This is a genomic window from Streptomyces sp. NPDC047525 (genome assembly GCF_040643025.1).
Classification (GTDB): domain Bacteria; phylum Actinomycetota; class Actinomycetes; order Streptomycetales; family Streptomycetaceae; genus Streptomyces; species Streptomyces durmitorensis.
Genome location: NZ_JBEYTL010000016.1, coordinates 111000 through 204430, shown reverse-complemented (window position 1 = coordinate 204430; position 93431 = coordinate 111000). Strand labels below are relative to the sequence as shown.

Sequence of the window (93431 nt, the reverse complement as noted above, 5' to 3'; positions counted from 1 at the left end):
CTTCAGCGAGTTCACCTGGGTGCTTCCGGTGCTGCACGTCGGCATCATCGGCATGCTGATCCTCACGCGCTGGTGGGACTTCTGGACCAGCTGACGTGGTGGAGCCGACTATCGGACCATTGCTGCGGACGGTGGAATTCTGCGCTGGGATGCTCACAGGATCGTTTCCCGGTCATGAAGACGACAACCCGAGTAACGCTCGCGGCCCTGCTTGCCGGTGTGTCCGCCGCGACCGCGGCCCCCGCCCAGGCAGCGGAGCACGCCCCCGTGGCCATCCCGCTCAACGGCCTGGAGTGGGCCCTGGACACCCAGGCTCCCGAGATCAGCACCGGCGTACCGATCCCCATTCCCGGAGGACCCGATCAGCCACGCTTCGACGAGGACCGGCTCCTGCCCGAGCGCGAGCTCCCGCAGTTCCCCGTCTCCACCGATCTGCCCGCGACCCGGGTGGTGACCCCGCTCGACGACGCCCTGGGAGAGGTCGGGTTCGACCGCATGGACGTCGCGACGCGGGAGTCGGACGTGCGGACATCGACACCGGGGGCCTCGCTGAACGCCCCGGCGACGGGGCCGCGGCCCGAGCACTTCGGGCTTCCGGGGGCGGCTCTTCCCCAAGCCGCCCTGCACGCACCGCTGTTGCAGGCACAACCGGGGGCCGATCTCGGCCTCTCGTAAGGCATCACGCAAGGAGGCATCACCCGTGGTCAAGGGAGCAGCGGCCGAAGGCCCGAGCGCGGGGCGGTTCACGCGCCGGGCCACGATGTGGAACCTCGTCGGATTCGGCTTCGCCGCCGTGACGGCGCCGACCGCTCTCCTGTGGTCGACCCGGAAGGCGGCCGGCCGGCCTCCGTCCGACGATCTCGGTGAAGGCGCGTTCGACGAGATGTACGAGGGCCGGCACATCCGCGGTTCAAGGGCCGCCCCAGGTCATCAACACCCCGGAGCCGCCTGGGACATCACGGTCGACGGCCGTCCGCTCCACCTCATGCGGCGCGCCGACGGCGGCTACCTGAGCATGATCGACCACTACCAGTCGTATCCGACGCCCCTCATCGCCACCCGCAGGGCAGTGGACGAACTCGGCCGCGGCCGGCAGCTGCGCGGCACCGACGCCTGACCACTGCCCCGCACATCGGCACACCGGACCGGAGGAGCGAACCGAAGTGGTCTACACGCGCAAGAACCAGGCCCGGCTGACCAGCGCCGAGAAGCGGCGCTTCGTCAACGCGCTGCTCGAGCTCAAACGCAAGGGCGAGTACGACGAGTTCGTCCGGACCCACGTCGAGCACTACGTGTCCGACGGGGACAGCGGACTGCGGGTGGCCCATATGACGCCCACGTTCCTGCCCTGGCACCGCAGGTTCCTCCTGGAGTTCGAGGGGGCCCTGCAGCGGGTGGACCCCGCGGTGTCCGTCCCGTACTGGGACTGGACGGTGGACAGGACGGCCGGCGCCTCGCTCTGGGGCAGCGGGCTCATGGGCGGCAACGGGCGGCGCTCCGACCGGCAGGTCATGACCGGCCCGTTCGCGCGCAAGAACGGCGACTGGGTCATCAAGGAGGGCGAGACGGACGGCGACTTCCTCATGCGCGACTTCGGCCGGCCGCAGGACCCGATCGACCTGCCCACCGAGGAGCAGCTGGCCTGGGCCCTGCGCGACCCGGTGTACGACACGCCGCCCTGGGACTCCACCTCCTCGGACGGCTACCGCAACAAGCTGGAGGGGTGGACGACCGGTGTCGGCAACGACAAGTGGCGCAACCACAACCGCGTCCACCGCTGGGTCGGCGGGCACATGCTCGGCGGTGCGTCGGTCAACGACCCCGTGTTCTGGCTGAACCACGCCTTCGTGGACCTGCTGTGGGACCGCTGGCAGGCGCGGCACCCGAAATCCGCGCCCTACCTGCCCGACAAGCCGCCGGAACCGGGCAGCGGCCCGCTGCACGGCAGCATCGCCTCCCTCCACGAGCCGATGCCTCCCTGGGGCGCCAAGCCCGACGAGCTGCTCAGCCATCGCGGCATCTACCGCTACGCATGACAGAGACGCATGACAAAGCCCCCGGCGGTCCATGACCGTCGGGGGCTTTCACACTGGGGGGTCAGCCGCCGTAGCCGCCGGGACCACCGGGGTGGCCCGGGTTGCCGTGGCCGCCGTCGGCGTTGACGCAGGTGTTGCCGAACGCCGGGTTCAGCAGCCCGATGACGTCGACAGTGTTGCCACACACGTTGACCGGGACGTGGACCGGAACCTGGACGAGGTTGCCGGAAAGGACGCCGGGCGAGCCGACGGCCGCACCCTCCGCGCCCGCGTCCGCCATGGCCATACCGGTGCCACTGAGCACCACGGCGCCCGTGCCGAGGGCAACAGCGGCTGCCTTCGCGATGCGAGACATCACGTTCTCCTTTGAATTGACGAGTACCGCCGCATGCACGCGGCCGTACTGTCCCTTCAACGGCGACAAGGTCACCAGGTAACGGCACCGATCGGTACATCATTGGTGAAATCGGCCGGGACCCCGTGTCCAGTGCTCTCCCGAGCCGTTGCGCATCACATGATCTCAACACGCCGCATGGCCGCCGCCCTCGCTCTCGCCGCCGGTGCCACCGCCCTGGCCGCACCCGCCGCGAGCGCCGCCATCTCCCCCACCGACACGATCGACTCGCTCGCCGCGTCATCGATCCCGGAGGAGCACCGCGCCGAGGTGCCGTCCGTCACGAGCCAGCTCAACGGGCTCAACGACCTCTACCAGCTCCAGCAGCTGCACCAGCTGACCGACCTGGCCGCACCGGTCACGGGCGTGCTGCCCGCGGTGCAGTAGTCACGCGCCACGCGCGCAATCCGGGGTCGGGCCCGTGCGGGTCCGGCCCCGGAGCTGTTTTTATTCCGGTGACCATGGGGGGTCCGGGTCTCTAGACTCGCCCCGTCAGCCGCTGCCGCCGTTGAAGGTGTTGCAGCCGTTCAGTCAAGTGAGGGGGCCGGGCCATGCGTTGCCGCACAGCTGCCCGCAGCCCCCTGTCACGGTTCGACGTGATCCTGGTGTCTTCGCGTGCGCGGTGCCGGCTGCGCGGCCGTCACTGAGCATCCGTGGCGAAACTCTGACCCGACCCTGAGTACGTCCGGACATCGCGCTGCCCTGCCCCGCATCACACCGAAAGGCCTCGGGCCGTGCGCACCAACACCCATCACCTGTCCGCCCGTTCATCCGCCGACGTACGGAATCTCGGCATCCTCGCCCACGTCGACGCCGGCAAGACCACCGTCACCGAACGGATCCTGTTCCTGACCGGCGCCACCCACAAGAGAGGTGAGGTCCATGACGGCACGACCGTCACCGACTTCGACGCGCAGGAACGCGACCGCGGGATCACCATCTTCGCCGCGGCCGTCAGCTGCGCGTGGGACGGCCACCGGATCAACCTGATCGACACGCCGGGCCACGTCGACTTCGCCGACGAGGTGGAGCGCTCGCTGCGGGTGCTCGACGGCGCGGTCGCGGTCTTCGACGCCGTCGCGGGGGTCGAGCCGCAGAGCGAGTCGGTGTGGCGGCAGGCCGATCGGTACGGCGTGCCGCGGATCGCGTTCATCAACAAGCTGGACCGTGCGGGCGCCGATCTCGACACGGCGGTCGCCTCGATACGGGACCGGTTGCACACGGTCCCGCTGGTGGTGCAGCTGCCGATCGGGCGCGAGGACGAGTTCACCGGCGTCGTGGACCTGCTGCGGATGCGTGCCCTGGTCTGGCACGCGGGCCGTGACACGTACGACGTCGTTCCGGTCCCCGAGGCCCTGCGCGATGAGGCGCTCCGGCGCAGGCACCTGCTGGAGGAGACGGTGGCGGAGCTGCACGCGGGCGCGATGGACGAGTACTGCACGGCGTCGGCGCTCTCCACCCCGACCCTGTCCGGCGCGCTGCGCGACCTCACCCTCAGCCGTGAGGGCGTCGTCGTGCTGTGCGGCTCCGCCTACCGCAACCGCGGAATCGAGCCGCTGCTCGAGGCCGTCGTGTCCTGTCTGCCGTCGCCTGAGGACGTCCCCGCGGTACGCGGGACCCATGGCGACACCGTGCAGGAGCGCGCCGCCGACCCCGCGGCTCCGTTCGCCGGGCTCGCCTTCAAGGTGAACGCGACGGCGACGGGACGGCTGACGTATGTACGCGTGTACTCGGGAACGATCACGAAGGGAGAGACAGTGATGGACGCGGGCACGGGCCGCACCGAACGGATCGGCCGCATCCTGCGCGTGCAGGCCGACCGGCACGCGGAGCTGGACCGGGCGACCGCCGGGGACATCGTGGCCGTGGTGGGCCTGAAGACGGCCCGCGCCGGCACCACACTGTGTTCGCCCACGGCACCGCTGGTCCTCGAACCGCCCACGGTGGCCGCTTCGGTGGTCTCCGTGGCGGTCGAGGCTCACAGGAGCGTGGACACCGGCCGGCTGTCGTCGGCTCTGGCGCGCCTGGTCGACGAGGATCCCTCGCTGGCGGTACGGGTCGACCGCGAGACCGGTCAGACGCTGCTCTCCGGCATGGGCGAGCTGCATCTGGAGGTCGCGGTGGAGAAGATCCGCCGTGCCCACGGCATCGAGGTCGGTGTCGGCCGACCGCAGGTGGCCTACCGCGAGACGGTCGTGCGCGGCGTGTCGGGACTCGTATACCGGCACGTCAAACAGGACGGAGGCGCGGGCCAGTTCGCGCATGTGGTGCTCGACGTCGAACGGCTGGAGGTGCGGGAGGGCGCGGCTCACACCTTCGTCTTCGGCTCCACCGTCACCGGCGGCCGGGTGCCGCAGGAGTACGTCCGCGCGGTGGAGGCAGGCTGCCGGGACGCTCTCGCGGAGGGCCCCCTCGGCGGCCACCCGGTGACGGGCCTTCGGGTCACGCTGACCGATGGGGCGACCCACTCCAAGGACTCCTCGGAGATGGCGTTCCGTACGGCGGGCAGGTTCGCGCTGCGGGAAGCACTGCGGGCAGCCGTGCTTGAACTCCTTGAACCGGTGGTCGAGTTGACGGCGACGGTGCCGGAGGACGCGGTCGGCGGCGTACTCGGCGACCTGGCGGCACGCCGCGGCCGGGTTACCGAATCGGCCACGCGCTCCGGCACGGCCGCGATCACGGCGACGGTGCCGCTGGCCGAGCTGTTCGGCTACGCGTCGCGCCTGCGCAGCCGTACGCAGGGGCGTGGCACGTTCACGACGCGGCCGATGGGTTACGCCTCCGTGCCGACGGCGGTCTCGGCCGGGGTGCTCGGCCGGTAGGCGGGGAGGGGGGGCACGCCCTGAGGGGCGTGACCCCCCTTTCAGCTGTGCTGCCGGGCGGAGCCCAGCAGCCAGCGCACCACGTCGACCGCGCCGTAGGGTGCGCCGTACGGGCTCAGCTCGGCCAGGAAGCCGAGGTCCTGGCCGAGCGTGGCGATGAGGGGTTCGATGCCGCCGTCGGGGCGCCGCTGGCCGAGTCCGACCGTGGCGAGCAGTCCGTTGCACAGGCACAGCCGTCCCTCGGTGGCGGCCGGGTCGCCGCCCTTGCGCAGATAGGCCGCCTCGGGTTCGGCGGGGCAGCGGTAGCCGATGGTCCCCTTGGGGGTGCGGTAGGGCGTCCGCAGATATCCGAGGTCGCAGACGCGGCGGCGGCCCGCGATGACACCGGGGTCGGAGAGGGTGCCCGGCAGCTTCGCGACCTTGAAGGGGAAGCCGGTCGGTGAGGCCAGGGGGTCGTTGCGCACCGTGAGGGCCCCGGCATGGGCCCGCTCCGTCAGCTCCCCGCGCAGGTCCGGGTCGAGCCCGGAGCCCTCGCTGAGCGCGAACGCGCTGCCGATCTGCACCCCCGTGGCCCCGGCGGCGCGGGCCGCCGCGAGCCGGTCGGGGTGGGCCGTGCCGCCTGCCAGCCAGAAGGGGATGCCGAGTGCGGCCATCCTGGCCAGGTCGGGGTGGTCGCGGGGACCGTAGACCGGGTCGCCGTCCGGGTCGAGGCACAGCCTGCCGCGCGGCGGAGCGCTGTGCCCGCCCGCGCCGTGGGTCTCGATGACGAAGCCGTCGGGCCGGGTGACCTCGTCCCTTGCGAGGTACGAGGCGAGCACGGGCAGCGAGACGATGGCGAGCACGTCGGGCCTGCGGAGACCTGTCACCACGGAGTCTGCAACGCCCCCGGGGAGGTCTGGAATTGAGGGGCGTCCGGCACGCAGCCCGTCGATCCGGACGTACTGCACCCGGCTCGTTCCCCTGCCGGTGTCTCCGGAGCCTCCCGATGCGCCCGCGCCACCGCAGGCGCAAGCACCGCCGCCACCGCCGTCGCAGCGGGCCTCCTGCGCCGGGGCGCCGCCGCCGGTCAAGGCAGCTCTCGGGTCGAAGGGGTGGGCGTACGCCTCGTCGTCCCCCTCCACCGTGACAGCGACCGTCACCGGCTCCGCGCGGGCAAGGCGTGTGGCCAGCTCCGGGACGTGGCCGGGGACGCCTGCGCCGACGAGGACGCAGTCGACGCCCGCGAGGATCGCCCCGAACATGGCGGGCGCGAGGCCCAGTTCGACCTTCCCCAGGTAGTTGATGCCGACGCGGCCCTCGCGGCCTTCATACCCCTCGCGGTCTTCGTCGCCCTCATACCCCTCCTTGGCCAGCCACACCTCGACGAAGTTGCCGAGCAGGGTCAGCAGCTCGGCGGGGCGGCCCCGCTCCGCCCGCAGCATGGGCACCGTACGGAAGCGTTCGCGCTCGCCGATGCCTCCCTCGACGTAGAAGCGGTCGATGACCTCAGCCGCCAACTCCGGTACGGGGAAGGCCGCGAGGGCGCGCCGCACGTGGCCGTCCGGGTCGCCGAGCTGGAGGCGGCGCGCCAGAACCGCGTCGAGCGCCGTGCCGGAGACGACGCCGAGCTGTCCGGCGCGGGAGACGGCGCGGGCGAGGCGCCAGTCGGAGACGCCGACGCCCATGCCGCCCTGGATGATCCGGGGCAGCGCCCGGCCCGGCTCCGTCCCGCCCGCTTCCGTCCCGCCCGCTTCCGTCCCGCCCGCTCTCGTCCTGCGCACAACGGTCTTCGGCATAGCGCTCAACCTCGCTGCTCGAGCTCCGGAACCTACGGAACCGTAGGTTCCGCCCGAAGCCCAGTCTGGGCCACTCCCGCCCGCCGGGACCACGGCGAAGGACCTGCGCCGGAGGGCCCTTCGGCCCTTGTCGTCCTCGGCCCTCAGAGGGCGAGCAGCGTCACGAGCAGGGCCGCCGACAGACCCACCTCGATCAGCCCCACCGTGCGGATCCGCAGCCCCCGGCCCGGCAGCAGTGCGGCGCGCAGGAGGCACAGGGCGAACAGCGCCGCGAGCGGCGGGTGCAGGAGCGTCGCGCAGATCAGTGCCGCGCAGTGGTAGGCGACCGAGCCGATCAGGAAGCGGCGGTTGCGGCGCTCGCGGATCATGGACTTGACGTACAGGACCGTGCCGCCGAAGTAGAGGAGGCAGGCGGCGAACGGGCCCATCCCTTCGCCCGGTGTCCCGCCGCCGACGCGCAGCGCGACCAGCAGCATGGCGCACGCGGGCACGATCGCGACCAGGCCGTTGACCAGCGCCCTCTCCCGGTTGCGCAGGGCGTAGAGGGTGTTCACCGCGAAGAACGGCAGCGCGGCGGCGACCGCCACGGCCAGCCAGGGCCGCAGCACGAGGAGCGGTGTGCCGAGCAGGATCAGCGCGGTCGCGAACGTGAGGAACGGGCGGACGTGGCGCTCGGCGGCGCGAGGGTTGCGGGAGCAGCGGCGCAGCCGGATGTGCTGCTGGAGGTGGAAGGCGGTGGCGTAGGCCAGCAGCCAGCACACGAAGAGCGGCAGGTGCAGCCACCGCGGATCGCCCAGGAAGGTGCCTGCCGCGAACGGGACGGCGAGCATGGCCCAGGCGCCGTGCTGGTCGGGTATCCACTTGGAGCGGGCGGGCGCCCTGCTGTTCATGAGAGACAAGCCTTCCCAGGAGCGACCGGCAGCGGCCGACGGCGACCGGCAGCGGACCGGCAGCGGACCGGCAGCGGACCGGCGGCGACCCGCAGCGGACCGGCGGGCCAAAAGCCCCTTTGTGCGCGCTATTTGGCCCTGAGTTCCACCATGTCACGTGCGCGTACCCCGAATTGCGGAATTAGGTCACTGTCCACTGGGACTTAAGTCCCCGGGTTCTGCCTGGTCAGCGGGCATAGGCTCGCAACAGGCCACCGAATTTCCCGGCGAGTTGTCGGCAAGTCACGGCCGGAGTCTTTTCCATTTCGGAGGGTCAAGTTGCGGCAGAATCAGCGCGGAGCCGCGGAGACGCTGCTCAAGGCCGGACGGTATTTCAGCCGTGCCGACGTTTCCGATGACTTGCGGTCGGTGCACCACACCGGCGGGCGCGACGGCGAGGCCTTCTACCGGGACCGCTGGAGCCACGACAAGGTGGTGCACTCCACCCACGGCGTGAACTGCACCGGCTCCTGCCGCTGGAAGGTCTTCGTCAAGGACGGGATCATCACCTGGGAGACCCAGGCGACCGACTACCCCTCGGTCGGCCCGGACCGCCCCGAGTACGAGCCGCGCGGCTGCCCCCGCGGCGCCTCCTTCTCCTGGTACAGCTACTCGCCGACGCGCGTGCGCCACCCGTACGTGCGCGGCACCCTCCTCACGATGTACCGGGAGGCGAAGAAGCGCCTGAAGGATCCCGTCCTCGCCTGGGCCGACATCCAGCGCGACCCGGTGCGCCGGCGCACCTACCAGCAGGCACGGGGCAAGGGCGGCCTGGTGCGGGCGAGCTGGGAGGAGGCGGTGGAGATAGCCGCGGCCGCGCACGTGCACACCATCAAGGAGCACGGGCCGGACCGGGTGGCGGGGTTCTCCCCCATCCCCGCCATGTCGATGGCCTCGCATGCCGCGGGGGCCCGCTTCCACTCCCTCATCGGCGCGCCGATGCTCTCCTTCTACGACTGGTACGCGGACCTGCCGGTCGCGTCGCCGCAGGTCTTCGGCGACCAGACCGACGTACCGGAGTCGGGTGACTGGTGGGACGCCGCGTACCTGATGATGTGGGGCTCCAATGTGCCGGTGACGCGCACGCCGGACGCGCACTGGATGGCCGAGGCGCGCTATCGCGGCCAGAAAGTCGTCACCGTGTCCCCCGATTTCGCGGACAACACCAAATTCGCCGACGAGTGGATGCATCCGCACCCCGGAACGGACGGCGCGCTGGCCCTCGCGATGGGCCACGTCATCCTCAAGGAATTCTTCGTCGACCGGCAGACGGACTTCTTCACCGGCTACGTACGTCAATACACCGACCTTCCTTTCCTGGTCACCCTGCGCCAAAGCGATCAAGGGCTGGTCCCGCACAAGTTCCTGAGCGCCGCCGACCTCGGCGAGTCCACCGACACCGAGAACGCCCGCTGGAAGACCGTCCTGGTCGACGACACCACCGGCGAGCCCGTCGTCCCGAACGGCACCCTCGGCCACCGCTGGGGCAGCAACGAGACCCCCGAGTGGAACCTCGACCTCGGCGACACCGTCCCCCGCCTCACCCTGTACGGCGAGGCGGGAGCGGACACCGCCGAGATCGTGCTGCCCCGCTTCGAGGAGGACGCGGACGCCACCGTGCGGCGCGGCGTGCCGGTCCGGCGGGTCGGCGAGCATCTCGTCACCACCGTCTTCGACCTGATGCTGGCCCAGTACGGCGTCGCCCGCGACGGTCTGCCCGGCCAGTGGCCCACGTCGTACGACGACGCCACACAGCCTGGGACCCCGGCCTGGCAGGAGACCCTCACCTCCGTTCCTGCGGCCCAAGCGGCGCGCGTGGCAAGGGAGTTCGGGCAGACGGCCGAGCAGTCCAAGGGCCGCTGCATGATCCTGATGGGGGCCGGGACCAACCACTGGTTCCACTCCGAGACCATCTACCGCGCCTTTCTGGCCCTGCTCACCCTCACCGGCTGCCAGGGCCGCAACGGCGGCGGCTGGGGCCATTACGTCGGCCAGGAGAAGTGCCGCCCGGTCACCGGCTGGGCCACCCTGGCCAGCGGCTCCGACTGGGTCCGTCCGCCCCGGCACATGATCGGCGCGGGCTGGTTCTATCTGCACACCGACCAGTGGCGCTACGACACCCTGCCCGCCGAGTCCCTCGCCTCCCCGCTGGCCGACGGGCACTTCGAGGGCATGAGCGGCGCCGACTGCCTTGCCGCCTCCGCCCGCATGGGCTGGATGCCCTCCTATCCCACCTTCGACCGGAACCCTCTGGAGCTGGGTGAGGCCGAGGACCCCGTTCAGCACACGGTCGACGAACTCAAGGCGGGACGCCTGAAGTTCGCGGGCGAGGACCCGGACGCGCCGGGCAACTGGCCGCGCGTGCTGACCGTGTGGCGCGCCAATCTCCTCGGCTCCAGCTCCAAGGGCAACGAGTACTTCCTCAAGCATCTGCTCGGCACCCACTCCAACCTCCCTGACGACGGGCCGCGTTGCGCTCCGCGCGACGTCACCTGGCATCCGAAGGATGTCGAGGGCAAGCTCGACCTGCTGCTCGCCATGGACTTCCGCATGACGTCCACGACGCTGCTCGCCGACGTCGTGTTCCCTGCCGCCACCTGGTACGAGAAGCACGACCTGTCCTCCACGGACATGCACCCCTTCCTGCACGCCTTCACCCCGGCCGTCGACCCGCCCTGGCAGGCACGCTCCGACTTCGACGCCTTCCTGACGCTCGCCCGCAGGTTCAGCGAGCTGGCCGCCGAGCACCTGGGCGTACGGAAAGACGTGGTCGCCACCGCGCTGCAACACGACACTCCCGGCGGGGAGATGGCACAGCCCGGCGGTGTCGCGCTCGACTGGTCGAAGGGCGAGTGCGAGCCGGTGCCGGGGCGCACCATGTACAACCTGGCGGTCGTGGAGCGTGACTACGGCGCCGTCGGCGAGAAGTTCGCCGCGCTCGGCCCGCTGATCGACACCCTCGGCGTCACCACCAAAGCCATCACCTTCGACGTCGGCGAGGAAGTGGCCTATCTCGGGGAGAAGAACGGCACGGTGAGGGGTGGCGTCGCCGACGGACGGCCCCGCATCGACACCGCACAGCGTGCCTGCGAGGCGATTCTCTCGCTCTCCGGGACCTCCAACGGGCGCCTCGCCACCCAGGGTTTCGAGACCCTGGAGAAGAAGGTCGGCACCAAGATGGCACACCTGGCGGCGGAGGCCGAGGGCAAGCGGGTCACCTTCGCCGACACCCAGGCCCGCCCTGTCCCGGTCATCACCTCGCCCGAGTGGTCGGGCAGCGAGTCGGGCGGCCGACGCTACACCGCGTTCACCGTCAACACCGAGCACCTCAAGCCCTGGCACACCCTCACGGGGCGCCAGCACTTCTTCCTCGACCACGACTGGATCCACGAGGTCGGCGAGGCACTGCCCGTCTACAAACCGCCGCTCAACATGCACCGCCTGTACGGAGAGCCGCAGTTGGGCCAGGTCGACGAGAAGACGGTCGCCGTGCGCTACCTCACCCCGCACAACAAGTGGGCCGTGCACTCCATGTACCAGGACAACCTGTACATGATGTCGCTCGGCCGGGGCGGCCAGACGATCTGGATGTCCCCGCAGGACGCCGAGGCGATCGGCGTGGCGGACAACGACTGGATCGAGGCGGTCAACCGCAACGGCGTCGTCACCGCACGCGCGATCGTCTCCCACAAGATGCCGCCCGGCACCGTCTACATGAACCACGCCCAGGAGCGCACGGTCGGCGTCCCGCGCACCGAGAAGACGGGCAAGCGCGGCGGCATCCACAACTCGCTCACCCGCGTGATGCTCAAGCCCACCCATCTCATCGGCGGATACGCCCAGTTGACCTGGGCGTTCAACTACCTCGGCCCGACCGGGAACCAGCGCGACGAGGTCACGGTCGTACGCCGCCGCACGCAGGAGGTGCAGTACTGATGCCCCGTGACGGAGTCACACATGGACGCGTCATGGCCCAGATCGCCATGGTCATGAACCTCGACAAGTGCATCGGCTGCCACACCTGCTCGGTCACCTGCAAGCAGACGTGGACCAACCGGCAGGGCACCGAGTACGTCTGGTTCAACAACGTCGAGACCCTCCCCGGCCAGGGCTACCCGCGCCGCTGGGAGGACCAGGAGAAGTGGAAGGGCGGCTGGGAGCGCACCCGCTCCGGCAAGCTGCGGCTGCGCTCCGGCGGCCGCGCCAAGCGCCTGGGCAACCTCTTCGCCAACCCGGACCTGCCGGGGCTCGACGACTACTACCAGCCGTGGAGTTACGAGTACAAGAACCTCACCGAGGCCCCGGCGGGCGACGACCTGCCCACCGCCCGGCCCGTCTCGCAGGTCACCGGCGCCCCCATGGAGAAGATCGAATGGGGTCCGAACTGGGACGACAACCTGGGCGGCGCGCCCGAGCACGGGCCGCGCGACCCGATCGTGGAGAAGATCCGCGACGAGGTGGGCGAGAAGATCCGCTTCGAGTTCGAGCAGTCCTTCATGTTCTACCTGCCGCGCATCTGCGAGCACTGCCTCAACCCCGCGTGCGTGTCCGCGTGCCCCTCCGGCGCGATGTACAAGCGGTCCGAGGACGGCATCGTCCTGGTCGACCAGGACACCTGCCGTGGCTGGCGGATGTGCGTGAGCGGCTGCCCGTACAAGAAGGTCTACTTCAACCACGCCACCGGCAAGGCCGAGAAGTGCACCTTCTGCTTCCCGCGCGTCGAGGTCGGCATGCCCACGGTCTGCTCCGAGACCTGCGTGGGCCGCATGCGCTACCTCGGGGTCATGCTCTACGACGCCGACAAGGTCGCCGAAGCGGCGGCCGTCGAGGACGAACACGACCTGTATCCGAGCCAGTTGGAGTGCTTCCTCGACCCGCACGACCCTGCCGTGCAGGCCGCCGCGCGCGCGTCCGGCATCACCGACGAGTGGCTCGTGGCGGCCCGGCGCTCCCCCGTGTACGACCTCATCGCCACCTACCAGGTCGCGCTGCCGCTGCATCCGGAGTACCGCACGATGCCGATGGTCTGGTACGTGCCGCCGCTCTCCCCCGTGGTCGAGGCCGTCGCCGCGTCCGGGCACGACGGCGAGGACGCGGGCAATCTCTTCGGGGCGATCGACGCGATGCGCATCCCCGTCGAGTATCTGGCGCAGATCCTCACCGCCGGTGACACGGGCGTCGTCGACGCCGTGCTGCACCGGATGGCCGCCATGCGCGCCTACATGCGGCGGATCAACCTCGGCGACGAGCCCGACGAGAGCATCGCCCAAGCGGTCGGCCTGACGGGGGTCGAGATGCGGGACATGTTCCGGCTGCTGGCCGTCGCCAAGCTGGAGGACCGCTTCGTCGTGCCGAGCGCGGCGCGGGCGGACGCGGACGCGCTTGCGGAGGCGCATCCGCTGGACGACGCGTCCGATCCGGCCCAGGCGGGCTGCCCGGTCGCGGGGCTTCCCGACGCCGCCGGGTCCCCGGCGCGCGTGCTGCTCAACCTCGGGGCCACCCGGAGGAGCGCATGAACGCGCCCGCCCCGGCGCCCGTGACCGCTGCCGTCACCGCTGCCGTCACCGCCGACGACGTCACCCGGCTGATCGTCGGCCGCTGCCTGGAGTACCCCGAGACCCGGCTGTACGAGGATCTGCCCGCCCTGCGCGCGGTGCTCGACGAGGCGTCGCCCGAGGCCGCCGCGCTCCTCGCCGGGTTCCTCGACCATGTCGCCGCCACCGAGCCGCTCGACCTGTGCGCGCACTACACGGCGACCTTCGACACCCGAAACCGCCGCTGCCTCTACCTCACGTGGTGGGCGGACGGGGACACCCGCAGGCGCGGCATGTCCCTCGTACGCGTCAAGCAGATCTACCGCGAGCACGGCCTGCGGTACGCCGACGAGGAACTGCCCGACTTCCTGCCCGTCGTGCTCGACTTCGCCGCCCGGCGCCCGGAGGCGGGCACCGGCCTCCTTGAGGAGCACCGGGTCGGGCTTGAGCTGCTGCGGCTCGCGGTCGCGGCGGCGGACACCCCCTACGCGGCGGTCCTCGAAGCGCTCTGCACCACGCTGCCCGGCCCTTCCCCGCAGACCAGGGAGGAGGCCAAGGCGATGGCTCGCAAGGGGCCGCCGCAAGAACTCGTCGGCATCGACACCGCGTTGGAGCCGTTCGGGGCACGCATCGATCTGCCCTGGCCCGCTCGTCCCGTCGTCAAAGGAACCTCCGAAAGGCCATCGGCATGACCGATCTGCTCCTGTGGGGCGTGCTGCCCTACGTCTCGATCGCGCTGCTGATCTCGGGCACCGTCTGGCGCGCCCGCTACGACCGGTTCGGCAGGACCAGCCACTCCTCCCAGCTGCACGAGTCGCGGCTGCTGCGCATCGGCTCGCCGCTGTTCCACTTCGGGATGCTGTTCGTCGTACTCGGCCATGTCGTGGGCCTGTTGATCCCGCAGAGCTGGACCGACGCGGTCGGCGTCAGCGACCACACGTACCACCTGGTGGCGGTCGGCACCGGCGCCGTCGCGGGCGCCGCCGCCGTCATCGGGATCGGGGTGCTCGTCCACCGCCGTCTGACGGTGCCCGCCGTGCGCCGGGCCACCCTGCGCAGCGACCACCTGATGTACACCTTCCTGCTCGGCGCGATCGTGCTCGGGCTCCTCGCCACGATCCTCAACTCCACTGGTGCGACGGACGGTTACAACTACCGCGAGGGCATCTCCCCGTGGTTCCGCTCGCTGTTCACCTTCTCGCCCGACCACACGCTGATGGCGGGCGCGCCCCTCGCCTTCAAGCTGCACATCCTGTTCGGCTTCACCCTGTTCGCGCTCATCCCGTACTCGCGTCTCGTGCACATGTTCAGCGCGCCGGTGCGGTACGTCTTCCGGCCCTTCGTCGTCTACCGCGGCCGGGACCCCAAGCGGCCCACCCCGCGCCCGGACCGGCGTGGCTGGGAGCGGGTCCGATGAAGGTGGTGCGCAAGCCGCGGCACGCCGTCGCGGACCGCCCCTTCCTGGTCATCTGGGAGGCGACGCGGGCCTGCCCGCTGGCCTGTCTGCACTGCCGGGCCGAGGCCGGCACCCGGCGCAGTCCGCATGAGTTGGACGGGGCGCAGGCCCGAGCCCTGATGGACCAGATCGCCTCCTTCGGCCGCCCCCACCCGCTGTTCGTCATCACCGGGGGCGATCCCTTCCAGCGCCCGGACCTTTCCGAACTCATCGCGTACGGAACGGATTTGGGCCTGCGGGTCGCGGTGTCGCCGTCCGGCACGCCCACCCTCACGCGGGAGAACCTGACGGCGGTGCGCGACGCGGGCGCCGTCGCCCTCTCGCTCAGCGTGGACGCGTCCACCGCCGCACGCCACGATGCCTTCCGGGGCGTCGACGGGGTCTTCGACCTCACGCTGCGGGGCTGGCGGACCGCCCGCGAGCTCGGCCTGAAGGTGCAGATCAACACCACGGTCTCGCGGCACAGCCTCGACGACCTGGCCGACATCGCGGCACTCGTCCGCCGGGAGGGGGCCATGCTGTGGTCCGGTTTCCTCCTCGTGCCCACCGGGCGCGGCGCCGGCCTCGCCTCGCTCACCGCCGCGGAGACCGAGGACGTACTGCACTTCCTCTACGACTGCGGGGCGTTCCTGGCCACCAAGACCACCGAGGGCCATCACTTCCGGCGCGTCGTGCTCCAGCGGACCGCCCTCGCCGAGAGCGGTGAGGTCCCCCGTACGGGAGACCTGCACGCCCGTCTCACGGCGCGTGCCGCCGCGCTCGGCCTCTTCGACGGCGAACGGCGTGCGGTCCGCCGTCCGCCCATGGACGTCTCGTCGGGGCGCGGCTTTGTCTTCGTCTCCCACACGGGCGAGGTCACCCCGAGCGGCTTCCTGCCGCTGTCGGCGGGCAACACCAAGCACCGCCCGCTGACCGACATCTACCGCGCGTCCCCGCTCTTCGCGGAGTTGCGCGACCCGGAGCGGCTGCGCGGCAAGTGCGGCCGCTGCGAGTACCGGTCGCTGTGCGGGGGGTCGCGCTCGCGGGCGTACGCCGTCACCGGCGATCACCTGGCCGAGGACCCGTGGTGCGCGTATGAGCCGCCTGCCCGTCCTCCCGTCCCCGAGGAGTCCCCGTGCGCTCAGTGATCATCATCGGCGGCGGCATCAGCGGTCTCGCCGCGGCCTGGGAACTGCGCGGCAAGGCCGCGGTCACCGTCCTGGAGGCCGACGACCGCGTGGGCGGCAAGCTGCGCACGGGCTCCCTGGCCGGGACGCTCGTCGACGAGGGCGCGGAGTCCGTCATGGCGCTGCGCCCCGAAGCCGTGCGGCTCGCGGAGGAGGTCGGCCTCGGGGACAGCCTGTGCGACCCGGCGCCCGCCCCCGTCACCTTCTGGACCCGGGATGCCCTGCGCCCGCTGCCCGCGGGGCACGTCATGGGCATCCCCGCGGACCCCGCCTCCCTCAACGGCAGCGGCCTGCTGTCCGCCGAAGGGCTCGCCAGGCTCGCCCAGGAGGAGGCGATCCCCGCGAGCCCCGTCCTCACGGACGGAGGGGACATCAGCATCGCCGGTTACCTCGTTCCCAGGATCGGCCAGGAGGCGGTGGACCGCCTCGTGGAACCGCTCCTGGGCGGGATCTACGCGGGCCGCACCGACCAGCTCTCCCTGCGCTCGGCCATGCCGTTCCTCGCCCCCGTCGCCGCCTCGGGCGACTCCTTGCTCGCCACCTTGCGCCGCCGCCAAGAGGGCCGGAGCGCACACCCGGGCCCCAGGCCGAGCGTGGTCCGCGGCATCGTCGGAGGCACCGGACGGCTGCCCCGCGCGGTGGCCGCCGCGAGCGGCGCGCGCGTCCTCACCCGCAGCACCGCCCTCGCCCTGGAGCGCACCCCGGACAACCGCTGGCGGGTGCACGCGGCCACCGACCACGGCCCGGCGACTCTGGACGCCGACGCGCTGATCGTCGCCCTGCCCGCGCCCGCCGCTGCCACGCTCCTCGGCCCGCTCTCCCCGGCCGCGCAGGCCGAGCTCGACACGGTCCGGTACGCCGGATCGGCCGTGATCACCATGGCGTTCACGCGCACGCGGCCGGGCCCCGCGCCGGACCTCAACGGATTCCTCGTACCCCCGGTGGACGGCCGCACGATCAAGGCGGCCACCCTCCTCTCCCACAAGTGGGCCTGGCAGCGTGACGAGGCGCCTTCGAGACTGATCCTGCGCGCTTCGGTGGGGCGGGTGGGCGAAGAGCACCTGCTCGACCTCGACGACCGCCACCTGATCCGGCTCGCGACAGCTGAACTGGCGCAGGCAGTAGGCCCGTTGGGAGACCTGCTGGCCTCGAAGGTCACCCGCTGGCCGCAGGGTCTGCCGCAGTACGAGGTGGGCCACGCCGACCGCGTGGCCGCCGTCCGCGAGGCGGTCGGCAAGCTGCCCGGCGTCGAACTGTGCGGGGCGCTCTACGAGGGAGTGGGAGTCGCCGCTTGCGTCGCGACGGGGCGGGCGGCGGCGGAGCGGGTCCTTGAGAACGGGTGAGCCGCGAGCACCCGGCGAGCCGCCCGCACCCGGTGAGCGGGTGCGGGCGGCCCGCGGGATGAGGCCGCCTACCGGTTGGTGAACGCCCGGGTGGCGGACTTCTTGGCACCCCCTCCGTTGATCACGAACTGCGACCCGGGCTCGATCAGGATGTTCCCGTCGCGCGAGTCGCTGATCGTCACGTCCGTGAGCGTCGCGCTGCCGCGCGCGCCGCCCATGGCGAGGATGCCGGAGCCGTTGTTGGACTTGGAGATCGTCACGTCGGAGATCTTCACGTCCGGCATGGCGCCGCCGCCCGTCTTGAACTGGATGCCGTCGTACGTCGAGTCATGGATGTCGGTGTCGCGGATCGTGACACCGGGGATGGACGGACCCTGCGCGAACAGCGTGATGGCGCCGAACTCCTGGTCCTCGTTCCAGAACGCGCCGCCGGTGCGGTAGAGCCCGTTGTTCGCGATCAGCGTCTGCCCGGTGAAGGGGATCGGGTCGTGGTCGGTCGCGAGCATGATGCCGGGGTAGTTCATGGTGTCGTACACGAGATTGTTCTCGATCTTGTTGCCGTAACCGCCGTACACCGCAATGCCGTTGGCGCGCCAGGGCAGCTGCACGGTGTTGTTGCGGAAGGCGTTGTCGTGGCCGACGTCCACCGCCGTGTCCTTGACGTACTTGCTGGCCCACACCGCGAGGGCGTCGTCACCGGTGTTGCGGAAGGAGGAGTTGAAGACGGTGGAATTCCGCGTGCCGTTGGTGAAGTTGACGCCGTCCGCGTACGTGTTGCGGATGCGCATCCCGTTGAATTCGAGCGCGTCGCCGGGCCCCCACAGCTCCGGGATGTTGCTGTAGTCGCGCCCGACCCAGGCCCCCACGTTGGCATGCTCGATCCACACGTCATTGATCTTCGTGTTCTTGCCGAATCGCCCGTTCAGACCCACACCCCCCTCCGCGTTGCCGTCGCCGCCGCGGATCGCGCCCGAGCCGAAGATGGCGATGCCGGAGATCTTGGTGTTGTCGTCGATGTCGAAGCCGAAGTTGCCCTCGTGCGGATGGTTGATGCCGCCCGCCTCGTGCGGCGGGGTCAGCGTGTAGAGCTGGGAGTGCCACATGCCGGCGCCGCGGATCGTGACGTCACGGATGCCCACCTGGTTGAACTGCCCGCGGTTCAGCGGGTCGTCGGTGAGGATCTTCTGCTCCTGGCGCCACTGTCCGGCCGGGATCCACACGCACGCGATGTCGCCGTTCTGGTCGGCGGTCACGGCCCGCTGGATCGCGGCCGTGTCGTCGATGCCGTCGTTCGGGACGGCTCCGTACGTGGCGATCGATGTGCACTCGGCGGGCTTGCTCGCCGCGGGTGCCACCTGCTCCAGATCGATCAGGTCGACGATGTAGAACGCGGCGTCGTCACCGGCGTCGCGCTGCAGCTTGAACTTGGTGCCCTGCGGATACGTCTGCGTGAGCAGCGCGTGCGACTCGTCGAAGAGCCGCCGCGCGTCGCCGCCCGGGGTGTTGGTCAGACCCTCGGGCTGGTCGGTGTTGCCGTACAGCCAGCTGTGCTTGGAGGACAGGTTCAGCTTCTGCACGAACTTGCCGTCCGCGTAGAGGCTGAGGGTCTTGTCCTGGCCGCCGCCGCCCGGCGCGTCGGGGATGGAGTTGCGTACGACGATGGAGTTGGCGGCACTGGTGGAGCTGAACTCCACATATTGACCGGTGGAGTTGAGCCGAACGGACTTCCGCCCCGAGGACTCGGTGGCGTAATTGGTGTGCCCGAAGGTGCGCACGGCGTCGGCTTCGAGCAAGGTGCCCTCGTACTTGGCGTCCTCCGCCTCGTACTCGACGTACGGCACGGCGGCCCCGCGCCCGACCACGATGGAGCGCGCGAAGACGTTGTTGTTCTCGTTGGTCTCGGCGACCGTGTTCGTGGCGTCGGCGGTGGCAGTGAGTGTGGCGCCGCCGCTGGCAGCGGTCCAGTCGCCGCCGATGGCGACCGTGGCCGTCTCACCGGCGGCGATGGCCGGAGTGGCGCCGTTGAGGGTGGTGCCGCCCACGGTCAGCCGGGTCACGGACCCGGCGCTCACGCCGGTGGTGCCGCGGTTGTGGACCTTGGCGGTGAAGGTGACCTTCGCGCCCACGGCGGGGTTCGCCGGGTTCGATGTGATGCCGGTGATCTCGAGGTCGGGCCCAGGACTCTGACCGACAGTCAACTTATCCGTGGCAGTACGGCTGTTGTTCTCATCATCCTGCTCGTCGATGGTGTCGCTGGGGTCGACGACCGCGGAGACGGTGTAACTCCCTTGCGCCCGCTTGCCGATGCCGACCTTGACGGTGGCGGACTCGTCGGCACCGAGCGCGGGCACGGGGGCGGTGCCCGCGACCGTGCCGCCGAGGCTGACGTTCACGGTGGTGGCGCCCGCGGCGGCGCTGCCGGTGTTGCGCACCGTGGCGTTGACGCCGATCTCATCGCTCTCGGAGGGCTTGGCGGGATCCCAGGTGAGGTTCGAGACGGTCAGATCGGGATGGGGCGCCGGGGTCCCCATCACCTGGAACTCGGCGGCCTGGGCCCCGTATCCGGAGCTGTTGCTGAAGACCTTCAACTGGACGTCGGCGTACCGCCCCGTGACGGGGATGGTCACGGAGTTCCGGTCACCCCCGGAGGGATTGAAGGTGTAATCGGCGCGCGCCTTGAGCGACTTGAACCCTCCGGCGGCCTGCTCACGCCCGAGCACCTCGATGCTCTGCGTACGCGTCGACCAGGCGGCGTCGGGATTGAGCTTGACGACGACGGACGCGAGATCGGCGTTGGCGCCGAGCTTCACGGTGAGCGTGGAGGGGTGACCGCTCGACTCCCAGTAGGTGCTGGTGCTGTTGTCGTTGGCGTTCGGGGCGAAGTAGTTCTGCGTCGACGAGGACGCCTCGATGGGCTTGCTGAGGGCGAGGTTCACGGGCTCGGCGGCGGGTTTGGCGACGGGCTCGGGCTTGGCCGCGGGCCGCGCGGCGGCCGATCCGACACCGGCGGGCACAAGCCCGAGGGCTATCAGACCGGCACTGAGCGCGCCGGTGATCAGCCGCCGCCGGCTGCGTTGCTTCCATCTCATGGCGTCCTCTGTTCCACGGGGGGCGGTGCCGTGACACGCCTAGCCGACGCGTCACGGGGAGGAGCGGGGCATCATGCGGAATTTGCTGAGTCCAGTCGATTTCTTGCATCGACCGCAGCACAGATTTACCGCACACCCCAGGAATGTCAACGCTTCGCACACGGCACGCAACTCGGCTCTCTGCCAAGGCAGTTCAGCCCTCACGCCCACCCCTGAAGCAACTGAGCTGAACAGCAAGGTGGCACACCTCAGCAACAGGCCCCTGCCCAGCTGCCCACCCCAGCAAATTTATTGCTCGATTTCATCGAGATCTTGCGAGAGAGCCGACTGACCGCAGGCACGCAGAAGGGGCCGGACTCCACCGGAGCCCGGCCCCTCATGACCGACGCGCGCCCGGTGATTCACCGGGCGCGCGTCGGGGAGACGGCTACACGTTGAACCGGAACTCCACCACGTCCCCGTCCTGCATCACATACTCCTTGCCCTCCATGCGCGCCTTGCCCGCCGCGCGGGCGTCGGCGACCGAGCCCGTTTCGACCAGGTCCGCGAAGGAGATGACCTCGGCCTTGATGAAGCCCTTCTGGAAGTCGGTGTGGATCACACCGGCCGCCTCGGGGGCCGTCGCGCCCTGGGGGATCGTCCAGGCTCGGGACTCCTTGGGGCCTGCCGTCAGGTACGTCTGGAGGCCGAGCGTGCGGAAGCCGACGTGGGCGAGGGTGGCCAGGCCGGGCTCTTCCTGGCCCACCGACTGGAGGAGTTCGAGGGCCTCGTCCTCCTCCAGCTCCACGAGCTCCGACTCCAGCTTGGCGTTGAGGAAGATCGCCTCGGCGGGGGCGACCAGGGCGCTCTGGGCGGCCTTGAAGTCGTCGTCCGTCAGCTCGTCCTCGTCCACGTTGAAGACGTAGAGGAAGGGCTTGGTCGTGAGGAGGTGGAGGTCGTGGAGCAGCTCCTCCTTGCCGGAGCCCTGGACGATGCCCGCCGAGAAGAGCGTGTCGCCCTTCTCCAGGATCGCCTGGGCCTCCTCCACCGCCTTCACCTTCGGGGCGATGTCCTTCTTGATCCGCGACTCCTTCTGGAGGCGCGGCAGGACCTTCTCGATGGTCTGGAGGTCGGCGAGGATCAGCTCGGTGTTGATCGTCTCGATGTCGTCCTTGGGCGAGACCTTGCCGTCCACGTGCACGACGTTCTCGTCCTTGAAGGCGCGGATGACCTGGCAGATCGCGTCCGACTCGCGGATGTTCGCGAGGAACTTGTTGCCCAGGCCCTCGCCCTCGCTCGCGCCGCGCACGATGCCCGCGATGTCGACGAAGTCGACCGTCGCCGGGAGGATCTTCTGCGAGGAGAAGATCTCGGCCAGTTTCGTGAGGCGGGTGTCGGGGACGCCCACCACGCCGACGTTCGGCTCGATCGTCGCGAACGGGTAGTTGGCCGCAAGGACGTCGTTCTTGGTCAGGGCGTTGAACAGGGTCGACTTGCCGACATTGGGCAGACCGACGATTCCGATCGTGAGCGACACGTTGCGACTTCCCGTACGTGGAGGCTGTGGGTGGACGGCCCGGAGGGCCGGAGCGACCGTAGGGCGATCCCCCAGTCTACGGCGTGCGTGCCCCGCCCTCGTCGGCGTACCGCTCTCGTATCGAACGCATGGCCAAGGTCGGCCAAAGGGCGTGTCCCAGGCAGGATTATCGGTACGGCTCGACCTAGGTTGGTCCGGTGGAGCAACACAGGACGCGTCCCCCTCAGCCTCCGGCCCGACCGCGACGCACCGCGCCCCTGCCCCCGCAGGGCAGGCCCGCCGATTCGGCGGCGGTCTACCGCGCCGCGTCCCGTCCCCGCCGCCCCCTCCCGCCCTTCGTCCGCAAGCTGCGCGCGCTGCCGCTCTACCGCACGCTGCGCGGCATGCCGAACCCCCGGCTCACCGGGCTCGGCAGCGGGCTCTTCTGTTCCGCGACGATGTTCCTGCTGGCCTGTCTGCTGTGGCTGCTCTTCGGCAGTTCGGTCGTCGCGTACGGCGTGCTCTTCGTGCCCGTGTGCGCGCTGACCGCGTTCTGGGTGCGGCCCGCCGACCTGGTGACGGCGCCGGTGGCCGTGCCGATCGCCTTCGCCGTCGGCCTCGTGCCGATCTCCGGGGGCAACGGAAACTTCGGCGGGCACTTCATGGGGCTCATCACGTCGCTCGCACTGCATGCGGGCTGGCTGTACGGCGGGACGCTCGTCGCCGGGCTGATCGTGACCGGGCGCCGGATCAAGCTCATGGGGCAGCGGCGGCGGGCGCGGCAGGCCGCCGTCGCCGCCGCCGGGCCGCGGGGAGCCAAGCAGCGGCGCGTTCCCACCGCCTGAGGCACGTCAGACACGTAAGGAACGTAAGGAACGTAAGACACGTGAGGCGCCTCGCGCGCTCTCGCGCGGAGTGCCTACGCCTTGCCCGCCGCCGCCATCGCCGCGCCCACGATCCCCGCGTTGTTCTGCAGCTCCGCGGGGACCAGCTCGGCCTTGATGCCCTTGATCAGCGGCAGGAACTTGTGGGACTTGCGGCTCACGCCGCCGCCGATGATGAAGAGCTCGGGCGAGAAGAGCATCTCCACGTGCGCCAGATACTTCTGGACGCGATGCGCCCAGTGCTCCCAGGTGAGGTCCTCGTCCTCCTTGGCCTTGGACGAGGCGCGCTTCTCCGCGTCGTGTCCGTGCAGCTCCAGGTGGCCGAGTTCCGTGTTCGGGACGAGGCGGCCGCCGGTGAAGAGGGCGCTGCCGATGCCGGTGCCCAGGGTGAGCAGGATGACCGTGCCCTTGCGGTCGCGTCCCGCGCCGAAGTGCATCTCGGCCACGCCCGCCGCGTCCGCGTCGTTCAGGACGGTGACGGGGGCGCCGCCGCCGAGCCGGTCCGCGACCAGGCTCTGGATGTCCGTGCCGATCCAGCTCTTGTCCACGTTGGCCGCCGTGCGCGCCGTGCCGTCGGTGATCACACCGGGGAACGTGGCGCCGACCGGGCCCGTCCAGCCGAAGTGCTCGACGACCTCGCGCACCTTGTCGGCCACGCCGTCGGGCGTGGCCGGATGCGGGGTGAGCACCTTGTGCCGCTCTTGTGCCAGGTCTCCGCGGTCCAGGTCAACGGGAGCGCCCTTGATCCCTGATCCGCCGATGTCCACACCGAAGATCTGCATGAGACCGACGATACGGCCAGACACCGACAGTCACTCCCCGAAAGGGGTCACTCGGTGCCTGGCACACGCGTCACTTCTGTGACGCCACACGCGTCACTTCCGCGACAGCGCCGCGGCTCACTTCTGTGACAGCTCCGCGGCCTCGGCGCGCAGGTCGCGGCGGAGCTCCTTCGGCAGCGAGAAGGTGATCGACTCGTCGGCCGTCTTCACCGTCTCCACGTCGCCGTAGCCCCGCTCGGCCAGCCACTCGATGACGCCGTCCACCAGGACGTCCGGCACGGAGGCGCCCGAGGTGAGGCCGACCGTGGTCACGCCCTCCAGCCAGGCCTCGTCGATCTCGTCGGCGCCGTCGACCAGGTGCGAGGCGGGGGCGCCCGCGTCGAGGGCGACCTCGACCATGCGGATCGAGTTCGAGGAGTTCTTGGAGCCGACGACGATGACGAGCTCGGCGTCCTCCGCCAGCTTCTTCACCGCGATCTGGCGGTTCTGCGTGGCGTAGCAGATGTCGTCGCTCGGAGGGGAGATGAGGTTCGGGAACTTCCCCTTGAGGGCGTCGACCGTCTCCATGGTCTCGTCGACCGAGAGCGTGGTCTGGGAGAGCCAGACGACCCTGTCCGGGTCACGGACCTCTACGTTCGCGACGTCCTCGGGACCGTCGACCAGGGTGATGTGGTCGGGCGCCTCACCGGACGTACCGATGACCTCCTCGTGGCCCTCGTGGCCGATCAGGAGGATGTCGAAGTCGTCCTTGGCGAAGCGGACGGCTTCCTTGTGGACCTTGGTGACCAGGGGGCACGTCGCGTCGATCGTCGCCAGTTTCCGCTCGGCGGCCTCCGCGTGGACCGTGGGCGCCACTCCGTGCGCGGAGAACATGACGATGGAGCCCTCGGGAACCTCCGCCGTCTGGTCGACGAAGATGGCTCCCTTCTTCTCCAGGGTCTGCACCACGTACTTGTTGTGGACGATCTCGTGGCGGACATAGATCGGGGCCCCGTACTGCTCAAGGGCCTTCTCGACGGCGATCACGGCACGGTCCACACCCGCGCAATAGCCGCGGGGGGCGGCGAGCAGGACTCGGCGGGCAGGAGTCGAAGCAGTCATGCCCCCCATCGTAAGGCCGAGCCCAGCGCGTCAAAGATCGGCTTCTTGGGGAGACTGGAGGCCTGCGTTCACTTACGGAGGCTCGATGTCCGGTTACTCCGGCAACTCAGACACGACGGCCGGTGCCCATCCCGGCACAGCTGCCGAAGGCGACGGGCTGCGGCGATCACTCGGCTTCCGTGATCTTGTCGTCTACGGGTTGCTGTTCATCGCCCCGATGGCGCCGGTCGGAGTCTTCGGGACGCTCGACGCCAAGTCGCACGGCGCCGTGGCGCTCGTCTACATCATCGCCACGATCGCGATGGCGTTCACCGCGTTCAGCTACGCCCAGATGGTGAGGGTGGTCCCCCAGGCGGGCTCGGTCTTCGCCTACGCGCGCGTGGGGCTCGGCAACGGCCCCGGGTTCATCGCCGGGTGGATGGCGATGCTCGACTATCTCCTCATCCCGGCCGTCGCCTATCTCTTCTCCGGGATCGCGATGGAGGCCCTGGTGCCCTCCGTGTCCCGGTGGGTGTGGACGGCGATCGCGGTCCTGGTGACGACCGCGCTGAACCTCTGGGGGGTGCGGGCGGCGGCGCGGGTCGGGTTCCTGGTGCTCGCGATGGAGATCGTGGTTCTTCTGGTCTTCGTGGTCTCGGCGATCGTCGTCCTGGTGCAGGACGGGGCGCAGCGTGACTGGCTCTCGCCGCTGAGCGGGGACGGCACGCAGGGGGCGTTCGCGCTGGGGGCCGTCGTGGGCGCGGTGTCGGTGGCGGTGCTCTCGTATCTGGGCTTCGACGCGATCGCCTCGTTCGCGGAGGAGGTGACGGGGGGCTCGGCGAAGGTGGCGCGGGCGGTGCTGTTCTGTCTGGCGCTGGCCGGTGTGCTGTTCATCGCCCAGACGTATCTGGTCGCTCTCCTCGAACCCATGTCGTCCGCGGAGCTCGCTGCCGATCCCGCCGCGCAGGGGTCCGCTTTCTACGATGCGGTCGACTCGGCGGTCGGGGACTGGCTCCACGACCTGGTGGCCGTCAGCAAGGCGATCGGTGCGGCGTTCGCCGCGCTTGCGGGGCAGGCCGCGGCGGGGCGGCTGCTGTACGCCATGGCTCGTGACCGGCGGCTGCCGGGGGCTCTGTCGAAGACCGATTCCGGGACGCCTCGCGTGGCGCTGCTGTGTGCGGCCGTGATCACGATGGTCGCGGCGGTGTGGGCGGCTCGGCGGGACGACGGGATGGATCACCTGGTCTCGGTGGTGAATGTCGGTGCGTTGACGGCGTTCGTGTTGCTCCACGCGAGCGTGGTGGGGTGGTTCGTCGTTCAGCGGCGAGGGGGTTCCGTCAGCTGGTGGCGGCATCTGCTCGTCCCCTTGCTGGGGGCTGCGATCACTGTTGCCGTGATCGTTGAGGCTGCGGGGTCCGCGCAGGTGGTGGGTGCGATCTGGCTTGCCGTGGGGCTTGTTGTGCTCTTCGGCCAGCGGGCTCGGCGTGGGGAGTCCTAGGCCGCCGCTTCGCGGCGGAAGTTTCCCGCCCGCCCACCCGTGACCCCGCATCAAGCCCTCGACGTAGGAGCGATGGCGGAACGGGTTGGGGGCAGGCGGGGGCGACCAGCCCTTGGCAAGGAGCGATCGCGGAACAGGCGGGTGGGCACGACCAATGCGGGACAGTCCACTGACCGATGCGGGGAGCCGGCCGCTGGCCGATGCCGGGGGGGGAGCAGTGCGCTGGCCGATGCCGGGGAGCGCAGTCCGCCGGCCGGTCGTGGGGCAGTTCGGCGCCCCGCGCCTCAGCGGGAGCCCTGCCGTGTCAGACCCTGCCGATACGCTCGGCGCATGGCTTTGAACACGTCCGCTGATGCCCCGCTGCCCGTCGGCGAGGTGTCGCGGCTCATCGGTGGGTGGATCGACCGGCTCGGTGCCGTGTGGGTCGAGGGGCAGATCACCCAGCTGTCCCGCAGGCCCGGCGCCGGTGTCGTATTCATGACGTTGCGCGATCCCTCGCACGACATCTCCGTCAGCGTCACCTGCTACCGCCAGGTGTTCGACGCCGTCGCGGACGTCGTCTCCGAGGGCGCCCGGGTCGTCGTCCACGCCAAGCCCGAGTGGTATGCGCCCCGGGGGCAGCTGTCCCTGCGGGCCGTCGAGATAAAGCCCGTCGGCGTGGGCGAACTGCTCGCGCGGATCGAGCAGTTGAAGAAGAGCCTCGCCGGGGAGGGGCTCTTCGCCGCCGACCGGAAGAAGGCGCTGCCCTTCCTGCCCCAGCTCATCGGGCTCGTCACCGGCCGCGCGTCCGCCGCCGAGCGGGATGTCCTGGAGAACGCCCGGCACCGCTGGCCGGCCGTCCGCTTCGAGGTGCGCAACGTCCCCGTCCAGGGCGTGCACGCCGTGCCGCAGGTCGTGCAGGCCGTGAAGGAGCTCGACGCGCTCGACGCCGTGGACGTGATCATCGTGGCGCGGGGCGGCGGCAGCGTGGAGGATCTGCTGCCGTTCTCGGACGAGCAGCTCGTGCGCGCCGTCGCCTCCTGCCGCACGCCCGTGGTCTCCGCGATCGGGCACGAGCCGGACAACCCCCTCCTCGACTACGTGGCCGACCTGCGCGCCTCCACCCCGACCGACGCCGCCAAGAAGGTCGTGCCGGACGTCGGAGAGGAGTACGAGCGCGTGCGCTGGCTGCGCGACCGGGCCCGGCGCTGCATGGACGCCTTCCTCGACCGCGAGGACCGCGGCCTGGCGCACGCGCTCGCCCGCCCCTCCATGGAGAATCCGCACCGCATGATCGAGGAGCGCGAGGAGCAGGTCTCTGCGCTCGTCGACCGCAGCCGCCGCACGCTCGGTCACCTCCTGGACCGCGCCGAGTCGGAGCTGACCCACACCCACGCACGCGTGGTGGGCCTCTCCCCCGCCGCGACGCTCCAGCGGGGGTACGCGGTGCTGCAGAAGGAGGACGGTGCCGTGGTGCGGGCCCCCGACGAGGTCACCGCGGGCGAGCAGTTGCGGGCCCGGGTCGCCGAGGGCGAGTTCACTGTACGAACCGACATTTAGGGTGGGGCACATGACCAGCAAGACGGACGAGGCCACGGGCCCGGCGGACGCACTCGGCTACGAGCAGGCGCGGGACGAGCTCATCGAGGTCGTACGCCGCCTGGAGACGGGCGGCACCACGCTCGAGGAGTCGCTCGCCCTGTGGGAGCGCGGCGAGGAGCTGGCCAAGGTGTGCCGCCGCTGGCTGGACGGCGCCCGCGCCCGCCTGGACGCGGCCCTGGCGGGGCCGGACGGGGACAGCGACGAAAACGGGGACGACGCCTGAGGCGGGAGCCTCACCTGGCGCCCTGTGAAGCGGATCACCAAGCGGCCGATTTGGTTGAAACTTAAACCGCAACGCCGTACGGTCGATCCCGCAAGCTGATCCATGCACGCACCACGCACACACGCACGCACCGAGAAGGTTGATCCATGTCTCTCGTCCTTGACCCCGCCGCACAGGACCTGCTCTTCCGCGAGGCCCGCACCGCGAACTCCTTCACCGATGAGCCGGTCACCGACGAGCAGGTGCAGGCGATCTACGACCTGGTCAAGTTCGGCCCGACCGCCTTCAACCTGTCGTCGCTGCGCATCACGCTGGTCCGCTCCCCCGAGGCCCGCGAGCGCCTGGTCCAGCACATGGCGGAGGGCAACCAGCCGAAGACGGCTTCCGCCCCGCTCGTCGCGATCCTCTCCGCGGACAACGAGTTCCACGAGGAGCTGCCGGCGCTGTTCCCGCACTTCCCGCAGGCCAAGGACGTCTTCTTCTCGGAGCGCCCCGCCCGCGAAGGCGCCGCGCACCTCAACGCCGCGCTGCAGTCCGCCTACTTCATCATCGGCGTGCGCGCCGCCGGCCTGGCGGCCGGTCCGATGACGGGCTTCGACGCCGCCGGCGTCCAGAAGGAGTTCCTGGACGGCGACCACACCCCGCTGATGGTCGTCAACATCGGCAAGCCCGCCGAGAACGCCTGGTTCCCGCGCTCCCCGCGCCTTGAGCTCGACCAGGTCATCGAGACCGTCTGAGACCGAGGCGGCGACAACCGCCCGCGAAGAGGGCCCCGGCGCTTGCCCGCCGGGGCCCTCTTCGTCGTCGTACAGCGCACCTTCGTCGTCGTACAGCGCGCCGCCGTCAGGACGTCTTCAGCGCCTGCGCCATCTCCGCCAGCTGCCCGTACGACGCCGTGCCCGCGACCACCGTCGTCGCGCCCTTGTCCTCGCGCACGAGAGCGTCGTACGTCTGCCCCTTGTAGCGGTGCCACGTCTGGCCGTCGATCTTCTCGGTGGCCTTCGTCCGCACGGCCCGCTGCGTGGCCTCTTCGATGAACTTGACCGGCTTCGCCGTGGACTGCTTGACCACGACGTACTCACCGGACGGGTCGAGGAAACCCAGGTGCCAGCTGTCGCCCTTGGAGCCGTCGAACCGCACCGACGTCGGCTTCCACGCCTTGGCCAGGCCCTCGGGGGCGGCCACCGGGTACGCCGCCGCCCGGCGCGCGGACAGCAGCTCCACGCGGTAGTCGACGCGCTTGGCGGGGTTCTTGGAGTCGTCGTGCGGGATGAAGATGTACATCGCACCGGCGACGAGGGCGATCACCGCCATCGACCACAGCATGTTCCGTACGGTCTGCTTGCCTTGTCTGCCTGCCACGCCCCCATGTTCTCAGGCCACGGAAGCGGCTCTTCCCCCGGTGGCCCCCTAGTGCCCGATCCGCTCATGCGTGGGGCCCTCTGCTCATTTTGTCGGCCTACGGATAGAGTCGAGGCACACCCTCATCCGGCCGTCGTCGTATCAGCAGAAAGGTGCGCTCCGATGACCGAGCATCATCTCCCTTCCGAGCTCGAAGTCTCTCCCGAGGCTCCCGACCGCAACCTCGCCCTGGAGCTCGTCCGGGTCACCGAGGCCGCCGCCATGGCCGCGGGCCGCTGGGTCGGCCGCGGCGACAAGATCGGCGCCGACGGTGCCGCCGTCAGGGCCATGCGGACCCTCGTCTCCACCGTCTCGATGAACGGCATCGTCGTCATCGGTGAGGGCGAGAAGGACGAGGCCCCGATGCTCTTCAACGGGGAGCGCATCGGCGACAGCACCGGCGCCGAGGTCGACATCGCCGTCGACCCGATCGACGGCACGACCCTCTGCGCGAAGGGGATGCCGAACGCCATCGCCGTGCTCGCCGCCGCCGACCGCGGTGCCATGTTCGACCCGTCCGCGGTCTTCTACATGGACAAGCTGGTCACGGGCCCCGAGGCCGCGGACTACGTGGACATCAACGCCCCCGCCTCCGTCAACATCCGCCGGGTCGCCAAGGCCAAGGGCCGTTCGCCCGAGGACGTCACGGTCATGATCCTCGACCGCCCCCGTCACGAGGGCATCGTCAAGGAGATCCGCGAGACCGGCGCGCGCATCAAGTTCATCTCGGACGGCGACGTCGCGGGGTCGATCATGGCTGTGCGCGAAGGCACCGGCGTCGACATGCTCATGGGCATCGGCGGCACCCCGGAAGGCATCATCTCGGCCTGCGCGATCAAGTGCCTGGGCGGTGTGATCCAGGGCAAGCTGTGGCCGAAGGACGACGCCGAGCGCCAGCGCGCGCTGGACGCGGGGCACGACCTGGACCGCACGCTCTCGACGACCGACCTGGTCCGCGGGGACAACGTCTTCTTCGTCGCGACCGGCATCACGGACGGCGAACTGCTCCAGGGCGTGCGCTACGCCGCGGAGACGGCCTCGACCTCGTCCCTGGTCATGCGCTCCAAGTCGGGCACGATCCGCAAGATCGACTCGGACCACCGGCTCGCGAAGCTGCGTGCCTACAGCGCCATCGACTTCGACCGCGCGAAGTAGGACCGAGCACCAAGTAGGCTCAGGAGAGCGCTAGTTGCGCACACCGGAGGGGGCGCCCCGTGCGGGGGACGCCCCCTTCGGCGTACGAAAGAAGCTATCCGGCGGCGGCGATCGGCCCGGCGGTCGTGTGCGCGGCCTTCTTGAGCTCCACCTCGCGCCGGCGCCGCCTGGCGAGCACCACGCGGCGCTCCGCGGCCGTGAGGCCGCCCCAGACGCCGTACGGCTCGGGCTGGAGCAGGGCGTGCTCCCGGCATTCGACCATCACGGGACAGCCGCCGCAGACGCGCTTCGCGGCTTCTTCCCTGGACAGGCGTGAGGCGGTCGGTTCCTTCGACGGGGCGAAGAACAGCCCGGCCTCGTCTCGTCGGCACACCGCCTCGGTGTGCCATGGGGCGTCTTGGTTCCGATCTCGCACTGGTCCACGCTGGGCCGGAACAGCGGCGACCTGCAGGGACTGATGCGACGGCTGCAGCACGGGTCTACTCCTGACGACGGCTTCGCGAGCGAGAGACGATGCAGCAAGCTCTACCCGCTGTGCATGCGCCTATGCACTGAGTTCCGATGTACGGAAGTTCGCGCCGTCAGTGGCCGGATCAGCTCCCCTGTGGCCGGTCAGTGGCCGAGATGTTTGCGCAGCTGCTTGTGCAGGTCACGGACGACCTTGCCGCGCTTGGGCTTCGCCTCGATGTTGCCGAGGACCGCGTAGCCGTCGACGAAGACGACCGGGGCGTCCCGCTCGGCCGAATCGAGCGTCTCCACCTCGAAGTTGCCGAGCACGCCCGTGCCGTTGCCCCGCAGCGAGATGTTCTCCGGGACGCGGACCTCGACGTTGCCGAAGACGGAGACCGCCTTGATGACGACCTGCCGCTGCTCGAAGATCGCCTCGCTGAGGTCGATCTCCACGTTCCCGAAGATCGCGTACACGTGCGTGCGCCGGCCCACGCGCCAGCGGCCCTTGCGGACGGAGCTGCTGAAGACCGCGACCAGGTTCTCGTCGGCGACCGGGGGTACCACGCCGTCCGACGGCCGGGAGGGGGCGGGCTCGGGCGTCACCGTCGCGTACGCCGCGCCACCTGCCGCGGGCAAGTCGCTGACCAGCGGCTCCAGTTCACCCATCGTCTTGGCGCGGTAGACCCCGTCGATCCGCTCGCCGTGCTCCTCGGCGGTCAGCCGGCCCTCGGCGAGCGCCTCACGCAGGATGTCCGCGACGCGGTCCCGGTCGGCGTCCGACGCGCGCAGGCCGGCGGGCTGCGGTTCCGGGTGGGTCTGCTGGGGGCGCTTCTCTAGGTCCACATCGCCCAGCGTACCCAAACGCGATAGATCGCGACTACCCCTGGGGCCGCCCTACTGAGCCTTACCTCACAGACCCGGCCGCCCTGGGGCGTTCTACGCTGGTTGGCGCGTCGCCAATGGAGGCCGCGCACGCTGTCTGCCGAGTGAGGAATGGCCGTAATGCCAGAGTTTGAGTACTCCGATCTGCTCCCGCTGGGAGAGGACACCACGCCGTACCGGCTGGTGACCTCCGAGGGTGTCTCCACTTTCGAGGCCGACGGGCGGACGTTCCTCAAGGTCGATCCGGAGGCGCTGCGCACCCTCGCCGCCGAGGCGATCCACGACATCCAGCACTATCTGCGGCCCGCGCACCTGGCCCAGCTGCGGCGCATCGTCGACGACCCGGAGGCGTCGGGCAACGACAAGTTCGTGGCGCTCGACCTCCTGAAGAACGCGAACATCGCGGCCGCGGGCGTGCTCCCCATGTGCCAGGACACCGGCACGGCCATCGTCATGGGCAAGCGCGGACAGAACGTCCTCACCGAAGGTGAGGACGAGAAGGCGCTCTCGCACGGCATCTACGACGCGTACACGAAGCTGAACCTGCGCTACTCGCAGATGGCCCCGCTGAACATGTGGGAGGAGAAGAACACCGGCTCCAACCTCCCAGCCCAGATCGAGCTGTACGCGACCGACGGCGGCGCCTACAAGTTCCTCTTCATGGCCAAGGGCGGCGGCTCGGCCAACAAGTCGTTCCTCTACCAGGAGACGAAGGCCGTCCTGAACGAGGCCTCCATGATGAAGTTCCTGGAGGAGAAGATCCGCTCCCTGGGCACGGCCGCGTGCCCGCCGTACCACCTGGCGATCGTCGTCGGCGGCACCAGCGCCGAGTTCGCCCTGAAGACCGCGAAGTACGCCTCCGCGCACTACCTCGACGAGCTGCCCGCCGAGGGCTCCCCCACCGGGCACGGCTTCCGGGACAAGGAGCTGGAGGAGAAGGTCTTCGAGCTGACGCAGAAGATCGGCATCGGCGCGCAGTTCGGCGGCAAGTACTTCTGCCACGACGTGCGCGTGGTGCGCCTTCCGCGCCACGGTGCCTCGCTGCCCGTCGCGATCGCCGTCTCCTGCTCGGCCGACCGCCAGGCCACCGCGAAGATCACCGCAGAGGGCGTCTTCCTGGAGCAGCTGGAGACGGACCCGGCGCGCTTCCTGCCGGACACGACCGACGAGACCCTCAACGACGACGCCGAGGCTGCCGATGTCGTGAAGATCGACCTCAACCAGCCCATGGACGACATCCTCGCCGAGCTCACCAAGCATCCGGTGAAGACCCGCCTCTCCCTCACCGGCCCCCTCGTCGTGGCCCGCGACATCGCGCACGCCAAGATCAAGGAGCGCCTGGACGCGGGCGAGGAGATGCCGCAGTACCTGAAGGACCACCCGGTCTACTACGCGGGCCCCGCCAAGACCCCCGAGGGCTACGCCTCCGGCTCCTTCGGCCCGACGACCGCCGGCCGGATGGACTCCTACGTGGAGCAGTTCCAGGCGGCGGGCGGCTCCAAGGTGATGCTCGCCAAGGGCAACCGCTCCAAACAGGTCACCGACGCCTGCGACGCGCACGGCGGCTTCTACCTGGGCTCGATCGGCGGCCCGGCCGCGCGCCTCGCCCAGGACTGCATCAAGAAGGTCGAGGTCGTCGAGTACGAGGAACTCGGCATGGAAGCCGTGTGGAAGATCGAGGTCGAGGACTTCCCCGCCTTCGTCGTGGTGGACGACAAGGGCAACGACTTCTTCCAGGCTCCGGCCCCGGAGCCGACGTTCACGTCCATCCCGGTCCGCGGACCCGGCCTGGCGTAACGCCGTCGCGCGACGAAAGGCCGCCCTGCGCACTGCGCGGAGGGCGGCCTTTCGCGCGCCTTGTGGGCCTACGCGAAGCGCTGGCCCACCGACCCGTTGCACTTCTGGAGCTTCAACGGCTCCTTCGGGGCTGCGAGTGCCAGGCAGAGCCCGGTGTCGGCGGCCGGGCGCAGGGTCCCTGCCTCACGGACGAACTTCTGGTTGGCGCCGCCGTGGCAGTTCCACAGCGTGACGGCGGTGCCTTCCTTGGCGGTTCCCGGGACGTCCAGGCAGCGGTCCTGGGTCAGACCGGTGTGCAGGCTCTGCCGACCGCCGACGCCGCCGTCGTACCACCAGGTCTGGTTGCGGTTTCCGGTGCAGTCCCAGCCCTGCACCTTGGTGCCGTTGCGGCTCTTCGACGCGTCGACGTCCACGCACGTACCCGTGCCCTCGTTCTTGAGCGGCTTGTACGCGTCGTCCCATCCGCCCTGGTAGAGCTTGGGGCTGCCGGTGCTCGCCGGGTCCGCGCAACCGCCCTCGCCCCAGCCCGAGTTGTAGAGCTGCGTCAGGCAGGAGGCGAAGGCCGCGTGGCCCCGGGCGTTGGGGTGGAAGGACTGGCGGACCGAGTTGGAGTCCGGCGGGAACGGGTTGGTGAGGTCCACGTAGAGACCGCGCGCCCAGGTGTCCTCCATGCAGACCTCATGGCCCTGGAAGAGGCGGGAGTTGTCGAGGTAGGTCGCGCCCGCCGCCTTGGCCGCCTTGCGCATGCCGGTCTCGAAGGTGGGCACCGCGTAGTTGCGGCCCCACTCGGTGTCGGAGTCGTAGCCGAGACCGCCGCAGGCCAGCTTGCCCGGGAACTTGGGGTTGTCCCGGAAGTCGGGGCCGATCGGGCTCGGGTAGCCCATGGCGACCAACTTGTAGTCCTCGCCCGCGTATCCCGCGTCCTTCATGACGGTCTTCAGGTCACGGATGGACTGCTCGACCTTGGGCACGAGGGCGTCCACGCGCGCCTGCCAGCCGTCGTTGTACTTGCCCGCGCAGGCGCCCTGACTGAGCAGGAAGCGCGTCACGCAGTCCGTCATCACCGGGGAGAACTGAAGGTCGTCGTTGGCTCCGATGACCAGCAGGATCGTCTTGATCCTGGTGTTGCGCGCCTTGATGGCGAGGTTGTCGCTCTGCACCAGCTCGTCGGCGTACTGCTTCTGGCCGCCGATCTTGATGTTGACCGTCTGCGCTCCCGAGCAGGCCACGTTGTACGTGACGTCCGCGGGGATGCCGGTGCGGTGGATCGCGGCGTCCGGGGAGCGGTGGCACCAGTTGTCGGGGCCGTTCGTGCCCGGTTCGTACGTTCCGACGCCCTCCCCCGAGATCTCGCTGTCGCCGAGCGAGATGAGACCGGTCTTCCGCTCGGCGAGCGGGCGCTCCGCCGGGTCTCCGTAGAGCTTGGTGGCCTCGTCCGCCCGGATCTTCTCCAGCTCGGCCGGCAGCGGCGTGGACGCCGGCGCCCTGTTCCCGTCCGCTGCGGCCTGGGCCGGCACGGCGGCTGCCGTGCCGAGCATTGCCGCCATGGCGACGGCCGCCGCGAACGTACATCGCAGCCGGCCCTGGTGGCCGCGTCTGATGCGCTTCATTGCGCCTCCCCGGTTTGGTGTTACCCACGGTTTTTACTGGTGAGTAAGAGCCTTGGGAATACCTAGAACAAGACAAGTGCTCAACTTTTCAGCGAGGTTTGACGGAGAGGTAGGTTCGTGGCATGACCAGCGACGCCAGCGCAAGCGACAGCGACAGCGGTGAGTACCGGATCGAGCACGACTCCATGGGCGAGGTGCGGGTCCCCGCGCACGCCAAGTGGCGTGCGCAGACGCAGCGCGCGGTGGAGAACTTCCCCGTGTCCGGACAGCGTCTGGAGCGGGCGCACATCGCCGCGCTCGCCCGGATCAAGGCGGCGGCGGCGAAGGTGAACGCGGACCTCGGGGTGCTCGACAAGGACGTCGCGGCGGCGATCGCGGACGCGGCGGGCGAGGTGGCCGAAGGGCGCTGGGACGAGCACTTCCCCGTGGACGTCTTCCAGACGGGGTCCGGCACGTCGTCCAACATGAACACGAACGAAGTGCTCGCGACGCTCGCCACCGAGCGCCTGGGCAAGGACGTCCACCCGAACGACCACGTGAACGCGTCCCAGTCCTCGAACGACGTCTTCCCCTCCTCGATCCACATCGCGGCCACGGGCGCCGTGACACAGGACCTGATCCCCGCCCTGGAGCATCTGGCGGCCTCCCTCGAGCGGAAGTCGGAGGAGTTCGCCGACGTGGTGAAGTCCGGGCGCACGCACCTGATGGACGCGACGCCCGTGACCCTCGGCCAGGAGTTCGGCGGATACGCGGCGCAGGTGCGCTACGGCGTGGAGCGGCTGCGGTCATCACTGCCGCGCCTTGCCGAACTGCCGCTCGGCGGCACGGCGGTGGGCACCGGCATCAACACGCCGCCCGGCTTCTCGGCGGCCGTGATCGACGAGGTGGCGCGGGCCACCGGCCTTCCGCTGACCGAGGCCCGGGACCACTTCGAGGCCCAGGGCGCGCGGGACGGGATCGTGGAGACCAGCGGTCAGCTGCGGACGATCGGTGTCGGCCTCACGAAGATCGCCAACGATCTGCGCTGGATGGCATCCGGTCCACGGACCGGGCTCGCCGAGATCAACCTGCCCGATCTGCAGCCCGGTTCCTCGATCATGCCGGGAAAGGTGAATCCGGTCATTCCGGAGGCGGTCCTGATGGTCGCCGCTCAAGTCACCGGCAATGACGCGACGGTGGCCGCAGCGGGGGCCGCGGGCAACTTCGAGCTGAACGTGATGCTGCCGGTCATCGGCAAGAACGTCCTGGAGTCCGTGCGGCTGCTGGCCAATGTGTCGCGGCTGCTCGCCGACAGGACGGTGGACGGAATCACCGCGAATGCCGAGCGGGCCCGTGAGTACGCCGAGTCATCGCCTTCCGTCGTCACTCCGCTGAACAAGTACATCGGGTACGAAGAGGCGGCGAAGGTCGCCAAGAAGTCGCTCGCCGAACGGAAGACCATCCGCGAGGTCGTGCTCGAAGGCGGTTATGTCGAGCGGGGCGAGCTCACGCTGACGCAGTTGGACGACGCGCTGGACGTGCTGCGGATGACGCGGCCGTAGGGCCGCGTTCCCCCTGCGCCCGGACAGGTTCCCAGGAGCTTGTCCGGGCGGCGACTAATATCTCTCCATGACAGACCTCACCACGCCGCCAACGACGAGCAGCGAAGCAGCACGCTGGGCCCCCGGCGCCCATGTGCTGTGGCGGTACAAGGAGAACGCCGGGAACCGGATCCACATCTGCAGGCCCGTCACGGTCGTGCAGGACACCGAAGAACTGCTCGCCGTGTGGATGGCCCCCGGCACCGAATGCGTGAAGCCCGTGCTCGCCGACGGGACTCCCGTGCACCACGAGCCCCTCGCCACCCGCTACACGAAGCCCCGCGCGCTGCGCAGGGACCGCTGGTTCGGCACCGGCGTACTGAAGTTGGCCCGGCCCGCGGAGCCGTGGTCGGTGTGGCTGTTCTGGGATCCGGGATGGCGGTTCAAGAACTGGTACGTGAATCTTGAGGAGCCGCGAGCCCGTTGGGCCGGAGGCATCGATTCCGAGGATCACTTTCTGGACATCTCCGTGCGCCCGGACCGGACTTGGCAGTGGCACGACGAGGACGAATTCGTGCAGGCTCAGCGCGCCGGGCTGATGGGCGCGGGAAAGGCGCGGGAAGTGCGGGCCGCCGGGCATGCCGCCATCGATGTGATCCAATCTTGGGGACTGCCATTTTCGGACAACTGGCAACACTGGCGCCCCGATCCGGACTGGGCGATTCCACCCCTTCCGGACGACTGGGACCGCACGCCCGCTCATGTGACGTCATGAGACCCTTGATGCGCCCCCATGGTTCAAACGTAGGATCGTCCTCCGCAAGGGCGCACAGCAGCAACTCAGCAGCAACTCCCTGAGCTTGCGCGTTGCCTGACAGGATGTCATCGAAGGGCGGCAGAACGTGAGCGAGGCGAGCGAGTTCGGCAGGTACGGCGGGTCATCCGGCGTGCTGCCCGACCGGACGGGGCAGGCCGAGGCCTTCGACGCCATCGGACAGCACTACGACGACGCCTTCCCGCACAAGGACGGCCAGCAGGCCGCCGGGCGCAGGCTCGCCGACGCGCTGCCGCCCGGGTCGAGGGTTCTCGACGTGGGATGCGGCACAGGGCTTCCCACCGCCCGTCAGCTCACCGACGCCGGGCACCTCGTCCTCGGCATCGACCTGTCCTCCGGCATGCTCGACCTGGCCAGGAAGAACGTGCCCTCGCCGAACGCCGAGTTCCGGCAGCTCGACGTGGCAGGGCTGCGGGCCGAAGGGCCCGACGGGGTCGGCCTGTTCGACGGGATCGCGGCATTCTTCGCGCTTCTCATGCTGCCGCGCGCCGAGATCCCGTACGCTCTGCGGCTGCTGCACGGACTGCTGCGCCCCGGTGGCCTGCTCGCGCTCTCCATGGTCGAGGCCGACCTGGACGACGCGGGAATTCCGTTCCTGGGGCACACAATCCGGGTATCCGGTTACCTGCGAGACGAACTGCGGCAGGTCGTACGTGACGCGGGCTTCGACATCGTCGAGGAGGACACGTACTCCTACGCCCCGGCGAGTACCGACGTACCACCCGAGCACCAGCTCTTCCTGCACTGCCGACGCGGCTGACCAAAGTAGCCACCGGACACCAAGGCGCAGCCCCGGACGGACGGATTCGAAACGCGTGACGGAGCACTCCATCCCCGACGAGGGCCGACAGCCAAGAGCTGCCCGGCCCGCCGCCCCCGCGGATCCCCGCGGGGCGCAGGCGCGTGCCCCGAAGGCGCGGGACACCCCGGGCGCGACGGCTTTACCCGCACAGGCCCAGGCCCGGACGGGCGACGCCACCGCGAGCCCCAGCGACGAGCACTCCCAGTCGCACGGGCCCTCGGGGCAGCAGCCCGACCCGCACCGGCCGCGGCCGGCCGGGCAGGACAGCCCCGACGGCGCTCTGGAGGGCGCCCCGGGCGGTGAGGAGCGGCGTACGGGACAGCCACGACCGCCGGGCTCCGGCCCCGCGGCGATGCGGCGCGACGGCGACCGCCTGCGCTTCGTGGGCGCCGCGACCCGGCGCATCGCCCGCGGCATCGACCTGGACGAGATCGTGATGGGCCTGTGCCGGGCCACGGTGCCGACGTTCTCCGACGCGATACTGGTCTACCTGCGCGACCCGCTGCCGGTCGGCGAGGAGCGGCCCAGCGGAGCCCTCGTGCTGCGCCTGCGCCGCACCGACCGGCTGCGCTCGATCGAGGAAGGGGCCGAGGAACCCGACACCGAGGGCGGCACCCTGCCCGCCCTCCAGGTGCAGGCCGATCTCGTGACGACCGCGGAGCTGTGCGAGGTGCGCCCCGGCGGCGCCCTCGCCGAGGTCCTGCGCGGCGTACGCCCGGTCTTCGCCGACACCCCCGCGGCCCGCGCCGCACTGCCCGAGCTGCTCGGCGAAGGGCGCACCGTGCCGGGCGGGCAGCGCACGATCCTCGCCCCGCTGCGGGGCAGGCGCCGGGTGATCGGCGCCGCGGTGTTCCTGCGCCGCCCCGACCGGCACCCGTTCGAGGCCGACGACCTCCTGGTCGCCGCCCAGTTGGCCACGCACAGCGCGCTCGGCATCGACAAGGCCGTGCTGTACGGCCGCGAGGCGTACATCGCCGACGAGCTCCAGCGCACGATGCTGCCCGAGACCCTGCCCCGCCCGACCGGCGTCCGCCTGGCGTCGCGCTATCTCCCGGCTGCCGAGACGGCCCGGGTCGGCGGCGACTGGTACGACGCGATCCCGCTGCCCGGCAGCCGCGTCGCGCTCGTCGTGGGCGACGTCATGGGGCACTCCATGACTTCGGCCGCGATCATGGGCCAGCTGCGGACGACCGCCCAGACCCTGGCCGGACTCGACCTGCCGCCCCAGGAGGTCCTGCACCACCTGGACGAGCAGGCCCAGCGGCTCGGCTCGGACCGCATGGCGACCTGCCTCTACGCGGTCTACGACCCGGTCGCGCACCGCATCACCATCGCCAACGCCGGTCATCCGCCGCCCGTCCTGCTGCATCTGGGCGGCCGTGCGGAGGTCCTGCGGGTCCCGCCGGGCGCCCCCATCGGCGTGGGCGGCGTCGACTTCGAGGCCGTGGAGCTCGACGCGCCCGCGGGCGCCACCCTGCTCCTCTACACGGACGGCCTCGTCGAGTCCCGGCTGCGTGACGTGTGGACCGGCATAGAGCAGCTGCGCGAACGGCTCGCCGCCACCGCCCAGTTGACGGGACCGGACCATCCGCCGCCCCTGGAGGCCCTCTGCGACGACGTGCTCGACATGCTCGGCCCCGGCGACCGGGACGACGACATCGCGCTGCTCGCCGCCCGCTTCGACGGGATCGCGCCGAGCGACGTCGCGTACTGGTACCTGGAGCCGGAGGACGCCACGCCCGCCCGCGCCAGGCGCCTGGCCCGCAGCGCCCTGGAGCGCTGGGGCCTGCAAGAGCTGACCGACTCCCTTGAGCTGCTGGTCAGCGAGGTCGTCACGAACGCCGTGCGGTACGCGTCGCGCCCGGTGACGCTGCGTCTGCTGCGTACGGACGTCCTGCGCTGCGAGGTCGGCGACGACGTGCCGCAGCTGCCGCGGCTGCGGCAGGCGCGGGCCACGGACGAAGGCGGACGCGGGCTCTACCTGGTCAACAAGCTGGCCCGGCGGTGGGGCGCGACGCGTCTGAGCACCGGCAAGGTGGTGTGGTTCGAGCTGAACCACAGCTGATCCAGGGTCCACGCACGGCGAAGGCGCCCGGAAGCAGTTGCTTCCGGGCGCCTTCGCGTCCAGCCATTGAACCGTGTGCCGCGTCAGTCCTTGTTCGGCCGCCCGTTGGGGTTCTCCGGGATCTCGATCGAGTCCGTCGGGTCCGGCTCGCCCGGCTCCTCGGTCGGCGGATCCGTGGTCGGGTCGTCCGTCGGCGGCTCGGTCGTCGGGGTCTCCGTGGGCTTGTCCGTCGTCGGGTCGTCCGTCGGCGGCTTCGTCGTCGGGTCCTTGGTCTCCGAAGGCTCGTCCGTCGGCTCCTGCGGGGCCTGGGTCGTCGGGTCCGGGGGCGGCGCGATGGCCGCGCCCATGGACGTGTCCAGGTCGAACTTGCTGGGCGAGCCCATCGCGTCGAAGGTGTACGCCGCCCAGATCTGCGCCGGGAAGCTGCCGCCGTCGACGCGCGGCAGACCGCCCGCGCCCTTCATGGAGACCTGCTTGCTCTGCTCGGCCGTGCCCGCGGCGCCCTCACCGAACAGGCCGACGGAGGTGACCAGCTTCGGCGTGTAGCCGGTGAACCAGGCCGACTTGTTGTCGTCGGACGTACCGGTCTTGCCCGCCACGTCCTGCACCGGGCTGCGCACCGCGCTGCCCGTGCCGTCGTCGACCACGCCGGTCAGGACCGAGGTGATCGAGTCCGCGGTGCCGCGCTCGACGACCTTCTCGCCGATCGGGTCCGGCAGCTCGATCGTGCGGTCCTTGTGCTCCACGGACGCCACGACCGCCGGGGTGACCTTCTTGCCGTGGTTGTCGAGCGTCGCGTAGACGCCCGCCATCTCCAGCGGGCTCGCGCCCATGGTGCCCAGGGTCTGCGCGGGTACGGCGGGCAGGTCCTCGACGTCCATGCCGAGCTTGCCCGCGGTCTCCAATACGTCGTCCATGCCGACGTCCACGCCCATCTGCGCGAAGACGGAGTTGATGGACTTGTTCATCGCCTTCTGGACGGTGACCTGGCCGTAGCTCTTGTCGTCCTCGTTCGGCGGTGCGAAGGCGACGTCGCTGCCCTTGACCGGGCGCTCGCTGGTGCCGTCGTAGATCGTGTTCGCCGTGATCGGCTGGCCGGACTGCGTCGTGGCGCTCTTCTCCAGGGCCGCGGCGAGGATCAGCGGCTTGAAGGTGGAGGCCGGCTGGTAGTCACGCCGGGTGGCGTTGTTCGTGTAGTGCTTGACGTAGTCCTGGCCGCCGTACATCGCGAGGACCTTGCCGGTCTTCGGGTCGACGGACGCGGCGCCCGCCTGCACCCGGGCGTCGGCCTTGCGCTTGTCGGGGTCGAGCTGGTCGTTCAGCTTCTTGTCGACGGCCTTCTCGAGCTGCTTCTGCTTCTTCTGGTCGATGTTGAGCGTGATCGTGTAGCCGCCCGCGTCGAACTGCTCCTCGCTGAGGTGGCCGGCCTTCATGACCTCGGCCTTGGCCTCCTTCACGAGGTAACCGGCCTGGCCCTCCAGGCCGGGCGCGGCCTTGGGCGCCTTCGGCGCGTCGAACGTGAGGCCCTCGCGCTCGCTCGCGGGCAGCCAGCCCTCCTCGACCATGTTGTCGAGGACGTAGTTCCAGCGCGCCTTGACCAGCTTCTTGCTCGCGTCCGTGGCGGAGGTCCAGTCGTACTGGCTCGGGGCCTGGAGGAGGGCCGCGAGGTAGGCGCCCTGCGTGACGTTCAGTTCCTCGGCGTCGACGTTGTAGTAGGCCTGGGCGGCGGCCTGGATGCCGTAGGCACCGCGGCCGTAGTAGCTGGTGTTGATGTACCCGGCGAGGATGTCGTCCTTGCTCTTCTTCTGGTCAACCTTCAGCGAGATGACCAGTTCCTTGAGCTTGCGGGTCACCGTCTGGTCCGACGTCAAGTAGTAGTTCTTGACGTACTGCTGGGTGATCGTCGAGCCACCCTGCTTGCCCTTGCCGGAGACGGTGTTGATCAGGCCGCGGGCGGTGCCCTTGAAGTCGACGCCCTTGTCCTTGTAGAAGGACTTGTTCTCGGCGGCCACGAAGGTGCGCTGCACCTTCTTGGGCACCTTCTCCAGGTCGACGACCTCACGGTTCAGCTCGCCGGTCCTGGCGATGACCTGGCCGTTCTTGTACTTGTAGACGTTGCTCTGGAGCTTGGCCGCCGCGTTGCCCTCGGGCACGTCGACCACCATGTAGAGGACGACGAAGGCGAGCATGCCAAGGAGGCAGAGCCCGAAGAACGTACCCAGGATCTTCTTCAGCGTGAAGAAGCGGCGTATGCCCGTGCGCTTGGGTTTGCCGCCGCCGGCGGGGCGCCCGCGCGATGCCCGGCGCGCGCCGCGCTGCCGCGCTTGTCGCTCTTCCGCTCGGCCCATGAGTCTGAGTGCTCCGCTTCCGTGTCGTTCGCTTATGACTGGCAAGTCAGCTCAAGAAGCTAACACCGCACCTAGGGACAAAGGACTGCCGATCCGGTCTTTTCCGGACGTGACAATCAGCACCTGCACCACAGGAACCGGTGATTGCTCCCAGTAGACCGACGATCCTGGGGCCCAGAAGGTTGCCCGCCTTTCGAACCTGTGAGCCCGGGGCCGAGGCTGAAACAGGGGTATACATGCCACGTATACACGCGGTGTAGAGTGCTCCGCATGTCCATCGGTCACACCCTCCTCGGCCTTCTTGAGTCGGGCCCGCGCCACGGCTACGACCTCAAGCGCACCTTCGACGAGAAGTTCGGTCACGACAAGCCTCTGCACTACGGGCAGGTCTACTCGACCATGTCCCGCCTCCTGAAGAACGGCCTCGTCGAGGTCGACGGGATAGAGGCGGGCGGCGGCCCCGAGCGCAAGCGGTACGCGATCACCGAAGCCGGCATCACCGATGTCGAGCGCTGGCTCGCCACCCCGGAGAAGCCCGAGCCCTACCTCCAGTCGACCCTCTACACCAAGGTCGTCCTCGCGCTCCTGACCGAGCGCGACGCCTCGGAGATGCTCGACGCCCAGCGCGCCGAGCACCTGCGCCTGATGCGCATCCTCACCGACCGCAAGCGCAAGGGTGACCTCGCCGACCAGCTGATCTGCGACCACGCGCTCTTCCACCTCGAAGCCGATCTGCGCTGGCTGGAGCTTGCCGCCGCGCGCCTCGGCAAGCTCGCCCAGGAGGTGCGCTCCGCATGACCCCCGCCGGCTCCCTCCTCACCGCATCCGCCCTGCGCAAGACGTACGGCCCGACGACCGCGCTCGACGACGCCGGGTTCTCCATCCACCCCGGCGAGGTCGTCGCCGTGATGGGCCCCTCCGGCTCCGGCAAGTCGACCCTCCTGCACTGCCTCGCGGGGATCGTCAAGCCCGACTCGGGCTCCATCACGTACAACGGCCGCGAGCTCACGGGCCTGCCGGACGCCTCGCTGAGCGCCCTGCGCCGCAGCGAGTTCGGCTTCGTCTTCCAGTTCGGGCAGCTGGTACCCGAGCTGACCTGCGTCGAGAACGTCGCGCTTCCGCTGCGGCTGAACGGCGCACGGCGCAAGGAGGCCGAGGCGACCGCCCGCACCTGGATGGAGCGCCTGGAGGTCGAGGACGTCGCCGCCAAGCGGCCCGGCGAGGTCTCCGGCGGCCAGGGCCAGCGGGTCGCGGTGGCCCGCGCGCTCGCCACGAGCCCGCGCGTGGTCTTCGCCGACGAGCCCACCGGCGCGCTCGACTCGCTCAACGGCGAGCGCGTGATGGAGCTGCTCACCGACGCCGCGCGCTCGACGAACGCCGCCGTGGTCCTCGTCACGCACGAGACGCGGGTCGCCGCCTACTCCGACCGCGAGATCGTCGTGCGCGACGGCAGGGCGCGGGACATGGAGCGGGCGATATGAGTCTCGACACGCGCGCCAAGGCCGATGCGCGGCCCGCGCCGCCGCTCGCCGACATCGCCCCGTCCGTGTCCAAGGGGGGACCTCGCGCCTTCGTCCGCGACCTCGCTATGGGCATGCGTTTCGCCGTCGGCGGCGGCCGTGAGGGATGGACCCGCACCCTCCTGACGGCGGTCGGCGTCGGCCTCGGCGTGGCGCTGCTGCTCGGTGCGGCCTCCGTGCCCACCCTGCTCCAGCACCGCGAGGACCGCTCGGTGGCCCGCGCGGCCACCGACGAGTTCTCGGGCAAGAAGGTCGAGCGGTCGAACTCCACGGTCCTCCAGCGCGACACCCCCACCGACTTCCGCGACGCCACGGTCAGCGGCCGCGTGCTGCGCGCCGAGGGCAGCGACCCGGCCCTGCCGCCGGGCCTGAAGAAGATCCCGGCCGACGGCGAGATGGCCGTGTCGCCCGCGCTGCGCGAGCTCCTGGACAGCTCCGACGGCGCCCTCCTGAAGGAGCGCTTCGGCGAGTACCGCGTCACGGACACCATCGGCGACGCGGGCCTGACCAACCCCAAGGAGCTCTACTACTACGCCGGTTCCGACGCCCTCACCCCGGCGAAGGGCGGCCACCGCGTGGCGGACTTCGGGTACAAAGAGCCCGCGGAACCCATGGACCCGCTGCTGATCGTCCTGGTCGTCCTGATCTGCGTGGTCCTGCTGACCCCGGTGGTCATCTTCATCGGCACGGCGGTCCGCTTCGGCGGCGACCGGCGCGACCGGCGTCTGGCCGCGCTGCGCCTGGTCGGCGCGGACGCGCACAGCGTCCGGCGGATCGCGGCGGGCGAGGCCCTGTGCGGCGCACTGCTCGGCCTTGCCGCGGGCGGTCTGTTCTTCCTGGGCGTGCGCGAGCTGGTGGGCACCCTCGACGGGTGGAAGATCAGCGCCTTCCCCTCCGACGTGGTGCCGCTGCCCGGTCTCGCCGTACTGATCCTGCTCGCCGTGCCCGTCACGGCCGTCGTGGTCACGCTGATCTCGCTGCGGGCCGTCTCCATCGAGCCGCTCGGCGTCGTGCGCAGCACCAAGCCGCGCAAGCGCCGCGTGTGGTGGCGCATCGTGATGCCGCTGCTCGGCCTCGGGATCCTGCTCGCCTCGGGCCAGGTCGGGGGCGACGTGATCAATGGTTACGTCGGGGGCAACGTGGCCCCGCCGGTCTTCGCCATCGGCACGGGCGCGACGCTCACCCTGGTGGGCCTGGCCGCGCTGCTGCCCTGGCTCGTCGAGGCGAGCGTGGCCAAGCTGCGCGGCGGCGGCCCCGTGCCCTGGCAACTGGCCATCCGCAGGCTGCAGTTGAGCAGCGGCACGGCGGCGCGCGCGGTCAGCGGCATCACCGTCGCGGTGGCGGGCGCGGTCGCCCTGCAGATGCTGTTCGTCGCGATGCACGACGACTTCAACCGGACGACCGACAACGACCCAGGCCGCGCCAAGCTGGTGGTCAGGGCAGACGTCGGCGACGGCGAGCTGGCCGAGCGGATGATCGACAAGTTCCGCACGACCAAGGGCGTCAAGAACGTCATCGGCACGGTCTCCACGTACGTCGTGAAGCCGGGCAAGCTGAAGAACCCCGACGACCTCAGGCCCACCACGGAGCTGACGGTCGGCACCTGCGCGAACCTGCGCGAGCTGGCCCGGATCGGCGACTGCCGGGACGGCGACACCTTCGTCGTGCACACCGGCGACACCGAGATGAACAAGTGGGTCGACGAGTCGGCCCGTCCGGGCAAGCCGATCGACCTGAACGCCATCAGCTGGGACGAGTCCGGCCACCAGCACGCCCCGTGGACGCTGCCCGCCGACTCCCGCAAGGTCAAGGCCCGCCCCGACCCGGGCGGCGACCTGCACGACGGCATCTACGCGACGCCCGGCGCGATCGACGCCTCCAAGATGGCCGATGCCTCGACCACCGCGATGATCCAGGTGGACCCGGGCACCAAGGACGCCGAGGAGTACATCCGCAACACCGCGGCCCACGTCGACCCGTTCCTCTCCGTGCAGACGCTGCGCGCGGTCGAGCGCGACAAGCAGTACGCCACCATCCAGACCGGTCTCCAGGTCGGCGCGATGGCGACGATGGGACTGATCGCGGCGTCCCTGCTGGTCTCGATGATCGAGCAACTGCGGGAGCGCAAGCGCCTCCTGGCGGCGCTCACCGCGTTCGGCACGCGCCGCGCGTCGATGGCGTGGTCGATCCTGTGGCAGACCGCGATCCCGGTCGCGATCGGCCTGGTGCTCGCCGTCGTGGGCGGCCTCGGTCTCGGCTGGGTCATGGTCCGCATGATCCAGAAGTCGGTCACCGACTGGTGGCTCTTCGCCCCCATGACGGCCGCGGGCGCCGCCCTCGTCGCGGTCGTGACGCTGCTCAGCCTGCCGCCGCTGTGGCGCATGATGCGCCCGGACGGACTGCGTACGGAGTAACTCCCCGCGCGGGAGCGGAACGTTGCCGGTGCGGGGTCACAACACCCGCACCGGCAACGGCTTCACGGCCCCCCTGAGGGCGGCGGCCAGCTCCTCGTGCTCCGCCGCCCGCGCGGCCCCCGTACGCATCGCGAGGGCGATGCGCCGGGTCGGCGCCGGGTCCGCGAAGTACCCGGTGAGCAGCTGGTTGCTGCGGCTGGTCTCGACGCGGACGGCGGTGCGCGGGAGCAGCGTCACGCCGAGGCCGCCGGCCACCAGCTGTACGAGGGTGGAGAGTCCGGCGGCCGTCGTGGTCACCGGGGCGTCCGCGCGCCCGGCCTCCCGGCAGATGTCGAGGGCCTGGTCGCGCAGGCAGTGCCCCTCGTCGAGCAGCAGCAGGTTCAGCTCGCGCAGGGCGTCGCGCGGGATGCCCTCGCGCCCGCCGAGCCAGTGGTCGAGCGGCGTGACGAGCACGAAGTCCTCGTCGAACAGGGGCAGTTCGGTGACGCCGGGCACACCGAGCGGCACGGCGAGCAGGAGCAGGTCGAGCCGCCCCGCGCCGAGCCCCTCGATCAGCGAGGACGTCTGCTCCTCGTGCACCTGGAGATCGAGGTCCGGGTACCTCTCGTGGACGAGCCCGATGAGCGTGGGCAGCAGATACGGCGCCACGGTCGGGATCACGCCGAGCCTCAGCGCCCCGGTGAAGGGGGCGCGCACCGCGTCGGCCTCCTCCATCAGCGCCCCGACCTCGTCGAGGACGGCCCTGGCCCGCACCGCGAGGCGCGCGCCCGCCGACGAGAGCAGCACCTTGCGGGTCGTACGCTCGAGCAGGGTGACACCGAGTGTCTCCTCCAGGGCCGAGACCGCGCCGGAGAGCGCGGGCTGGCTCATCCCGATCGCGGCGGCGGCATCCCGGAAGTGCAGATGCTCGGCGACGGCCGCGAAGGCGCGCAGCTGGGCGAGGCTCGGCTGACGGGCGCCACGCTTGGCTGCGGGCTTGGCGCTTGTGGCCACGGCACGCGCCTCCTTGTCCTCTGGCACTGATAGCTAGGTCCGATCAACATGACCCACTCTAGCTATTTCCATAATCAATGCACCCTGTGCCACGATCAACACCAGTCCAACCCCCCAGGAAACTCCCCAAAAGGGAGCTTCTTTGCAGCAAGGAGAGCGCGTGCTCACTGTCGGTGACAAGTTCCCCCAGTTCGATCTGACTGCCTGTGTCTCGCTGGAGAAGGGCTCTGAGTTCCAGCAGATCGACCACAAGACCTACGAGGGCAAGTGGAAGATCGTCTTCGCGTGGCCGCACACGAGCTGAAAACCCTTATGGGTATTCGAACGCTCGTGTGACACTCGCTCCCAGGGGGGCAGCGCGCAGACCGCTGACCAGCAAGGACTACTGCGTCAGCGCAGCGCGCACAGGGGAGCAAGCACATGGTTGTGCTACGGAACATCGTTCAGTCAGAGATGGTCATGCCCATCGGCATGTACCGCCGCGTCTCCATAGACAAGGCCCTCAAGGGTGTTGCCTCCACGTGGCGAGAGGTTCAGGAGCAGGTCAAGGAGCAAGACGAAGCGATCCGCCACTTCGTCGACACCGACCTTGAGATGAAGCGTCGAGGCGCCGTCATCGTCCGCGACTACTGCGACAACGACACCCCAGCCTCAGACCCGCACATCGTTCGGGAAGACTTCGAGAACCTGCTTCGTGATCTTGAGGCGGGCATCATTCACGGCGTCGCCTTCCTGCACGCTGACCGCCTGGCCCGACTGGTTTACGACGCTGCACGCGTCTGCCGCGTGTTCGAGATGAACCCCACCTACATCGGGCGCTCGGTAGAGGGCAGCGTCGATCTCTCGACCGTGGAAGGCCGGGGCATGTTCGTCATGCAGGCCACCATGGGCAACATGGAGATCGGCAACATCAAGCGCCGCACTAAGCGGACCAATGGCCGCATCGCCCGGAAGGGAGCCATGCACAGCGCACCTCGCGCGTTCGGCTGGGGGGACGACAGGAAGACGCTCCACGAAACGGAGGCGCCGTTCCTGCTCGCCAACATCCGTGCGGTACCGGGCGGACTCAAGGTAGGAACCTTCCGCACTCGGCTCGTTGAGTTCGGGTACACCCCTCAGCGCCAGAAGAACTCTCGTGAGGACGGGGTGCGCCAGGTCAACCACTCCGTCGCAGAGGAGATTCTGACGAACCCTCGCAACGCTGGTTTTCGCCTGTACGTCCCCCAAGATGTACGCCGCACCTCGGGCCGTCTGTGGCTGCCGGACTTCATCGTGAACGACGCCAACGGCAACCCCGTGATGGGTGACTGGGAACGCGCCTGCTCGGTGACTGAGTACTGGGCTTGTGTCAACGAGCTCAAGAGGCGCAAGGACGCCCGGAAGGAAGGGACCAACGGGGAGGCTCACGAGACCAGCGTGAAGTACCTGCTCTCAGGTATTGCTCGCTGCGGCAAGTGCCTCACACCCATGTGGTCCAACCCTTACACCCCCGGCACGACCTCGTACGAGAACTGGGGCTATCGCTACGCCTGCCTGACCAGCCAGGGAGGGTGCGGCGGCGTGACTCGGTGCGGACCCCCCATTGATGACCTGGTTGAGGAAGCCTTCCTGAAGGGCACCCGGACCGGACTCGGTGACGCGGTCGAGAAGGCCGCAAGCGAGATCGACGAGACGACCCATGACGCGAGGCTTGCCGAGATCGCCAAGGAGCTTGAGGAGGTGAAGCAGCGCCGCAAGGACAAGCGAATCACAACGTCCGCAGCCCTGGACCTCATTGAGGAGCTTGAGCAGGAGAAGAAGAAGTTGAGCAGCAGGAAGAGCGCACTCTCTCAAGAGAAGAAGAAGAGTGAGCTGCTCTCTCCAGACGCTTTGCGCGACTGGCCGAGCCTTTCTATGGATGAGAAGCGGACCCGTCTAACCCAGACCATCAAGTCTGTCATCATCCACCCGATGGGTAGGGGTAAGTCGTTCGACCCCGCGTTCATTGAGATTGTCTGGCATGAGGTCGCCAAGAGGCAGACCGAATCAGCCTCTGTCTAGAGCGACGAAAGCCCTCCCCCACTCGGGGGAGGGCTTTCCTCTTACTTACCTGGGATCTTGAGGCCCCACATCTTCATCACTTCAGCGCGTCGCCCCTCGTCCCACGTCGGCATCTTGGCCAGTTCGCGGGCCAACCATTCTTCCCTCGTCATGAAACCCACAACTCCAGCACGAGCCGATTCAGCGATCAGTTTCCCGTCAGAAGGGGGCGAGTTCATTGGCATCCCCCAGGATGAAGCGACTTGTCACGTCCTCGTATCCGGGCAACGCGTATACAGCCGTGCTGTCGATGGCGCGCTGGCCGTATCGGACATATACGCCACGAAGACTGTTGCGGACGTTGGCCGCTGTGTAGGCAAGTCTGTGGTCTGACCGATATGCAATGAGGAAGCTCGGAAGCCCTGAAGTCTCACTCACAGTCCATCTCCATATCTTCCAACATCAGACGTCCTCGGCCTCAACGGGGACGTAGTCAACGGGTGTCAGACCCATGACGGCGTTCCAAGTATCGGAAGCCATCGCCTTAGCCAGGTCGAAAGGAACGCCCGATCCCATGGCTTCGCTGAAGACAGTTCCGGAGATCCGGGCTGCTGTGATGGCAAACGCCCCCTGCTTGTGCAGGCGAGTCGCGTTCATCTCGGTCTCGATACCGGAGATCAGATCCTCAAAGGAACCCGCGGCCTCGTTCTCTTCCTGCTCACCCTGCTCGCTCTCACCCATCAAATCCCCCTAGTGCTTGCTTGCTTCAAGTTCGAGTACGCTCCCCCAGGAACGCTCACCGATTTCCGCGTCAGCGGGTATCAAGAGGCCCTGAACGGGGAACGCCATAATCTTGGCTGCTTCTCTCGCCATCTCGGGCGCTTCGTTCTTCGGGAACGAGAAAACAATCTCATCGTGAATAGGAAGTCGCATGTACGGCGTGAATCCGGCTTCGTCGAGCTTCAGCAAAGCCCGAGCCGTGACATCACGGCTGCCACCCTGGATGAAATAGTTCAGAGCGCGGAACCACTTGCCGGCATCGACCGGAAGGCGACGACCGGTAGCCGTCCAAACAAACCCCGTCTTTCGGGCCTCGTCCGCAAGGCGCTTACCGAAGGCACCGACCCCTGGGTATGTCTTGGCGAAGGCGTTAAGTACGGCCCGAGCCGTCTCCTCGTCGACCCCAGCCTGTTCCATAAGGGCGGCCCATCCGCCTCCATAGACAGTCAGGAAGTTCGCCATCTTCCCAATTTTTCGGGGAACCCCAGCGGCATCCGCCGTGATCTGGTGCAGGTCCCTTCCGTTGAGGAAGGCGTCCAACATCGTAGGATCACGGGAGAATGCCGCCAGATAACGCAACTCCATGTTTCCAAAGTCAATGGAGCAACTGACGTGGCCCTCGTCTGCCAAGAACATGTGCCGGACATAGCCATCCCCACTGGGGAATGTCTGTGCCGGGATGCTCCCGGATATTGACATCCTTGACGTTCTGGCCTGGAGCGAATTTATACTTCCGTGCACCCGGTTATCTGGGCCACGACCGTTCAACGCCCGCTCAAACCATGTCTTCCGCCACTTCCCAGCCCTACGCGCCTTGATTACCGCATCGGCTAGCGGGTGCTTCAGCCCAGACAGAACGTCATCATCCATGGCCAATTGGCCGTTGGGATGGTTCTTGCTCGGCTTGGTTCTCTTAGTGAGTTTGAGTCCGAAGGACTCGAACACCTCAATTAGCTGCTGGCTGGAGTTGGGGTTTTCGACACCAAAGGTATTGGCGACGCCCTCCCACTTCTCCTGTTCGTCAGTCAGCTCCCCACACCGTAGTTGGGCATATTCGACGTCAATCAGGTAGCCCGTACGCTCCATTTTGGCTGTCACATGGGCGAGGCGATGCTCCCAGCCGATGAGACCCCGCTCGCGCGAGAGGAAGGGGACGAGACGATAGAGGATCTGAAACAGCCGATAGGCAAGGGCTGGGTCCATACCCGAGTAGAGGAGATAGTCCTCATCAAAGAGCGGGACTTCACTCCATATTCGATCTTTTGTCGTCTTGTGCTTCTTAGCTATGCCCTTCATCGAGCCTTTGACTTCATCTGCGGCCTTCTCGCAGATGTAGTACTTGGTCAGCTCTTCGAGCTTGAGCCCCGGACCCTTTTCTCGGACGGCCCTCGGGTCTACGAGATGCGCGAGAAGGCTGGTATCCCACATCTTTGGAGCAAGCTCCTCCATGGCGATCCCAAGCGTTTGCTCGATCACGTGGAGGTCAAAGGTCCCGTTGTGGGCAACAAGCCATTCCAGGCGCCGCAGGGCCCGCCTGACGGCCTCGGCGAAAGCCGGGCCCAGCTCGACAGGGATTACCCACGTCTCCGCGCCCGTGCCGAACTGAGCCAGCCGGCACCTGAAGCCCTCGGCCCACCACTCAAGCGACGTGGTCTCTGTATCGAACCCAAGGATTCGATGCCGAGAGATGAACTCCTCAAAGGCGCGAAGGTCTCGCTCCGACTCGACTACGTGAATGGCAACCGGATGCCCCTTCAGCCGATAAGCAAGCTGGATCAATGAACCCTCCCCCCTAGAGTTGTTCGAGAAATGCGGTGCCTACGTACTCCGCGTACGCAGGCGGGATGCACTCGCGGATTCCCTCGCGGGACATCCACGGGACACCGAGGTCTTCCTTGGCGCCGTCCACCCCAATGAAGTTCCCGACATAAATCCCCATCTCGTCGGGCTTTCTGCGGCGCCCCATCTTGGTTTGGCGCCTAATGTGTTCCGGGTGATCCGGTTGCTTCAGCTCCCAGCCACCAGGCTCAAAGAGTCGGTGTCTGTAGGTGTCGAGCCCGAAGTAAGCACCGCAGAGAAGCACGGGATCGTGCATCTCCGGTTCGGCCCCCATCACGTTCTCAATCACCCACGGGACGCCTACGGCATTCAGGGCTTCCCGCGTCGGGCCCAAAAGGTCCGGGTGGTCGTTCTGCATGATTCGCTGTGTCTTGCTGTAGAGCTGACACGGCGGTGAGGCATGTATGAAGTCGAATCGGTGCCCGTACGTGAGCAGGAACTGAATCGCTTCGGCCTGTACGAATTGCCACGGATAGCGAGATTGTTGAGCGATGTCGACGCCCACCACCTCAAACCCCGCATCGCGGTACCCCTTACTTGCTCCCCCCTGGCAGCAAAAAAGGTCAAGTAGTTTGTGAATCCCCCCGTACCCCCAACGCGAAATAGAAAAGGGGGCCGAGGAATCCCCGGCCCCCTAGAGGTGCCTCAATAGATCTGGTGGTGGCTCTTAGGAGAAGGAGCCGTCCTTCTGGCGCCAGAGCGGATCGCACTGGGAGCCCTTCGGTGCGGAACAGAACATGGCCGCCCACGCGCCCTTGGCTCCCTGCCCTTCACGCAGGGTTCGGCCGTGTGGACAGGAGTCCCCCCCTGTGGGGGCGCTCTGCTGGGCGTGGACCTTGCCCCCGCTGAATGTCTTGGGCACCGCGTTGCCACCCATTCCGGCGGGGCCCTGGTGCGTCTCGCGCAGCTTCTTCGCGGCCATCGTGGCGAGGTCGATGACGCCCTTGTCCGCGAGGGCCTTCATGAGGTCCACGGCGTTGACTGCGACCTCTTCGGCGTTCTCGCCGTAGACAGTCGGCGTGATCCATTCCGCGTCGTAGCCAGCAGCGGCCTTGAAGGTGAGGCCGATCTTGAACTTGTTCGGGGAAGTCGCGGTGACAGCTTGGGTCATAGGCTTCAGATCCTTCGGGTTGTCGGCTTCCCCCCAGGGAGAGGGGCCGTCGAATGGGTTGGGGAAGCTCAAGGGCAGCTCTCCTTTGTCGGTTGCACGTCGCAGAGGTATCCGCTCTGGCTCTTCCGGCTGCCGCATCCTTGGTGGAGTGCTCGGCAGAGACGCGGCGGATAGCGCTTCTTGAAGCTCTGGCAGTCGGGGCCCTGGACGAAGGTCTGTCGGCCTGTCCCGGTGGGCCTGCTCACGCAGCTGCCTTGCGGAGGTCGCGGTTCATCTGCCGCGCTAGGGCGTCGAGTGCGCGGTTACTCGCCTTGCGCTCGGTGTCGTCTTTCGACGGGAGGCCGTAGATGTAGCGGCGGGTGAGCACGGTTCGTTGGCTCTTGGTCAGTCTGTTGATGGCGGACGAGGCATCGAGGCGGGCAGACACGAGGTTGTCCGTGACCCGGCAGGAGAGGAGGTCATCCTCTCGGCCGAGCATCTGGCCAAGCTCTTCGTCGGAGTAGACGAATGTCGCCAGCGCCAACCGCGCTTCGTCGGGTGTGTAGTAGTAGCGCCCATCCTCAACGTCCCGTGCGTCACGTTCCTTTGAGGCGAACTGTGTTCCCGCCTTCTTACAGAACTGCCAGAGGAAAGTGTCTGTGTAGTTCTGCTCGATGAGTTGTCGACGTTCGTAGGCGTGGAGAAGAATCGATTGCTTAACGTCATCCTTCTCAACCACGCTCCAGGCAGCAGCAATTGAGCGGGCCGACTTGTCTGCGATATCTGCCACGTGAGCCCAGTCGATCTCTGTCATGCGGCATCCCCCTTCCGTGCAAAGCGCCCCCCGGCGCCTCGGATCAACTTTCCGTAGCGCTCGCCTTCGACGACAAACGAACCGTCGCGGCGGATGTCTACGGGGTAGGGGGAAACGTCGTGGTCGCCGACGTAGAGGATGCCGAACCCCGATTGCCAGTTGGCTACGGCACCGGGTCCGAGGTACTGAGCCTTCCGTGGGTCCATCATGTGTCCGACTTCGAAGCCCCATCGCATTCCCCCGAGGTGCGATGCGCCGTGGCGTCGAACGCCTAGCCGATGGGTGTGGCCCATGACCAGATTCGTAGTTGCCTTGCTGGCGTGTGCGTATGCCGTGGTGCCGGCGATGTTGGACAAGCCCTTGATCTCGTGTCCGTGGATCAGCGCCGTATCTGGTCCCACGCTGTGGAAGCTGGGTGTGAGGTCGATCCCGAACCCCGCGAAGTCCAGCAGCTTGGAGAAGTGGAAGTCACCTGCGTACTCCGCGAGTGCAGGCGCCTTGGTGCTCAGGTATGTCCTTGGGCGGAGGTCGTGGTTGCCTTCCAGGATTCCAAAGGGACCGCCATATACAGATCGGATCGGCTCCAGGACCCGGCGCTTGGTTAGCTCAGACTCTCCCCGTACTTGCTGGCTGTATTCAAGCCGAGTGCCCTCGTTCCATCGGCTAGGGGTCTCGTAGTCATTGAGATCGCCAATTTGATACAGCTCGTCAGGCTGGTAGTCCTTGAGGAAGGCGATCAGGTTATTGAGCGCCTTGGGCTCGTGATAAGGGACTTGAAGGTCGGATATGACAACTACGCGTTTCAAATGGTCTCCCCCATGGCCATGGCATAGGAGGTGCCCCACGTCTTGCTTTCGTCCTGGTACTCCTGCATGGCGTTGAGCCGGTCCTTGGCGCTCTTGGAAAGATCCGGCGCGAATTTACTCAACACCTGGTATGCGGGGCGACTCTCGTACTGGGTCAACTGCTCCAGGGGAATACCAAGCTGGTTCAGCACAACGCCGATGGCGCAGCCAGCCGAGACGAGAGAGCCGTCCTCGTCCCTGTGAACGTAGAAGCAGGAACCGATGTCGTCGGTCATGTGCTCGGGCGGCGAATAAACGTAGTCCGGGCGCTTTGCCACCACGTCGCGCAGCGTGGCAAGGACGGTCTCGTCAGTCAGCTTGATCTCAACAGCCGCGGTCACTTCTTCTCCCCGTTCTTGAAACACATCGAATCGTCAATCACGGCGACAGCCTTGCCCCCGCCGTTGCTGGTACTGCGAGTCGTAAAGACTCGATGCCCGAACCCATCGCATTTCTCGGCGAAGTTGGCGAACCCATCGGGCATTGAATGGATTCGGGCTGGGCCGTCGTCCTTGTATTGCACGGGCGCGTCGTTCCACGTCTCGGTGGCAGAGCTGCACGCGGAAAGAAAAAGGGCCGCAGTAGCGGCCCCAATGAACATGATGGTGCGTCTCATGACCTCTCCAGCTTCACAGCCCGATCCGCTCCCTAAGGGCCTCGGGCCCGGAGTTGAGTAGGACTGAATTGGAATCTTGGTGGTCAGTCATCTTGATGACCTTGCCGTTCGGAATGTCGCCTGCGAGTTGATCCATGAAGACAAGGCCTGGCTCGTCCTCTGCGATGAGAAAGACCGTCTCGTAACCCAGGAGGGCAGGGGTCCAGTACTCGCGCCATGTGCCCGTGCCCGGCGCCCCTACTGCGGGGACTCCTGCGACCGCCCAGCTCTGCGTGTCGAATTCGCCTTCAACCACCACCAGGACCTCACTTGGCGTGATCAGAGCGCCTGTGTTGTAGAGGCGCGGCGGGTCCGCAGGGAGGGACATGAACTTGCCGTGTCCCTCGTGCCGTTCCTTCTTTCCTGCCTGGAAGAGGTACGAGCCGTCAGCAGCCTTCACACACCGGTCACTGACGCAGCGGAAGCGGACGGTTGCAACCCCGTCCTCACCGCCGGCAGGGCGGAGGTAGGGAATCGCGAGGTACCCCGCGTACCGCTCATGACCAGGTAGAGCCGAATCGACGTAGCCCAGGCCGAAGGGGTTTGCGACTCCCCCAAGGCCCCGAGCTGCTACGTACGCCTCTCCCGGACTCCCCTGGTAGCTCTGGTGATAGCGCTTGGCTATCGCCACCGAATCGGCTACGTGCAAATTCTTTGGCTTCAGTGAAGCCAATTCTTTCCTCCCTCATGATGACGGCATAGGAGTCCTCCGACAGATTGCATGTGAAGCAAGCCCATCGGTTCTTATCGAGATCCACCGATGCGGATGGGTTTGAGTCCGGATGCGTGGGGAGGGGGCAAGCTGCTTTCACTCGCCCCCTCGTGGCCTCCGTTTTGAACCCGTAGTAGTTACCCAGGACTTCAGCGATTGGCGGTTTCGATGAGCTGACGCTCACCATTGGGACCAACCTTGTAGGTCGTTACCGGGAAGTCGTAGCGTCGCGCCGCGGACACCCACATGTGGTGGTTGCCGCGCCACTGTCGCGTGAAGGACGGGCCAGATCCCGCCTCCGTGGCGGCCATCAGAACTTCAGCCGGAAATCAGGCTGTGGGGTCTTGAAGTAGACGGAGGTCCCGCGCTCTCGATCGAGCTGGTTCATGGGGTGCCCGGGGTCGCTGCCGTAGGTGCGAACGCCAGCAGTACGCAGGGCCTTAGACACACTCTGATAGTGCTTGCGAGCGCTCAGGTCAGGGTCTCCGCCGACGAACGCACCGACAACGGCGAGGACTTCAGCCTCTTCCACGGTGAGTGTCAGTGTGATCGCGGGGACCTTCTTGGTTTCCGTGACGACCTTGTCTAGCGTGGTGCGCTTGGCCTCAGCCATGTGTATTCCTTACCGGTGAAGTGCGGTTGGGTTTGTGGTCGGCTTAGTACGAGTACGGCGACTTGGGCGAACGCAGCCAGCGGGAAGAACCGCTGAGCTGTCGCGAAATGTCCTTGCCGAGGACGGACACCCCAGCCGACTTGAGCGCGTAGTAGATGGCGTCCGAGTGCTTACGCGGGGAGGAGCCTTCACCCGCGATGTTGCCGACGAGCACCATGAGCGCCTCGGCTTCGTCCTTGGCGAGGGTGAGGGTGATGCCCGGTACCCTCTTGGTCTCGGTGACCTGCTTCTCAACCGTGGTGTTCTTGGCGTCAGCCATCGTCATTCCCCTTGTCGAATGTGTATCGCGGTCCCAGGACTTTCCAAGCCGGATAGTCCTCTAGGTATTCGGCGGCCCTCCGCAGTACTTCAGGGCGGTCCCTAGCCCCCCGCGCTAGGAGCTGCCCATTGCAGCGGGCACAGAGAAGGCCGCGAACCGCCTCTGTCGTATGACAGTGGTCCACGGCCAGATTGGTTTTTCTGGTCTCTCGGCAGATTGCGCACCTGCCGCCTTGCGCCTCTAGGAGGCGTTGGTACTCCTCGGACGTCAGTCCGTATGTTGCCTGGATTCGAGCGTTACGCGATGCCTGCCGACGGCTGGCCTTGCGGCAGGAAGAACAGACCTTCCCCCGAGGGGTGTAGAACCTCTCAGCTCTGTTCTTCCCACACTTCGTGCACTCCCGGAATCCCTTGCGGGCTTCGGCCATCAGGTCCCCGTCCTGATGACCTTCTCCAGCTTCTTCATCTCCACGAGTCGGGCGCTGTCGTCCACCATGGCGAAGAGGTTGAACAGCGGGATCGCCGCAGTCAGGCCCCTTGCCTGACAGTTGATAACTGCCGTCTTTACGCCCCCCTTGGCGGCCCCGACGAGTACCCGCGAAAGCTGGTGCAGGTTCAGCCTCTTGGGATCGCTTATTTCAACGACGATGGCGACTCCCCCGGTGTCGACCTCAGAGAGATCGAGATGGGGGAAGCGACTGGCAAGGGCGAACCCAAACTCGCGGTCCGCTTTGAACCCGCCCCGGACGATGCCCTGAACCTCTGTGGCAGTTTCCATTTTGAAGCTACGCCTTCCTCGCACAGGGAGCAACTAATTAAGTCGAAAGAAATTCGGGAAGCTCTTCATCAAGCTCCTCCAATCGCAAGTTGCTGCGATTGAGTCGGAAACTCGCGAAGGTCCCGCCGCTTGAGTCCTCGAATCCTTCCCTGTTCTTCACGGGGCTGAAGTTGAGCACTCGGGAATTCATCCCGTCAACCTGCTTGTGCGCCGTGAGAATGAGAGAGGGAACACGGTGCACCTTCCCCTTGACTCCAGACAATGGAATAGGCTTCAGGCCGTCCGAGTGTTCGCCTGTCACATGGTGCAGTCCGAGCACATGAGCAGTCGTCGCCCTTGCCATGTCGTCCAGGTATTCACACAGCCCCTCAAGGCCGAACGTGAAACTCTCGGCGTCCCCCACAACTCCGGTGTCGACGTTGGTTATGTTGTCGACCACGAGGAGATGCGGCGTACACCCGTATACCTCCAGATAGCACAGAAGGTGTATTTCGATCTCCTGCTGAGTCGGGCGGGCGGAGAAATTAAACCGAGTCCACCACCGCTTGCCCAAGGCCGCTTCATACCCGGAGAAGTCCCCCTCGGTCAATGCATGCTTGACCGCCTTGGAGTCGTCCCCGGTAATCATGGCCGTAGCCCTGGAGACCTGCGTTGCGGAACTTGAGTCAGCAGAGAAGTACAGGACTGGAACGTTAGCCGTCATCGCCAGGAACAGCGCGAAGATACTTTTGCCAGTGCCGGGCCCCGCAACGACAAGGGATAGCTCCGAGCGCCGGAACTCAACCTCCAGTCGACGCAGGGACTTGAACGCGTGCGGGATCGGCTCGCCAGCGGCGCCGCGGATTCCTACAGACTGCACGAGAGAAAACAATGACTCACCTACCTTTCCGAGCGCACCCGCACAGGGGGCAACTTATTGACGGTAAAAAAAGCCCCACCGGGGGCGCGTTCTGCTAGCGGCAGCATATGCCAGGGTGACTCACGGATCAATGCTCATTTTCATCCGCGCCGGGAAGAGCAGGCATAGGCAACATCGCAGAACCTACAGAGGAATCCTGGCTTCGCGGGGAAGTCCCCTGCCTTGATGCTCTGGTCCACAGCAATGAACTCGGCAGCAACGTCCTCCTCCGTCACCTCTGCGAGGTCGACGGGGCGGGAGAGACCGCCCGTCTTAGCCATGTACCAGTCAGCAGAGTTCACCTCCACCCCCAAAACCTTCCGCGCGAGAACGCCGTAGGTCTGGAGCTGGAACTTTGATTTGGTGCTTCCCGTCTTGAGATCCCGCACTCTGACCGAGCCGTCCGGCTCGCCAAGGAGCTGGTCCACGTACCCCTGAACCTGAACCCCCCCGAGGTCAGCGGTCAAGTGCCTTTCGATGCCAGCCTTGCCCGTTGCCTCGTCCCGCCAGATGGAGGGCTGGTGGTGCTCGGCCCACCGCACGTAGGCGCGGGTCTGCTCCATGCCCAGGACGTACCGGGCCTCGATGTCCGACTGGCCATCGGGGCCGGCAGTCATCCAGCGGTCTAGGTTCGACTCCTTCGCCAGGCTCATGTTGGTGAGTCTCGCGTAGTCGTCGTGGAACAGATCCGCTGTCTGATCTGCGGTGAGTCTCCGTCCACCTTCTTCGTAGGTCTCAATCGCAGCGTGAAACGCGGTGCCCTGATGAGACCAGGCAGCGGGGCGGGGCGCTACGCGCTCAATGCGCTGTAGCTTGAACTGTGCGGGGCATTTCTTGTACTGCTCGACCTGACTTACGGAACGGGTCATAGTCGCCACGGTCGCGAAGCGGTCCGGGTCCATAGTCCTCCTCGGGGTAGGTGAATCCCGGGTGCACAACGTGCACTCTGAACATGCTGCTCAGTGGGAACCACCGGTGAGGGTGACTGTAGGAATCCGTCTCGACAACTCGTTTTCTCCAGGGCCCCATCAGGTCGAGGTCGAGCCTCCGTAGGGCCGCAAAGTCCTCGTCAAACATGGCGTCTGATTCCGTCACGAGGTAGTACGCCCCTGCGCTGTCAGTCGCTACACGGAGAATGCGCAGCCCATCGGACATGTACGTCTCGGCGCGACACAGAACCCTGGCCCTGGCCAGAGCTACCCGAAAGCCCTCCCTCGACTGCCGCTGTGTCGCGGCAACGCCCCCAACAACCCCGCCCCTGCTCACGCTGCCCCCCAGGCACCGAATCGGATGGGCCTTACACCCAGTCCGCCATGTATCAACCCCTCAAGCGGGACAAGGGCCCGCTAGTACTGCTCAGCCCCAGGACGTATCCATAGGCGCAGCCAAGTCGCCGGGCCCATCGCTGCCCGGCTGCGGCGCCTCGATAACCACTGCTCCCGTGGTGACTCCAGCCCCCCAGTTCGGATCACGGGCTTCGTCGGGCAAGCTCCCCAGCAGGCCCAGCGCGAGCGCCCCGAAGGCCGCAGCACTCACGGCCCTTCCCAGCCACTTCCGGATCGTGCGCTTGCGGTCCATCATCATCAACCCCTTTTTTCAGTCCTCAATCTGACACCCCGTGAGGGGATCGGAACCCAGCACTCCACCGCGAGCGTCCCCACCCCCGAGGGCTGCCAGCCCACCGGGCTGACGCGTTTCGACTGTACCCCTACGCTCGTACGGGTGTGCGATTCAGTTCGTCACCGTCTGTGAGTCGGTGATCCGGCTCCGTGGTACAGATCAAGACATGCGGCATACCCCAGAGGCAAACGATCAGGGGTGCGCATGTGTTTGATAGAGAGATGTTGGGGTGGCAAAAGTGAATGAAACGGGATCTTCAGGCGCGCACAAGGATTGGCACCTGTCCTACAACGCTCTGGCGCTTACGCGTAGGGCGTTCCACGGGCACCCTCTGACGGGCGACGAACCTGGAGCGGATGAGCTGATCGAACTCGGCATCGTCGTGTACGAGCCGTGGAACCGCCGCTACGCGGCCGTGGACCTCCAACGACTCCAGCGACGCGTTCACGCGGAGCAGAGAGCGCGGATCTCTGACCTGCTGCACGAGCAGACGACGGCTGACCACTTCTTCGAAGGCATGGCACGCCTGGAGAAGGAGAAGGTCTCAGGAATCCAGTACGCAGCGGACTTCGGGGAGGCGCAAGCCGCCTTGCAGTCCGCTCTAGCAGGGGCAACGTCTCTCATCCGGACAGCGCACCCAATAACCCGCCCTGCGGAGTCGCTCAAGGTCTCCCTGAGCATCGACTTGCCGCGCCTTGAGCGCGGCGTTGGCCTCAAGACCATCTACCCGGACAGCGCCAGGGCCCGCGGGCCTGAGCGCGACTACGCGAAGACAGTCAGCGAGCACGGGGCTGAAGTGCGGACCATTGCCGGGAGCTTCATACGGTGCATCATCATTGACGAGCTGCTCGCGGTCGTCTCCGACTACCGCACGGTGCCGGCGCCACGTGACACGGGTTGGCTGATCACGCACCCCGGCATCTTGGCCTTCGTCACTCAAGTCTTTGAGACTCAGTGGGAGATGGCAGCCCCGTGGATGGGGGACCGTGCTCGGTCCGTAGACGGTGGCACCATCACCAATACGCGGACGCGTGAAATTTTGCGCCGCTTCTCGCGCGGCGAGACCATCAAGCAGATGGCGTCTGGCATGGGTCTCAGCGTCGCAACGATCAACTCGGAGATTTCCAACCTCTACGAACAGACGGGCACCAGCAGCCAGTTTGCTTTGGGAGCTTGGTGGGCTAGTTCGGACGAAAGAAAGCTCACTCCGTAGCGTTCGACTCAGGCGCGGGTTCCGCCGCCTCGGTGCACAGTTCCGATCTCCGAAAGAGGTTTACCCGCTTGTCCTTCTTTGCGCTTTCTGGCCAGCGGAGAATAAGGTCTCCGTCCTGCTCTGGCGCATAGGTGGCCCAACGAAGACCCTCGGTGCTATCCAGTTCCAGGATTTCACCGGCTTGCACGTGGTTGACGAACGTCTTCAGCGCGCGCTCGGCCCTGGGGGAAACTTCGGCACCAAGTTGATCACGCACGTAGGCTCTGAGCCCAATGTATGTAACCGAATCCTTGAGCTTTGACCTATTGGGGACCTGGGAAAGATCCCAAGGCAGGACCACCGACACATCACGTCGGATCGCTTGAACAAACAGCCCCATTGTATTGAAACGCTTAGTGACGGCCTGCCGGGAAACGCCATACTCATCGCCGATTTGCTGATGGGTCAACCCCGCAGCTTCGAGCTTCAGCAGCTCTTTATCACTAGGGAGGATTGAAGGTCTCCCGCGATGATTGGTCATTCGTTATCCCTTATCGGCTTGGCATCACTAGACAGCAACCCTCCACCAGCTAGGCGCGCAGAGTGTACGTACCCTATCGGCCCACTGTCGTCCACCAGGGCATTCCAACGTTGCTGTGATCCACGTCACACCATGAGTGAAGTTTGTCCGAACCGGACCAACAGGACACGTACATACCTAGTGAGAGTTCAGGAAAACCGAGACGGTTTACAAGTAGCTCAACTACTACCGTAAGTAACGCATCCGCCCTTACTAATTAGGGCGGAGCCAGTCCGCTTACGGCTTCTCCAGCACCCTACGTCCCCCTCTGTTGAGTCTCCCTGCTGGCCACGGCCCAGGTAGAGAGCCAGGCGGGGAAGGTGGCCCCGGCGCCAGACTAGAAGCCGCCGGGGCCACTACCAACCCATCCCGCCCTAACGAGTGGTCAAGCCTTGACGGGGGATTCGAACTGACGAGCGAATAGAGGTGTTGTTCATGCCCAGAGCAGCGAGCATCTGCCTCGTAGGTGGTTGCCCCAAGCGAACAATCCGCTCTGGCCGCTGCGTTGACCACGCGCCGCCTGAACGTGCCTGGGTACGTACCAGCGCAAGGAACCAGTTCCGCGACGCTGCCCGACGCATCTGGGACCGCCACGTACGCCCGCGGGCTCTGGCCCGAGACGGCTTCACCTGTGTCCGCTGCGGAGGGCGTGAAGGGCTGGAGGTCGACCACGTAATCCCTGTCGCCCAAGGCGGTACCTGGACCCTGGGAAATGCTCAGACACTCTGCCGTCAGTGCCACAGAGAGAAGACCGCCAAGGAGCGGCGGAAACAGTAACGGCCCTTAGCTCAGTCACGGGAGAGCACCGGAGTGAAATCCCGGGCGCGGTGGTTCAAGTCCACCAGGGCCGACTAGGAGTGATTGACGGTACTACTCCTACTCAAAACTATCTCCGTCCGTAGTTTTCGGATCTACGTTGTGAAAACCGATTCACCGTGGGGTAGCTCCCCTTAGCCCAAAACTCCCCCTGATCAGGGGACGGAGGGCTAGCGCGTTTCGTCTAGAGGCTCAGGACGCCTCCTTTCCGGAGGTGACACGGGTTCGAATCCCGTAACGCGCCTCAATGACACGTAGCTCAATGGCAGAGCAGGGGACTGTTAATCCTCAGGTTGCTGGTTCGAGTCCAGCCGTGCCAGCAGACCCGAAAATAGCGCCCTGACCGGCGCAACGATAGGGCCAGGGGAAAGCTCACGGAGAGCCCTGCCCGAGTACCTAGGGCTAGTCACCCGAGGGAAACGGCGGCGGGCCGGTTCAAGTCCGGTACCCCGTCCCCTAGTTGTAGCTCAGCGGCAGAGCACTCGGTTTGGGACCGAGTACGCGCGGGTTCGAGTCCCGCCAACTGGACCACCACCAGGCCCCCAGAGAGGGGCCTTCTTTATTGCTACCGCACCAGGAGTGATGCACCAATGCACGAGGGCCAGGACGAGCCCGACGGCCCTCGACTGAGGGCCTCTGACCAGCCCTCTAGGGCACAGCGAAAGCGCAGTTGGCGCCAACACGCCCTCTTCGAGATTGAGGACCTGGCGGACCTGGCGGACCTCGACCTCTCGGGGGTGCGGCTCCCATGACACGAGGGCCTGCACCCAAGGAGAACGCCCAGCGTCGGAACGCTCACCCCAACGCACAGACGTTGCCGGCTGACACCCAGAAGGGTCGCGAGCTGCCCAAGGGGCTAGGCATCAACACCCCAGGTGCCAAGAGGTTTTGGCGCACTTGGAGCACTGCTCCCCAGACAGCTGCATGGACTGAGACCGACTGGGCCGAACTGGAGCTAACGACGAAGTTGGTCGACGGCTTGTTTCTCGGTGACCTCAAGTTGGCCGGAGAAATCCGGCAGAGGGTTGCTAAGTGGGGCGCCACGGTCGAGGACCGCGCACGACTCCGAATGACCTTTCAGAAGCCCGGTGAGGACGAGCCCGCGGCCACTCCTGAAGCGCCTGAAGAGATGGACATGGATGAGGAGCTTTACAAGCTGCTGAACGGCGGCTCCTAGATAGGTGGTGACCCTTGCAGACAGGCAATTTGCCCGCAGGGGTCCCAAAGCCCACCGAGACGCTGGGCTACCAGATCATTCGATGGGCTCAGAAGTTCATTGTCCAGCCAGACGGCGACAGGGCAGGCGAGCCCTGGCAGTTCACTCCCGAGCAACTGCGCTTTGTGTTGTGGTTCTACGCCATAAAACCGGATGGCACATGGAAATACAGCGCGGCAACGCTGCGGCGGGCAAAGGGGTGGGGCAAGACACCGCTCCTCGCCGCCCTCGCGATCACTGAGTTCTTGGGCCCCTGCCGGTTCAGTCATTTCGACGCCTTCGGCTTGCCCGTAGGAAAGTCCGTCCCGCTGCCCGTCGTTCAAGTCGGCGCCACTGCGCTTGATCAGACGGAACAGACAATGGACATGATCCGAGGCATGCTTTCCGAGTCCCCAGCCGAAGCGGTATACGGGCTGGACATCGGAAAGATGGTCGTTCAGTTCAAGTCTGGAAAGCCCGGAAGCATCAAGCCAAAGGCCACTGCGGGCCGCACAAATGAAGGCAACCGGCCATCGTTTTGCCTGATGGACGAATGCCACCATTGGGTGGGCTCGAATGGGGGCCCAGAATTCTTCCAGACCTTGAAGCGAAATGTCGAAAAGAGCACCCTTATGGGCGCTCGGTGGGTTTCCACGACGAATGCTTACAACCCCAATGAGGATTCAGTTGCTCAGATCATCCACGAGAGTGAGATGGTCTCGCGGGGCTATTGGCTGTACGACTGCCTAGAGGGCCCTATTGCACTCGAAGACATCCGAGATGCCGCAGCCGTGCGAGCAGCCCTCACGGCGGCTTACGGGGACGCGACTTGGGCTGACATCGACGGCCTGACGCGGACGATCCTCTACGACCGCACTACTCCTGACAGCACGTATTTCCGCTTCTTTTTCAACCAAATCGCTGAGTCCTCTGACGGCTGGATGAGTAAGTCCGAGTGGGACGCCTGCTCTGAAGAAGACGACCCGATCATGCCCGGCGATCAGATAGCAATTGGCTTTGACGGCTCGATCCGGGGAGACGCAACGGGCCTTGTCGGCGTCCGCCTTCGTGACGCCAAGCTCTTTGTCCTCGGCGTCTGGGAGCGCCCAGAGAACGCGCATGATGACTGGGAAGTCGATGTTCTTTCCGTTGAGGCTGCGGTTGCTCGCGCCTTCAAGGAGTACCGGGTTGAGTGGCTGTACGCCGATCCGCCGTACTGGCAAGAGAACATCGGCCGTTGGGCCATTGAGCACGGTGAGGATTACGTCTTTGAGTTCTGGACCAATAAACCAACCAGAATGACTCAAGCCGTGGAACGGTTCCGCACTGCCGCGATGGTCAACGACCTCAAGCACGACGGAGACCCCCGGCTTACTCGCCACGTACTTAATTCCGTGACTCGGGAAGTCCCTCAAGGGCTTCTTATTCAGAAGGACTCTCCGCGCTCTAAGCGCAAGATCGACCTAGCCGTATGCGCCGTACTCGCCTTGGAGGCACGCGCCGATGCCATCGCTGATGGACGTCTCAAGATTCGCAGGAGCCGCGTAGTGGGCTTCTAAGGGGGCCCGCTTATGATCGTTCCGCCAGGCAGCCATACCGCTTTTATCGGGAAGCCGGAAACTCCTGAGCAGTGGCTCATGTACCTGTACGGAAAGGTACCGGGCCCAATGCATCCCTCGCAGGCGTACAGCGCCTATTACGAGGGAGAGCAACAGAAGTTGGCGTTCTCGCAGATGCGGTATAAGGCCGCGTTCGCTTCTGTATTTGAGCAGTGGCGAGACAACTTCTGCGGCACGATCATCGACGCTACGAACGAGCGCCTCCACATCGACAGCTTCCGCATCCCTGGCGAGGACGATGGCAAGGACGCTCGGGCCTTCTGGCAGCGCTCGTGTATGGACGCCTACTCGACCTCTGTGCACCTTGAGGCGCTGATCACCGGTAGGGCGTTCGTCGTCGTGTGGGCCGACGCCAAGGGTGAGCCCACCATCACGCCTGTCCCTGGCAGTCGCATGGCTGTCAGCTACAAGCCCGGCTCTCTCTGGGAGCTGGAGGCGGCAGCTCGGTTCGAGATGGACCCCTGGGGCCGGCAACAGGTCACGCTCTGGACTGAGGAGTACGTCTACGAAGTTGCCTACGGCACGACCGAGTGGGACCAAGGCGTACGGCAGACCAACCCCCTGGGGCGCGTGCCTGTCGTGCCGTTCGAGAACCGCTCTCGGCTCGGCATGGACCCCATATCGGATCTCGTCAATGCTGTTCCAATTCAGGACGCGATCAACAAAATCACGATGGATGCTCTCACCGCATCCGAGATGGCTGCCTATCCTCAGCGATGGGTCACCGGTATCGAGATCCAAGAGGACGAGAACGGGAATCCGCGGGCTCCGTTCAACGTCGGTCTCGACAAGCTATTGCAGGCTGAGGACCCTAACGCCAAGTTCGGTGTATTCCAGCCCGCCGACCTCAAGAACTACGTGACTTTGGTCGATATGCTCGTGCAGCATCTCGCCACCGTTTCTCGCGTACCCAGTCATTATTTCCTGGTCAACTCCTCCAACACGCCTTCCGGCGAGGCGATCATTTCGGCAGAGGCTGGACTAGTCGCCAAGGTCCGTGAGCGCATGCTTCATTTCGGTGAAGCGTGGGAGAGAGTCATCAGACTTTGCTTCGCGGTAAAGAACGACAAACGCCGTGACGCCTTCGAGATGGAGACGCGTTGGCGCGATCCGGAGTATCGAACTGAGGCCCAGCACATCGACGCGTTGCTGAAGTTGAAGCAGCTCGATGTTCCTCTTGAGTTCTTGTGGTTCGAGGCAGGGTTCACCTCAGCTCAGATATCCGACTTCCGCGAAATGCGGAAGCAGGACGCCAAGGCTCAGGCCGAGATTCAGAAGCTCATGCCCCAGCCCGAACCGCAGCCCTCAACTGCCTCTAAGCCCCCACAGGGCAACGCCGGTAACGCGAACCGGAAGATCCATGAGGCGAAGACCTGACCGGCCGAAATGGCTAGTCCATCCGAAATGGAACACACATGACTCAGAACGCTGGTGCCGGCGACGACGCACAGAAGCCCGAGGGCAATCCCCCGGTGACTCCCCCTGTTACACCTCCTGCCTCCCCGACCTTGGAAGAGGTCACCGCTGACCGAGACCGCTGGAAGGCGCTCTCTCGGCAGAACGAAGGCAATTTCAACTCCACCCGTACGGAGCTTCAGCAGCTCCAGGCGGCGCAGGAAGCCGCTCTTGAGAGCGCTCGAACCGAGGGCCGGACGTCCGCTCTAGGAGAGATCTCAACCGAGCTGGTCACTGCGGAACTTCAGCTCCAAGCCGTCAAGGCGGGTGCTGACCTCCCTGACCTCTCGTACCTCGACCTGACGCGCTTCGCGGGCGACGACAAGCGCCCCAGTCCGGATGCGGTCAAGGCGTTCATCGATTCCCTGCCCTCAAAGAATTCCGGCTCAGACTTCCCGCACCTTGCCGGGGCCGGGCACAACCGGGGCAACCCCACGAACTTCAGCAGCAACGACCCCACAGAGCTTGCTGACTTCATCGCAGGCGGAACGTTCCTCTAAACCCCTCCTTCAATCGCTCAGCCCTCTGCGGAGGGGCTTTAGCAGCCTCATATCGGCACGCGAACAAGCCCCCTCGGGGGGCTTTTTTCATGCCCTCTTGGAGGCTGAATGCCGACCCAGCATCACTTTAACCTTGATCCCAAGCAGGTCACTATTGCTGCGCTTGGGCTTCTTGATCGTCAGCTCACCCTTGGCGGAATCCCGGCCCGGTACTCGGAGCTGAATTTCACTGGCGGAATCGGTGACGTAATCAACGTCAACCGTGAATCCCGGGGTATTCCGGTTCAGGAGTCGGGTATCTCGACCCCGATTAAGAACCCGATCACCGGCGATAAGAACGTTTTTGCGGCGGCTTCGGACCGTCCGCTTCCGACTGCGGATCGGCGGGCGCCCGATGGCTTCATCAATGAGTCCCGTTTCCCTGTGCAGCTGACCACTCTCGCTCAGAACGGCACCACGCTGAGCATGGAGCAGATCGCCTTCGATTTGCGCCAGTTCGGCTCTCAGGTTCTCAGCAAGCTCACAAGGGGTTTCGCCGAGTATTTCGATGACACAACCGCTAGCTTTATCAAGGCGAACATCAACCGCAGTTCCCTGACAGCCGCTCAGAAGGCGGCTATCGGTGGCGATATCACCGTGTCCATTCCGACAGCCGACGGCACCGCCGCCAACCTTTCGCGGCGCGCTCTTGGGATTCGTACGGCGCTTGTGGATGCGCGCATGGCCCTGGGCATTGCGGGCGTACCCGCCTCTGAGCGCTACCTCATTTGTGGCCCAGAGGTCGAGGCGATCCTTCTCAAGGACCCGGAATTTGTCGCCGTCGACTACTCCGGGGACACCAATGCCCTTCGCCGGGCGACTATCGGACGCATCTACACCTTCGACATCGTCCCGCACAACTCTTTCGGCCTGGAGATGTACGTCTTCCACAAGTCGGCAATGCTCCTTGCCTCTGCCTGCCCTGCAATTCCGATGGGCGCGGTCACCGGCTCGGTCCAGAATATCAACGGCATCGCAACCCGAATGCTGGTCGACTACGACTATGGCAAGAAGGCTGACACGGTCGGCCTCGACACCATGTACGGCCTGGCCACGGTCAGGGAGGACCCGGATTACTCGGTCCGGGGCACCCCGGTTGGCGAGAAGTTTGTCAGGGGCCTGAAGATTTCCGTCACGGAGACCGCTCCTGCTGGCGGCTGATCTCCCTTAACCACTTAGGGAGAACACATGCCGCTAGCAACTGCTGAGGACGTGGCTGCCCGCCTCGGGCGGCCCGTCCAAGCGGATGAGCAACCCCGCATCTCTGCCTTCCTTGCCGACGTAACAGGCTTCATTGAGGACCACTGCGGCCGAGACATGGACCGGCGAGCATCCCAGCCCATCACCCTCTACCCAGAGGGGGGCTGCACTCTCTCCGTTCCGCCGCGCTTCCGCACGTTCCTCACCGTTGCCGGCGCCCTGCAGAACGGCCAGGAGGTCACTGGCTGGACGTTCAACGGTCGTGAGCTGACGCGCGAATACGGGTGGGGCGAAGCCGCGGTGACGCTCACGGCCTCCTGGGGCTATGAGGCCGTCCCTGCCTCGCTCAAAGCCATTGCCTGCTCCGAGGTCATCCGCTGGCTTGCCCTTTCCCCCGGAGTCGGCAAGGAGCGGGTTGGGGAGGTCGAGATTGAGTTCTCCTCGCCCAGCTCGGCGCAGACGCTCTCTCAGGCAGCACGTACCAGCCTGGCGCCGTACAGGCGCAGTCGTCTTGGTTCCCTGACTCTGCGCAGGCAAGGGCCTGGCCTCGACCTGAGGGGGCCCGTTGTTCTCAATGACTGACCCCGTTGAGGTCTGGCGGGCTCCCAAGCTCAAGAGCGCGTACACCAGCCGCCCGGACTGGGACCAGGCCGTGAGGGTCTGGGTTGGGGTCGCCTCTGTGCAGCCCGATAGGGCGTATGAGTCCTACTCCCCCGAGAGAGACCAGTCTCAGGAACGGCTCTCCGTGTTCCTGCCCTTCGAGGCGGTCATCACCTCGGGCGACAGGGTGAAGCTCGGCGGCTTCATGTACGACGTCGACGGAGAGCCCGAACGTTGGGCCTACACCTCTCGTCGGCACGTCAGGCTTTCCGCCTGGAGGGCTCTGCGATGACCGAGCCCAAGAAGACTGCCCGTACCAAGCTGGTACTTCGGCCAGGCTGGGAGCGTGAGGCGCTGTCCTCGCCTGGTGTGAAGGAGCTGGTTGCCAAGCGCACAGGCGAACTCCTGCACAGAGCCATTACCGACGCCCCGCGACGCGGCCATGGCGCGCTGCCCTGGAACGCCATCAAAAGGAACCTGGAAGCCTACCTACGGCTCGATCATCACGGCTGGTTCGGCAACGTCGTCATCGAGGACGATCCCAAGGTCCGTCACGCGATGCTGCAAGAACGGGGCTTCACCAGCCCCCGAGGAAGAAGAGTCAAGGGACGTAGGTACCTCAAGGGCGCCCTTCTGAAAATGAGGGTGCGATGAGGATTGACCCAATAGAGTTCCTGATCACCTATCTCGAATCTCTCTCGGAGATTCCTGATGGCGCGGTGCTAGGTGACCTCACCAACCACGTTACGGGTGAGACTGCGGTCTACCTGGAACACATGGGCGGCTTCCGTGTGGTGCGGGACAGCATGGACCGGATTGACATTGAGTACGCCGCGTACTCAATGGACCGCAAGGAAGCAATCGACCTCGCGCTTCTCGTACGCGAAAAGCTACTAGAGGAGCTTCCTGACACCGCCGTTGGCGGCGCCTTGGTCCTGGACGTGGACGAGGTTGAGTCTCCGAAGTACGACCCTGACGACTCCTCGCGTGAGCACGTCTATTGCGGACAGGTGGCCATCTTCTATACCGCCGCCTGACAGTCCACCCTTTCCAGCCCCCTTACTTGGGGGCTTTTTTTATGCCCTCAGGAGGCCACATGGCCAATGATCCAAACAAGATTCGGTTTGCTCCAAATGGCTCGCTGTACGTGGCCATGCTTGTTGGTGACACCGTCAAGCCCCCTGTCGATCTAGGTGACGGAGTCGCGCCCCCAGTTGGGTACAAGGCTCTGGGATATGTGGATGAGGGCGGCGTGACGCTGACCCCCGCCATGGAGACCCAGCCCGTAAATGCCTGGCAGTCCGCAACCGCGGTGCTCTTCAATGTCACCTCCGCGAGTTTCTCTGTGAAGGCGACGCTCCAGGAAACCAACGAAATTACGACGGAACTGTTCTGGGGCGCTCAGTGGGTTGAAATCATGTCGTCCGAAACGCCTGCCGTTGGTACGGGCGTCTTCCGGCTCGACCTGGCGTCCACTCCGGACCTGAAGGAGATTTCTCTTGTCGTGGACTGGAACCAGGGCGCCATCCGTAACCGGTGTGTCATCCCGCGAGCGATGATCTCGGACCGTGGAGCGATTCAGCTCAGCCGCACTGAAAACGGAAAGTTCGAGCTGACCATTGAGGCGCTCGACTCCGCCGGCATCCTCGGCTACGTGCTGACCAACGACGACATCATCCCGGGCACTAAGACTTCCACGGGCTGAGTAAATCCCCCGAGCCGGGGCGGGGTTACGCCCCCGGCACCCTTTGAACCTCACTCACAAGGAGTCACCCATGTCCGCTCAGAAGAAGCCTGCCGCGAAGAAGAACGGCGCGAAGAAGGTTGCTGCGGTTGCGGCTGAGGCCAAGAAGACGGTTGCCACCTTCAAGCATCGTGGACTCGTCTTCACGCTGCCGCACCCAAGGAATTTCCCCCTTGAAGTGCTGATGACTGATGACGAACTGGAAGCCACCCAGCTCATTTTGGGTGAGGACCAGTGGGCCGCATACCTCGCCACCCGCCCGGACATTGAGGACTTCGGTGAGCTTGCCCGCAAGATGTCTGAGGCGCAGGGACGGGACGACGACTCGGGAAACTGATAGCAGTCGTCCGCGTCATTCAGGAGTTCCCTGACGAACTTGAAGCAGATTTGCTTGAGTTCTTCGGCGTTGACCTCCTGGACCTGTGGCACGGGCGGCTGTCTCTCCGACGTATCGGTGTTCTCGTCGACTCCCTCATGAACAAGCCTGGCCGTTCCTCGCTTCTCATGGCTATGGACGAACGTGCCCAGTGGGCTGAGTCGGACTACCTCCTTGCTCGCGTGTCTGACGCGCTTGAGCTCTCTAACTATCTCTTCCTCAAGGCCAATGTCCCAGAAGAGGACGTCACGCACCTTGAGCTTCCTCCACCGATTCCGCGGCCCGGTGAACCGGAGCCGCAGCCAGCACCAGAGCCAGGGTTCAGCGATGCCGGGGAACTCATGAGCTTCTTTGGGCGGCTGAATAGCGCCTAAGGGGGCCTCATGGCAGAAGGACGCGGCCCAATCAAGGTCGGCACGGGCTACATCGAGATCATCCCGAAGGTTCTCCAGAAGGACATGAGGGAGCTTCGCACCAAGGTCAACAGCGAGCTGGCGAAGATCGGTGCTGCGGCCTCCAAGGAAGTTTCAAAGGCCGTCAAGGAGGGGCTTGCTGGCCTGCCCAGGGAGACCCAGAATCAAGCCAAGAGGGCCAAAGAAGCGGTCGAGAAGGAAGCCCTCGACACCGCCAAGACTCTAAAGAAGATCGAAAAGCAGATCACCAAGGAGTACGGCGAAGAGGCCGCAAAGCGGTTCCGCGAGTACCGCAAGGGCGAGGAGAAGAAGCAACGGCTCTTGGCCGAGACCTCCGCTGAGACGCGCAAGGCGGTCAAGGAAACCGTGCGCCAGGAGGAGGCCGCCGCCAAGCAACGGCAGACGACCGCTGAGCGCCTGGAGAGGAGCCGTCAGAAGCTCCAGCTTCAGACCCAGCGGGAGCACGACCGCCTTGAGCAGCAGAAGACCCGTGAGGCAGAGAAGCAAGCCCGGCTCCAGGTGCAGGCTCAGCGCGAGGCTCTGCGGCAGCAGATAGCGGCACAGCGTGAGGCAGTTCGTCAGCAGGTGGCAGCACTCCGGGAGCAGGCCGCCGCACAGCGCGCCACCCTCCAGGACGGCATCGCTGATCAGCAGCGACGCATGGTCCAGCTCCGCGACCAGATCCGGGACATCAACCGGAACATCAACACCACGAACAGAACCACTCAGTCCTACTTCGCCAGGACTGGCCAGAGCGTCAAGAAGATGGGCACTTGGTTTGACCAGGTGGGCATGTCGATCAATGAAGCGTCCAACATCCTGACCACTCGCTTCCTCGCACCGCTGGCAACGGCTGGAGCGGCTCTGACGGCAGTCGGTGTTGAGAACGCGGACAAGCGTCTTCTCGGTCAGTTGGGCCTCTCCTCGGCGGGCGTGTCCAAGTCGGTATCTGCCGCGCAGATGAAGGCTATTCAGGAATACGCCATCAATACGCCGTTCTCCATTGATGTCATGCACGAGTACCAGATGAAGATGATTCGGTCGGTGGCTGGTGCTGACAAGAACTGGTACAGCAAGAACGCTGGTACACGCGGTGGCGCAGCCAACAAGGCTGCCGAGAAGACCACTGATCTCATCATGGCTATCGGTGACTCGATGGCCCGAGCGGGCAACCTGAACCCTCATCAGTTCCAGCGCGCCATGTACGCGATGGACATGATCATGGACATGGACCGGGCGCCGACGAAGAACGTCAAGCAGCTCGCTGCGGCCTCCGGTATGCCGGCTGCGGAGCTTGCCCAGCTCCTCGGGTTCCAGAATTCCACAGAGATGTGGAAGATCATCGGTACTCCCGCCAAGGACGGGGGCGGTGTTACCGGTAAGCAGATCGCTGACTCGATGCTCAACTACTGGAACCCCGAGAAGTACAAGGGCTCCAAGAAGGGCGACGGTTCCCAGGGCTTCGCGGCCTCGATGACCAGTCAGACCATCACCGGGCGTCTTCAGCAGATGAAGGAGCGAGCCTCTTTCGAACTGGGCAACCTCTTTGTTGAAGAGGGCCAGGACGGTACCTACAAGTACACCGACCTGGGTAACAAGCTCGCTGGTGACGGCGGAATCCTGGACCAGGTCCAGGGCATGGCCAAGAAGTGGGCGCCGAAGGTCGATGACTTCCTGTCGACCTTCCTGGATGCTGGCTCGCGGTTCCTCACCATGCTGGACGACACAGCCACATGGCTTGAGGAGTCCGGACTTGCAGATCTCGCCAAGCCCATTGCGGACTTCCTGATCCAGTGGGGTCCTCTGATCCTCGCAGTTGGCTTGCTTTCCAAGGTGCTCGGTAAGGCTGTCGGACTCGTCGGCCGCGCCTTCAGCCCTCTGGCTGCTGTGACAAGAGCTGGTGTCCGTACCTACGAGGGACAGCGGGACATCCGCAGCCAGCGCCGTGCAGCTCGGGACGCTCGCAACGACGCCCGAACCAACGGCTCCTCTCGTCGGGAGGTCCGGCAGGCAGGCCGTGACGCCTACAGGCAGCAGCAGACGACCAACCGCAACGGCGACAGCCGTACGACGGGCAGGCGGCTCCTCGACGGCTTCATGGGGCGTGACTCCCGTGAGCAGGACGGACAGCGGCAGATCCGTGCCCTTGAGGATCAGATCCGTGAGGCTCGGGACGAGGCCACCAATCTCCGCGACGAGCTGCGCGAGACCAACAGGGAAAGCATGCGGCAGATCACGGCCGCACTCGCCGGCAACGGCAACGGCTCAGTGCAGGGTGCCGCCACTCAGGCGGGCCAGGCAGTCAACCGGGTTCAGCAGCAGGCACAGCAGGCCAACAACGCCTCTCTTGGCCAGCTGCGCCAAGAGGTCGACAAGGTTGAGAAGTCGGCACGGGACGCGGCTAATCGGCTGGGTGTTGCCAAGAACCACGTAGACGCGCTGAACGGCAAGAACCTCAATGGGATCACTGCTGAGGTCAACCAGCTCAAGGCGGCTGCCGAGGGCGCCGGAAAGCAGATCACCAGCGCCAACACGCGCGTAGGGAACCTCAACGGCAAGAACGTCAATGGCGTCACCGGGTCAATCAACGACCTGCGGACAGCCGCGAAGAAGGCAGCCGATCAGATAGGCGACGGGGCAAGGTCCTCGTCTACTTCCGGCCGAACTGCCAACCTCAACCGACGCCGACTGACGGACGTGATCGCGGAGTTCAAGAAGCTCACGAACTCCGCCAACGACGCCTACAAGAAGGTGGGTCAGGGCACCGGCGCGGGCAGCCTCGCGGGCCGGGTCGGGCTTCTGAACAACCGCTCCCTCAAGGATGTCACCAAGCGGGTTGATGACCTTCGGAAGGCTCTGGGCAAGGCCAAGGATGAGGGCGACGGTCTCGACGATGCACTGGGCCGTATCGGGAAGCGGTCTCCTGGCGGCGGAGGTGGGTCTTCCAAGGGCAAGAAGAACGCCCGCGGTGGTGTGGCGACCCAGGCTGACGTCTCGATGTACGGGGTCATGCCGGGCTATGCGCCCTGGGTCGACAGCATCCCAGCAGTCCTCTCCCCTGGTGAGTCTGTGCTCCGTCCCGAGGTCACTCATGCTCTCGGCTCGGACACGATCAACTCATGGAACTCGCTCGCTATCCGAGGAAGGATCAGCCGCAATGCTCGCGGTAGTTCTGGTGGTGGCGGAAAGTTCAACCTCGACCAGATCAAGGAAATGATCAGCCTCATGGACATTGCCCCTGTGGGCACTGCCATGTTGAAGACGATGAAGCTCGACGGAACATCGGACCCTCTTGGGGGAAAGACCCAGGACGGCATTCTCCGCACAGGCGATCACTCTGCCGGAATTGGCGGCTCTGCTGGCGCCCAGAAGTTCAAAGGCATGTACGACTGGATGACCGAGGACGTATTCACGTTCCTCAAGAAGGTCCCCAGTGGCGTGGGCCAGATCGCCGGCATCCTCGGAGGCTCCCTCAGCCCCGTCCTCTCTGATTACTTCTGGGATGACGTGTGGAAGGGCAATGGAAACATTGTCGACCGAGGAAACAAGTATCTCGGTCACGTATTCTCCGGCGAGACCTTGTCTAGGGCTTGGGATGACCTTTTCGGCGGAGTGACGGACTCGCTCGGTTCCCTATGGGATGCCGCGACTAACCCCATCGATACATTCTCTGACGCGTTCAAGTCTGTCGGAGAGGTGATATCCGGCTCCTACAACAACCTGATCGGGATGGTCGAGACCGTTAAGGAAGTGAAGGATGCACCCCGCGCGTATGCGGGTCGGGTGTTTAACGGGTTCATGGCCAATGCCAAGGAAGCCATGCCGAACACCGAAGGCCTCTTTGACTTCGATGACGGGGCAAAGGTGAGCGCCAAGACGCCCGACTTCGGAGCCAACATGGCCTCTCCCGGAAAGGGATCGGGAGCACAGCGGTGGGCACCAGTGGCCGCACAGGCTTTGTCCCTCCTCCGTCTTCCTTCATCGGCACTGGGCACGGTCGTCAACCGTATTCAGACTGAGTCAGGCGGCAACCCGAACATCGTCAACAGATGGGATAGCAACTGGCTTGCCGGGCACCCTTCCGTCGGGCTAATGCAGGTTATCGGGCCGACTTTCTCCGCCTACGCGGGGAGGTTCAAGAACACCGGGCCCAAGCTGTATGGAACTTCCGTCAACCCTCTTGCCAACATCTACGCGGGTCTGAACTACGCGCAGAACCGATACGGGTCCCGGTGGCAGTCGGCACTTAAGGGAACCAAGGGGTACGCATCCGGCACTCTCTCCGCATCACCCGGGCTTGCGATGGTGGGCGAGAAGGGGCGTGAGCTAGTTGCCTTTGGTGGCGGTGAGCGTGTGTTGGATAACGCCGACACCGAATCCCTCCTCGGAACAAAGTACGAGATACACATCCACGAGGCAAAGCACGAGTCGACGCCCCAGGCCGTCATTCGGGCTCTCCAGCAGGCAGAAGCCCTGTACGCCAACCTGTAAGGGGGCTCAATGCCGATTCCGGTCAAGGCGCAAGTCAGACCACCAGTCATACAGGTCCCCGCTCCTCCGAATGCGGTTGCCTGGGGGCAGACGTACGTGTCGATTGCCGGGGGAAACGGTCAGGGAGAGGAAATCTCCCTGACCGGATTCACTGGGTCTTCATGGCCTGGCGTCCTAATGCAGCCAGGCGCCACGGGCCTTGACATGCCACCCTTCAACCTGTCGTCCGACGAGGCCCCAAATCTCGACGGCTCCATATTCCGGAATGCTCGTGCCACAGCCCGCGAGTTCATGATTCCGGTCTATCTCTACGGAATCGACCGACGGACGGTCAACGAACTGAAACGTAAGTTCTACCGCGCACTCAACCCAAAGCGGGGCTACTGCGTATTCAAGTTCACCGAGGGCAACGGAGTAACTCGGCAGATATCCGCCTACTACAAAGAAGGAATGCAGGGGGCAGAAGGCGAAGCCGCGGGCTTCACGTGGGCCAAGTATGGCCTCCAGTTCACTGCGATGGACCCGTGGTTTTATCCCCCGCGCCCAGAGTCGACACGGTGGGACTTCGGCGAGGGCGATCCTCTGCTGAGCACGACGGCTAGCTTCTTTCCACTGCACATAACCAGCGGCGTAATGGGCGGTCCTGGCGTCACCATCTCCAACCCCGGCGATGATGACGCGTACCCCGTGTGGGAGCTTCACGGGCCCATCAAATCCTTCGCTCTCACCAGCCCAGACGGGGAGACGGTCAAGGCCTCAGCTCCCGCTGACGGCACGGACCTCGTCCCTGCTGGCCGTGTTCTCACCATTGACACACGGCCTCGCCGAAAGACCGTGAAGGACGACCTAGGCGCCAACTACTGGGGCCGCCTAGAAACCAACCCGCAATTCTGGTCAGTGGCACCGGGCGACACGAAGGCCACAGTCTCAGTCGTGACGGGCTCGGGCATGGCGGCTGTAGTCCTGTCCTTCTATCCGCGATACGCATCCTTCGTATAGGAGAATCCTTGGGCTACCGCGTAGAGGTGTTCGACAAGAACCTGAAGCGAATAGGTGAGATCGATGAATGGATCTCGCTGGACTTCACCGTCCGTCTGGGCCAAGAGGGTTCCTGGCAGATCCTGGTGAAGGACGACACGCCACAGGCAGCGCTCATCGAGAAGGGAGGCGGAATTGCCATCTGGCAGGACGGAGTTCCGAAGCCTCTGCTCTCTGGGCAGGTCGACGTCTATCAGAAGTATTGGACGAAGGTCCAGCACACCGGGCCAGGATCGCTCTATATAGCGGGCAAGTGCCATAACCAATTCGCCTACAGCAGGCTGGCATTCCCGGACCCTTCCCTTCCTGTCACTCAGCAGTACAAGTCCCCGCTGCCGTTCCGGGCATGGCGGGCTGGCAAGCCTGTAGGGCAAATCATGTATGAGGAGTTGAACCGGTCCCTCGGTCCCTCTGCGCTTGCAGACCGCAGGGTTCCGGGCCTCAATATCCCGCCGTCCACGCTGGGCGGGCCGTTGTCGGACAATCTTCGCTTTGACGTGATCGGCAGCAAGATCGAAGAGTGGACTAAGCCCAAGTTCCGGTCCGTCGCCTACCGGTTCATCTACAACGCCGAAACCCAACAGATAGACCTCGACATCTTCAAGCCGCGGGACCTCTCCAAGGAAATTCGTCTCAGCCCCGAGCTCGGGAATCTTCGCGAGTACATATGGACCCTGAACGCCCCGAAGATCACCAGAGCCATAGTGGGGTGTGCCGGCGAAGGCCTGGAGCGCTACTACTACCAGAAGGTAGATGCGGCATCAGAAGCCGAGTGGGGGCGCGTGATTGAGGTGTTCGTCGACAGGCGGGACATCCAACTCAAGGTCGATAAGGCTACGGGCCTCCCCGTGAAGTCTGATGCAGCTATGACCACTGAGGATTTCGAGGCAGCGAAGGACGCGGTCCAGGAGGCAGCAACGACGGCTCTCGAAGAGGGCGTTAAGAGCGGCAACTTTCAGATCTACCCCATTGATACCGACGAATGCCTCTTCGGCCGAGACTATTTCGTCGGCGACATAGTCACGGTTACAGCCGACGGCACGGAGTACAGCGATGTAGTGCGCGAGGTCGCAATCAGCGTGGACGACGGGGGAAACACCCAAGACGTCAGTCCCAAGCTGGGGCAACAGGGATCTGGCGAACCGCTGAATTTGTATAAGACCGTGTACGACATGCAGAAAAAGCTACGGCGGCTAGAGGCGAGGATGTAATGGCAGAAACCAGCTACCCGTTCAGCGAGGACAATGCCTCTGGCGGATCAAAGATCGTCGGCCAGACACAGTGGCAGCAAATGGCGTCCATGTGGGGTCCAGATCAGGTGGACCACTCAATGACCAGCTCTGACACTGCATTCAAGGCCCGAGTGGTCAACCGTTCCATCGAGATCCAGCCCGGCAAGGCATTGGTGGGTGGGTTTCACTACCACCTGACCAGCACTCTGACGGTACCCATTGCGTCCAATAGCTCTGCGTACTACCGCAGGGATATCGTTGTGATTCAGGTCGACATGTCCAAGAGCGCTGCAAACATCGCTGTGGTTCAGGGAACGCCCGCCGCAACTCCTGTGCCACCCCAGCCTCGCAGGCTGGCAGGCGGCCTATGGGAAATGGTCCTCTATGAGGTTGATGTTGCGGGCAATAACGCCTCGATCACCTTTCAGTACAGATTTCCATGCCGCACACCAACCTCTGTCTCCTTCCCGTGGACGGGAACAGCCACGGGCGGCCTCAAGTTCCTTCCCCAAGGTTCATTTGCCGTAGAGGCGGCTGTCGGTGACACCACTTCTCAAAATGAACTCTACAAGGGCAAGGACGGCACTCTGGTAGCGCGCGACCTTGGTAAGTCGCGTACGTACTCGCCATTGCTGCTGAATACCGCCCCCATGGGCGGCACACGCACGGGGCGTTGGCGCTGGATCGCGCCCAACACTGTGCATTTCTCGGCACGCATTGAGAACGACACCTCCAAGGACATCACACCTATTGGGGATTACTGGATTCTCGGCCTGACGCTCCCCGTACCAGCGAACAACAAGACGGGGCAGGTCGTAGCAGGCTTCATTGACAACAACAGCAGCACGAACTCATCGGCGATTCCGAACTTCGTCGATGTCACCGGGGCCATATACAAGGGCAGCGGCTCAGGGACTACGAACCTCTACCTGTACTACCCGAGCCCAAAGAGCGCCTCTGGCGGACTTGACGGCCTCAAGGTCATTCCCCGAAGGGGATACGTCAATGTCTCGGGCACCTACGAGGCACATAACTAAGGAACAGAGGAGGCCGCATGGCTCGAAATCTCTTTGGCGGTACAGCGGCCGACACCGCAGAGGACGCCTCGGGTGCCCGCGTCCCTGGAGCAACAGGAACAGTCTGGGACGGCCCGGGAGAAGGCAGTAATCAGATCACTGATCTGACAACTGAGGACGGGGCCCCGCTCACATCGCTGACCGCCGATGACACAGGCATGGTGCCAGCCTTCTACGGGCCCGAGGACTCCAGAGAGCGGCTCTGGGTCGACTTCGGAGGCGGCAGGGTCGCTCTTGTTTCCGCCACGGTCGGTGACCGTCTCAGGGATCACCTGATGGCCACAGACCCTCACGGGACGCACGAGGGAGCTGTAGCGGCCATCGAGGCGCGGATGGGCAAGCCACTGGGACTGGCCACCCTCGACGCGTCGGGAAAGGTCACTGCCTCCCAACTCTGCGTTTACCAGCCGGGGGTGTACGTACCTACAGGGTGGGGTTCGTACTGGAAGGCCAAGCGAGATGCGGCCCTCAGCGGCGGCACAGCCCGTCTCGTGGTTGTCGGCGGTTCCGCCTCTCAGGGCTACTACGCCAGCAACCTCCACTCAGGCGGCTGGGTCGGCGGAGTCCGCCAAGCCCTACAGACGCACTACGGAGATGGCGGCTCGGGCATGTTCCCCGCCTCCAGGACGGCCGCGTATATCAAGGGCGCTTCGGACACGGCGGCTCTCGCCGCCTGGACGGCCAACAGGAGCGTTGCCAGCCACACAGGCATCTGGACTGTGGGGGGCAACAACTTCGGTCCTGGCACGTGCTTCATCTACACACAGACTTCAGGCAGCTCGCTGACCTTCACCGTCTCTGGCACCACGGTCCGCATCTACACAGTGACGGGGGCCAGCACGCGAGCGGGCTACACGTACTCGATTGACGGTGCCGCACCTGTGGCCGTAGCCAATGGAGGCGGCTCGGTTGCCTCCATTCAGACCACCGCGGTTACCGGGCTGAGCGCCGGCACGCACACCGTCACCCTCGCGTGGAACGGCACTTCAAGCGGTAGCGAGCAGTACCTCTCAGTATGTGGAGTCTCGGGGGAGAACACCGCAGGCGTGATCGTCGACAACTTGGCGAAGGCTGGCGCCCTGTCGTCGACCTACGGCAACCACACTGCGTCGGCCCTCAACGCTGTATGGAACGGCGGCTCCAACTACCCGGCGGACTGCGTGATTTACACCGCAGGTCCGAATGATGCTGCGGCGGGAACGTCCGGCGATACATGGGCCGCCAACGTTGCCCGCTACCTCAAGGCCGTCCGAGACAGCAATTCGGGCAAGACCGAGATCATGCTCTTGCTGCCCCATCTCGGCAATCACGACGTGACCAACTTCCTTTACCAGGATTACGCCGTAAGGGCGCGCGGTCTCGCTGAGGCGTACGACGCTGCATTCGTCGACCTCTGGGCACTGGGGCGCAATAGCTGGCCCTTTTGGAATGCGTCGGGCTACTGGGGTACTTCTGCGATACCAGGCCAGACGGGAACAGACTCGGTGCATCTCTCAGACAAGGGATACGAGTACGTAGCGAGCATCGTCACACCTCTACTCATGGCCTGATCAGCAACCGAAAGGCAGCCACACGCGTACCGCCGTGGCTGCCTTTTTTGCTGCCCAAAAGGAGGCCCTATGTCCTTTTCTCAGATCTTCTCCTACTCGGGGCCCCTGGCAACTGTCGTAGCTGCCGTTGTGGTCGTACTCGCTGCTTTCAGGACCAATACCGCTCGGGTCTGGAAGGAAGAGGCCGAAGCCCAGACAGCGCGAGCGAACCGCCTTGAGACGGACCTCAAGGAAATCAAGGCACGGCTTACTCAGATTGAGCAGGACAACCGGCGCCTTATACAGCTCCTCACCTCCATCGACCCCAATCAGCTCACCGCATACCGGCTGCTCCAGCCGACCACGGAGGATAATTGATGGCAACTCCCATGACCGCTGTGCAGCTTGTCGCACAGCTCAGGAAGTTCGGCATTCCCTACAAGGAATATAAGAACTGGAAGACGCACAACCGGAACCATAAGGGCGCTTGGGGCCCCGTGCACGGCCTGATGGTCCACCACACCGGCTCTGACGCAAAGGACCAGCGGGAATTGCTCTACGCGGGCATAGCGGGCCTTCCAGGTCCGCTCTGTCACTTCGGGCTCGCGCAGGACGGCACCATTCACCTCGTCGGCTGGGGCCGAGCCAATCACGCGGGCATGGGTGACGACGACGTTCTTGATGCGGTCATTGACGAGAAGAAAGTTCCTGCCGATAACGAGTCAAATACCGACGGCAACGCGCGCTTCTACGGCGTTGAGATCTGGTACAGCGGAAGTCACGAGATGTCCGATGCCCAGTACGCGACTCTGCGCCTCCTGGCTGCGGCTATCTGCGACTTCCACGACTGGAGCGAAGGGAGTGTTATCGGGCACGGTGAATGGGGCTCTCCCGGCAAGTGGGACCCCGGCTACAAGCCCGGAAAGATGATGAACATGGATGCTGTCCGAAAGGACATCAGGGCGACCCTTTCCAAGGGAAAGCCGTCCAAGCCGACGAAGCCCACTCCCCCGAGCAAGCCCAAGCCGACCGCCCCGAAGTTCCCGGGACGCGGCTACTTCAAGCCGGGGGCCAAGAACAAGCACGTCACCCAGCTCGGCAATCAGCTCATCAAGAAGGGATACGGCTCCTTCTACAAGCAGGGTCCAGGCCCTCAGTGGACGGGCGTGGACCGCGCTGCGGTGAAGGCATTCCAGAAGGCCCAGCACTGGACTGGCAGTGACGCAGATGGATACCCAGGTCCGCAGACCTGGACGCAACTTTTCGACTAGAGGGGGACCTTATGAAGGACTTCATTTCCGAGCACGGCGTTCGCATCTACTCCGTTCTGGCGGCCCTTGTGCCGGCGCTACTCCTGATCTGGCCAGGCATCCCGTGGGAGGCCCTCGTTGCGGCGTCTGCGGGTCTGCTCGGTGTCGGTGTGGTCGCGGCCTCGCACGAGGACACCAAGACCGCTGCGGCCCTCACCGGGCCGCAGAAGGACCCCAATTGGGGCTGATAGACCCCTGAACGCCCGAAAGCCCCCTACCCGATCTTGGGTAGGGGGCTCCTTTTCGTTTGCGGCTCAGTCCCTCGGGCCCTACTTTCCGTCGCTCAACTCCCGGCGACGCCGGGCCCGCTCCTGCTGCCGCTCTTGCAACAGCGCCTTGCGGTGGGCCGAGTTCTGCGGCCACACAGCACGTACCAGGGCGCAAGTGCCGAGCACGAAGAGGGCAAGAACAACGACAACCAGGACGGCCCACCAGGGAGCCGTGTCCGGCAGTGAAAACATGATCTGAACCTTCCGACCTTGCAGGGTCGGGCGGGTCACTCAGGCCGCAAGTATGGCGCTCCCCAGCGCACTACAGCGGTGCCCACCCCAGTAAGTCAGTACGGGGAAGGCTGAGTTCGGTCCTCTTGGTGTGATCTGTGGTGCCGTTTCGATGGGGACAGGCCTCCACACAGGCACCTCGCCTGCGGTCTCCCGACCGAGCAAGCGGGACAGCAACGCGAGTAGCACGCGTACCAAGAAGCCGAGAAGGCACACGATGAGTTCCGCAAGCGCCCGAAGGAAGTCCCGTGCTGCTGAGCGCCTGTCGGCTGCGCTCTGCGCGTCCCGCAGCCGCCCAGCCGCCACCCTGAAGCGTGAGCGTGCGTCGAGCGGAGAGAAGTCAGCAGGAAGGGCACAGCAAGGGGTGTAGGTGTGAAGCTCATCTAGCAGACGTAGATCAAGATCAGGATCGCAGGCCGCTGCGAAGGCCTCAGCTTCGCGGTAACTCGTTACGCCTACGAGGAGGGCCCCACGTACGAAGCGCGCCAAGGACGCTTCTCCATTACCTTCACGAGTCACTAGTTGGCGCCCGGCAAAGCCGCTCTCTTCCATCACACCCCCAATCAGAGAGCCAGAAACTCCCCACAGCCTAGCGGGGCCCTCCGACAACACCGGCTGTGTTGCGCGACAGCGGCCCCCTCCCGTGTACCGGAGGGGGCCGCTCTGTCGCCTTAATTAATCACCTCGGCGGCTGGCCTCCGGAGGGGATAGAGACCGTCCGGGGGCGGGTGCGGTCTATCCGCGCCATCTTGGCCTCGTGCTCCTGGCGCTCCTCGTCGAGCTCCCGAGCGGCGGCTATGACCCCCGTGATGTCAGGGTCCGTCGCAGTCCTCTTGGACCACAGCGAGGAGCCCCATAGTTCCGCGCTCCACCCTTCAACGAAGTCCTCTGGGTCTTCCTCGTCGCGGCTCAGCCACGAGAGGTCTCCTACTCGCTCGCCGCCCGCGTACAGCTCGAACAACGAGCGGTGCTCTGTCTGCCGAACTTCCAGTTCACTCATGCCTATCCCCCCGCATACCTGAAGCCCACGCTAGATGCCCGCCTGCCTCAGTAAGTCGTGACTGCCAGTGTCGGAACACCTCTGCCTGGCGACTGATCCGGTCCGGGCCCTCAACCACGACCACCGACGCTACGCCCTCGTGGACGCGTGTGATCAGTTCGTCAAGAGCTACGTCGTTGTCTCCGGTTTTACCGGTCACCAAGATGTCTTCCACCCAATCAACGATCAAGTGGCCCGTCTCCTGCGCCCAACGGATGATGCTCTGCCGCTGGTTCTGGGACTCGGTGAAGACCAGGGCTGTGTTGACTCGGACGTACCCGATGGCGGGGATCAGCTCTGCACTCATGCTCACGCCTCAGCGTAAGTGACCTGTTCGCCGACTTGGGCAGTGAGCGGGAAGGCCAGTTCCTTGACCCAGATACGCACGTGCAGGCCCTGCACTTCGACATGCTGAACAGTAAGAGTCAGCGGCTCTTCTGTCTGATCCCCGGCATCGATCTCCTCGCCCTCTTCGAGCAGCTCGGCCGTTGTGTAGTCCTCTTTCGTCACTGCGTCTCGTCCTCTCGGAACACCCGTATGTGCGTCACGACCGTTTCCGCCGCCAGCTCGCCAACCATGAAGTGATCGGCCTGGAGGAGCGTCACGAGAACCACTCGCAGCTCCTCGGCGCGAGTATTGGACGCCCTTCGCCGCGCCCGCGTCGTTGTGGATGCACCCTTACGTAGCTCCCCTGCGAGGAGAGCCAGGATGGCCAGGTATCCGCGCCCGTAGCGCGTGCTGATGTCGGCTGTGCTCAGCACTGCTGTCTGCATGACAGTCCCCTGTCTCATCGGTGCTCACAGGTCCCTTGAGGGCCGTTCTCGAAGACGGCCCATATCTCGATGTCATCACCCTGAGGGGACTGGAACGTCCATCGGAGATCCGCCCCCATCGCCATTGCGTCCAAGCCCTCCTCCTCAGATAGCGGCTGAGCGTCGTCTACCTCCCTGGCGAGGGCGCACCAGCCGCAATCGCACCGAAGGCACCTGCACTCACCCGAGGCCGAGCAAGCCTCTTCGCATGACTCGCGGCAGTAGGCCGACTGAAGCACGAGAAGGAGGCACAGAGCCGCGAGAGCGGGGGCGGGTTCGGAGAAGCACTGTCGTTCATCGGGCTCAACGCCCGGCACGTTGCGCCCAACGTGTACGTGCATGTTTCCTCCCAACGAAAAGCGGCCCACCCCCGGAGGGGTGGGCCGCTCAACTGGTCTACAGCAGTGCTTACTTGGTGGCAGCCGAGTAGGCATCACGGATGGACTGAGGCACGCGGCCACGGTCGTTAACGTCGTGGCCGTTCTCCTTCGCCCACGCCCGGATCGCAGCCGTGTCCTGGTTGCCACCCGAGGTGGAGGAAGAGCGCCCGCGGTTGCCGGCGGTAGCCTTCCCCGTCCTGCGGGCCGCCTTCTGGAACGGGTCCAGCGCCTTGCGCAGCTTGGCCGCGTTCTTGTCGCTCAGGTCGATCTCGTACGTCTTGCCGTCGATCGCGAACGTAAGAGTCTCGTCCGCCTCTCCGCCGTCAATGTCATCTGTGAGGAGAACTACTGTCTTCTGAGCCATCTTCTGTCCCTGCCTGTTTCTGGTGAAGTTACGACGTGTGAGCCGGATTCCGCCGTAGCCCTACGCGGAATGCCTTGCCTCTTCGGCGGAGACTTTCACGCAAGTCCCCGGTAGTTCAAGTGTGATCTTTTCAAGCCCCTGTTACGGGCCTACTCGACTTCTTCAATGGGCGTGAACTTCTTCTCCGTCCAGTACCCCACCAAGTTGCGGGTGCGGACGTGGTAGACGGGTTTTCCGTATCGGTGCCCCGTCGCCGCCTGGTCCTGGTCCTGGTGCTCGTCCTCACCCTGCTCCTGGTAGTACGGTTCGCCGTTCTCCGCAGCCGGGGACCACCAGACCTGAGCGTTCCAGGCACCAGAGAAGAACACTGCTCCGGACACCAGGGATCGGACCTCGTAACGGCCATCTCCCACGTGGACGACCTCCGCCCGCCCCTCAGTCACGGGAACTGTCGACCGCTTGCCGCCCTTGCCTCCGAAGAAGATGTGCATAGGACGTTCCACCCGCATTCCGGGGATGTCCTTGAGTGGCCCGTTGGTCCAGTCCTCACCCGGCTTGGGGGGCCTGGTGTGCTGCGCGTGGCCCTGTCCGGCATAGAGCATGGTCCAGGTGGACCGCGCGTCAGGGTCGGTCCCCTTCAGTCCCACGCTAAGGCGAAAGCCGTCTCCGCCCTTGCCCTTCATTGGCTTCGGGGGCGCAAGGACGGTCCCCACCCGCTCCACGTCAGCCCCTCGGGTGTCGACTCCAACGGCGGTAACGTAGTCGCCCGGCGCAAGCCCTCTGACCATCTCATCGAGTTCATCCTTGGACATCTGTCCTTCTCCCTACTTCTTAGCCTTCGCTTCAGCGGTCTTCTGGTCCAGCCGCTGCATTTCTTCCACGAACGCGTCACGGGCGTCCTGAGACGCGTTGTCGTCCGACGAAGCCACCTCCGCTTGGATGGCGAGCCACTCAAGGGTGCGTACGCTGACGCGCCCCCAAAAGCCCTTCCGCCCCTTCCTGAGTTCGTGGATGTCCTCATGAACGCCCGGCTCGTCATCCGATCCGAACTCCCATACCTCCGTGGCCTGGATCTCCTCGTAGAGCGCAGGACTGATCACCACGTGAGTGCGCTTCCCCGACATGCCCCTCATCACCTCCCAGCCGGAACAGGCTGGGCAGACTTCTTGGGGGATGTCGCTCTCTTCCCTGCGGTCTTCTTGGCAGGCGGCTTCTTGTTCGAGCCTTTGCGTGCCGCCGGCACCGCGGCCTTCTTCGCGGGAGCCCGCCGCTTGGGCGGAGCCTTCACAGGCTCGGGCTCGGGTTGCACCTCGACCAACTTGAAGATCACGGGGTTGGCTCCGGGGCGCCTCACGGTCGGCTGCGTGATAGACACGTCGGCCATGTCCTCCGCCGTCCCTATGATCTGGTCCGCCGTGTATCGAGACGAGAGGGCGCGGTAGAGCTGCGTGCTCGTCATCTCGCCCCCATAGAGTTCGAGCTTCTGCCTGATCTTCACGTCCAGAGGCAGCACGGTCCGGCTCTTGGTCACATTGCTCTGAGAGATGAGCTGCTTGACCGACGCAACGGAGTAGTCAACGAAGGACTTGGCAGCCTCCAAGGCCTTGACCGTCACCACAGTCTTCCGTTCAGCGGCAGTGAGGACGCAGGCAACCCGCATGACTTGTTCCCCGGACCGCTCGATGAAGCAGGACACGTCCTCGGGCAGCTCCTCAAGTGCGTCCTCATACTCCGCTCTGATGTCGTCGAACCGATCAGCAGCCGAGCCGTTGAGCGTCATCTGACGTTGCTCCTTGCCCGCCCACTCGTACGCGAGACGAAGCGAGTTGGACACCTTGATCTCGTCCAGAGGGCTGCCCTCGTAGTCCCTCCTGCGGAGTCGCTTGGACCGCTCGACGATGACAGGAAGGATGCGGTTGTACGAGCCGCCCTGAGCCTCCGAGAGGCTGATGTACTTTGCCCACAGGGCGGGTTGGATGTGTGCGTGGAAGCCGAGGGAAGGCGCCTCCACTGTCACCTCAACGCGCTTGCCGTCCTTCTTTGTCACGTTGGAAATGCGCTTCCCATCCCATGACGTACGAAGGACACCGCTGTACTTAGGGCAGCGCTTCACGAGAAGCAGGGTCGAGGGCCACTCTTCGTCAATGACGATCGTTCGGCCGTCCAAGCCGCCCTCAGAGGTCAAGGACTCCTGCTCTGTCTCGTACAACGTCTGCACCAACGTTGGGCCCGAGGAGATGCCGCCCTCTCGACGAAGGGCGAGCCACTCACCTATGGAGTCCCGCAGGATGCGTTCCGCCGTCGCCAACGCGTACCCCTTGCGTCCGACCATCGAGCGCCCGGCAAGGGCCGTCCAGACCACCACGGGGCGCCCGTCCGGCTGCGTGACACGCGAGTTGAGTGCGGCCGAGTACAGCGCCAACACCGCCGCGTGAATCCCGAGCGGGTCACCCTCGGTGTGCGGCATCGCGGCCTTGATGGCCGCACCTATGGGGCCGTAGGCCATGGGCTCATAGCGAGCCTTCTCGTCCACGGATTACCTCTCTTCTGTTGTGGTGGTACGCCCACACAAAGCGTGTGAGCGTCCATGGGTCGGGCCGGAAGTACCCCTACTCCGGCCCTCACCAAGGCCTCAGACTCTGACCGTGGCCCTGGTCTCCCGGTACGAGCGGGCGGCCTCTCCTGCGAGAAGGCGAGTGGCTGTCATGGGCTTGGCGTAGCCCCATGCCACATCCTTCACGTAGCGGCACAGCGCTGCGCAGGCGGCGAGGCGCATGTGCCGGGCCTCGTTGCCGGCAGCAGCTCGTGCGCGGTTACGGACGTCCTCCACGTCCAGGGCCCATTCCCATATACGGCTCACGCGGCCTCACCGCGGATCTGCACTTGGGTGGTGGTGAGCCAGAGACCGAACGAGAGCGGAACAGGCCCGACACCGTGTCTCCACCTCACCCAGTAGACCCAGCGAGTTCGCAGCCAGCCGCGCCGCTCCACACTCACGACCGTTCCCACATTCCCCGGCTCCCTGAAATGCCCTACCGAGTCACCAACGCTGAACTCAGGCGCCTTCACGCCGTGCCCCCTTTGGTTGCAGCCGTCGGTGAATCCACGGGATCACCAACACAAGGTCAGTACTCGCCCACGGGTCGCACCAGCCTCCGCGATTCGAGAGCACAACGACCGCCGGTTCCTCTGCCAGGAGGCAGCACACGCCACACCCGCAAGAGCGGTTGTACGGTGCGACCTCCGCCCGATAGGGCGAGTTGAAGTAGCTGATTCGCGCCTTCTCGAAGCCAGCAAGGATGAGGTCTCCCGTGGCGACATCTCCCGCGTGCAAGATGCGCGCATGGACCTCGTCGCGCTTCTCCTGTCTGGTCAACCGCTCTTGCTCGGGGCCTTCCGGGTACCTCAGAACCGTGGGCAAGAGGTTGATCAAGCTCACGACTCCACCCCCTCAGCGAACTTCTCGGGGACCCAGACAAAGCCGTCTCTCAGAGCCACGCTGTACGCGTAGAGAACCCGGATAGACGGCCCCTGCACCGAGCCGAGCATCCCCCGCATCGCCGAATTGAGCGTTGCCGAGTCCGGTGTGTGCGGCATGATGGCCAACCGAGGCGCCCGGTAAGCGGCGTACTCCTCCAGACTCTTGCCGTTCCTCACCACCACCTGAACGCCTTCGACTCCGGGCGTCCATTCCACGTCCAGGCGGACGGCTTCCCGCGACTCCTCGCCAATCGCTATATGGGTTGCTCCCATTTCCTCCCCTTCACTAGTCACCGAGCAAGGGACGTGGGGACGTAGCCCAGCCACCACACCCCGAGCTCACCCGACTAGTCAGGAACCGTCGATCTCCTTCAGCTGCTCTTCCAGCCATTCATCACTCAGGCCCTGCGCCACCCTCCACTCAGCAAGCGCCGCCTCTCGGGCAGCAGGCGGGAGGCACCCGTCGTGGCGCGGGCTCGGCTTCCAGTTGCCTTCCTTGTCTCGGCGCCCCCGAATGTGGCTGTAGAACTTTTCGACGTACACGCCGCAGCCGGTTAGTTCACAGCGCCACCCCGAGCGCGTGTCACTTCCGTTGTAAGTGCCATCCAGCGTCCAGGCGTGGTACCGGGCAACGACGACCGCCTTACGGGCTGCGCTGATGTTGCGCTTGGTCGCCCCCTGCTTCAACGCAGGGGAAATCTCCGGGAACTCGGAAGACTGCTCGGGCATTTCATGCGTCCCTTCTAGTTGGGCTGGTCTGAGTGGCGACGTGCGTGAACAAGGTCAACCCCGCCGTCAGGGCAGTTAGGGCAGGGAACGGTGTTCTCGTGCTTCCACTGGTGTTTGGTGACGATGACTTCGCCGCTGCACCCCCCGCACTGCATCGGCAGGACTTGCGTGTACTCGTTGAAATCCTCGTCAACGTGCCTCGCGCACAGTCCGTTTCCGACGTGCCCCTGAGGCAGGTTGCCGTGCCAGCAAACAGCGCACCGAATGCCGTTGCCCATAGCCTCTGAACAGTCAGGGTCCCGCATGGGCGGGTATCCACCGGGGGTGTTCCACAACTGCATGGCCTCGACCCCACGGCGAACCTTGATAGTCGGGCAGAAGCCGTCTCCGGGGTTCACGTGATGTTTGTGGGTAGGCTCGCACTCTGGTCGGTACCACACCCAGAACACGTCATACGCTCGCGGGTATCGCATGCGCTGGGGGTCGTTATCGCGTCCCCATGCTGCCCACAACGTCCACACCTCTTCAGGGGCGAGGCCCACCACCCCCTTGCCCGTAGGCCAGGACGCCGAGCCATCCGACATGGACTCAATAGATGACCACGCAGCCGCAATTGCGTCCTGCTCGCTTGCCGCCAACACCCAACGTCGCCTAAGCATCACTTCCCCCCGTTCATGGCACGCTGAACGGCCCAAGTCATGCGAGCCGACAAGTCACGCGACATTTCCCGCGCATCCTGGCTGGTGGTGCCCTCCGCCTTACTATCGAGAGCCTTGCGGATAGCCTCCGCCATGCGAATGGACATGTACGTCAGGTTTCCGTCGTACATGCCACGGACAGCCCGCACTACTGCGTCCCACCCGAATCCGGCCCCCTCCCCGTTTGCCGGGGCATAGTTACGAGGGTCGATCCCCTGAGGGATGAGGACGACACTCCGATACCGGTTCACGGAATTCAGCATGAGGTCAACCTCTGCCAGGCTCTTACGTTCGAAAACGACCGTAGCCATCTCTGCTCGCCTCCCCCTACTTGACTTCCATGGACAGCACGCGGTTTGCGTGAATGTCCTCGTGCAGTCGCCCCTTTTCCGTGACTGCGCCTATGCGGCCACCGATGCCCGTCACATGTCCCGTGACGATCACCTCTCCGTCAAGGAAGGTGATGCACAGGCTGTCTCCGGAGTACAGACCTCGGAACGCAGCCCTAATCGTCTTGAGTGTGAACAGTGCTCTTCCCGCCATCTGTTCGCCCTTCTCCGAGCCTCAGAGTTCATCTCTAGAGACTGGCCGAGTAGGGCATGAGTGATCCCGCCCAGAAATCCGGGTGACGCTTCCCATGCCCTCTACGGTCAATCGCTAGCGCTCTTCAACAACGCGGGAGACGCTGTAAGCGTCGGTCCGGAGTTTCCACACGCTCACGTCCTGGTACCAAGGTCCCCAGTTGGCCAGCAGATGGGTGTACTGGACGAACTCACCGGGCCGCAGCGTCGACGGCTCGGCAAGTGTCGGGCAGGCGAAGACGCTTACGCACCCGTCCGGGTGGCCATGCATGAACATTCGGTCACCGGGCCGGAGTTCATCCGGCCGCACTGACTCAGTCACGAACCTCTGTCCGTTGTCCGCGTCGCTGTAGCGCACTTCGCGTACTGCGGTTGTCATTGCGTCCCTTCCCTCCGCCGATAGGCGGACATGAGAAAGGGCACGGAGGAGTAGCCCTACCCAACGTGCCCAAGTTTCCTGCTACAGCCGACAAGGCATACTTCACCCTTCGGCCGCTACAACTCTCTTGCGTCGCCCCATGCCGCCCTCAACTCCACCGTGATGCGCTGAACGGTCTCGGGTGAGGCGCCGTTCCATCGGTCCGCAACGGCACTCCGGAAGAATTCGTAATCATCCTCCGTGAGGTGGAGGACGTACTTGAACTCATCGCCGTCCGGGTAACTGTCCGCTTCCGCTATAGCCATTTGTCTGCGAACTCGCCCCACTTGCTCCAAACGCGACGCTGCACGTAAGCGCCGTACGCGCTTGTCGTACGCCGCTACCGCGCTCTTCCAATCCACTTCCGTTAGGAAGACGGGGAACCGGTACAGGGCGGCGCTCACGACCACGCGCCCCATCGGGACATGGGGGCACCAAACGTGTGCACCTTCTCAAGGATCGGATATCCGCCCTGGTCCTCCCCGATGACGCGGGACACTGTTACGCCGAACAGCGGCGCCCCCGGCTTCTGAGCGTAGAGAGCATGCCCGATGTATGCCACGAAGCGGTATCGGGTGCCGTTGATCACTCTGTCGTGAGTCTCGAATATCTGAGATGCCTGAATCCCAGAAAGGAACGGCTTTCGCTTGCCGATCTGCATATCTGTTCCCCTCGCTTGCCTGCCGCGTCTCTGCCGCGCAGTAGGTAGAGGAGAGCACGGAAGGTAGCCCTATCCGCCGTGCCCTCGTGACTACCAACTACGTGTAAGACAGCCGGATAGCACCACTTGCTGTAATGACTACGCCAGTGGCAACCGCGTTGCCGCGATAGCGCCTCTTGTCAACGTTCAGCTCTACGAATGCGGGACCGCATCCATAGTGGGCCGCGTATGTCACAGCGTCCGTGTGCTTGGTAAAGCGCTGATGGGATGCCGGACCAATGTGAGCGACGTACATTTTCCCCCCGCTAGTGCAGTGACGAGCAGTTGCGTTCAACCGGGCCCATGCGGACTCCGAGCCGCAGGAACTGCGTTTCCAACAGATCACCGCTCTTGAGTAGGGCTGCCACTACTGCGTCAATGTCCCAAGTTCCCCACAATGCAGGGGTAGTCATGTCCTCCACCTGCGGGAACCACGCAACGAGTGCTTCTGCCATGTGTTCTTCG

92 protein-coding genes, 4 tRNA genes and 2 pseudogenes (1 of these 98 only partly in view) are annotated in these 93431 nt (G+C 66.0%); 53 read left to right on the top strand and 45 right to left on the bottom strand.

The features are described from left to right. Positions 1–174 precede the first annotated feature (174 nt). The 3 genes from ABZ833_RS35490 to ABZ833_RS35480 all read left to right on the top strand — a co-directional run bounded on the left by ABZ833_RS35490 (position 175) and on the right by ABZ833_RS35480 (position 2036). A complete protein-coding gene (locus ABZ833_RS35490) occupies positions 175–675 on the top strand; it encodes a hypothetical protein (protein WP_361055769.1) in 501 nt (166 codons plus the stop codon). An 85-nt stretch (positions 676–760) separates the two neighbouring features. Next, a complete protein-coding gene (locus ABZ833_RS35485) occupies positions 761–1117 on the top strand; it encodes a tyrosinase family oxidase copper chaperone (protein WP_361055795.1) in 357 nt (118 codons plus the stop codon). Between the two features lie 46 nt (positions 1118–1163). Further along, positions 1164–2036, top strand: a complete 873-nt coding sequence (locus ABZ833_RS35480; protein WP_361055766.1) for a tyrosinase family protein — start codon at positions 1164–1166, stop codon at positions 2034–2036. A gap of 61 nt (positions 2037–2097) precedes the next feature. On the opposite strand, the gene ABZ833_RS35475 is transcribed toward ABZ833_RS35480, so the two are convergent. Beyond that, the gene (locus ABZ833_RS35475; RefSeq protein ID WP_249588013.1) at positions 2098–2391 is read right to left on the bottom strand and encodes a chaplin; all 294 of its coding nucleotides are present in this window, start codon (positions 2389–2391) and stop codon (positions 2098–2100) included. Positions 2392–2550: 159 nt separating this feature from the next. Here ABZ833_RS35475 and ABZ833_RS35470 point away from each other — a divergent pair, with 159 nt between their 5' ends. Continuing rightward, positions 2551–2817, top strand: a complete 267-nt coding sequence (locus ABZ833_RS35470) for a hypothetical protein (RefSeq protein ID WP_361055762.1) — start codon at positions 2551–2553, stop codon at positions 2815–2817. Positions 2818–3164: 347 nt separating this feature from the next. Beyond that, positions 3165–5252 (top strand): elongation factor G, encoded by a 2088-nt coding sequence (fusA, locus tag ABZ833_RS35465; RefSeq protein WP_361055759.1) that lies wholly within the window; start codon positions 3165–3167, stop codon positions 5250–5252. Positions 5253–5293: 41 nt separating this feature from the next. On the opposite strand, the gene ABZ833_RS35460 is transcribed toward fusA, so the two are convergent. Together ABZ833_RS35460 and ABZ833_RS35455 are read right to left on the bottom strand one after the other, a co-directional pair. Continuing rightward, positions 5294–7027, bottom strand: coding sequence for a hypothetical protein (locus ABZ833_RS35460; RefSeq protein WP_361055756.1), 1734 nt, complete (start codon positions 7025–7027; stop codon positions 5294–5296). Positions 7028–7170: 143 nt separating this feature from the next. Then, complete coding sequence (locus tag ABZ833_RS35455) at positions 7171–7917, bottom strand: YwiC-like family protein (RefSeq protein ID WP_361055753.1); 747 nt, start codon at positions 7915–7917, stop codon at positions 7171–7173. A gap of 318 nt (positions 7918–8235) precedes the next feature. Here ABZ833_RS35455 and ABZ833_RS35450 point away from each other — a divergent pair, with 318 nt between their 5' ends. From ABZ833_RS35450 to hemG, 6 genes are read left to right on the top strand one after another with little or no spacing between them, the layout of a single operon-like run. Continuing rightward, positions 8236–11892 (top strand): nitrate reductase subunit alpha, encoded by a 3657-nt coding sequence (locus ABZ833_RS35450; protein ID WP_361055750.1) that lies wholly within the window; start codon positions 8236–8238, stop codon positions 11890–11892. After that, positions 11892–13472: a nitrate reductase subunit beta gene (narH, locus tag ABZ833_RS35445; protein ID WP_361055747.1), complete on the top strand. Its 1581-nt coding sequence runs from the start codon at positions 11892–11894 to the stop codon at positions 13470–13472. The genes ABZ833_RS35450 and narH overlap by 1 nt, the downstream gene beginning before the upstream one ends. After that, positions 13469–14182: a nitrate reductase molybdenum cofactor assembly chaperone gene (narJ, locus tag ABZ833_RS35440; RefSeq protein ID WP_361055744.1), complete on the top strand. Its 714-nt coding sequence runs from the start codon at positions 13469–13471 to the stop codon at positions 14180–14182. The genes narH and narJ overlap by 4 nt, the downstream gene beginning before the upstream one ends. Then, on the top strand, positions 14179–14907 hold the full coding sequence (gene narI, locus ABZ833_RS35435; RefSeq protein ID WP_361055741.1) for a respiratory nitrate reductase subunit gamma: 729 nt from the start codon (positions 14179–14181) through the stop codon (positions 14905–14907). Before narJ ends, narI begins: the two co-directional genes overlap by 4 nt. Further along, positions 14904–16073, top strand: a complete 1170-nt coding sequence (locus ABZ833_RS35430) for a TIGR04053 family radical SAM/SPASM domain-containing protein (protein ID WP_361055738.1) — start codon at positions 14904–14906, stop codon at positions 16071–16073. The genes narI and ABZ833_RS35430 overlap by 4 nt, the downstream gene beginning before the upstream one ends. Further along, positions 16061–17455: a protoporphyrinogen oxidase gene (gene hemG / locus ABZ833_RS35425; RefSeq protein ID WP_361055735.1), complete on the top strand. Its 1395-nt coding sequence runs from the start codon at positions 16061–16063 to the stop codon at positions 17453–17455. Before ABZ833_RS35430 ends, hemG begins: the two co-directional genes overlap by 13 nt. A gap of 68 nt (positions 17456–17523) precedes the next feature. Here hemG and ABZ833_RS35420 read toward each other — a convergent pair whose 3' ends face one another. Together ABZ833_RS35420 and ychF are read right to left on the bottom strand one after the other, a co-directional pair. After that, on the bottom strand, positions 17524–20544 hold the full coding sequence (locus ABZ833_RS35420; RefSeq protein WP_361055732.1) for a CARDB domain-containing protein: 3021 nt from the start codon (positions 20542–20544) through the stop codon (positions 17524–17526). A gap of 427 nt (positions 20545–20971) precedes the next feature. Further along, positions 20972–22060 (bottom strand): redox-regulated ATPase YchF, encoded by a 1089-nt coding sequence (gene ychF, locus ABZ833_RS35415; protein WP_361055728.1) that lies wholly within the window; start codon positions 22058–22060, stop codon positions 20972–20974. Between the two features lie 197 nt (positions 22061–22257). On the opposite strand from ychF, the gene ABZ833_RS35410 reads away from it, so the two are divergent. Beyond that, positions 22258–22884, top strand: a complete 627-nt coding sequence (locus ABZ833_RS35410; protein ID WP_361055724.1) for a DUF6542 domain-containing protein — start codon at positions 22258–22260, stop codon at positions 22882–22884. Positions 22885–22958: 74 nt separating this feature from the next. Here ABZ833_RS35410 and ppgK read toward each other — a convergent pair whose 3' ends face one another. Continuing rightward, positions 22959–23705, bottom strand: a complete 747-nt coding sequence (ppgK, locus tag ABZ833_RS35405; RefSeq protein ID WP_361055721.1) for a polyphosphate--glucose phosphotransferase — start codon at positions 23703–23705, stop codon at positions 22959–22961. A 117-nt stretch (positions 23706–23822) separates the two neighbouring features. After that, entirely contained in the window at positions 23823–24815 is a 993-nt protein-coding gene (locus tag ABZ833_RS35400; protein ID WP_361055718.1) for a 4-hydroxy-3-methylbut-2-enyl diphosphate reductase, read from the bottom strand. Positions 24816–24891: 76 nt separating this feature from the next. Between ABZ833_RS35400 and ABZ833_RS35395 the strand changes: the two genes are divergently transcribed. The 4 genes from ABZ833_RS35395 to ABZ833_RS35380 all read left to right on the top strand — a co-directional run bounded on the left by ABZ833_RS35395 (position 24892) and on the right by ABZ833_RS35380 (position 28824). After that, positions 24892–26283, top strand: coding sequence for an APC family permease (locus ABZ833_RS35395; RefSeq protein ID WP_361055715.1), 1392 nt, complete (start codon positions 24892–24894; stop codon positions 26281–26283). Between the two features lie 330 nt (positions 26284–26613). Continuing rightward, entirely contained in the window at positions 26614–27822 is a 1209-nt protein-coding gene (gene xseA / locus ABZ833_RS35390; protein ID WP_361055712.1) for an exodeoxyribonuclease VII large subunit, read from the top strand. Between the two features lie 10 nt (positions 27823–27832). Continuing rightward, complete coding sequence (locus tag ABZ833_RS35385; RefSeq protein WP_361055709.1) at positions 27833–28087, top strand: exodeoxyribonuclease VII small subunit; 255 nt, start codon at positions 27833–27835, stop codon at positions 28085–28087. A gap of 146 nt (positions 28088–28233) precedes the next feature. Continuing rightward, positions 28234–28824: a malonic semialdehyde reductase gene (locus ABZ833_RS35380; protein WP_361055706.1), complete on the top strand. Its 591-nt coding sequence runs from the start codon at positions 28234–28236 to the stop codon at positions 28822–28824. 106 nt (positions 28825–28930) lie between these two features. Here ABZ833_RS35380 and ABZ833_RS35375 read toward each other — a convergent pair whose 3' ends face one another. After that, positions 28931–29449, bottom strand: coding sequence for a DUF4245 domain-containing protein (locus ABZ833_RS35375; RefSeq protein WP_361055703.1), 519 nt, complete (start codon positions 29447–29449; stop codon positions 28931–28933). A 162-nt stretch (positions 29450–29611) separates the two neighbouring features. Between ABZ833_RS35375 and glpX the strand changes: the two genes are divergently transcribed. After that, a complete protein-coding gene (glpX, locus tag ABZ833_RS35370; protein WP_249588033.1) occupies positions 29612–30643 on the top strand; it encodes a class II fructose-bisphosphatase in 1032 nt (343 codons plus the stop codon). A gap of 94 nt (positions 30644–30737) precedes the next feature. Here glpX and ABZ833_RS35365 read toward each other — a convergent pair whose 3' ends face one another. Next, positions 30738–31118, bottom strand: a complete 381-nt coding sequence (locus ABZ833_RS35365) for a WhiB family transcriptional regulator (RefSeq protein WP_361055699.1) — start codon at positions 31116–31118, stop codon at positions 30738–30740. 137 nt (positions 31119–31255) lie between these two features. Further along, complete coding sequence (locus tag ABZ833_RS35360; protein ID WP_361055696.1) at positions 31256–31936, bottom strand: DUF1707 domain-containing protein; 681 nt, start codon at positions 31934–31936, stop codon at positions 31256–31258. A 159-nt stretch (positions 31937–32095) separates the two neighbouring features. Between ABZ833_RS35360 and ABZ833_RS35355 the strand changes: the two genes are divergently transcribed. Beyond that, entirely contained in the window at positions 32096–33772 is a 1677-nt protein-coding gene (locus ABZ833_RS35355) for a fumarate hydratase (protein WP_361055693.1), read from the top strand. A 68-nt stretch (positions 33773–33840) separates the two neighbouring features. Here the strand turns inward: ABZ833_RS35355 and ABZ833_RS35350 are convergent, their stop codons facing one another. After that, positions 33841–35382: a ricin-type beta-trefoil lectin domain protein gene (locus ABZ833_RS35350; RefSeq protein ID WP_361055690.1), complete on the bottom strand. Its 1542-nt coding sequence runs from the start codon at positions 35380–35382 to the stop codon at positions 33841–33843. A 122-nt stretch (positions 35383–35504) separates the two neighbouring features. Between ABZ833_RS35350 and ABZ833_RS35345 the strand changes: the two genes are divergently transcribed. The 4 genes from ABZ833_RS35345 (at position 35505) to ABZ833_RS35330 (ending at position 40604) form a co-directional block, all read left to right on the top strand. Next, on the top strand, positions 35505–36923 hold the full coding sequence (locus ABZ833_RS35345) for a class II fumarate hydratase (protein ID WP_361055687.1): 1419 nt from the start codon (positions 35505–35507) through the stop codon (positions 36921–36923). Positions 36924–36990: 67 nt separating this feature from the next. Further along, on the top strand, positions 36991–37677 hold the full coding sequence (locus ABZ833_RS35340) for a DUF402 domain-containing protein (protein ID WP_361055684.1): 687 nt from the start codon (positions 36991–36993) through the stop codon (positions 37675–37677). Positions 37678–37804: 127 nt separating this feature from the next. Beyond that, positions 37805–38497 (top strand): class I SAM-dependent methyltransferase, encoded by a 693-nt coding sequence (locus ABZ833_RS35335; protein WP_361055681.1) that lies wholly within the window; start codon positions 37805–37807, stop codon positions 38495–38497. A gap of 55 nt (positions 38498–38552) precedes the next feature. Continuing rightward, on the top strand, positions 38553–40604 hold the full coding sequence (locus tag ABZ833_RS35330; RefSeq protein ID WP_361055678.1) for a SpoIIE family protein phosphatase: 2052 nt from the start codon (positions 38553–38555) through the stop codon (positions 40602–40604). A gap of 83 nt (positions 40605–40687) precedes the next feature. Here ABZ833_RS35330 and ABZ833_RS35325 read toward each other — a convergent pair whose 3' ends face one another. After that, positions 40688–42952, bottom strand: a complete 2265-nt coding sequence (locus tag ABZ833_RS35325; RefSeq protein ID WP_361055675.1) for a transglycosylase domain-containing protein — start codon at positions 42950–42952, stop codon at positions 40688–40690. A 270-nt stretch (positions 42953–43222) separates the two neighbouring features. Here ABZ833_RS35325 and ABZ833_RS35320 point away from each other — a divergent pair, with 270 nt between their 5' ends. The 3 genes from ABZ833_RS35320 to ABZ833_RS35310 all read left to right on the top strand — a co-directional run bounded on the left by ABZ833_RS35320 (position 43223) and on the right by ABZ833_RS35310 (position 46886). Further along, positions 43223–43750, top strand: a complete 528-nt coding sequence (locus ABZ833_RS35320) for a PadR family transcriptional regulator (RefSeq protein ID WP_160506940.1) — start codon at positions 43223–43225, stop codon at positions 43748–43750. Next, complete coding sequence (locus tag ABZ833_RS35315) at positions 43747–44433, top strand: ABC transporter ATP-binding protein (RefSeq protein WP_361055671.1); 687 nt, start codon at positions 43747–43749, stop codon at positions 44431–44433. The genes ABZ833_RS35320 and ABZ833_RS35315 overlap by 4 nt, the downstream gene beginning before the upstream one ends. Before the next feature lie 107 nt (positions 44434–44540). Continuing rightward, a complete protein-coding gene (locus ABZ833_RS35310) occupies positions 44541–46886 on the top strand; it encodes an ABC transporter permease (protein ID WP_361055791.1) in 2346 nt (781 codons plus the stop codon). Between the two features lie 36 nt (positions 46887–46922). Here the strand turns inward: ABZ833_RS35310 and ABZ833_RS35305 are convergent, their stop codons facing one another. Continuing rightward, positions 46923–47879 (bottom strand): LysR substrate-binding domain-containing protein, encoded by a 957-nt coding sequence (locus ABZ833_RS35305; protein ID WP_361055669.1) that lies wholly within the window; start codon positions 47877–47879, stop codon positions 46923–46925. A gap of 160 nt (positions 47880–48039) precedes the next feature. Between ABZ833_RS35305 and ABZ833_RS35300 the strand changes: the two are divergent. Together ABZ833_RS35300 and ABZ833_RS35295 are read left to right on the top strand one after the other, a co-directional pair. Beyond that, a pseudogene (locus ABZ833_RS35300) lies at positions 48040–48171 on the top strand (peroxiredoxin); the annotation flags it as partial. 128 nt (positions 48172–48299) lie between these two features. Further along, positions 48300–49919, top strand: a complete 1620-nt coding sequence (locus tag ABZ833_RS35295) for a recombinase family protein (RefSeq protein ID WP_361055666.1) — start codon at positions 48300–48302, stop codon at positions 49917–49919. A gap of 441 nt (positions 49920–50360) precedes the next feature. Here the strand turns inward: ABZ833_RS35295 and ABZ833_RS35290 are convergent, their stop codons facing one another. From ABZ833_RS35290 to ABZ833_RS35215, 16 genes and pseudogenes are all read right to left on the bottom strand, one after another. Next, a complete protein-coding gene (locus tag ABZ833_RS35290; protein WP_361055663.1) occupies positions 50361–50639 on the bottom strand; it encodes a hypothetical protein in 279 nt (92 codons plus the stop codon). A gap of 9 nt (positions 50640–50648) precedes the next feature. Further along, on the bottom strand, positions 50649–52457 hold the full coding sequence (locus ABZ833_RS35285; protein WP_361055660.1) for a DNA polymerase: 1809 nt from the start codon (positions 52455–52457) through the stop codon (positions 50649–50651). Positions 52458–52470: 13 nt separating this feature from the next. Further along, positions 52471–53022 (bottom strand): SAM-dependent methyltransferase, encoded by a 552-nt coding sequence (locus tag ABZ833_RS35280; RefSeq protein WP_361055657.1) that lies wholly within the window; start codon positions 53020–53022, stop codon positions 52471–52473. A 162-nt stretch (positions 53023–53184) separates the two neighbouring features. Beyond that, positions 53185–53628, bottom strand: coding sequence for a hypothetical protein (locus tag ABZ833_RS35275; protein WP_361055654.1), 444 nt, complete (start codon positions 53626–53628; stop codon positions 53185–53187). A gap of 241 nt (positions 53629–53869) precedes the next feature. Then, positions 53870–54421, bottom strand: a complete 552-nt coding sequence (locus ABZ833_RS35270; RefSeq protein WP_361055651.1) for a hypothetical protein — start codon at positions 54419–54421, stop codon at positions 53870–53872. Next, positions 54418–55227 carry a metallophosphoesterase gene (locus ABZ833_RS35265; RefSeq protein ID WP_361055648.1) on the bottom strand — a complete coding sequence of 270 codons (810 nt, stop codon included), beginning with the start codon at positions 55225–55227 and terminating at the stop codon, positions 54418–54420. The genes ABZ833_RS35270 and ABZ833_RS35265 overlap by 4 nt, the downstream gene beginning before the upstream one ends. Next, on the bottom strand, positions 55224–55607 hold the full coding sequence (locus ABZ833_RS35260) for a hypothetical protein (protein ID WP_361055645.1): 384 nt from the start codon (positions 55605–55607) through the stop codon (positions 55224–55226). The genes ABZ833_RS35265 and ABZ833_RS35260 overlap by 4 nt, the downstream gene beginning before the upstream one ends. Further along, the gene (locus ABZ833_RS35255; protein WP_361055642.1) at positions 55604–55882 is read right to left on the bottom strand and encodes a hypothetical protein; all 279 of its coding nucleotides are present in this window, start codon (positions 55880–55882) and stop codon (positions 55604–55606) included. The genes ABZ833_RS35260 and ABZ833_RS35255 overlap by 4 nt, the downstream gene beginning before the upstream one ends. 13 nt (positions 55883–55895) lie before the next feature. Further along, positions 55896–56594, bottom strand: coding sequence for a topoisomerase (locus ABZ833_RS35250; RefSeq protein WP_361055639.1), 699 nt, complete (start codon positions 56592–56594; stop codon positions 55896–55898). A 16-nt stretch (positions 56595–56610) separates the two neighbouring features. Beyond that, positions 56611–56820: pseudogene (locus ABZ833_RS35245) on the bottom strand (CHC2 zinc finger domain-containing protein); the annotation flags it as partial. A 123-nt stretch (positions 56821–56943) separates the two neighbouring features. Further along, the gene (locus tag ABZ833_RS35240) at positions 56944–57246 is read right to left on the bottom strand and encodes a hypothetical protein (RefSeq protein WP_361055636.1); all 303 of its coding nucleotides are present in this window, start codon (positions 57244–57246) and stop codon (positions 56944–56946) included. Positions 57247–57289: 43 nt separating this feature from the next. Further along, the gene (locus ABZ833_RS35235; RefSeq protein WP_361055633.1) at positions 57290–57565 is read right to left on the bottom strand and encodes a hypothetical protein; all 276 of its coding nucleotides are present in this window, start codon (positions 57563–57565) and stop codon (positions 57290–57292) included. Continuing rightward, positions 57558–57992, bottom strand: a complete 435-nt coding sequence (locus ABZ833_RS35230; RefSeq protein ID WP_361055630.1) for an endonuclease VII domain-containing protein — start codon at positions 57990–57992, stop codon at positions 57558–57560. Before ABZ833_RS35230 ends, ABZ833_RS35235 begins: the two co-directional genes overlap by 8 nt. Beyond that, entirely contained in the window at positions 57992–58342 is a 351-nt protein-coding gene (locus ABZ833_RS35225) for a hypothetical protein (protein ID WP_361055627.1), read from the bottom strand. Before ABZ833_RS35225 ends, ABZ833_RS35230 begins: the two co-directional genes overlap by 1 nt. A 37-nt stretch (positions 58343–58379) precedes the next feature. Then, on the bottom strand, positions 58380–59213 hold the full coding sequence (locus tag ABZ833_RS35220) for an AAA family ATPase (RefSeq protein ID WP_361055624.1): 834 nt from the start codon (positions 59211–59213) through the stop codon (positions 58380–58382). A 128-nt stretch (positions 59214–59341) separates the two neighbouring features. Then, entirely contained in the window at positions 59342–60142 is an 801-nt protein-coding gene (locus ABZ833_RS35215; protein WP_361055621.1) for a PD-(D/E)XK nuclease family protein, read from the bottom strand. Between the two features lie 947 nt (positions 60143–61089). Here ABZ833_RS35215 and ABZ833_RS35210 point away from each other — a divergent pair. After that, entirely contained in the window at positions 61090–62073 is a 984-nt protein-coding gene (locus ABZ833_RS35210) for a hypothetical protein (RefSeq protein WP_361055618.1), read from the top strand. Here ABZ833_RS35210 and ABZ833_RS35205 read toward each other — a convergent pair. Continuing rightward, positions 62063–62593 carry a hypothetical protein gene (locus tag ABZ833_RS35205; RefSeq protein WP_361055615.1) on the bottom strand — a complete coding sequence of 177 codons (531 nt, stop codon included), beginning with the start codon at positions 62591–62593 and terminating at the stop codon, positions 62063–62065. The genes ABZ833_RS35210 and ABZ833_RS35205 overlap by 11 nt on opposite strands. 474 nt (positions 62594–63067) lie before the next feature. On the opposite strand from ABZ833_RS35205, the gene ABZ833_RS35200 reads away from it, so the two are divergent. From ABZ833_RS35200 to ABZ833_RS35080, 25 genes are all read left to right on the top strand, one after another. Beyond that, positions 63068–63409, top strand: coding sequence for an HNH endonuclease signature motif containing protein (locus ABZ833_RS35200; protein WP_361055612.1), 342 nt, complete (start codon positions 63068–63070; stop codon positions 63407–63409). After that, a tRNA-Phe gene (locus ABZ833_RS35195) sits at positions 63410–63483 on the top strand. Positions 63484–63621: 138 nt separating this feature from the next. After that, positions 63622–63692, top strand: a tRNA-Glu gene (locus ABZ833_RS35190). 4 nt (positions 63693–63696) lie between these two features. Beyond that, positions 63697–63768 (top strand) — tRNA-Asn (locus tag ABZ833_RS35185). 136 nt (positions 63769–63904) lie between these two features. Next, a tRNA-Pro gene (locus ABZ833_RS35180) sits at positions 63905–63979 on the top strand. Between the two features lie 283 nt (positions 63980–64262). After that, on the top strand, positions 64263–64625 hold the full coding sequence (locus ABZ833_RS35175; protein ID WP_361055609.1) for a hypothetical protein: 363 nt from the start codon (positions 64263–64265) through the stop codon (positions 64623–64625). Between the two features lie 14 nt (positions 64626–64639). After that, a complete protein-coding gene (locus ABZ833_RS35170; RefSeq protein ID WP_361055606.1) occupies positions 64640–66202 on the top strand; it encodes a hypothetical protein in 1563 nt (520 codons plus the stop codon). Between the two features lie 12 nt (positions 66203–66214). Further along, complete coding sequence (locus tag ABZ833_RS35165) at positions 66215–67639, top strand: phage portal protein (RefSeq protein WP_361055603.1); 1425 nt, start codon at positions 66215–66217, stop codon at positions 67637–67639. 38 nt (positions 67640–67677) lie between these two features. Next, the gene (locus tag ABZ833_RS35160) at positions 67678–68217 is read left to right on the top strand and encodes a hypothetical protein (protein ID WP_361055601.1); all 540 of its coding nucleotides are present in this window, start codon (positions 67678–67680) and stop codon (positions 68215–68217) included. Between the two features lie 108 nt (positions 68218–68325). Continuing rightward, positions 68326–69417 (top strand): hypothetical protein, encoded by a 1092-nt coding sequence (locus tag ABZ833_RS35155; protein WP_361055598.1) that lies wholly within the window; start codon positions 68326–68328, stop codon positions 69415–69417. 27 nt (positions 69418–69444) lie between these two features. Next, on the top strand, positions 69445–70038 hold the full coding sequence (locus tag ABZ833_RS35150; RefSeq protein ID WP_361055595.1) for a phage gp6-like head-tail connector protein: 594 nt from the start codon (positions 69445–69447) through the stop codon (positions 70036–70038). Beyond that, positions 70031–70348, top strand: coding sequence for a hypothetical protein (locus ABZ833_RS35145; RefSeq protein WP_361055592.1), 318 nt, complete (start codon positions 70031–70033; stop codon positions 70346–70348). The genes ABZ833_RS35150 and ABZ833_RS35145 overlap by 8 nt, the downstream gene beginning before the upstream one ends. Continuing rightward, the gene (locus ABZ833_RS35140; protein ID WP_361055589.1) at positions 70345–70710 is read left to right on the top strand and encodes a hypothetical protein; all 366 of its coding nucleotides are present in this window, start codon (positions 70345–70347) and stop codon (positions 70708–70710) included. Before ABZ833_RS35145 ends, ABZ833_RS35140 begins: the two co-directional genes overlap by 4 nt. Beyond that, positions 70707–71093, top strand: a complete 387-nt coding sequence (locus ABZ833_RS35135) for a hypothetical protein (protein ID WP_361055586.1) — start codon at positions 70707–70709, stop codon at positions 71091–71093. The genes ABZ833_RS35140 and ABZ833_RS35135 overlap by 4 nt, the downstream gene beginning before the upstream one ends. Positions 71094–71152: 59 nt before the next feature. Further along, on the top strand, positions 71153–71761 hold the full coding sequence (locus ABZ833_RS35130) for a hypothetical protein (RefSeq protein ID WP_361055583.1): 609 nt from the start codon (positions 71153–71155) through the stop codon (positions 71759–71761). A gap of 70 nt (positions 71762–71831) precedes the next feature. Further along, positions 71832–72137 carry a hypothetical protein gene (locus ABZ833_RS35125; protein WP_361055580.1) on the top strand — a complete coding sequence of 102 codons (306 nt, stop codon included), beginning with the start codon at positions 71832–71834 and terminating at the stop codon, positions 72135–72137. A gap of 50 nt (positions 72138–72187) precedes the next feature. Beyond that, positions 72188–72550, top strand: a complete 363-nt coding sequence (locus ABZ833_RS35120; RefSeq protein ID WP_361055577.1) for a hypothetical protein — start codon at positions 72188–72190, stop codon at positions 72548–72550. A gap of 9 nt (positions 72551–72559) precedes the next feature. Continuing rightward, on the top strand, positions 72560–77080 hold the full coding sequence (locus tag ABZ833_RS35115; RefSeq protein ID WP_361055574.1) for a transglycosylase SLT domain-containing protein: 4521 nt from the start codon (positions 72560–72562) through the stop codon (positions 77078–77080). A gap of 9 nt (positions 77081–77089) precedes the next feature. Next, positions 77090–78079 carry a phage tail domain-containing protein gene (locus tag ABZ833_RS35110; RefSeq protein WP_361055571.1) on the top strand — a complete coding sequence of 330 codons (990 nt, stop codon included), beginning with the start codon at positions 77090–77092 and terminating at the stop codon, positions 78077–78079. Between the two features lie 8 nt (positions 78080–78087). Further along, entirely contained in the window at positions 78088–79329 is a 1242-nt protein-coding gene (locus ABZ833_RS35105; RefSeq protein ID WP_361055568.1) for a siphovirus ReqiPepy6 Gp37-like family protein, read from the top strand. Continuing rightward, positions 79329–80387 (top strand): hypothetical protein, encoded by a 1059-nt coding sequence (locus tag ABZ833_RS35100; protein ID WP_361055565.1) that lies wholly within the window; start codon positions 79329–79331, stop codon positions 80385–80387. The genes ABZ833_RS35105 and ABZ833_RS35100 overlap by 1 nt, the downstream gene beginning before the upstream one ends. 17 nt (positions 80388–80404) lie before the next feature. Further along, a complete protein-coding gene (locus tag ABZ833_RS35095; protein ID WP_361055562.1) occupies positions 80405–81976 on the top strand; it encodes a GDSL-type esterase/lipase family protein in 1572 nt (523 codons plus the stop codon). A 69-nt stretch (positions 81977–82045) separates the two neighbouring features. Continuing rightward, complete coding sequence (locus ABZ833_RS35090) at positions 82046–82333, top strand: hypothetical protein (RefSeq protein WP_361055559.1); 288 nt, start codon at positions 82046–82048, stop codon at positions 82331–82333. Continuing rightward, complete coding sequence (locus ABZ833_RS35085; RefSeq protein WP_361055556.1) at positions 82333–83226, top strand: peptidoglycan-binding protein; 894 nt, start codon at positions 82333–82335, stop codon at positions 83224–83226. Before ABZ833_RS35090 ends, ABZ833_RS35085 begins: the two co-directional genes overlap by 1 nt. A gap of 11 nt (positions 83227–83237) precedes the next feature. Then, complete coding sequence (locus ABZ833_RS35080) at positions 83238–83453, top strand: hypothetical protein (RefSeq protein WP_361055553.1); 216 nt, start codon at positions 83238–83240, stop codon at positions 83451–83453. An 81-nt stretch (positions 83454–83534) separates the two neighbouring features. Here the strand turns inward: ABZ833_RS35080 and ABZ833_RS35075 are convergent, their stop codons facing one another. The 15 genes from ABZ833_RS35075 to ABZ833_RS35005 all read right to left on the bottom strand — a co-directional run. After that, positions 83535–83726: a hypothetical protein gene (locus ABZ833_RS35075; RefSeq protein ID WP_361055550.1), complete on the bottom strand. Its 192-nt coding sequence runs from the start codon at positions 83724–83726 to the stop codon at positions 83535–83537. A 718-nt stretch (positions 83727–84444) separates the two neighbouring features. Further along, on the bottom strand, positions 84445–84765 hold the full coding sequence (locus tag ABZ833_RS35070) for a hypothetical protein (RefSeq protein WP_361055547.1): 321 nt from the start codon (positions 84763–84765) through the stop codon (positions 84445–84447). After that, positions 84758–85111, bottom strand: a complete 354-nt coding sequence (locus ABZ833_RS35065; RefSeq protein ID WP_361055543.1) for a recombinase family protein — start codon at positions 85109–85111, stop codon at positions 84758–84760. The genes ABZ833_RS35070 and ABZ833_RS35065 overlap by 8 nt, the downstream gene beginning before the upstream one ends. A 2-nt stretch (positions 85112–85113) precedes the next feature. Further along, a complete protein-coding gene (locus ABZ833_RS35060; RefSeq protein ID WP_361055540.1) occupies positions 85114–85314 on the bottom strand; it encodes a hypothetical protein in 201 nt (66 codons plus the stop codon). Then, on the bottom strand, positions 85311–85577 hold the full coding sequence (locus ABZ833_RS35055; RefSeq protein WP_361055537.1) for a hypothetical protein: 267 nt from the start codon (positions 85575–85577) through the stop codon (positions 85311–85313). Before ABZ833_RS35055 ends, ABZ833_RS35060 begins: the two co-directional genes overlap by 4 nt. 447 nt (positions 85578–86024) lie before the next feature. Next, the gene (locus ABZ833_RS35050; protein ID WP_361055535.1) at positions 86025–86360 is read right to left on the bottom strand and encodes an Lsr2 family protein; all 336 of its coding nucleotides are present in this window, start codon (positions 86358–86360) and stop codon (positions 86025–86027) included. Between the two features lie 149 nt (positions 86361–86509). Beyond that, positions 86510–87172, bottom strand: coding sequence for a hypothetical protein (locus ABZ833_RS35045; protein WP_361055532.1), 663 nt, complete (start codon positions 87170–87172; stop codon positions 86510–86512). A gap of 12 nt (positions 87173–87184) precedes the next feature. After that, complete coding sequence (locus ABZ833_RS35040; RefSeq protein ID WP_361055529.1) at positions 87185–87484, bottom strand: hypothetical protein; 300 nt, start codon at positions 87482–87484, stop codon at positions 87185–87187. Between the two features lie 8 nt (positions 87485–87492). Next, on the bottom strand, positions 87493–88893 hold the full coding sequence (locus ABZ833_RS35035; RefSeq protein WP_361055526.1) for a DUF3987 domain-containing protein: 1401 nt from the start codon (positions 88891–88893) through the stop codon (positions 87493–87495). Positions 88894–88992: 99 nt separating this feature from the next. Then, positions 88993–89220, bottom strand: coding sequence for a hypothetical protein (locus ABZ833_RS35030; RefSeq protein WP_361055523.1), 228 nt, complete (start codon positions 89218–89220; stop codon positions 88993–88995). Between the two features lie 575 nt (positions 89221–89795). Then, positions 89796–90113: a hypothetical protein gene (locus ABZ833_RS35025; RefSeq protein WP_361055521.1), complete on the bottom strand. Its 318-nt coding sequence runs from the start codon at positions 90111–90113 to the stop codon at positions 89796–89798. A 78-nt stretch (positions 90114–90191) separates the two neighbouring features. Then, positions 90192–90569, bottom strand: a complete 378-nt coding sequence (locus tag ABZ833_RS35020; protein ID WP_361055518.1) for a hypothetical protein — start codon at positions 90567–90569, stop codon at positions 90192–90194. Positions 90570–91924: 1355 nt separating this feature from the next. Next, complete coding sequence (locus ABZ833_RS35015) at positions 91925–92227, bottom strand: hypothetical protein (RefSeq protein ID WP_361055515.1); 303 nt, start codon at positions 92225–92227, stop codon at positions 91925–91927. A 439-nt stretch (positions 92228–92666) separates the two neighbouring features. Further along, positions 92667–92927, bottom strand: a complete 261-nt coding sequence (locus ABZ833_RS35010) for a hypothetical protein (protein WP_361055512.1) — start codon at positions 92925–92927, stop codon at positions 92667–92669. A 305-nt stretch (positions 92928–93232) separates the two neighbouring features. Beyond that, positions 93233–93431 carry the 3' portion of a hypothetical protein gene (locus ABZ833_RS35005; RefSeq protein ID WP_361055509.1) on the bottom strand. 53 nt of this gene lie beyond the right edge of the window, so the window shows 199 of its 252 coding nt (coding positions 54–252); the start codon falls outside the window, past its right edge — the gene reads right to left on this strand; it ends in the stop codon at positions 93233–93235.

What these genes read in the sequence shown, in the direction of transcription:
- ABZ833_RS35090 (WP_361055559.1), top strand. Translation starts at nt 82,046, where the DNA reads ATGTCCTTTTCTCAGATCTTCTCCTACTCGGGGCCCCTGGCAACTGTC.
- glpX (WP_249588033.1), top strand. Translation starts at nt 29,612, where the DNA reads ATGACCGAGCATCATCTCCCTTCCGAGCTCGAAGTCTCTCCCGAGGCT.
- ABZ833_RS35240 (WP_361055636.1), bottom strand. Translation starts at nt 57,246, where the DNA reads ATGGCTGAGGCCAAGCGCACCACGCTAGACAAGGTCGTCACGGAAACC.
- ABZ833_RS35355 (WP_361055693.1), top strand. Translation starts at nt 32,096, where the DNA reads ATGCCAGAGTTTGAGTACTCCGATCTGCTCCCGCTGGGAGAGGACACC.
- ABZ833_RS35050 (WP_361055535.1), bottom strand. Translation starts at nt 86,360, where the DNA reads ATGGCTCAGAAGACAGTAGTTCTCCTCACAGATGACATTGACGGCGGA.
- ABZ833_RS35400 (WP_361055718.1), bottom strand. Translation starts at nt 24,815, where the DNA reads ATGGGGGGCATGACTGCTTCGACTCCTGCCCGCCGAGTCCTGCTCGCC.
- ABZ833_RS35460 (WP_361055756.1), bottom strand. Translation starts at nt 7,027, where the DNA reads ATGCCGAAGACCGTTGTGCGCAGGACGAGAGCGGGCGGGACGGAAGCG.
- ABZ833_RS35155 (WP_361055598.1), top strand. Translation starts at nt 68,326, where the DNA reads ATGCCGACCCAGCATCACTTTAACCTTGATCCCAAGCAGGTCACTATT.
- ABZ833_RS35475 (WP_249588013.1), bottom strand. Translation starts at nt 2,391, where the DNA reads ATGTCTCGCATCGCGAAGGCAGCCGCTGTTGCCCTCGGCACGGGCGCC.
- ABZ833_RS35200 (WP_361055612.1), top strand. Translation starts at nt 63,068, where the DNA reads ATGCCCAGAGCAGCGAGCATCTGCCTCGTAGGTGGTTGCCCCAAGCGA.
- ABZ833_RS35020 (WP_361055518.1), bottom strand. Translation starts at nt 90,569, where the DNA reads ATGCCCGAGCAGTCTTCCGAGTTCCCGGAGATTTCCCCTGCGTTGAAG.
- ABZ833_RS35295 (WP_361055666.1), top strand. Translation starts at nt 48,300, where the DNA reads ATGGTTGTGCTACGGAACATCGTTCAGTCAGAGATGGTCATGCCCATC.
- ABZ833_RS35165 (WP_361055603.1), top strand. Translation starts at nt 66,215, where the DNA reads ATGATCGTTCCGCCAGGCAGCCATACCGCTTTTATCGGGAAGCCGGAA.
- ABZ833_RS35470 (WP_361055762.1), top strand. Translation starts at nt 2,551, where the DNA reads ATGATCTCAACACGCCGCATGGCCGCCGCCCTCGCTCTCGCCGCCGGT.
- ABZ833_RS35455 (WP_361055753.1), bottom strand. Translation starts at nt 7,917, where the DNA reads ATGAACAGCAGGGCGCCCGCCCGCTCCAAGTGGATACCCGACCAGCAC.
- ABZ833_RS35070 (WP_361055547.1), bottom strand. Translation starts at nt 84,765, where the DNA reads ATGAGTGAACTGGAAGTTCGGCAGACAGAGCACCGCTCGTTGTTCGAG.
- ABZ833_RS35395 (WP_361055715.1), top strand. Translation starts at nt 24,892, where the DNA reads ATGTCCGGTTACTCCGGCAACTCAGACACGACGGCCGGTGCCCATCCC.
- ABZ833_RS35125 (WP_361055580.1), top strand. Translation starts at nt 71,832, where the DNA reads ATGTCCGCTCAGAAGAAGCCTGCCGCGAAGAAGAACGGCGCGAAGAAG.
- ppgK (WP_361055721.1), bottom strand. Translation starts at nt 23,705, where the DNA reads ATGCAGATCTTCGGTGTGGACATCGGCGGATCAGGGATCAAGGGCGCT.
- ABZ833_RS35490 (WP_361055769.1), top strand. Translation starts at nt 175, where the DNA reads ATGAAGACGACAACCCGAGTAACGCTCGCGGCCCTGCTTGCCGGTGTG.
- ABZ833_RS35320 (WP_160506940.1), top strand. Translation starts at nt 43,223, where the DNA reads ATGTCCATCGGTCACACCCTCCTCGGCCTTCTTGAGTCGGGCCCGCGC.
- ABZ833_RS35100 (WP_361055565.1), top strand. Translation starts at nt 79,329, where the DNA reads ATGGCAGAAACCAGCTACCCGTTCAGCGAGGACAATGCCTCTGGCGGA.
- ABZ833_RS35095 (WP_361055562.1), top strand. Translation starts at nt 80,405, where the DNA reads ATGGCTCGAAATCTCTTTGGCGGTACAGCGGCCGACACCGCAGAGGAC.
- ABZ833_RS35430 (WP_361055738.1), top strand. Translation starts at nt 14,904, where the DNA reads ATGAAGGTGGTGCGCAAGCCGCGGCACGCCGTCGCGGACCGCCCCTTC.
- ABZ833_RS35110 (WP_361055571.1), top strand. Translation starts at nt 77,090, where the DNA reads ATGCCGATTCCGGTCAAGGCGCAAGTCAGACCACCAGTCATACAGGTC.
- ABZ833_RS35160 (WP_361055601.1), top strand. Translation starts at nt 67,678, where the DNA reads ATGACTCAGAACGCTGGTGCCGGCGACGACGCACAGAAGCCCGAGGGC.
- ABZ833_RS35310 (WP_361055791.1), top strand. Translation starts at nt 44,541, where the DNA reads ATGGGCATGCGTTTCGCCGTCGGCGGCGGCCGTGAGGGATGGACCCGC.
- ABZ833_RS35340 (WP_361055684.1), top strand. Translation starts at nt 36,991, where the DNA reads ATGACAGACCTCACCACGCCGCCAACGACGAGCAGCGAAGCAGCACGC.
- ABZ833_RS35485 (WP_361055795.1), top strand. Translation starts at nt 761, where the DNA reads ATGTGGAACCTCGTCGGATTCGGCTTCGCCGCCGTGACGGCGCCGACC.
- ABZ833_RS35015 (WP_361055515.1), bottom strand. Translation starts at nt 92,227, where the DNA reads ATGACAACCGCAGTACGCGAAGTGCGCTACAGCGACGCGGACAACGGA.
- ABZ833_RS35350 (WP_361055690.1), bottom strand. Translation starts at nt 35,382, where the DNA reads ATGAAGCGCATCAGACGCGGCCACCAGGGCCGGCTGCGATGTACGTTC.
- ABZ833_RS35140 (WP_361055589.1), top strand. Translation starts at nt 70,345, where the DNA reads ATGACCGAGCCCAAGAAGACTGCCCGTACCAAGCTGGTACTTCGGCCA.
- ABZ833_RS35315 (WP_361055671.1), top strand. Translation starts at nt 43,747, where the DNA reads ATGACCCCCGCCGGCTCCCTCCTCACCGCATCCGCCCTGCGCAAGACG.
- ABZ833_RS35055 (WP_361055537.1), bottom strand. Translation starts at nt 85,577, where the DNA reads ATGCAGACAGCAGTGCTGAGCACAGCCGACATCAGCACGCGCTACGGG.
- ABZ833_RS35270 (WP_361055651.1), bottom strand. Translation starts at nt 54,421, where the DNA reads ATGACAGAGATCGACTGGGCTCACGTGGCAGATATCGCAGACAAGTCG.
- ABZ833_RS35130 (WP_361055583.1), top strand. Translation starts at nt 71,153, where the DNA reads ATGGCCAATGATCCAAACAAGATTCGGTTTGCTCCAAATGGCTCGCTG.
- ABZ833_RS35380 (WP_361055706.1), top strand. Translation starts at nt 28,234, where the DNA reads ATGTCTCTCGTCCTTGACCCCGCCGCACAGGACCTGCTCTTCCGCGAG.
- ABZ833_RS35045 (WP_361055532.1), bottom strand. Translation starts at nt 87,172, where the DNA reads ATGTCCAAGGATGAACTCGATGAGATGGTCAGAGGGCTTGCGCCGGGC.
- xseA (WP_361055712.1), top strand. Translation starts at nt 26,614, where the DNA reads ATGGCTTTGAACACGTCCGCTGATGCCCCGCTGCCCGTCGGCGAGGTG.
- ABZ833_RS35085 (WP_361055556.1), top strand. Translation starts at nt 82,333, where the DNA reads ATGGCAACTCCCATGACCGCTGTGCAGCTTGTCGCACAGCTCAGGAAG.
- ABZ833_RS35215 (WP_361055621.1), bottom strand. Translation starts at nt 60,142, where the DNA reads ATGGACCCGGACCGCTTCGCGACCGTGGCGACTATGACCCGTTCCGTA.
- ABZ833_RS35010 (WP_361055512.1), bottom strand. Translation starts at nt 92,927, where the DNA reads ATGCAGATCGGCAAGCGAAAGCCGTTCCTTTCTGGGATTCAGGCATCT.
- ABZ833_RS35205 (WP_361055615.1), bottom strand. Translation starts at nt 62,593, where the DNA reads ATGACCAATCATCGCGGGAGACCTTCAATCCTCCCTAGTGATAAAGAG.
- ABZ833_RS35420 (WP_361055732.1), bottom strand. Translation starts at nt 20,544, where the DNA reads ATGAGATGGAAGCAACGCAGCCGGCGGCGGCTGATCACCGGCGCGCTC.
- ABZ833_RS35275 (WP_361055654.1), bottom strand. Translation starts at nt 53,628, where the DNA reads ATGACCCAAGCTGTCACCGCGACTTCCCCGAACAAGTTCAAGATCGGC.
- narH (WP_361055747.1), top strand. Translation starts at nt 11,892, where the DNA reads ATGCCCCGTGACGGAGTCACACATGGACGCGTCATGGCCCAGATCGCC.
- ABZ833_RS35150 (WP_361055595.1), top strand. Translation starts at nt 69,445, where the DNA reads ATGCCGCTAGCAACTGCTGAGGACGTGGCTGCCCGCCTCGGGCGGCCC.
- ABZ833_RS35255 (WP_361055642.1), bottom strand. Translation starts at nt 55,882, where the DNA reads ATGAGACGCACCATCATGTTCATTGGGGCCGCTACTGCGGCCCTTTTT.
- ABZ833_RS35115 (WP_361055574.1), top strand. Translation starts at nt 72,560, where the DNA reads ATGGCAGAAGGACGCGGCCCAATCAAGGTCGGCACGGGCTACATCGAG.
- ABZ833_RS35225 (WP_361055627.1), bottom strand. Translation starts at nt 58,342, where the DNA reads ATGGAAACTGCCACAGAGGTTCAGGGCATCGTCCGGGGCGGGTTCAAA.
- ABZ833_RS35145 (WP_361055592.1), top strand. Translation starts at nt 70,031, where the DNA reads ATGACTGACCCCGTTGAGGTCTGGCGGGCTCCCAAGCTCAAGAGCGCG.
- ABZ833_RS35135 (WP_361055586.1), top strand. Translation starts at nt 70,707, where the DNA reads ATGAGGATTGACCCAATAGAGTTCCTGATCACCTATCTCGAATCTCTC.
- ABZ833_RS35290 (WP_361055663.1), bottom strand. Translation starts at nt 50,639, where the DNA reads ATGGGTGAGAGCGAGCAGGGTGAGCAGGAAGAGAACGAGGCCGCGGGT.
- ABZ833_RS35325 (WP_361055675.1), bottom strand. Translation starts at nt 42,952, where the DNA reads ATGGGCCGAGCGGAAGAGCGACAAGCGCGGCAGCGCGGCGCGCGCCGG.
- ABZ833_RS35385 (WP_361055709.1), top strand. Translation starts at nt 27,833, where the DNA reads ATGACCAGCAAGACGGACGAGGCCACGGGCCCGGCGGACGCACTCGGC.
- ABZ833_RS35345 (WP_361055687.1), top strand. Translation starts at nt 35,505, where the DNA reads ATGACCAGCGACGCCAGCGCAAGCGACAGCGACAGCGGTGAGTACCGG.
- narJ (WP_361055744.1), top strand. Translation starts at nt 13,469, where the DNA reads ATGAACGCGCCCGCCCCGGCGCCCGTGACCGCTGCCGTCACCGCTGCC.
- ABZ833_RS35025 (WP_361055521.1), bottom strand. Translation starts at nt 90,113, where the DNA reads ATGGGAGCAACCCATATAGCGATTGGCGAGGAGTCGCGGGAAGCCGTC.
- ABZ833_RS35230 (WP_361055630.1), bottom strand. Translation starts at nt 57,992, where the DNA reads ATGGCCGAAGCCCGCAAGGGATTCCGGGAGTGCACGAAGTGTGGGAAG.
- narI (WP_361055741.1), top strand. Translation starts at nt 14,179, where the DNA reads ATGACCGATCTGCTCCTGTGGGGCGTGCTGCCCTACGTCTCGATCGCG.
- ABZ833_RS35040 (WP_361055529.1), bottom strand. Translation starts at nt 87,484, where the DNA reads ATGTCGGGGAAGCGCACTCACGTGGTGATCAGTCCTGCGCTCTACGAG.
- ABZ833_RS35065 (WP_361055543.1), bottom strand. Translation starts at nt 85,111, where the DNA reads ATGAGTGCAGAGCTGATCCCCGCCATCGGGTACGTCCGAGTCAACACA.
- ABZ833_RS35075 (WP_361055550.1), bottom strand. Translation starts at nt 83,726, where the DNA reads ATGTTTTCACTGCCGGACACGGCTCCCTGGTGGGCCGTCCTGGTTGTC.
- ABZ833_RS35235 (WP_361055633.1), bottom strand. Translation starts at nt 57,565, where the DNA reads ATGGCTGACGCCAAGAACACCACGGTTGAGAAGCAGGTCACCGAGACC.
- ABZ833_RS35080 (WP_361055553.1), top strand. Translation starts at nt 83,238, where the DNA reads ATGAAGGACTTCATTTCCGAGCACGGCGTTCGCATCTACTCCGTTCTG.